Source organism: Neorhizobium sp. P1_A6 (assembly GCF_056406795.1).
Genome location: NZ_JBFTZM010000001.1, coordinates 228,830 through 344,172, shown reverse-complemented (window position 1 = coordinate 344,172; position 115,343 = coordinate 228,830). Strand labels below are relative to the sequence as shown.

Annotated in this window: 93 protein-coding genes and 1 pseudogene (2 of these 94 running past the window's edge); 48 read left to right on the top strand and 46 right to left on the bottom strand. The window is 60.5% G+C overall.

Features of this window, described 5'->3' with window-relative positions:
- Nucleotides 1-550, bottom strand: partial view of an amino acid ABC transporter substrate-binding protein gene (locus tag AC1D3C_RS01470; RefSeq protein WP_040125638.1) — the 5' portion only. The gene continues 224 nt to the left of window position 1, outside the view; only the first 550 of its 774 coding nucleotides appear in the window; its start codon is at nt 548-550; its stop codon lies off the left edge, out of view.
- A gap of 364 nt (nt 551-914) precedes the next feature.
- Between AC1D3C_RS01470 and AC1D3C_RS01465 the strand changes: the two genes are divergently transcribed.
- The 8 genes from AC1D3C_RS01465 (at nt 915) to AC1D3C_RS01430 (ending at nt 8,983) form a co-directional block, all read left to right on the top strand.
- Entirely contained in the window at nt 915-1,673 is a 759-nt protein-coding gene (locus AC1D3C_RS01465; RefSeq protein WP_051900672.1) for an IclR family transcriptional regulator, read from the top strand.
- 5 nt (nt 1,674-1,678) lie between these two features.
- Nucleotides 1,679-3,388 (top strand): hypothetical protein, encoded by a 1,710-nt coding sequence (locus tag AC1D3C_RS01460; protein WP_477481611.1) that lies wholly within the window; start codon nt 1,679-1,681, stop codon nt 3,386-3,388.
- Entirely contained in the window at nt 3,385-4,107 is a 723-nt protein-coding gene (locus AC1D3C_RS01455) for a hypothetical protein (RefSeq protein WP_477481610.1), read from the top strand. The genes AC1D3C_RS01460 and AC1D3C_RS01455 overlap by 4 nt, the downstream gene beginning before the upstream one ends.
- Nucleotides 4,104-5,075: a dipeptidase gene (locus tag AC1D3C_RS01450; protein WP_477481609.1), complete on the top strand. Its 972-nt coding sequence runs from the start codon at nt 4,104-4,106 to the stop codon at nt 5,073-5,075. Before AC1D3C_RS01455 ends, AC1D3C_RS01450 begins: the two co-directional genes overlap by 4 nt.
- Nucleotides 5,076-5,090: 15 nt before the next feature.
- Nucleotides 5,091-6,131: an ABC transporter substrate-binding protein gene (locus tag AC1D3C_RS01445; protein ID WP_477481608.1), complete on the top strand. Its 1,041-nt coding sequence runs from the start codon at nt 5,091-5,093 to the stop codon at nt 6,129-6,131.
- Nucleotides 6,132-6,228: 97 nt separating this feature from the next.
- Complete coding sequence (locus tag AC1D3C_RS01440; protein WP_477481607.1) at nt 6,229-7,077, top strand: ABC transporter permease; 849 nt, start codon at nt 6,229-6,231, stop codon at nt 7,075-7,077.
- A 6-nt stretch (nt 7,078-7,083) separates the two neighbouring features.
- Nucleotides 7,084-7,887, top strand: coding sequence for an ABC transporter permease (locus AC1D3C_RS01435; RefSeq protein ID WP_247135275.1), 804 nt, complete (start codon nt 7,084-7,086; stop codon nt 7,885-7,887).
- Nucleotides 7,888-7,918: 31 nt separating this feature from the next.
- Entirely contained in the window at nt 7,919-8,983 is a 1,065-nt protein-coding gene (locus tag AC1D3C_RS01430; protein WP_477481606.1) for an ABC transporter ATP-binding protein, read from the top strand.
- 74 nt (nt 8,984-9,057) lie between these two features.
- On the opposite strand, the gene AC1D3C_RS01425 is transcribed toward AC1D3C_RS01430, so the two are convergent.
- From AC1D3C_RS01425 to AC1D3C_RS01405, 5 genes are all read right to left on the bottom strand, one after another.
- The gene (locus AC1D3C_RS01425) at nt 9,058-9,939 is read right to left on the bottom strand and encodes a dihydrodipicolinate synthase family protein (RefSeq protein WP_477481605.1); all 882 of its coding nucleotides are present in this window, start codon (nt 9,937-9,939) and stop codon (nt 9,058-9,060) included.
- 36 nt (nt 9,940-9,975) lie between these two features.
- Nucleotides 9,976-11,592: an ABC transporter ATP-binding protein gene (locus AC1D3C_RS01420; protein ID WP_477481604.1), complete on the bottom strand. Its 1,617-nt coding sequence runs from the start codon at nt 11,590-11,592 to the stop codon at nt 9,976-9,978.
- Nucleotides 11,585-12,508 carry an ABC transporter permease gene (locus tag AC1D3C_RS01415; protein ID WP_247031156.1) on the bottom strand — a complete coding sequence of 308 codons (924 nt, stop codon included), beginning with the start codon at nt 12,506-12,508 and terminating at the stop codon, nt 11,585-11,587. Before AC1D3C_RS01415 ends, AC1D3C_RS01420 begins: the two co-directional genes overlap by 8 nt.
- 11 nt (nt 12,509-12,519) lie before the next feature.
- Nucleotides 12,520-13,434 (bottom strand): ABC transporter permease, encoded by a 915-nt coding sequence (locus tag AC1D3C_RS01410; protein WP_040125628.1) that lies wholly within the window; start codon nt 13,432-13,434, stop codon nt 12,520-12,522.
- Nucleotides 13,435-13,517: 83 nt separating this feature from the next.
- Nucleotides 13,518-15,014, bottom strand: a complete 1,497-nt coding sequence (locus AC1D3C_RS01405; protein ID WP_477481603.1) for an ABC transporter substrate-binding protein — start codon at nt 15,012-15,014, stop codon at nt 13,518-13,520.
- Nucleotides 15,015-15,448: 434 nt separating this feature from the next.
- On the opposite strand from AC1D3C_RS01405, the gene AC1D3C_RS01400 reads away from it, so the two are divergent.
- The 3 genes from AC1D3C_RS01400 to AC1D3C_RS01390 are packed head-to-tail and all read left to right on the top strand — an operon-like array spanning nt 15,449 to nt 18,715.
- Nucleotides 15,449-16,639, top strand: coding sequence for a sialidase family protein (locus AC1D3C_RS01400; RefSeq protein ID WP_477481602.1), 1,191 nt, complete (start codon nt 15,449-15,451; stop codon nt 16,637-16,639).
- Nucleotides 16,639-17,586 carry a 4-hydroxythreonine-4-phosphate dehydrogenase PdxA gene (gene pdxA / locus AC1D3C_RS01395; RefSeq protein ID WP_477481601.1) on the top strand — a complete coding sequence of 316 codons (948 nt, stop codon included), beginning with the start codon at nt 16,639-16,641 and terminating at the stop codon, nt 17,584-17,586. Before AC1D3C_RS01400 ends, pdxA begins: the two co-directional genes overlap by 1 nt.
- 10 nt (nt 17,587-17,596) lie before the next feature.
- Entirely contained in the window at nt 17,597-18,715 is a 1,119-nt protein-coding gene (locus AC1D3C_RS01390) for an iron-containing alcohol dehydrogenase (protein ID WP_477481600.1), read from the top strand.
- Nucleotides 18,716-18,761: 46 nt separating this feature from the next.
- Here AC1D3C_RS01390 and AC1D3C_RS01385 read toward each other — a convergent pair whose 3' ends face one another.
- Together AC1D3C_RS01385 and AC1D3C_RS01380 are read right to left on the bottom strand one after the other, a co-directional pair.
- Nucleotides 18,762-19,466 carry a FadR/GntR family transcriptional regulator gene (locus tag AC1D3C_RS01385; protein WP_040125623.1) on the bottom strand — a complete coding sequence of 235 codons (705 nt, stop codon included), beginning with the start codon at nt 19,464-19,466 and terminating at the stop codon, nt 18,762-18,764.
- Between the two features lie 3 nt (nt 19,467-19,469).
- Complete coding sequence (locus AC1D3C_RS01380; RefSeq protein ID WP_477481599.1) at nt 19,470-20,498, bottom strand: four-carbon acid sugar kinase family protein; 1,029 nt, start codon at nt 20,496-20,498, stop codon at nt 19,470-19,472.
- A 346-nt stretch (nt 20,499-20,844) separates the two neighbouring features.
- On the opposite strand from AC1D3C_RS01380, the gene AC1D3C_RS01375 reads away from it, so the two are divergent.
- Entirely contained in the window at nt 20,845-27,069 is a 6,225-nt protein-coding gene (locus AC1D3C_RS01375) for a HAMP domain-containing protein (RefSeq protein ID WP_477481981.1), read from the top strand.
- 11 nt (nt 27,070-27,080) lie between these two features.
- The gene (locus AC1D3C_RS01370) at nt 27,081-28,757 is read left to right on the top strand and encodes a response regulator (protein ID WP_477481598.1); all 1,677 of its coding nucleotides are present in this window, start codon (nt 27,081-27,083) and stop codon (nt 28,755-28,757) included.
- 48 nt (nt 28,758-28,805) lie between these two features.
- Here the strand turns inward: AC1D3C_RS01370 and AC1D3C_RS01365 are convergent, their stop codons facing one another.
- The 8 genes from AC1D3C_RS01365 to bglB all read right to left on the bottom strand — a co-directional run bounded on the left by AC1D3C_RS01365 (nt 28,806) and on the right by bglB (nt 37,689).
- Nucleotides 28,806-29,876, bottom strand: a complete 1,071-nt coding sequence (locus tag AC1D3C_RS01365; RefSeq protein ID WP_477481597.1) for a Gfo/Idh/MocA family protein — start codon at nt 29,874-29,876, stop codon at nt 28,806-28,808.
- The gene (locus AC1D3C_RS01360) at nt 29,873-30,895 is read right to left on the bottom strand and encodes a Gfo/Idh/MocA family protein (protein WP_477481596.1); all 1,023 of its coding nucleotides are present in this window, start codon (nt 30,893-30,895) and stop codon (nt 29,873-29,875) included. Before AC1D3C_RS01360 ends, AC1D3C_RS01365 begins: the two co-directional genes overlap by 4 nt.
- A gap of 5 nt (nt 30,896-30,900) precedes the next feature.
- A complete protein-coding gene (locus AC1D3C_RS01355) occupies nt 30,901-32,196 on the bottom strand; it encodes a Gfo/Idh/MocA family protein (RefSeq protein ID WP_477481595.1) in 1,296 nt (431 codons plus the stop codon).
- The gene (locus AC1D3C_RS01350) at nt 32,193-33,287 is read right to left on the bottom strand and encodes an ABC transporter ATP-binding protein (protein ID WP_477481594.1); all 1,095 of its coding nucleotides are present in this window, start codon (nt 33,285-33,287) and stop codon (nt 32,193-32,195) included. The genes AC1D3C_RS01355 and AC1D3C_RS01350 overlap by 4 nt, the downstream gene beginning before the upstream one ends.
- Nucleotides 33,288-33,299: 12 nt before the next feature.
- Entirely contained in the window at nt 33,300-34,217 is a 918-nt protein-coding gene (locus AC1D3C_RS01345) for a carbohydrate ABC transporter permease (RefSeq protein ID WP_477481593.1), read from the bottom strand.
- Nucleotides 34,198-35,091 carry a carbohydrate ABC transporter permease gene (locus tag AC1D3C_RS01340; RefSeq protein WP_041366645.1) on the bottom strand — a complete coding sequence of 298 codons (894 nt, stop codon included), beginning with the start codon at nt 35,089-35,091 and terminating at the stop codon, nt 34,198-34,200. The genes AC1D3C_RS01345 and AC1D3C_RS01340 overlap by 20 nt, the downstream gene beginning before the upstream one ends.
- A 72-nt stretch (nt 35,092-35,163) precedes the next feature.
- Nucleotides 35,164-36,447 carry an ABC transporter substrate-binding protein gene (locus AC1D3C_RS01335; protein ID WP_477481592.1) on the bottom strand — a complete coding sequence of 428 codons (1,284 nt, stop codon included), beginning with the start codon at nt 36,445-36,447 and terminating at the stop codon, nt 35,164-35,166.
- A gap of 123 nt (nt 36,448-36,570) precedes the next feature.
- Complete coding sequence (bglB, locus tag AC1D3C_RS01330) at nt 36,571-37,689, bottom strand: beta-galactosidase BglB (protein ID WP_477481591.1); 1,119 nt, start codon at nt 37,687-37,689, stop codon at nt 36,571-36,573.
- Nucleotides 37,690-37,868: 179 nt separating this feature from the next.
- On the opposite strand from bglB, the gene kdgR reads away from it, so the two are divergent.
- A complete protein-coding gene (gene kdgR / locus AC1D3C_RS01325) occupies nt 37,869-38,663 on the top strand; it encodes a DNA-binding transcriptional regulator KdgR (RefSeq protein WP_040125612.1) in 795 nt (264 codons plus the stop codon).
- A gap of 47 nt (nt 38,664-38,710) precedes the next feature.
- Here kdgR and AC1D3C_RS01320 read toward each other — a convergent pair whose 3' ends face one another.
- Complete coding sequence (locus tag AC1D3C_RS01320) at nt 38,711-39,472, bottom strand: SDR family oxidoreductase (RefSeq protein ID WP_040125611.1); 762 nt, start codon at nt 39,470-39,472, stop codon at nt 38,711-38,713.
- A 283-nt stretch (nt 39,473-39,755) separates the two neighbouring features.
- Between AC1D3C_RS01320 and AC1D3C_RS01315 the strand changes: the two genes are divergently transcribed.
- Nucleotides 39,756-40,643, top strand: coding sequence for a helix-turn-helix domain-containing protein (locus AC1D3C_RS01315; protein WP_173426784.1), 888 nt, complete (start codon nt 39,756-39,758; stop codon nt 40,641-40,643).
- 41 nt (nt 40,644-40,684) lie between these two features.
- Here the strand turns inward: AC1D3C_RS01315 and AC1D3C_RS01310 are convergent, their stop codons facing one another.
- The 5 genes from AC1D3C_RS01310 to AC1D3C_RS01290 form a co-directional block, all read right to left on the bottom strand.
- The gene (locus AC1D3C_RS01310; RefSeq protein ID WP_040125609.1) at nt 40,685-41,764 is read right to left on the bottom strand and encodes a quaternary amine ABC transporter ATP-binding protein; all 1,080 of its coding nucleotides are present in this window, start codon (nt 41,762-41,764) and stop codon (nt 40,685-40,687) included.
- Nucleotides 41,757-42,644, bottom strand: coding sequence for an ABC transporter permease (locus AC1D3C_RS01305; protein ID WP_040125608.1), 888 nt, complete (start codon nt 42,642-42,644; stop codon nt 41,757-41,759). The genes AC1D3C_RS01310 and AC1D3C_RS01305 overlap by 8 nt, the downstream gene beginning before the upstream one ends.
- A 99-nt stretch (nt 42,645-42,743) precedes the next feature.
- Nucleotides 42,744-43,745, bottom strand: coding sequence for an ABC transporter substrate-binding protein (locus tag AC1D3C_RS01300; RefSeq protein ID WP_040125607.1), 1,002 nt, complete (start codon nt 43,743-43,745; stop codon nt 42,744-42,746).
- Nucleotides 43,746-43,805: 60 nt separating this feature from the next.
- Nucleotides 43,806-44,585, bottom strand: a complete 780-nt coding sequence (locus AC1D3C_RS01295; RefSeq protein WP_080719389.1) for a pyrroline-5-carboxylate reductase family protein — start codon at nt 44,583-44,585, stop codon at nt 43,806-43,808.
- 37 nt (nt 44,586-44,622) lie between these two features.
- Nucleotides 44,623-45,252 (bottom strand): TetR/AcrR family transcriptional regulator, encoded by a 630-nt coding sequence (locus AC1D3C_RS01290; RefSeq protein ID WP_040125605.1) that lies wholly within the window; start codon nt 45,250-45,252, stop codon nt 44,623-44,625.
- A gap of 145 nt (nt 45,253-45,397) precedes the next feature.
- Here AC1D3C_RS01290 and AC1D3C_RS01285 point away from each other — a divergent pair, with 145 nt between their 5' ends.
- A complete protein-coding gene (locus AC1D3C_RS01285; RefSeq protein ID WP_477481590.1) occupies nt 45,398-47,434 on the top strand; it encodes an oxidoreductase in 2,037 nt (678 codons plus the stop codon).
- A 2-nt stretch (nt 47,435-47,436) separates the two neighbouring features.
- Nucleotides 47,437-48,042, top strand: a complete 606-nt coding sequence (locus tag AC1D3C_RS01280; protein ID WP_157885345.1) for a dimethylsulfoniopropionate lyase — start codon at nt 47,437-47,439, stop codon at nt 48,040-48,042.
- A 50-nt stretch (nt 48,043-48,092) separates the two neighbouring features.
- On the opposite strand, the gene AC1D3C_RS01275 is transcribed toward AC1D3C_RS01280, so the two are convergent.
- Both AC1D3C_RS01275 and AC1D3C_RS01270 read right to left on the bottom strand, forming a co-directional pair.
- Nucleotides 48,093-49,178: an FAD-binding oxidoreductase gene (locus AC1D3C_RS01275; protein ID WP_040125602.1), complete on the bottom strand. Its 1,086-nt coding sequence runs from the start codon at nt 49,176-49,178 to the stop codon at nt 48,093-48,095.
- Nucleotides 49,168-50,421: an aromatic ring-hydroxylating oxygenase subunit alpha gene (locus AC1D3C_RS01270; protein WP_477481980.1), complete on the bottom strand. Its 1,254-nt coding sequence runs from the start codon at nt 50,419-50,421 to the stop codon at nt 49,168-49,170. The genes AC1D3C_RS01275 and AC1D3C_RS01270 overlap by 11 nt, the downstream gene beginning before the upstream one ends.
- 110 nt (nt 50,422-50,531) lie before the next feature.
- Here AC1D3C_RS01270 and AC1D3C_RS01265 point away from each other — a divergent pair, with 110 nt between their 5' ends.
- Nucleotides 50,532-51,419: a LysR substrate-binding domain-containing protein gene (locus AC1D3C_RS01265; RefSeq protein WP_040125600.1), complete on the top strand. Its 888-nt coding sequence runs from the start codon at nt 50,532-50,534 to the stop codon at nt 51,417-51,419.
- Between the two features lie 179 nt (nt 51,420-51,598).
- Here the strand turns inward: AC1D3C_RS01265 and AC1D3C_RS01260 are convergent, their stop codons facing one another.
- On the bottom strand, nt 51,599-52,507 hold the full coding sequence (locus AC1D3C_RS01260; RefSeq protein WP_040125599.1) for an AraC family transcriptional regulator: 909 nt from the start codon (nt 52,505-52,507) through the stop codon (nt 51,599-51,601).
- Between the two features lie 201 nt (nt 52,508-52,708).
- On the opposite strand from AC1D3C_RS01260, the gene melA (AC1D3C_RS01255) reads away from it, so the two are divergent.
- The 6 genes from melA (AC1D3C_RS01255) (at nt 52,709) to melA (AC1D3C_RS01230) (ending at nt 61,729) form a co-directional block, all read left to right on the top strand.
- Nucleotides 52,709-54,175: an alpha-glucosidase/alpha-galactosidase gene (melA, locus tag AC1D3C_RS01255; RefSeq protein ID WP_040125598.1), complete on the top strand. Its 1,467-nt coding sequence runs from the start codon at nt 52,709-52,711 to the stop codon at nt 54,173-54,175.
- 121 nt (nt 54,176-54,296) lie between these two features.
- On the top strand, nt 54,297-56,384 hold the full coding sequence (locus AC1D3C_RS01250; RefSeq protein ID WP_040125597.1) for an ABC transporter substrate-binding protein: 2,088 nt from the start codon (nt 54,297-54,299) through the stop codon (nt 56,382-56,384).
- Nucleotides 56,385-56,497: 113 nt separating this feature from the next.
- A complete protein-coding gene (locus AC1D3C_RS01245; RefSeq protein WP_040125596.1) occupies nt 56,498-57,505 on the top strand; it encodes an ABC transporter permease in 1,008 nt (335 codons plus the stop codon).
- Nucleotide 57,506: 1 nt separating this feature from the next.
- Nucleotides 57,507-58,655: an ABC transporter permease gene (locus AC1D3C_RS01240; RefSeq protein ID WP_040125595.1), complete on the top strand. Its 1,149-nt coding sequence runs from the start codon at nt 57,507-57,509 to the stop codon at nt 58,653-58,655.
- 10 nt (nt 58,656-58,665) lie between these two features.
- Complete coding sequence (locus tag AC1D3C_RS01235) at nt 58,666-60,333, top strand: ABC transporter ATP-binding protein (RefSeq protein ID WP_477481589.1); 1,668 nt, start codon at nt 58,666-58,668, stop codon at nt 60,331-60,333.
- A gap of 25 nt (nt 60,334-60,358) precedes the next feature.
- Complete coding sequence (gene melA, locus AC1D3C_RS01230; RefSeq protein WP_477481588.1) at nt 60,359-61,729, top strand: alpha-galactosidase; 1,371 nt, start codon at nt 60,359-60,361, stop codon at nt 61,727-61,729.
- Nucleotides 61,730-61,805: 76 nt separating this feature from the next.
- Here the strand turns inward: melA (AC1D3C_RS01230) and AC1D3C_RS01225 are convergent, their stop codons facing one another.
- A complete protein-coding gene (locus AC1D3C_RS01225) occupies nt 61,806-63,938 on the bottom strand; it encodes a TonB-dependent siderophore receptor (protein ID WP_040125593.1) in 2,133 nt (710 codons plus the stop codon).
- Nucleotides 63,939-64,231: 293 nt separating this feature from the next.
- On the opposite strand from AC1D3C_RS01225, the gene AC1D3C_RS01220 reads away from it, so the two are divergent.
- The 9 genes and pseudogenes from AC1D3C_RS01220 to AC1D3C_RS01180 all read left to right on the top strand — a co-directional run bounded on the left by AC1D3C_RS01220 (nt 64,232) and on the right by AC1D3C_RS01180 (nt 74,239).
- Nucleotides 64,232-65,212, top strand: a complete 981-nt coding sequence (locus AC1D3C_RS01220; RefSeq protein ID WP_437179081.1) for an ABC transporter substrate-binding protein — start codon at nt 64,232-64,234, stop codon at nt 65,210-65,212.
- Nucleotides 65,209-66,252, top strand: coding sequence for a FecCD family ABC transporter permease (locus tag AC1D3C_RS01215; RefSeq protein ID WP_477481587.1), 1,044 nt, complete (start codon nt 65,209-65,211; stop codon nt 66,250-66,252). The genes AC1D3C_RS01220 and AC1D3C_RS01215 overlap by 4 nt, the downstream gene beginning before the upstream one ends.
- Before the next feature lie 2 nt (nt 66,253-66,254).
- The gene (locus AC1D3C_RS01210) at nt 66,255-67,289 is read left to right on the top strand and encodes a FecCD family ABC transporter permease (RefSeq protein ID WP_040125590.1); all 1,035 of its coding nucleotides are present in this window, start codon (nt 66,255-66,257) and stop codon (nt 67,287-67,289) included.
- Nucleotides 67,286-68,113 (top strand): ABC transporter ATP-binding protein, encoded by an 828-nt coding sequence (locus AC1D3C_RS01205; RefSeq protein WP_040125589.1) that lies wholly within the window; start codon nt 67,286-67,288, stop codon nt 68,111-68,113. Before AC1D3C_RS01210 ends, AC1D3C_RS01205 begins: the two co-directional genes overlap by 4 nt.
- Nucleotides 68,110-69,174 carry a DUF2218 domain-containing protein gene (locus AC1D3C_RS01200; RefSeq protein ID WP_040125588.1) on the top strand — a complete coding sequence of 355 codons (1,065 nt, stop codon included), beginning with the start codon at nt 68,110-68,112 and terminating at the stop codon, nt 69,172-69,174. Before AC1D3C_RS01205 ends, AC1D3C_RS01200 begins: the two co-directional genes overlap by 4 nt.
- A gap of 121 nt (nt 69,175-69,295) precedes the next feature.
- Nucleotides 69,296-70,816, top strand: a complete 1,521-nt coding sequence (locus AC1D3C_RS01195; RefSeq protein ID WP_051900666.1) for an ATPase domain-containing protein — start codon at nt 69,296-69,298, stop codon at nt 70,814-70,816.
- A pseudogene (locus AC1D3C_RS01190) lies at nt 70,800-71,516 on the top strand (sensor histidine kinase); the annotation flags it as partial. The gene AC1D3C_RS01195 and the pseudogene AC1D3C_RS01190, both read left to right, overlap by 17 nt.
- Before the next feature lie 102 nt (nt 71,517-71,618).
- Nucleotides 71,619-72,491, top strand: coding sequence for an ATP-binding protein (locus AC1D3C_RS01185; protein WP_309500811.1), 873 nt, complete (start codon nt 71,619-71,621; stop codon nt 72,489-72,491).
- Nucleotides 72,492-72,679: 188 nt separating this feature from the next.
- Nucleotides 72,680-74,239, top strand: coding sequence for a putative bifunctional diguanylate cyclase/phosphodiesterase (locus AC1D3C_RS01180; RefSeq protein ID WP_040125586.1), 1,560 nt, complete (start codon nt 72,680-72,682; stop codon nt 74,237-74,239).
- 99 nt (nt 74,240-74,338) lie between these two features.
- Here the strand turns inward: AC1D3C_RS01180 and AC1D3C_RS01175 are convergent, their stop codons facing one another.
- From AC1D3C_RS01175 to AC1D3C_RS01150, 6 genes are all read right to left on the bottom strand, one after another.
- Nucleotides 74,339-75,715, bottom strand: a complete 1,377-nt coding sequence (locus AC1D3C_RS01175) for an LLM class flavin-dependent oxidoreductase (protein WP_040125585.1) — start codon at nt 75,713-75,715, stop codon at nt 74,339-74,341.
- Nucleotides 75,716-75,788: 73 nt separating this feature from the next.
- Entirely contained in the window at nt 75,789-76,538 is a 750-nt protein-coding gene (locus AC1D3C_RS01170; RefSeq protein WP_040125584.1) for an ABC transporter ATP-binding protein, read from the bottom strand.
- Nucleotides 76,514-77,395 (bottom strand): ABC transporter permease, encoded by an 882-nt coding sequence (locus AC1D3C_RS01165; protein ID WP_040125928.1) that lies wholly within the window; start codon nt 77,393-77,395, stop codon nt 76,514-76,516. The genes AC1D3C_RS01170 and AC1D3C_RS01165 overlap by 25 nt, the downstream gene beginning before the upstream one ends.
- 33 nt (nt 77,396-77,428) lie before the next feature.
- Nucleotides 77,429-78,454, bottom strand: a complete 1,026-nt coding sequence (locus AC1D3C_RS01160; RefSeq protein ID WP_040125583.1) for an ABC transporter substrate-binding protein — start codon at nt 78,452-78,454, stop codon at nt 77,429-77,431.
- Nucleotides 78,455-78,641: 187 nt separating this feature from the next.
- Nucleotides 78,642-80,591: an adenylate/guanylate cyclase domain-containing protein gene (locus AC1D3C_RS01155; RefSeq protein ID WP_051900663.1), complete on the bottom strand. Its 1,950-nt coding sequence runs from the start codon at nt 80,589-80,591 to the stop codon at nt 78,642-78,644.
- Nucleotides 80,591-84,244 carry a FecR domain-containing protein gene (locus AC1D3C_RS01150; protein WP_051900661.1) on the bottom strand — a complete coding sequence of 1,218 codons (3,654 nt, stop codon included), beginning with the start codon at nt 84,242-84,244 and terminating at the stop codon, nt 80,591-80,593. Before AC1D3C_RS01150 ends, AC1D3C_RS01155 begins: the two co-directional genes overlap by 1 nt.
- A gap of 113 nt (nt 84,245-84,357) precedes the next feature.
- On the opposite strand from AC1D3C_RS01150, the gene AC1D3C_RS01145 reads away from it, so the two are divergent.
- The gene (locus tag AC1D3C_RS01145; protein WP_040125582.1) at nt 84,358-84,900 is read left to right on the top strand and encodes a Pycsar system effector family protein; all 543 of its coding nucleotides are present in this window, start codon (nt 84,358-84,360) and stop codon (nt 84,898-84,900) included.
- Between the two features lie 106 nt (nt 84,901-85,006).
- Here AC1D3C_RS01145 and AC1D3C_RS01140 read toward each other — a convergent pair whose 3' ends face one another.
- Complete coding sequence (locus tag AC1D3C_RS01140) at nt 85,007-85,903, bottom strand: helix-turn-helix domain-containing protein (RefSeq protein WP_040125581.1); 897 nt, start codon at nt 85,901-85,903, stop codon at nt 85,007-85,009.
- 116 nt (nt 85,904-86,019) lie between these two features.
- On the opposite strand from AC1D3C_RS01140, the gene pobA reads away from it, so the two are divergent.
- Entirely contained in the window at nt 86,020-87,192 is a 1,173-nt protein-coding gene (gene pobA / locus AC1D3C_RS01135; protein ID WP_040125580.1) for a 4-hydroxybenzoate 3-monooxygenase, read from the top strand.
- A gap of 204 nt (nt 87,193-87,396) precedes the next feature.
- Nucleotides 87,397-87,867 (top strand): Hsp20 family protein, encoded by a 471-nt coding sequence (locus tag AC1D3C_RS01130; protein ID WP_040125579.1) that lies wholly within the window; start codon nt 87,397-87,399, stop codon nt 87,865-87,867.
- A gap of 255 nt (nt 87,868-88,122) precedes the next feature.
- On the opposite strand, the gene AC1D3C_RS01125 is transcribed toward AC1D3C_RS01130, so the two are convergent.
- Nucleotides 88,123-89,199 (bottom strand): ABC transporter ATP-binding protein, encoded by a 1,077-nt coding sequence (locus AC1D3C_RS01125; protein WP_040125578.1) that lies wholly within the window; start codon nt 89,197-89,199, stop codon nt 88,123-88,125.
- A 100-nt stretch (nt 89,200-89,299) separates the two neighbouring features.
- On the opposite strand from AC1D3C_RS01125, the gene AC1D3C_RS01120 reads away from it, so the two are divergent.
- From AC1D3C_RS01120 to AC1D3C_RS01090, 7 genes are all read left to right on the top strand, one after another.
- Complete coding sequence (locus AC1D3C_RS01120) at nt 89,300-89,977, top strand: GntR family transcriptional regulator (RefSeq protein WP_040125577.1); 678 nt, start codon at nt 89,300-89,302, stop codon at nt 89,975-89,977.
- Complete coding sequence (locus AC1D3C_RS01115; protein WP_051900660.1) at nt 89,974-90,957, top strand: alpha/beta hydrolase; 984 nt, start codon at nt 89,974-89,976, stop codon at nt 90,955-90,957. Before AC1D3C_RS01120 ends, AC1D3C_RS01115 begins: the two co-directional genes overlap by 4 nt.
- 25 nt (nt 90,958-90,982) lie before the next feature.
- A complete protein-coding gene (locus tag AC1D3C_RS01110) occupies nt 90,983-92,182 on the top strand; it encodes an ABC transporter substrate-binding protein (RefSeq protein ID WP_247031201.1) in 1,200 nt (399 codons plus the stop codon).
- Between the two features lie 67 nt (nt 92,183-92,249).
- Nucleotides 92,250-93,173: a carbohydrate ABC transporter permease gene (locus tag AC1D3C_RS01105; RefSeq protein ID WP_051900658.1), complete on the top strand. Its 924-nt coding sequence runs from the start codon at nt 92,250-92,252 to the stop codon at nt 93,171-93,173.
- Nucleotides 93,170-94,003, top strand: coding sequence for a carbohydrate ABC transporter permease (locus tag AC1D3C_RS01100; protein ID WP_040125575.1), 834 nt, complete (start codon nt 93,170-93,172; stop codon nt 94,001-94,003). The genes AC1D3C_RS01105 and AC1D3C_RS01100 overlap by 4 nt, the downstream gene beginning before the upstream one ends.
- 120 nt (nt 94,004-94,123) lie before the next feature.
- Nucleotides 94,124-95,005 carry a sugar phosphate isomerase/epimerase family protein gene (locus AC1D3C_RS01095; RefSeq protein WP_477481586.1) on the top strand — a complete coding sequence of 294 codons (882 nt, stop codon included), beginning with the start codon at nt 94,124-94,126 and terminating at the stop codon, nt 95,003-95,005.
- Entirely contained in the window at nt 95,002-95,997 is a 996-nt protein-coding gene (locus AC1D3C_RS01090) for a Gfo/Idh/MocA family protein (RefSeq protein ID WP_247135226.1), read from the top strand. Before AC1D3C_RS01095 ends, AC1D3C_RS01090 begins: the two co-directional genes overlap by 4 nt.
- A gap of 60 nt (nt 95,998-96,057) precedes the next feature.
- Here the strand turns inward: AC1D3C_RS01090 and AC1D3C_RS01085 are convergent, their stop codons facing one another.
- Nucleotides 96,058-96,942, bottom strand: a complete 885-nt coding sequence (locus tag AC1D3C_RS01085) for an NmrA family NAD(P)-binding protein (protein WP_477481585.1) — start codon at nt 96,940-96,942, stop codon at nt 96,058-96,060.
- A gap of 142 nt (nt 96,943-97,084) precedes the next feature.
- On the opposite strand from AC1D3C_RS01085, the gene AC1D3C_RS01080 reads away from it, so the two are divergent.
- On the top strand, nt 97,085-98,020 hold the full coding sequence (locus AC1D3C_RS01080) for an AraC family transcriptional regulator (RefSeq protein ID WP_247135224.1): 936 nt from the start codon (nt 97,085-97,087) through the stop codon (nt 98,018-98,020).
- A 59-nt stretch (nt 98,021-98,079) separates the two neighbouring features.
- Here AC1D3C_RS01080 and AC1D3C_RS01075 read toward each other — a convergent pair whose 3' ends face one another.
- Genes AC1D3C_RS01075 through AC1D3C_RS01055 form a run of 5 tightly spaced genes read right to left on the bottom strand, consistent with a single transcriptional unit; the run spans nt 98,080 to nt 103,144 of the window.
- Nucleotides 98,080-98,817 (bottom strand): ABC transporter ATP-binding protein, encoded by a 738-nt coding sequence (locus AC1D3C_RS01075; protein ID WP_247135223.1) that lies wholly within the window; start codon nt 98,815-98,817, stop codon nt 98,080-98,082.
- Complete coding sequence (locus AC1D3C_RS01070; RefSeq protein WP_477481584.1) at nt 98,814-99,659, bottom strand: ABC transporter ATP-binding protein; 846 nt, start codon at nt 99,657-99,659, stop codon at nt 98,814-98,816. Before AC1D3C_RS01070 ends, AC1D3C_RS01075 begins: the two co-directional genes overlap by 4 nt.
- Nucleotides 99,646-100,548, bottom strand: a complete 903-nt coding sequence (locus AC1D3C_RS01065) for an ABC transporter permease (protein WP_247135222.1) — start codon at nt 100,546-100,548, stop codon at nt 99,646-99,648. The genes AC1D3C_RS01070 and AC1D3C_RS01065 overlap by 14 nt, the downstream gene beginning before the upstream one ends.
- Nucleotides 100,545-101,573: an ABC transporter permease gene (locus AC1D3C_RS01060; protein WP_247135221.1), complete on the bottom strand. Its 1,029-nt coding sequence runs from the start codon at nt 101,571-101,573 to the stop codon at nt 100,545-100,547. Before AC1D3C_RS01060 ends, AC1D3C_RS01065 begins: the two co-directional genes overlap by 4 nt.
- A gap of 26 nt (nt 101,574-101,599) precedes the next feature.
- On the bottom strand, nt 101,600-103,144 hold the full coding sequence (locus AC1D3C_RS01055; protein ID WP_477481979.1) for an ABC transporter substrate-binding protein: 1,545 nt from the start codon (nt 103,142-103,144) through the stop codon (nt 101,600-101,602).
- A 410-nt stretch (nt 103,145-103,554) separates the two neighbouring features.
- Here AC1D3C_RS01055 and AC1D3C_RS01050 point away from each other — a divergent pair, with 410 nt between their 5' ends.
- Nucleotides 103,555-104,523, top strand: a complete 969-nt coding sequence (locus AC1D3C_RS01050) for a mannonate dehydratase (RefSeq protein WP_040125565.1) — start codon at nt 103,555-103,557, stop codon at nt 104,521-104,523.
- A gap of 246 nt (nt 104,524-104,769) precedes the next feature.
- Here AC1D3C_RS01050 and AC1D3C_RS01045 read toward each other — a convergent pair whose 3' ends face one another.
- From AC1D3C_RS01045 to AC1D3C_RS01025, 5 genes are all read right to left on the bottom strand, one after another.
- Nucleotides 104,770-105,861: a hypothetical protein gene (locus AC1D3C_RS01045; RefSeq protein WP_040125564.1), complete on the bottom strand. Its 1,092-nt coding sequence runs from the start codon at nt 105,859-105,861 to the stop codon at nt 104,770-104,772.
- A 358-nt stretch (nt 105,862-106,219) separates the two neighbouring features.
- Nucleotides 106,220-107,041, bottom strand: a complete 822-nt coding sequence (locus AC1D3C_RS01040) for an inositol monophosphatase family protein (RefSeq protein ID WP_040125563.1) — start codon at nt 107,039-107,041, stop codon at nt 106,220-106,222.
- Between the two features lie 16 nt (nt 107,042-107,057).
- Nucleotides 107,058-108,116: an ABC transporter ATP-binding protein gene (locus AC1D3C_RS01035; RefSeq protein ID WP_040125562.1), complete on the bottom strand. Its 1,059-nt coding sequence runs from the start codon at nt 108,114-108,116 to the stop codon at nt 107,058-107,060.
- Nucleotides 108,113-110,344 carry an ABC transporter permease gene (locus AC1D3C_RS01030; RefSeq protein ID WP_040125561.1) on the bottom strand — a complete coding sequence of 744 codons (2,232 nt, stop codon included), beginning with the start codon at nt 110,342-110,344 and terminating at the stop codon, nt 108,113-108,115. The genes AC1D3C_RS01035 and AC1D3C_RS01030 overlap by 4 nt, the downstream gene beginning before the upstream one ends.
- A gap of 78 nt (nt 110,345-110,422) precedes the next feature.
- Nucleotides 110,423-111,451, bottom strand: a complete 1,029-nt coding sequence (locus AC1D3C_RS01025; RefSeq protein WP_040125560.1) for an ABC transporter substrate-binding protein — start codon at nt 111,449-111,451, stop codon at nt 110,423-110,425.
- Nucleotides 111,452-111,642: 191 nt separating this feature from the next.
- Between AC1D3C_RS01025 and AC1D3C_RS01020 the strand changes: the two genes are divergently transcribed.
- Nucleotides 111,643-112,644 (top strand): LacI family DNA-binding transcriptional regulator, encoded by a 1,002-nt coding sequence (locus AC1D3C_RS01020; protein ID WP_040125923.1) that lies wholly within the window; start codon nt 111,643-111,645, stop codon nt 112,642-112,644.
- A gap of 42 nt (nt 112,645-112,686) precedes the next feature.
- On the opposite strand, the gene AC1D3C_RS01015 is transcribed toward AC1D3C_RS01020, so the two are convergent.
- Complete coding sequence (locus tag AC1D3C_RS01015) at nt 112,687-113,469, bottom strand: helix-turn-helix domain-containing protein (protein ID WP_040125559.1); 783 nt, start codon at nt 113,467-113,469, stop codon at nt 112,687-112,689.
- 118 nt (nt 113,470-113,587) lie between these two features.
- Between AC1D3C_RS01015 and AC1D3C_RS01010 the strand changes: the two genes are divergently transcribed.
- Nucleotides 113,588-114,535: a DUF6282 family protein gene (locus AC1D3C_RS01010; protein WP_051900656.1), complete on the top strand. Its 948-nt coding sequence runs from the start codon at nt 113,588-113,590 to the stop codon at nt 114,533-114,535.
- Between the two features lie 2 nt (nt 114,536-114,537).
- Nucleotides 114,538-115,343, top strand: the 5' portion of a protein-coding gene (locus AC1D3C_RS01005) for an NAD(P)H-quinone oxidoreductase (RefSeq protein ID WP_293402801.1). 238 nt of this gene lie beyond the right edge of the window; 806 of the gene's 1,044 nt are visible here — the first part of the coding sequence; it begins with the start codon at nt 114,538-114,540; its stop codon lies off the right edge, out of view.

Genomic DNA, 115,343 nt, shown 5'->3' with positions numbered 1-115,343 from the left:
TCGCGTCGGCGCGGCGTGTCAGCACGAGCTGGATCGACTGGTCGAAGCCATCCGTGCCCACGAGTTCGGCGCCTGCCTGTTCGGCGATCTTGCCGAAATTGCTGGTCAGGGACTGAGCGGATTTCTTACCCTTGAGGTCTGCGAAACCCTTGATGTCGCTGTTGTCCTGGCGGACGATCAGCACCGCCTTGGACGCGATGTAGGGGTCGGAGAAATCATATTTCTGCTTGCGGGCTTCGGTTATGCCCACCTGGTTGATGACGGTATCGTAACGCTTGGCATCGAGCCCTGCGATGAGGCCGTCCCACTTGCCTTCGACGAACTCAGCCTTGACGCCAAGTTTTGCGGCAACGGCTTGGCCGATCTCCACGTCGAAACCGACCAGTTTGCCGCTTGCGTCATGGAAGGTGAACGGCGCGTAGGTCCCCTCGGTGCCGATCTTGAAGACGCCCGCAGACTTGACGGCGGCGAGATTTTCGCCGGCGAGGGAAGGCGTAAGGGCTGCCGCATGAATAAGGGCCGCCGCGACAATGGTTTTCAACCGAAACATTTAGGTCATCCTTTCAGCAGTGCTTGCTGGCGACTAGATGACAGAAAATAGGACGTCGGGATTGAAAGAAAACCGCAAAAAAAGCCGGCAAATGCGAATATTTTACTCAGCCGCAGTCATGCCCCAATTCGCGGACGGCTTGTAGCCAAACAAGCCTGGGTCTCACGTGCCGTGGCCCGCATCGATGCAAGGTAAGGCTGTAGATTGAAAGTTTTCGCTCGTGGCTCCGACGGTGACGCAGCGAAATCCAGCGTAAAAAAATTCTGAACGCCTTGAGCGCCTTAGCCAGGTGAGGGCCAAATTTGCGCGCAAGCACGCTCCCGCGCGGTTGACATAAATCAATGACGGCGACATCATATTCAACATGGATACGACATATTCAAATAGAATACAAGAGGAAAGCGGTGGCGTCCGCCCGCTCTCGACGGTCCTGAAGACCATGGCGGTGCTCGACGTGCTGGCCTCCAGCGCTCGCGGCATGAAACTGCCGGAGATCGCGTCGGCGATGGAGCTCTCTCGCCCCACCGCTTATCAGCGGCTGTTGACGTTGATCGAAGCTGGCTGGGTCGAGCAGGATCACGAGATGCGCTATCGGCTCACGATGCACGCCTGTCGGCTTGCCGCGGCGGCCATGGAGCAGGCCAATCTTGGAGCGCGGGTTCAGCCGATCATCGAAATGCTGGTCCACCGGGTGAAGGAGACGGCTTCGCTGGCGGTGCTCGATCGCGGACTACCGTGCATCGTCTCGCGTGTCGAGTCCCAGAGCGTGCTGCGTGCGGAACAGAAGATCGGCACGACCATGTCGCTCGAGGGTTCCGCATCCGGCCGCATCCTGACCGCTTTCGCAGACGAAGTGACGCTCGCCCGCCTGGAGGAAAGCGGCGAGCAACTGGCCTCGGAAGAGCTCCTGGGCGAGGCGCGCGCCAACGGCTACGCGCTGTCGAGCGGCTATACCCATAGCGGCGTCGTCGCCATCGCCGCGCCGATCTTCGATCTCCACGGCAAATGCACGTCGACGATCTCGCTGGTCATGCCGGAGATGCGCTTCGACCTCGAAAGCTTCCGCGAGCCGCTTCTCGAAACCGCCCGTACCATCACGAAAATGCAGCAGGGAGAACGTTGACGGTCATGACCGCGACTTCCGAACAGGTGGCAACGCCCCGACCGCGCCCAAGCCAAGAGGTGATGAAGACTTCACGGCTGGCGGCAATCCAGCCGAGCCGGCTCAGCGGCACCCGCGCCTTCATGAACAAGATGATCCGCGAGCGCTGGGACATCTCCAATGTCCTTTTCGACGTGGACGAAAACGCCGAAGGGACCGTCGTTTATTCCATCAAGGCGCCTGACCAGGAGTTCTCGTTCATCGGCTTTTCCCGTCCGCCGAGCCGGACGGCTCGTACCGGCCGTATCATTGGCCAGGCCTGGGACATGATGGGCGCGCTGATCGAAGGGCCGGCGACCGAAATCGAGATCGAAACGGCGCGGCGGGAAATCCCCAAGCTCTATACGGGCCGGGCGACTGCCGGCACGCTGATCTGGTGTCGGTCGAACCGCTCAATGCGGGTTTTCGACCAGACGCTCGAAGCGCTTGCCGAAGGTCGCCAGCCGTCCGTCGCCGATCTTTCGAAGGTCTGCTACCTGATGCGCAATACCGGCCTTGACGGCAACGGCACGTTCGGGACGCGTTCCTTCCCGTCGCTCGGCGCCCGCCATGCGCTCGGTGGTGTCCTGCAGGCGCAGTTGCTGACCGCCTACCTGATGCGGGAATTTTCCTGCGACCTCGTCGAGCATCTGGCGGCCAAGAAATCCGAGACCGCCGTGCGCCTCGACCCGCAGCTTCGCCGCTATATCGGCGTCGGCAATGGTTCGGCGCTTGGCCTTATCTTCTTCGTCCACAAACATCCGCGCCTGATCGACGGGCTTCTGTCCGCGCGCGAAGGTGCGATTGCGATGGCCCGCGCGCTGAAGCTCGATGCGTCGGATCCTCGCGTCGCCAGACTGCTCGAACTTCTCCGCCAGGCAATCGCGTTCCGCAAACAGGACCAGATGGTCTACGAGACATTTGCCTCCAGCGCCGACGTGGCAGCCGATATCGACAAGGTGGTGGCGGCGCTCGAAGAATTCCGGCGAAGCGGCACGGTGTTTGGTCGTACGACCGATTTCCCGTTTGATGTGCTTGCCGCCGAATTCGAAACCGACCTCCTGCCGGAAGCTTTCGAGACGTTCCTCTCGTTGCTGATCGAATTGGTGCCGGAAGAAGCCGACAGGCTGTTGGCAGCCATTGATGCTCCCGACGAATTCAGCATCTCGCCAGCCGAGACGGTCGAACAGCTAATGGCGCTCGTCCATGACGAATATCAGTGGGCGCTCGATACCGACATGGCCGGCCCAGAGGCCTATAAATATGTCTGGTACAAATCGGAGACGGCGGAGGAGCCGCGCCGCGGCGCCCGCGAGGAAGTCCCCGATGCGCTAGATCTCGGCCTCGATGTTTGCGGCGGGATCCAATCCCTTTTTGCCGATCTCGGCAGGGCCGAAGGTTCGCTCAGCATCGCCCGTTTCCTGATGAAACATCCTGAACACCGCTACATGGTGGCGCGCATTCAGAGCCTGCGCGGGCGGGACTATCACACGCCTCGCGCCAACATCAACGCCGAGGCTTTTGTGCCGATCGATCTCGTGCGGCTGATGAACGTCGGGGTCCACGGCATCGACAAGACCCGTGACTTCCTGAACCGCAACCTGCGCGGCGTGCTCTATCACGGTGCACCGACCCCCGACGATCTGCGCGCCGGCTACACCCGCACCTGGTATTACCCGGCGGAGCCTGTTCTATGACATCCTTGCATTCATCTCCCTCCATGCGCGTCATGCCCCGCGAAATGCGGCTGATGTCCGAGCGGATCTTCTCGCTGAGCAGCCTGCCCAAGGGTTTCTTCCTGACTATCGGCGACATCCCGATGTATTCGCAAAAGCTTGGTCTTGGTGGCTTCAAACTGTTCGAGCAGCGGTTCGAGAGCTTCAAGTCGGCGGTTCCCACCCGTATCGCGATTGCCTCCGAAGCCGGCAACCGCTTGACGCTCGACGCTTGCGGCGAACACGCATGGTTCGTGCTGCCGACGGCGATCGATCTTCTCGGTGAGCTCGCGGCCCGGTTCGGGTCGGCGGAACTGACCGTGACAGGGACGATGGATGTCGAGGAACTTGCAATCGCTGCGCGTTTTAGCGGTCGATCTGGGCTTTCGATCTCCGTGTCCGGCGATGTGCTGAAGGCGGTTCCGGCCGCGGTCACCGGCGACGTTCAAAAAGACGATCCTCTTCTCTGGTCGCTTCTGGAAAGCGGTGCTGAAATCGAGAGCGATCTCTGGTGGCGCATCTATCACCTGGCAAAACAGGCGCTTGCGACCGACAGCATCGTCTCGCGCCGTCATGCCGGCCCGATGATCGTCAACGAGGACGGCACCGTCATCGGCCGCAAGGACAATGACGACGAGACGGATGTCTCCTTCCTGTCGTCCAGCATTTCCGAACGTATGAAAGAGAGCGCGAGATCATGATCATCGACGGTTTGCAATGCGGGCATTTCGATCGCGCCGCCTTTGAATCCTTAAGGGCAGGCAATGTCGGCGGGGTCGTCAACACCTGCGGATTCTGGGAGGGCACCCTCGAGTCGATGGATTCTATCGGTCGCTGGCGTGACCTGGTGCGCGAAAATTCCGATATCGCCGAGATCGCCCTTACCGCAGACGACATCAGCCGTATTTCAGACGTAGGCAAGCTCGCGGTCATCATGGGTTTCCAGAACGCCAATCTCTTCGAAGGGCGGATCCGCTTCGTGGAGATGTTTGCCGAACTCGGCGTGCGCGTCGTGCAACTCACCTACAACAACCAGAACGAACTCGGTGGCTCCTGCTATGAAGCCGAGGATTCGGGCCTTGCCCGCTTCGGCAAGGAAGTGGTGCGCGAGATGAATGCCGCCGGCATTCTGGTCGACTGCAGCCATGTCGGCGACCGCACGACACTCGACGCGATCAAGGTTTCCGAAAAGCCGATCGCCGTCACCCACGCCAACGCCCAGTCGCTTTTCATGCACAAGCGCAACAAGTCGGACGACGTCATCCGGGCGCTGAAGGATACCGGTGGCGTGATCGGCTGCGCCGCCTATCGCAACATCACCGGCGACGAGTTCTGCGCCTCGATCGAAGCCTGGTGCACGATGGTTGCCCGCACGGTGGATATTGCCGGCATCGACTCCGTCGCGATCGGCACCGACAAGAGCCACAATTTCACGGCTCCCGATTACGCCTGGATGCGCAAAGGGCGCTGGACCCGTGGTGAGGACTATGGTGCCAGCGCCGCGGGCAAGCCGCTCAAGGCTGCGCCGCCGGAATGGTTCCAGAAGGTCGAGGACATCAGGGTGATCCCGGACGGCCTCAGCGCCGTGGGCTTCTCGGAAGAAGAAGTTGCGAAGATCACCCACAAGAACTGGCTGCGGCTCTACGAAGCCACCTTCAGAAAATCATAAAAGAGGAGAACTGCAATGACTGGAATGAAGACATTTCTCATGCCTGACCGCCGCCGTTTCCTGAAGACGGCCGGCGCTGCGGTGACCGCTTCACTCGCCGCTCCCTATCTCGTTCGCGCGCAGGAGAAGGTCCTCTACGTGAACACCTGGGGCGGTCCCTGGGAGGCTGCCGCAAAGGCGCATCTCATCGATCCCTTCACCGCCGAAACAGGCATCCAGGTGAAGACGGTTTCCCCGGTCTCTTTTGCCAAGCTCGCCCAGCAGGTGAAGACCGGCACCTACGAATTCGACGTCACCACGCTCGGCGGCGGCGAATTGGTTCGTGCCAACCAGGCCGACATCATCGAAAAGCTCACCGAGCCCTACAAAGGCGGCCTCTTCGAAAACGGCGTCGCCTCACATGCGTTCGCCACCGTCATGGCCTGGCGCAAGGATAAATATAAGGACACACCGAAGACCTGGGCCGACTTCTGGAATGTCGAGAAATTCCCCGGCGGGCGGTCGCTGCAGCGTTATGCGTCGCGCGTCATCCCGATCGCGCTTCTCGCCGATGGCGTCGCGGTCAAGGATCTCTATCCTCTCGATGTGGACCGGGCCTTCAAGTCGCTCGACAAGATCAAGCCGCATATCCGCGTCTGGTGGACTGCCGGCGCCCAGTCGACGCAGATCCTGCGTGACGGGGAGATCGACATGATCGGTATCTGGCACGGCCGTTATTTCGAGGCGGAGAAGGCTGGCGCTCCGGTTGCCATGACCTGGAACCAGGGCGAGATCGAACGCGCCTACTGGGTTGTCGCCAAAAAGAGCCCGAACCTTGAGAACGCCAGGAAATTCGTCGAATTCGCGACCAGTGCGAAGCCGCTTGCCGGATTTTCCAAGGCTGCGGACTACGGTGCGCTGAACCCGGCCTCCAACCAGTTCGTCGACGCGGCGGATGCCAAACGCATGCCGACCTCTCCAGACAACTACAAGCTGACCTTCGAGCAGGACATGTCGAACTTCGGCATCGACCCGGCGGAGCTCGCCGAACGTTTCGAGGAGTGGGTCGCGAGCTGATCCGCTCTCCTGGATCAACCCGACCCGCTGGCCGGCATCGCGCGGAACAACCGCGCGATGCCGCAGCGACCCTGCCTGCCATAAAAGGGGAACGGCAATGGGCATCAGCCTTTCAAAACTGACGGAAAAGACGAATATATGGCCCTGGCTGCTGCTGGCGCCGCTCGGCATCTACATGCTCATCTTTTTCGTCGTGCCGCTCGCCGAAGTGGCGATCATGAGCTTTACGGAACCGAAGGTCTCGCTGGCGAACTACCAGAAGGTCCTGACCGGAGCGCTTTACCAGCGCGTCTTTCTGAACACGTTCGTGACGGCCGCTTTCGTGACGCTCTGCTGCCTTCTGGTCGGTTATCCGCTGGCCTATCTGATGGCGCATTCCAAGCCACGCACGGCAATGCTGATCCTGCTGCTCGTCACCATGAGCTTCTGGACCAGTTTCCTCGTCCGCACCTATTCCTGGATGGTCCTGCTCGGCAATAATGGCCCGCTGATTGCCTCGCTGCAGATGATCGGCGTCGACAAGCCGCCGCAGCTTCTCTTCACCCGTTTTTCCTCGACGCTCGCCATGGTGCATATCCTGGCGCCCTACATGATCATGAACATCTATTCGGTGATGAAGAAGATCGACCCGGCGCTGATCCGCTCGGCGGAAAGCCTCGGCGCCAAAGGCTGGTCGCTGTTCCGGCATGTCTACCTGCCGCTGACGGCGCCAGGTATCGCCAACGGTTCGGTCCTGGTCTTCGTCATCTGCCTTGGGTTCTACGTGACGCCGGTTCTGCTCGGCAGCCCGCGCGAGCAGATGGTTGCCGGTCTGATCGGTCACCAGATCGAGGAGTTCCTCGCCTTCGGTCTGGGTTCCGCCATGGCGATGATCCTGCTCGTGGTGACACTTATCATCCTCACCATCTATCACCGCCGTTTCGGCCTCGACAAACTCTGGGGGTGACCGAACATGAACACGTTCATGCGCTGGGCCGGTTTCATTGTCGTGCTCTTCATTGCAGCACCGCTCGTCATCGTCGTGCCGATGTCGTTTTCGAACGCGAGTTCCCTGCAATTTCCGCCGCCGGGTTACTGGCTTGGGTATTACCGCGCTTATTTCACCAGCATGGATTGGCTGATACCGACCTGGAACAGCATCCTGATCGCGACTGCGACGACCATCCTCACCATGGCCCTGGTCGTGCCCGCGACTTTCGCCCTGGTGCGCCACAAGTTTCGTGGAAAGGGGTTTGCCGACCTGATGATGCTGATGCCGATGGCGGTCCCCCATATCGTCATGGCGGTCGGCTACTATTCCTATTTCGGCGATCTCGGGCTGGTGCACAGCCATCTCGGCGTCATCCTGGCACATACCTGCCTGTCGGTTCCGATCGCCTTCCTTGTCCTTTCGGCCAACCTCAAGGGTTTCGACCGAAACCTGGAACGGGCCGCACAGAGCCTCGGCGCCAGCCCGGCAAAGACCTTCCTGCACGTGACATTGCCGATCCTGCGGCCGGGGCTTGTCATCAGCTCGCTCTTCGCCTTCATCCAATCCTTCGATGAGACGGTGGTGGCGATCTTCATTTCGGGCCGCGACGCAGAGACCCTGCCGCGCAAGATGTTCGACAGCATCCGCCAGGAGGCCGACCCGGTGATTGCCGTCATCTCGACGCTGCTCTTCGTCGTCGTGCTGGTCGGCATCGCGGCTCCTTATTTCGCCAGCGCGCTGCGCAGCCGCGCTCCCAAGCCGAGCCGCCCGGCCGGCGCACATTGATCCTCCCAAGGACTCCCCCCAAGGATTTCCAATGACGAACTACCTGCAACTCTCCAACATCACCAAGACCTACGGACATTTCACGGCGCTCGACAACGTGAGCCTGTCGGTCGACAAGGGGGAGTTCGTGACCTTCCTGGGCCCGAGCGGCTCGGGCAAGACGACGACCCTGATGATCATTGCCGGTTTCGAAAAGGCGAGCGGCGGCAAGGTGGAAGTCGGTGGCCAGTCGATTTCCGAGCTTGCGCCGCATGAGCGCAATATCGGCATCGTGTTCCAGAACTATGCCTTGTTTCCGCACAAGACAGCGGTCGAAAATGTCTATTTTCCCCTGCAGATGCGTGGCGTCAACCGCTCGCAGGGCTTGAGACAGGCAGAGGACATGCTGTCTCTCGTCGGCCTCAAGGGTTTTGGTCATCGCCATCCGAAGGAATTGTCCGGCGGGCAGCAGCAGCGGGTCGCACTTGCCCGCGCCCTGGTTTTCGAGCCTTCGCTGCTTCTGCTCGACGAGCCGCTTGGCGCGCTCGACAAGAACCTGCGTGAGCAGATGCAGATCGAGATCAAGCGTATCCAGCGCAGCCTTGGCGTGACGACCATCTTCGTGACCCACGACCAGTCGGAAGCCATGTCGATGTCCGATCGCATCGTGGTGTTCGAGAAGGGACGTATCGAGCAGGTCGCAGCGCCGCTGGATATCTACCATCGCCCGCAGACCTCCTTCGTCGCCGCCTTCATCGGCGAAAGCAACCTGATCCCGGCAATCATTACCAGCGGGGCCGTCAGAACGGCCGAGAACCCGACGCTTGGAGCCGTCCAATACGCTGGCGAAGATGCTCTTGCGGACGGCCAGAAGGTGACGCTTCTGATCCGCCCGGAGCACATCAAGCTGTCGCGCAGCCCGGTCGAGGGCCGCAAGAACGTCCGCATGATCGTCGAGACGATCGTCAACTACGGCGACAACGCCCTCGTGATCGGCCGGGCAGGGGATATTCCCATGCGCGTCAGGGTGCTCGGCGCCGATGTGGTGATCATCAGGGAAGGCGAGGAATGCTGCATCAGCTGGACACCGGACGCGGTCTTCGTGATCACCAAATAGGGTTGCAGCGGCGAATTCCGACCGGCCCCTTCAATCAACGCACGTTATTGCACCATCAAGGCCGGGATTAGAACCTAGAGAAGATCGTACTTTTTCAGGATCTCTCTTATTTTCTCGTCCTGAGCCTCGTCCGGAAGCAGGGCAGGTTGCCTGCTCGCGCCGACTGATTTGTCCTGAAGGTAAAGCGAACGCTTGACCATGGCGGGCGCAAAGCCCAGCGCATAAAGGTCGGTGCGGAAGGCGGTATAGATCGCCTGCTGACGCTCCGCTTCCGCAATGTCGCCGGAGTTGAAGGCTGCAAGGATGCCGGCGAGCACGTGCGGCAGGGCATTTCCGAGCCCCGATATGCAGCCTGCAGCACCGTTCTGCAGCGACCATAGGACGAGATGGTCGGGGCCGGAATAGACCTCGAAGCCCGGGTTTTCTTTCGAGACCTGAAGGTAGGCTGCCAGCGTTTCCTGAGCGCCACCGGAATCCTTGATACCGGCGATATTGCCGTGCCTGGCAAGATTTGCTGCCGTCGCCGGCTCGATGTGGTTCTGGGTCCGGGCGGGGATGTCATAAAGATAAACCGGCGTCTTGACCGTATCCGCTACCGTCGAGAAATGGCGGATCAGCCCGTCCTGTGTGCAGGCGATGAAGAATGGGGTGATGACGGCGATGCCGTCGACGCCGATCCGGTCAAATTCCTTGGCGAGCTGTACGGTCTCGAAGGTGGCCGGCATGCCGGCATTGACGATGACTTTGGCGCGCCCCGCAACCTCGTCGACGACGTGTTCCGTCAGCTGGATCTTTTCTTCGTGGGTGAGAGCGGTGAAGTCACCATTGGTGCCGGCACACATGATGTTGTTGCCCGCCGCCACCTGCCGGCGCACCTGTGCGCGGGTCGCCTCGAAATTGATCGTCTCGTCCTCATTGAAGCAGGTCACGAGTGCGACAAAGGCATTTCTGGTCATTCAATCAACTCCGCTTATCCGCCGCTCGGCGGTGTGTCATGCACGTTTGAGACGGGCTGCCCGGTGTTCGGCCTGAACATCCGGGTCCGGATCGAGGCTCGCCGCCAGGAGCGCTCTTGTATAAGCTTCACGGGGGGTCTCGAAGATCTCCCGGACCGTTCCCATTTCCACCACTTCGCCCTTCTGCATGACCATGACGTAATCCGCGAAGTCGCGAACGACAGGCAGGTCGTGGGCGATGAAGATGAAGGAGATGCCCATGTCCCGTCGCAGCTTGTCGAGAAGCGCAATGACCTGGGCCTGCACCGACACGTCGAGTGCCGACACCGCCTCGTCGCAGACGATCAGCTGCGGTTCGAGCGCAAGCGCACGGGCGATTGCAATCCTCTGCCGCTGGCCGCCGGAGAACTGGTGCGGATAACGGCTCATGTGTTCGGCCGAGAGGCCCACCTGCACCAGCAGTTCCGCGACCCGTTCCCGCCATTGGCGTTTCGGCAGGATATCGGGATGGATGGCCCAGGCTTCGGATACGAGCTGGAACACCGTCATGCGGGGATTGAGCGACTGGGTGGGGTCCTGAAACACCATCTGAAGATCGCGCCGGAGCTTGTAGAGTTCCGATGGCGAGAGTTGAAAAAGGTCGCGTCCCTTCCACTGCGCCGTGCCGGCATCCGGCTCGTCCAGCCTCAGGAGAACGCGGGCGAGCGTCGATTTGCCCGAGCCGCTTTCGCCGACGATCGCCATGGTCTCGCCCGCCCTGAGGTCGAACGAGACACCCTTCAACGCATCGAAGAAGCCGTAGCGTTTGCGCACGTCCCGGACGCTGAGCAGCGGCTGGCCCGAAAGCTGTGCGACGTGCATCTCGCCCTTCCCGGGGGCGGCGCCGATCAGTTTTTTTGTATAGGGATGCGTCGGGTTCTTGTAGACGTCGCGGACGGTGCCGGTCTCGACCAGCTCGCCCTTTTCCATGACGACCACCCGATCGGCGATTTCGGCCACAACACCGAGGTCATGGGTGATGATCAGCACGCCCATGCCGGTTTCCCGCTGCAACTCCTTCAACAGCGCCAGCACCTCGGCCTGGACCGTTACGTCGAGTGCGGTGGTCGGCTCATCGGCGATCAGCAGATCGGGACGCAGCGCAAGCGCCATCGCAATCATCACGCGCTGGCGCTGGCCGCCAGAAAATTCGTGCGGATATTTGCCCATGGCGCCTTCCGGGTCCGGAATTCCAACGCGCGTCAACAGGCGCAGGGCTTCGCTTTTGGCCTGTCCGGTCGGCATGCCGTGGGTCGTCATCGCTTCGCGAATCTGCCATCCGACGGTATAGACCGGGTTCAGATGGCTGAGCGGGTCCTGAAAGATCATCGCGATCCGCCGTCCGTTTGCCTCGCGGCGCGCCTGGGGCGGCATGGTCAGCAGGTCTTTGCCGTCGAGCAGGATCTGCCCGGCACTGATCCGCCCGGGCGGCATGTCGATGAGGTTCATGATCGCCGCCGACGAAACCGACTTGCCCGATCCGCTTTCGCCGAGGATCGCCAGCGTCTCGCCGCGGTCGAGATGGTAGGAGATGTTGCGCACGGCATGCACGACGCCGGCGGCCGTGTGGAACTCGACCGAGAGGTTGCGGACTTCCAGCAGGTGCTCAGCCATTCTTTCGGCCTTTCATTTCCAGGCGCCAGCGCTGGACGGGGTCGAGCGCGATGCGCAGCCAGTTCGACAAAAGGTTGAGCGACAAGGTGGTCATGATGATCGCCAGCCCGGGCCAGAACGAGAGCCACCAGGCATTGGTGAGATACTGGCGTCCCTGGGAAATCATCAGCCCCCAGGTGATCGCCGGCGGCTGGATGCCGATGCCGAGGAAGGACAGCGCGCTTTCGGCAAGCATGACATAGGCGAAGTCCAGCGTCGCCAGCGTGGTGAGCGTCGGGAAAACGACCGGCAGGATGTGACGGAACAGGATGCGGTTCTGCGAAGCGCCCATCACCCGCGCCGCCTGCACGAACATCCGCTCGCGAATCTCCAGCACCTCGGCGCGGGTGGTGCGCAGATAAACGGGGATGCGGGTGATCGACAGGACGGCGACCAGGTTCAGGATCGAGGAGCCCAGGAGATAAAGGACGATCACCGCGATCAGCAGCGAGGGAAAGGACATGATCACGTCTGCCAGGCGCATGATCACCTGCCCGACGCGGGGCGACGAAAAGCCGGCGACAAGGCCGAGCAGCGTGCCGATGACCGACGACAGGATCACCGCGCCCGCGGCGACCATAAGCGTATTTTGGGTCGCGACGATGATGCGGGCGAGCAATGGCCGGCCGAGAGCGTCCGCCCCCATCCACCACACCCATTCACGGCTCCAGTCGAAAGGCGCGAGGTTGCGGCCGCGGAGATTCTGCTTGGTGGCAAGTTCGCCGAGCCAGGACGGCCCGATCAGAGCAAGCACGATGACGACGAGCAAGAAGATCACCGCGCAAAGCGCGAATTTGTCGGCCCAGAGCATTCGTGCCATGCGGATCGGGAAGGAGGGCTCGTGCGCGATCGTCGTATCGGAGGTGGAAACACTCATCGTTGCTGTCCTCAATGACGGATGCGCGGATCGAGAAGCGCATAGGCGAGATCGATCAGCAGGTTCATGAGGAAGATCGCCAGCGCGGTCACCAGGATCGCGGCCAGGACGACGTTGAAATCCCGCTGCAGGATCGAGTCGATCATCAGCTTACCGACACCGGGGAAACCAAAGATCGTCTCGACCACGACGGCGCCGTTCAAAAGGCTCGCTGCCTGGTCGCCGATGACGGTGATGACCGGCAGCATGGCGTTGCGCAGGGCATGGATGAAGATGATCGGGCCGGCTTTGACGCCTTTTGCACGGGCCGTCTTCACATAAGCGGAGGATAAGGCGCCGATCATCGAGCCGCGCACGACCTGGACGATGATGCCGAAGGGACGGACGAACAGGACGCCGATCGGCAGGATCCAGTGCAGGATCGAACCGGTGCCGGATGTCGGCAGCCATGCAAGGTTTACCGAGAACACGACGATCGCGACGATGGCCAGCCAGAAGTCCGGCACCGATGCGCCTACCAGCGAAATCATCGAGGAGAGCCGGTCGAAGAAGCCGCCGGAGCGAAAAGCGGCGAGCGAGCCGACGACGATGGCCGCGGCCGTGACGAGCGACATGGTGATCACCGCAAGCCAGAGCGTCCACACGAACGCTTCCGTCACCACATCCAGCGCCGGCCGCGCCTTGCGGAGCGATTCACCAAGATTTCCGGTCAGCACGTCGCCGACATAACGTCCGAACTGCACCATCAGCGGGTCGTTCAAGCCATGAAGCTCGCGGAACTGCTGCTTCATTTCGGCCGAAGCTTCGACGGGCAGGAAGAGAGCGGCCGGATCGCCCGTCAGGCGGGACAGGAAGAACACCAGTACAAGCAGCCCGACCAGTGAAATCAAGCTCGCCACGGAGCGCTTACGAATGAAACTAAGCATGTCGCCCTCGACTATTATGGCGGCGGATGGGTACCCGCCGCCTTTGGGTCGTGATTGGAAATCCGGGAGCCGGTTTCCGCTGACTATTTGATGCCGATTTCCGACAATTGCAGCATTGAATTTGTAGCGATGGTCGGTTTGAAGTCGATACGCGGCGAAACGCGCGAGAAGCCGACCATGTGGAAGAGAAGGGCGTCGGCAACCACGTCGTCATGCAGGTAGGCGATCAGCTGTGACCAGAGCTTTGCACGTTCGTCACCGACTGCCGCCGAAGCGCGCTTGATCAGGTCGTCGACCTTCGGGTCGGAGAAGCCCGACTGCGTGCCCTGCGAGGCATATTTGAAGAACATGGTGAAGGACGGATCACCCTTGGAATTGTCGTGCATAGCGGCGACGATGATCGGACCACGACCTTCCTTGAAGGGCTTGGAGTAGTAGCTCTCGTGCTCGGCCACTTCGACGAACTTCAGATCGACCTTGAAGCCGACTTCCTGGAGCTGTGACTGAACCGCTTCCATGATTTCCGTGACGTTCGGGAAGTTCGCCGTGCGGGCGATCAGCGTGATCGGCGTATCGACCTTTACGCCGGCGGCCTTTGCCTCGGCAAGAAGCTTCTTGGCGCCTTCCGGATCATAGGGGAACACCTTGACGTCCGGGTTCCAGCCTTGCGTGGTCGGCGGCACCAGCGCCGTCGCAAGCACGGCTCCTTGGGGCACCAGCGTGCCGATGAACGCCTGGCGATCGATGGCCAGATTGAGCGCCTTGCGAACCCGCACGTCGTTCAGCGGCTGAATGTTGTGGTCGAGGCGCAGATAGACCGTCTCGCTGTCGAGATAGGAGAAGTCAGTCTTCGGGTCGGTCGCATCGAGCTGCGAGATCGACGGAGAAAGGTCCGCTTCTCCGGCCTTCACCATCGCCGCACGTACGGACGGATCGGCGCGGAACAGGTAGGTGGCCTCGGTCACCTGCGGTTTGGCACCCCAGTAATCGCTGCGAGCCGCAAGCACGATCTGCTGACCCGGCGTCCAGTTCTTCAGCGCATAGGGACCGGTGCCGATCGGCTCGCGAATGAATGCGAGCGGAGTTTCTTCCGGAACGATCGTGACCAGCGACATCAGCAAAGGCAGGATCGGCTGGGCCGGATCGGCCTTGAAATCGATCGTGTAGGGGTCGACGACATTGGCGCTGATCTTCATGCCACCGAAATAGCGGCGGGATTCGCAGGCGTTCTTGTCGCTCATCACGCGGTCGAAGCTGTGCTTCACATCCTTGGCGTCGAACGTCGTCCCGTTGGAGAACTTTACGCCTTGGCGGAGATGGAACCGCCAGCTGCCGTCCTGGGTCTGCTCCCATTTTTCGGCCAGGCGCGGCATGACGCCCTTCTTGCCGCGAACATCGAGCTCGGTCAGCGTTTCGCTGACGTTCTCCATGATGATACGGCCGATATTGGAACGGGTCGCCATGCACGGCTCCAGCAGATCGGCTTCTTCAGGCAGCACAATCTTGATAGGGCCGGACCCTGCGTAAGCGGGGGCAAGCGCAGATCCGAGGATCAGCGCGGTCATCAGCATCTTCTTCATGTGGTTCACCTCCCAAGTGAATATAAATTGATCAGACACCGTTCCGATCGACCTGCCGTGGCCCGGTGGATGAACGGCTGATTTGGTGATTGGCGAGCCGACCCGTGAAGGAAGACCGATGGCGATTTAGAGGCTCTATCGCGGGGCGTTCAGGTCTTGGACCGAAAATTTTCCCCGACGGCAGGGCCACATATTTCGCTGCACCGCGATCGCCTACTCCTCCTGTGCTATTCTCCCCCAAACCATGTTCTGTCGCGCACAGTTTGTCAAATTGTTTTGCGATGTTATTTTTTGAGGAAAATTTGCGCGTAAAATTATTGTTATTTTACAGCATGTTAATGCTCTGCAAGTCTCCAGAAGTTAGGGCTGGTGTATTTTATAAAACTTGACAACTTTGTGTTTCTGGTAATTCTCGGGGCTTAGAGGAGAGCTTTATGAGCCCTGATGAAATAGCGTCAGCGATGACTGGCAAGGTACGGATGACCGCCGGCAGGCACGAAGCCTTCCTGCCTTCCCCCATGGTGCAGAACCATGCAAGCTTCCTACATCTCCTGGCCGACGGTGCGTTGATCTGCGCCTGGTTCGGTGGCTCGCTGGAAGGCAAGTCCGACATATCCATTTTCGCGTCCGTTCTCGTGCCGGGCTCGGACGTCTGGGGTCTGCCGCAGAGGCTGAGCTTCGATGACGCCCATTCCGAGCAGAACCCGGTTCTGTTTAGCGCGCCCGATGGCCGGCTCTGGCTTTTCCATACTTCACAGCCTTCCGGTAACCAGGACGAATGCCGTATCCGCATGGCTGAAATCCGGCGAGATCAAAGCGATACGACAAGACTGACAGCGGAAGCCGGCGGTTATCTCGATCTGCCGAAAGGATGTTTTATCCGGGCTCCGCTGACGGTGCGAGATGACGGCGCATGGCTTCTGCCGATCTTCCGTTGCGTTCAGCGACCGGGCCAGAAGTGGAACGGAAGCCATGATACGGCGGCGGTCGGGATATCGACAGATGCCGGGAAAACCTGGCGCCTCGAAGAATTGCCGCAATCGACCGGCTGCGTCCATATGAGTCCCGTCGCCTTGCCGGCAGGCGGCCATGCGGCGTTTTTCCGCCGGAGGCAGGCGGATTTCGTCTACCGGAGCGAAAGCGCCGATGGCGGCCGATCCTGGTCGGCGCCGGAGGCAACGGATGTGCCGAACAACAATTCCTCGATCGCTGTTATCCTGTTGAAGGACGGTCGGCTTGCGATGATCTGCAACCCGGTAAGCGCGGCTCAGTCCGGTGATCGGCGGGCTTCGCTTTACGACGAACTCGGCGAAAGCGACGAAAGGCCGGATGCGGATCCCACAGGTGGTTGCTTGCCCGTGTGGGGCGTGCCCCGCGCGCCGGTCTGTGTCTGTATTTCGGATGATGGCGGGTTAAGTTTTCCAGTCCGTATCCTGATCGAAGACGGGCCGGGTACCTGCCTGTCCAACGATTCCACCGATGGCCGCAACAAGGAAATGTCCTATCCGTGGCTGCTGGAAGCGCCGGACGGGACACTGCACATCGCCTATACCTACCACAGGCGGGCAATCAAATACGTGAGCCTGGCTTCGGGCTGGGTAGACGCGACTGACGGGAGAATTTGATGAGCAATATCATTGGCATCACCATGGGAGACCCCTGTGGCGTCGGTCCGGAAGTAACGGTCAAGGCGCTGGCCGAGATGTCCGACGCCGATCGGTCCGCAACGCGGGTCTATGGCAATCTTGCGACGCTGGAGGCGGCTCGTGACGCGGTGGGGGTCACGATCGATCTCACCCCTTATGTCGTCGACCTTCCGGTGGAGGGAGCGCCTCTGCCGTGGGGGCAGTTGTCGGCGGTCGCCGGCGACGCGGCGTTCCGCTTCATCGAGCGCGCCGTACGCGATGCCGAGGCCGGTTCGATCGGCTGCATCGTCACCGCGCCGATCAACAAGGAAGCGCTCAACCTTGCAGGTCATCATTACGATGGCCACACTGGCATGTTGCGCAGCCTCACCGGTTCGGCAGCGGCATACATGCTGCTGGCGTCCGATCGTCTGAAGGTGATCCATGTCTCCACGCATGTTTCTCTGCAGGAGGCCATCCGGCGTGCCACAACGGAACGGGTTCTGGCGACGATCCGCGCCGGCGACGCGCATCTGAAGCGCATCGGTTATGAACGTCCGCGCATTGCGGTTGCCGGCATCAATCCCCATTGCGGCGAAAACGGCCTCTTCGGCACGGAAGATGACGATCAGATCGCGCCGGCCGTTGCGGCCGCCCGCGCCGAAGGCATCGAGGTTCACGGTCCGATCTCCGCCGATACGGTTTTCCACCGCGCCTATTCCGGCGCCTTCGATCTGGTCGTCGCGCAGTATCACGATCAGGGCCATATCCCGATCAAGCTCGTGGCCTTCGATACGGCCGTCAACGTCTCCGTCGATCTGCCGATCGATCGCACCTCCGTCGATCACGGCACCGCGTTCGATATCGCCGGCAAGGGGATCGCCAATCACGGCAACATGAATTCTGCCATCGCCTACGCGCGCAAGCTCGTGGCGGGGGTCCGGTAAGGAACGCGTCATGGCCATTGCACCCATCACACTCCACCAGCCGCTACGCCTCGCCGTCGGTGCCGGCACGATCAGCCAGGTTGGCGTCTGGGCCGGCGACGTCGTCTCGACCCTGGTCATTGCCACGCCGATTACGGCTGGTTTTGCCGACCGTCTGCAGTTGCCCGGCCGATTTTCGGTATTCGACGCCATTCCAGGCGAGCCGGATACCGCAACGCTGGATGCTGCGCTGGAGGCTGCCCGAAAGGCCCGCCCGCAAATGATCGTCGGACTTGGTGGTGGATCGGTATTGGATGTCGCCAAGCTGGTTGCTGCGCTGTGGGATTCCGAGCAGACGCTTGAGGACGTTGCCGGTCCCAATCGCGTCGCCGGTCGCCGCACGCGGCTTGTCCAGGTCGCGACCACCGCGGGTACCGGCTCGGAGGCGGGTATCCGCTCGCTCATCACCGATCCGGTCAAGCGGACCAAGATCGCGGTGGAGAGCCCGCACATGATCGCGGATTTCGCGGTGCTCGATCCTGAATTGACCTATTCGGTGCCTCCGGCTGTGACGGCTGCTACGGGTGTCGATGCCATGGCGCATTGCGTCGAGGCCTTCACCAACCGCCGTGCCCATCCGATGATCGACGGCTTTGCCCGCATGGGTTTTGGGCTGGTCGGCCGGTACCTGGCGCGGGCGGTGAAGGACGGGCACGATACGGAGGCCCGCGAAGGGCTGATGCTTGCTTCCTATTACGGCGGCATTTGCCTCGGCCCGGTCAATACCGCGGCCGGCCACGCGATCGCCTATCCGCTGGGCACGCGTCTCAACCTGCCGCACGGCCTGGCGAATGCCATCGTTTTCCCGCATGTCCTGGCTTTCAATCAGCCGGTCGTTGCTGCAAAGACCGCGGAAGTGGCTGCAGCATTGGGCCTTGGCGATCACCTCTCCTCGGACGAATTGCGCTCTTCAGCCTACGATTTCTGCGGAGGGCTTGGCATCCAGATGTCGCTGGCGGCTCATGGCGCCAGGCAGGAGGAACTTTCCCTCTACGCTTCGGAGGCACATGCCATCCGCCGGCTGATGGATAACAACCCGGCCGAAATGAGTGTCCAGGATGTGCTGGGTATCTATGAGGCGGCGTTTTGAAATGACGGTCATCCGGCTGTAGGCTGCCGGATGACATCTAGAGGTTTCACCGGTGCGAGGACTGAAACAGTCGCTCGCGTGAACCTTTCAAGTGGTCCAGCATCAGTTGCCGCGATGCTTCCTGGTCACCGCGAGTGATCGCATCGGCGATTGCCTCGTGCTCGCCGAACACTTTCGCGAGTCCGGTGGCTTCTCTTTTCACGGAGGCGCCGTGGAATTTCATCCCCACTGCAATGTGATCTTTCAGGGCTTCCATCGCCGTCGAGAAGTAGTTGTTCTGAGCCGCACGGGCGATGGCCAGATGGAACTGGTAGTCGGCATCTTCACGATGGGCCTGGCGGTTCGTGGCATCGCGCAGCAATTCCAAGGCCCGCTTTATCGCCGCCAGGCTCTCCTTGTCGTGACGCACTGCCGCCGCAGCCGCGGCCGCCGGCTCAAGCGTCATGCGAAATTCATAACAGTTGAGGAGATCGGCGACGTTTTCCAGCTGGCCGAATCCGAGCGGTTCACGCAGGCCGAGCGCACGCACGAAGCTGCCGGCACCGCGCCTCGAATAGATCAGTCCCTGCTCGCGCAACCGTCTCAGCGCTTCCCGGATCACCGGTCGCGACACTTCGAATTCGTTGGCTAGCTCGTGTTCGGTCGGCAACCGTTCATCCGGCTTGTATGCTCCCGACTTGATCGCGCGCAACATCCGCTCAAAGACGATATCGGGAAGGCCCTTGCGGGCAGTACCGCTCTCAAGCCCCATCGTTCAACCCTTCTCGCCCATGGCTATTCTTGCTATCTCGCACAATGTGCCCGGCGTGCCGAATCCGCCGGATTTGGCGATGATGCATTGGCCATCGATATAAGCCAAGCCAAGGCCCGGCAGACATTCGCCGAGAAGCTGGAATCTCGAGACATTCATTGCCTTCAGGACAGCCTCGGCAGTCGCCCCGCCCGACAGAAGCAGAGTGGCGGCCGGCGCCGTCATGTCTGGGACTATGCCGGCCGCCATCCTGTCCGATACCAGAAGCGGCGGATCGTCCTTTCCAGCCGGCGTGGCCTGAACCAGCGTCACGCAATGCTGGGGCGGCGCGATCTTCTCCGGGCGTCCGTTCGGCGCGGCAATATAGTCAAGCACGACCGCCTGCCGCAGTTCCTCGACTTGCGCCAGAGTGATTGGATCTCTCGAGCCGATGACAAAAAGGGCGGGGCCCGGTTTGGGGAGGGCCGGTTCGGCGGTCTGACGGCCGGTCATATGACATGCCAGCGCCTCGGCGAGACCCCTGGCGCCGACAAAAAGATCGGTCCCGGCCTCGCGGCCAATTGCCAGAGCCGCGGACATGTCTTCCTGCGAAAGGGTATCGGGAATGATGGCCCGTTCGGCATGAACGCCAAGCGCATCGGCGACATTCAGCGGCTTGTCCAGGCCGAAACCTTCGACATGTCCGGTTCGGACATTCCGCCCGAAATCGGGTATCGCCGGAGCGACCAGCGCCAGGTGAAAAGGCGTGACGTCAAGCTCGGCGGCGATATTGCCCTTGAGGCGGGAATCGATCTTCTTGAACAGAACGATGTCCGATGGCAGGGACGACAGGGCCGCCGCAGTCGCCTGCCGCGCAGCCTCCGCCCCGACTTCACGAGATCCCAGGTTGATTGAAAGAACCGCGGGCCTCATTTGCAAGGCCCACTCGATAGCCTCGGCGCTCAGCGCGATTTCAGTATGCAAACCCCTGCCGGCAAACGGCGCTGCGCAATCAAGCGCGCCAGTCAGGTCGTCGGCGAGAATAACCAGCATATTAGACCACATGATCTGTTGTTATCTTTTTTGAGCGAAATATGCTCGTATTGTCAATCGTATAACTGCAGTATTTGACAAATTAAGCCGGGGCTCGTGTGCCGGATCGACCGGCCGGGCCGTATTTTTCCGGGCCTTCACTTGCCGCAATTAGCGTCCCTAAGCCGAGCGGAATTTGCTTGTCTGACGCGGGAGGTGGAGTGCGCCCGGCCAGTAGTCTTTTTGAAATCCTGCGCTAGATTAAAATGGCACTCTAAGGCAGGGGGCTTCGGTGGCTAGACAGGGCAATGACGTTCAGCGCAGTGGCGTGGATTCGAGCGACCTTTCAGACGTGAATGTCGCGGTGATGGCGGACGAAGATGCCCGCGCCCTGCTTGAAGCTCTCCTGGCGATGAGACGAGGAGATTTTTCGGTCCGGATGCGGTCCGATATGACCGGTGTCACCGGAAAAATCGCAGATACATTAAACGATATCATCGCCGCCAACCAGAAAATGGCCGCTCAGCTTGAAAATGTCGGCCAGGTGGTCGGGCGGGATGGGCGCACCAGCACGCGGGTCAGATTTGGGCTTTCCGACGGAGCCTGGGCAGACATGGAAGGGTCGATCAATACCCTGATCGACGATCTGCTGTGGCCGACGACGGCGGTTACTCGGACGATCACGGCGGTCGCCAAAGGCGACCTGCTGCAGACGGTTCCGCTTGACGTCGATGGGCGACCGCTGAAAGGGGAATTCCTGCGTTCAGCCGAGATCGTCAACACGATGATCAAGCAGCTGAGCGTGTTCACATCCGAAGTGACGCGTGTCGCCCGCGAGGTCGGCACGGATGGCAAATTGGGTGGGCAGGCTCAGGTTCCGGAAGTCACCGGCGTGTGGAAAGACCTGACCGAGAGCGTCAACTCGATGGCTTCGAACCTGACCGCTCAGGTCCGCAATATCGCAGACGTCACGATTGCAGTCGCCAACGGCGATCTTTCCAAAAAGATCACCGTCGATGTTCGCGGCGAAATCCTGCAGCTGAAGGAAGCCATCAACACGATGGTGGACCAGCTCCGCTCCTTCGCGTCGGAAGTGACGCGCGTTGCCCGAGAGGTCGGCACGGAAGGAAAGCTGGGTGGCCAGGCTCTTGTGCCGGGCGTTGCGGGCACGTGGAAGGATTTGACCGACTCGGTCAACGCAATGTGCGGTAACCTGACGGCGCAGGTGCGAAATATCGCCCAGGTGACGACCGCCGTCGCCCGCGGCGACCTCTCCCGAAAGATCACCGTCGATGTGTCCGGCGAAATCCTCGAACTGAAGGAAACCATCAATACGATGGTCGACCAGCTCAACGGCTTTGCCGGCGAGGTGACGCGTGTTGCCCGCGAAGTCGGCACCGAGGGCCGACTGGGCGGCCAGGCTCAGGTGCCGGGCGTTGCCGGGACCTGGAAAGACTTGACCGACAACGTCAATTCCATGGCCTCCAATCTTACGGCCCAGGTGCGAAACATCGCCGAAGTGTCGACTGCAATCGCCAATGGCGACTTGTCGAAAAAGATCACGGTCACGGTTTCGGGTGAAATCCTGGAACTCAAGGAAACCATCAACACGATGGTCGATCAGCTGAATGCCTTCGCCTCGGAGGTGACGCGCGTCGCCCGCGAAGTGGGAACGGAAGGACGGCTCGGCGGGCAGGCAAACGTCCGCGGTGTCGCCGGCACCTGGAAGGACCTGACGGAGAACGTCAACTCCATGGCCGGGAACCTGACGGCACAGGTCCGCAACATTGCCGAGGTCTCCACGGCAATCGCCAATGGCGACTTGTCGAAGAAGATCACCGTCGACGTGAAGGGTGAAATCCTGGAGCTGAAGGAGACCATCAACACCATGGTCGACCAGCTCAACGCGTTTGCATCCGAAGTGACGCGCGTGGCGCGCGAAGTGGGGACCGAAGGCCGGCTTGGCGGACAGGCGAATGTGCGCGGTGTCGCCGGAACCTGGAAGGATCTGACCGACTCGGTCAATTCGATGGCTTCCAACCTCACCGGCCAGGTGCGCAACATCGCTGAAGTTGCGACCGCCGTGGCCCAGGGCGACCTGTCGAAGAAGATTACCGTGACGGTGTCGGGTGAAATTCTGGAGCTCAAGGAGACCATCAACACGATGGTGGACCAGCTCAACGGCTTTGCCGGAGAGGTGACGCGTGTCGCCCGAGAGGTCGGGACTGAAGGGCGGCTCGGGGGCCAGGCGAACGTTCTGGGTGTTGCCGGAACGTGGAAGGATTTGACCGATTCGGTGAACTCGATGGCCGGCAACCTGACGGCTCAGGTCCGCAACATCGCCGAGGTCTCGACCGCGATCGCCAACGGCGACCTTTCGCGCAAGATCACCGTCGACGTGAAGGGGGAAATCCTTCAGCTGAAGGAAACCCTCAATACGATGGTGGACCAGCTCAACCGGTTCGCCTCTGAAGTGACCCGTGTGGCGCGCGAAGTGGGTACCGAAGGCAAGCTCGGCGGCCAAGCCCAGGTACCGGGCGTTGCCGGCACCTGGAAGGATCTGACCGAGAACGTCAACTCGATGGCCTCCAACCTCACCGGTCAGGTGCGAAACATCGCGGAAGTGACGACTGCGGTCGCAAGAGGAGATCTGTCGCGCAAGATCACGGTCGACGTGAAAGGCGAAATCCTGGAACTGAAAAACACCATCAACACGATGGTGGACCAGCTCAACGCCTTCGCCGGGGAAGTGACGCGCGTCGCTCGCGAGGTGGGCACCGAAGGCAAGCTCGGCGGCCAGGCGCAGGTCTCGGGCGTCGCGGGCACCTGGAAGGACCTGACGGATTCGGTGAACTCGATGGCTGGCAACCTGACGGCCCAGGTGCGCAATATCGCCGAGGTCGCCACCGCGATCGCCAATGGCGACTTGTCGCGCAAGATCACCGTCGACGTTCGCGGTGAAATCCTGCTGTTGAAGGACACGCTCAACACGATGGTCGACCAGCTGCGGTCGTTCGCCGGCGAAGTGACGCGCGTGGCGCGCGAGGTCGGCACTGACGGCCGTCTTGGCGGCCAGGCGGTGGTGCCGGGCGTCGCGGGAACATGGAAAGACCTGACCGACAACGTCAACCTGCTTGCCGCCAATCTCACCACGCAGGTCCGCAATATAGCCGAAGTCACGACCGCCGTTGCGCGAGGCGACCTGTCGCGCAAGATCACCGTCGACGTGAAGGGCGAAATTCTCGAACTGAAGAATACCATCAACACGATGGTCGATCAGCTCAACGCCTTTGCGGGCGAAGTCACCCGCGTGGCGCGCGAAGTCGGCACCGAGGGCAAGCTCGGCGGGCAGGCGCAGGTGCCGGGCGTGGCCGGGACGTGGAAAGACTTGACCGACACGGTCAACGTCATGGCCGCCAACCTGACCGAACAGGTACGCGGCATCGTCAAGGTGGTGACGGCGGTTGCCAACGGGGATCTCAAGCAGAACCTCACTGTCGCCTCCAAGGGTGAGGTCGCCGCACTTGCCGAAACCATCAACAACATGACCAATACGCTCGCGACCTTCGCCGACCAGGTCACCACGGTTGCCAGAGAAGTGGGCGTCGAAGGCCGCCTCGGCGGCCAGGCGAACGTGCCGGGCACCGCCGGCACGTGGAAAGACCTGACCGGTAACGTCAACCTGCTGGCGGCAAACCTGACCACCCAGGTCCGAGCTATCGCGGAAGTCGCGACGGCCGTCACCAAGGGAGACCTGACGCGGTCGATCCAGGTGGAAGCGCGCGGTGAAGTCGCCGAGCTCAAGGACAACATCAATACGATGATCGGCAACCTGCGCCTGACGACGGAGCAGAATACCGAACAGGACTGGCTGAAGACGAACCTGGCGAGGTTCACGAACATGCTCCAGGGGCAGCGCGACCTGACGCTGGTCGGGAAAATGCTGCTTTCGGAACTCGCGCCTCTCGTCGGGGCACATCAAGGCGTTATCTATCAGGTGGACGCTGAGGATCACCAGCCAACCCTGTCTCTGCTGTCAAGTTACGCGGACGGGGTCGGTGCGGCACATCCGCGGCGTCTGGCGTTCGGCCAGGGGCTTGTGGGGCAGTGCGCCATAGATGCCCGGCGCATTCTGGTTACCAATCTTCCCGACAATGTCGTTCCCATCAGCTCTGGCGTTTTCTCGACCCTTCCCAAGAGCGCCATCGTTCTGCCGGTTCACTTTGAAGGGCAGGTCAAGGCGGTGATCGAGCTTGCGTCGGCCGGCGAATTTACCGAGTTGCAGCTTTCCTTCCTGGACCAGCTGACGACCTCGATCGGCATCGTGCTCAACTCGATCGAGGCGACGATGCAGACGGAAGGCCTGCTCAAGCAATCGCAACAGCTTGCGACAGAACTTCAGACGCAGCAGAGGGAGTTGCAGCAGACCAACGAGCAGCTTGAGCAAAAGGCGCAGCAGCTCGAAGAACGAAATGTCGAGGTCGAGGCGAAGAACCAGGAAATCGAGCAGGCTCGCCGCGCGCTGGAAGAGAAAGCAACCGAGCTGGCGCTGACGTCGAAATACAAGTCCGAGTTCCTCGCCAACATGTCGCACGAGCTGCGCACGCCGCTGAACTCGATCCTTATCCTCGGCCAGCAGCTCGGAGAAAACCCCGACGGCAACCTCTCCGGCAAGCAGGTGGAGTTCGCAAAGACGATCCACGGGGCTGGCACCGATCTCCTCAACCTGATCAGTGATATTCTCGATCTCTCCAAAATCGAGTCGGGGACCGTGTCGGTCGATGCCGAAGAGATATTCATCACCAACCTGCTGGAGATGATGTCGCGGCCGTTCAGGCATGAGGCGGAAAATCGCGATCTCAGCTACATGGTCGAGATTGGCGAGGACGTGCCGAGAAGCATCATTACCGACTCCAAGCGGTTGCAGCAGATCCTCAAGAACCTGTTGTCCAACGCCTTCAAGTTCACCGCGCAAGGCGGCGTCACGCTGAAAGTCGCTCCGGTGACCGAAGGCTGGTCGCTGGATCATTCGTCTCTCAAACATGCGCCATCGGTGATCGCCTTCGAGGTCACCGATACCGGGATCGGCATACCGCCCGAAAAGCAGCGCATCATATTCGAGGCTTTCCAGCAGGCTGACGCGTCGACCAGCCGGAAGTACGGCGGCACCGGGCTGGGCCTTGCGATCAGCCGTGAACTCGCGAACCTTCTTGGCGGCGAAATCCAGCTGCGCAGCACGCCCGGCGTCGGCAGCACGTTCGTGCTCTATTTGCCGCTGACATATGTGGGCGCTTCCCCCGCTTCTAAGGCCCTGCCGGCCCACAGCAATGTCGTGCAGCTCGCAGAGGCTGCTGCCGCACGTCGCGCCGACAAGCCCGCGGAACAGGTCGAAGACGATCGTGGCGAAATACAGCCCGGGGATGCGGTTCTGCTGATCGTCGAGGACGATCCGCATTATGCCCGCGTCCTTGTCGATCTGGCCCATGACAGCGGGTTCAAGGTGCTGGTGGCGACGCGCGGTGGCGAAGCGCTGAATTTGGCGCAGGAATACAAACCTGCCGCGATATCCCTCGACATTTTCCTGCCGGACATGCTCGGCTGGACGGTGCTGAGCCAACTCAAGCAGAGCGCGGCGACGCGGCATATTCCCGTTCAGATCATCAGCCTTGATGAGGACCGTCAACATGGCCTCACACGCGGCGCCTTCGCATTCATGAGCAAGCCGACCACGACCGACAGTCTCGGTAAAGCATTCCTGCGGCTGAAGAATTATGCGGAGCCGCGCCGCAAGCGGCTTCTTCTTGTTGAAGACAGCGAGGCTGAGCGGCTGAGCGTGACCGCTCTGCTCAGCCATGACGATATCGACATCGAAAGTGTCGGCTCGGGTGCCGAGGCGCTCGCCGCACTTAAAGAGGATCCGGCCGACTGCGTCGTTCTCGATCTTACTCTGCCTGATATGTCCGGTTTCGAAGTTCTCGAAAAGATCCGTGACGACGATGACATTGCCGAGGTTCCGGTCGTGGTCTTCACGGGACGCGAGCTCTCGCCCGAGGAGGACGCCCGGCTACACACCATGGCGCGCAGCGTCGTGGTGAAGGGTGTAGAGTCGCCTGAGCGTCTCCTGGACGAGACTGCCCTGTTCCTCCACAGGGTCGTGGCCGATATGCCGGCCGCCAAGCAAGCGATGCTCGAGGAACTTCACAGCTCCGACGAGGATCTGATCGGAGAGACCGTTTTGCTGGTGGATGACGACGCCCGCAATATCTTCGCACTCAGCAGTGTTCTCGAACGTCGCGGAATGAGAGTTCTGACCGCGACCACAGGCAGCGAAGCCATCGACGTCATTCAGAAGGATCGGGCCATCGCCATCGTTCTGATGGACATCATGATGCCAGGAATGGACGGTTACGAAACGACGCAGGTGATCCGCTCGGATCCCAGATTCCGACGCCTGCCGATCCTTGCGCTGACCGCGAAAGCAATGAAAGGCGATCGCGAGAAGTGCCTGGAAGCGGGTGCGTCTGATTATCTGGCAAAGCCGGTCAATACCGAACAACTGCTATCCGCGCTCCGCATGTGGTTGCACCGCTAGGGGATATGGCCATGGACCCTGTCAACATCCTTCTCGTGGACGATCAGCCGGCGAAACTTCTAAGCTACGAGGTCGTGCTCCAGGAGCTTGGTGAAAATCTGATCAAGGCCCAGTCGGGGCGAGAGGCTTTGGAGCACCTCCTGCGCAACGATATTGCCGTCATTCTGGTGGATGTCTGCATGCCGGAGCAGGATGGTTTCGAACTCGTCAGCATGATCCGGGAGCATCCCCGCTACCAGCATACGGCAATCATATTCGTATCGGCCGTCATGATGGCTGAACCGGACCGGTTGCGCGGTTATGCGGCCGGAGCGGTCGATTATGTCTCGGTTCCCATCGTTCCCGAAGTTCTGCGGGCCAAGGTGCGGGTATTCGCCGACTTGTACCGAAAGACGAGGGAACTTGAGCGGTTGAACGCTGACCTCGAGGACAGGGTGCGCGAACGTACCGCCGAGCTCGAAGCTTCCTCCAATCAATTGCGTCAGCTTAACGAAGAACTCGAGGAACGGATTGACCAGAGGACGCGCGAGCGGGAAGAGGCGATTGCTCAACTGTTCGAGGCGCAGAAGCTGGACACGATCGGTCAGCTGACCGGCGGCGTCGCCCATGACTTCAATAATCTGCTGATGGCGGTGCTGGGAAGCCTGAACCTCCTGAAGAAGCGACTTCCCACCGATGAGAAGAGCGAGCGGCTGGTCGCCAATGCGATACAGGCAGCCGAGCGTGGCGCGGCTTTGACCCAGCGATTGCTGGCATTCGCGCGCCGCCAGGAATTGAAGCCGCACGCGGTCGATTTCGCCGAGCTCTTCGAAAACATTCAGGACCTCCTGAGCAAGGCGCTCGGACCTGGGGTGGATATCAGGAAAGATATTCCGCCACGGCTGCCGCAGTTGCTGGTCGACAGCAATCAGCTCGAGCTTGCCCTCCTCAACCTGTTCGTCAACGCCCGGGATGCCATGACCGGGGGTGGCACGATCGTGGTGTCCGCAGAGGAAAAAGATGTCACGCGGGCCAGCAGCCTGACCGTCGGCCGTTACGTGCGAATTTCGGTTTCCGACACCGGAGAGGGCATGGACGAAGCCACGGTGACGCGTGCGGCCGAGCCCTTTTTTACGACGAAGGGACCTGGGAAGGGAACCGGTCTGGGCCTTTCCATGGTACATGGTCTGGCGGCCCAGTCGGGCGGTATTCTGGACCTGTCGAGTGTCAAGGGAGAGGGGACGACCGTGTCCCTGTGGTTGCCGATCGCCGAAGATATTGGTGGGACGGCTCCATCGCCGGAGGCCGCACCGCAGGATGCTGCTCCCAATATGCCGAATGCGCTGACGGTACTTGTGGTCGATGACGATGCGCTCGTCAGCATGGGAACCTCGGCCATGCTGGAAGATCTTGGCCATGTCACCACGGAGGCGCCTTCGGCCGCTGCCGCACTGGAAATCCTCAACTCCGGCCGGAGGTTCGACCTCGTCATCACGGACCATGCCATGCCCGGGATGACCGGGGCGGAGCTCGCGCGCCTGATCATCGGGTCCTATCCGGGCTTGCCGGTGATCCTGGCCTCCGGATATGTCGAACTACACGAAGATCACGGGCTTTCAGATCTCTTGCGCATGACCAAACCGTTCACTCAAGAGCAACTTCAGACGGCAGTCCATCGCGCGGTGGCCGAGCGGGCGTCGGCCGCCTGAGCGCCCCTTCCGGCTCTGCGATTTTTCGCAACCCGATATCTGCCTTGTTCAGACCGGCAGCCAACCCGCGGCGAGGGGGTGATCTGTAGCAAGCGGCAGGCGTACGATCAGGCCTTCCCTTGCCGATGCATAGATTGCCGTAACAAGCTCGATCGAGTGATAGCTTTCCTGAAGCGATGGCAGATAGAGGTCCGGCTTCCCGGTGAGACGCGCATGGACATCCACGAATAGTCCCGGAAACCGTGGAAGGACGTCGGGTATTTCTCGGGTTGCCGCATCGATCTCGGGCTGCCGCGACGGGTCGGTGGCTTCGAACTTCCACGGTCCCGCCCCGATCTGATAGGCCTCTGCGCCTGACGTGACCGTGACGTGCTCGAAACACATCCTCAATCGCGAACTGTTTCCGGCCGCACCCAAGGTGACCGACGATGTGATCAGCGCGCCCTGCGCGGTGCGCATGGAAAGCACCGCGCAATCCTCGGTCTCGATCGGATTGACGCGGGTATCGAGGAAGGCGGCGACCTCCACGACATCTCCGACGAGATGAGTCATGAGATTGTGGATATGGCATGCATGGCTGACAAGTACGCCGCCGAGTTCGCCTTTCCATGTGCCCCGCCAGCGTTCTGCGTAATAATCGGGGCCCCGCTGCCAATGTGTCTCCAGCGCTACAACGTAAGGCCGGCCGAGGAGCCCTCGGACCTTCAATTCGTGTGCAGCTCGGTAGCCGGCGCCATAACGATACTGGAATACGGGAAAGACCTGCCGCCCCGTTCGTTTGGAAAGGTCGGCGATCCGGCGCACCTCGGTTATTGAACCGGCAAGCGGTTTCTCGCAGACGACGTGCTTTCCTGCTTCCAGGGCGGCAAGTGTCATCGGCGCATGCAGTTGAGGCGGCAGGCAGATGTCGACCAGATCCACGAGAGGATCGGCGAAGACCTGGTTGATGTCGGGAACAGCCTGGCTGCCCGGCGCCTGTTGCGCCGCGTCCTCGGCGCGAGGCAGGTTGAGATCGCAGACGTAACGGACGTCGAATAGTTCAGCCAATTCGGCATAAGCGGCGATATGCGCCTTGCCTATACCCGCGCCGATGACGGCGACCCGGACACGCTCCGTCATCGGTCTGTTTTCTCTTCCGCGACAAGTTGCGCCTGCAGTCCCAACCGCGTCGCGAGGAACGCATGAGACTGGCCCATGGCCGTCTCGGTTCGCCTTTCCACGTCGGCGGCCAGGCGGGCGAAAAACGGCTTTCCGGCGCCGCTCGCCTCGAACCGCTGTACACCCGACTTGTCGACCAGGAAGACGTGGTCCGGGCCGTCCCGGCCGGCGATGTCGATGTATTTGCGCAGCTCGATATAACCTTCCGTCCCCAGAATGGTCATCCTGCCGTCGCCCCAGACGGGAAGACCGTCGGGCGTCAGCCAATCGACACGGGCATAACCCCGGCCGCCATTACCCTCTAGCAGCACCTCGCCGAAATCCTGGAATGCAGGCCGATCCGGATTTGCGACATTGGTCACATGGGCGGAAACAACACGTGCCTCAGTCGACCCGGTATAATGGAGGAACTGATCGAACTGATGGGCGCAGATATCGGCGAGAATTCCGCCGCAGCGAGCTCTGTCCCAGAACCAATCCGGCCTCAGATGTGCATTCAAGCGATGCGGTCCGAGACCGACCGTCTGAACCACCTTGCCGATCCGACCTTGGCCAATCAGCTGGTCCGCCAGGGTGGCGCTCTCGACGGAGACACGTTCGGAAAAGGACACGGTCCAGCGTCGCCCGGTCTCCGCGACGGTGCGTTGGATGTCTGCCAGCTGTTCCAGGCTGGTGCAGCCGGGCTTGTCGACCAGAACGTCCTTGCCGTGCACCATTGCCGCCACCGCGATATCGGCGCGCTCGCTGTTGATCCCGGACGACAGGACAAGGACAATGCTTTCATCGTCGAGGATGGCCTGCATCGACCGGGCCGGCAGATCCGGATAGGTTTCCTGGAATGTCTTGCGGGCCGCCTCTGGGGTCTCCTCGCCCGTTGTCCACGCTACGAGCGTGGCGCCGGCATCCAACATGCCGTTGATCATGCCGTAGATATGTCCATGGTCTATGCCGATGACGCCGATCCGAAGGTTAAAAGCCATGGGAACTACCTGTTCAGGTGGATGCCGCGAGCGCGGAGCATGGATTGTATGTTGACCAACGAGCCCGTTTCTATGGAAGCGTTGGCAGCGATGCCGGTGAGGATGGACCAGGCGCCGGCAACATGATCGGAAGCCCGGCCATAAGGATCGGGCTGCATGCTTTCCGGATCAAAGATATAACCCAGCATGACCGGATCCGCGCCGCCGTGATCCCCCGTCGCCTTCGGAACGGTGAGCTGGCGCGGAGGCTCGCCGGCCAGGTGGAGTTCGGTGGTGATCGCATCTTCGTCCGCATGGGCGCGTTTGCCGCCGAAAACCCCATGGACCTCGACATGGCGATGGGTAATGTCGCCTTTGGTGCCCTGGAACTTGATCTCCAGCCCTTCCCAGGGCGAATAGGCAGTCAGGGTGTAATTGGCGGTGACGCCCGAAGCGTAGCGGATATGCGCCTGCATCGTATCTTCGATGCCAATCTCCTCGTCGAATACGCAGAGATCGCGGAAATAACCGTCTTCCTGCTCAGCTTCCACATAGAGCTTGCGCAGGTTTTCGTCGGCTGCAAGGTCGAGGCGGAAATCGCACTTATAGGCGACGGGACAGTCGCTGCAGCGTGGCCCACGGCCCGCGAGGCCAAGCTCCACTGCCATTTCCGGTCGATAAAAGACGCGTCGGCCGGAGGCCAGGACTTCCGTCGGCGCGGTCCCCAGCCACCAGTTGAGAAGATCGAAATGGTGGGTCGATTTATGGACCAGGAGGCCGCCGGAATTCTCTTTCTGGCGGTGCCAGCGGCGGAAATAATCGGCGCCGTGAACCCGATCGAGGTGCCAGCGGAAATCGACCGCCGTCACGGTACCGATCGCTCCCGATGAAATCAGCTCCTTGATTTGGGTGCGTGCCGGCGAATAGCGATAGTTGAAGGTCACGGTGACCTTTCGGCCCGTGCGCGCCTGAGCATCGACGATCTGCTTCAGACGGCTGAGATCGATCGTCAGCGGCTTTTCGCAAATGACGTCGCAGCCGGCCTCGAAGGCACGAACGATGTAATCGGCATGCAGGAAGTCCGGTGTCGCGACGACGACCGTATCCGGCCTCTGTTCCGCGATCAGGCGGTCGAAATCGGCGGCAAGATAAGTCGCGACGCCGTTCGTCCCGGGTTTTGAGGCCGCTTGCGCCGCTTCGCCGAGGCGATGGGCGTTGCTGTCGCAAAGGGCAACGATCTCATGTTTATCGGCATAATCTTCAACGACGGAATTGCGGAACATCTGATGCCGGGAGCCGCATCCAACAATGGCGATCTTCACTGTGCTTGGCTTTCTTTCTGGATGGGTTCGATGCGTTTGCCTGCGCTATCGAAATAGTGGAGTTCGGAGAGGTCGAATCCGACGGTAACCGGATCGCCCATCCGGTAGGGCGTCCGTCCGTTGTCGCTGGCCAGCAGCACCTGGCCTGAAGACAGCGCGATATGCAGCAAGGTCTCGCTACCGAGATATTCCACCAGCCGGATCGTGCCTTCGCCCGTGACATCGCCATTGCCGACACGCAGAGACGAAGGCCGCACGCATAACGTCAGCGCCGGATCCTCGGTCGGAAGCTCGGCAATCGAAAAGTCGGGCATGCCGGCCACCGACACAGTGGTCTTTCCGGGCCCGCGGGTTGCCCTTGCCTGTAGCATGTTGATCTTCGGAGAGCCGATGAAGCCTGCTACGAAGAGGTTCTGCGGCCGTGTATAGAGTTCCTGGGGCGTGCCGAGCTGCTCGATCTTGCCACCGCGCAGGACCACGATCCGGCTTGCCATGGTCATCGCTTCCACCTGGTCGTGGGTCACATAGATCATGGTAGTGCCGAGGCGGGCGTAGAGCGAGGCCAGTTCCGCGCGCATCTGCACGCGCAGTTCCGCGTCGAGATTGGAAAGCGGCTCATCGAACAGGAAAAGCTGCGGCTCACGCACGATCGACCTGCCGATGGCGACGCGCTGCTTCTGGCCGCCCGAAAGCTGGCGCGGCTTGCGGTCCATAAGCTGCTCGATCTGCAGGATGCGCGCGGCGTCCGCCACTCGCCGCTCCACCTCGGCGCGCGATACCTTGAAGTTCTGAAGGCCGAAAGCCAGGTTCTTTCGCACGCTCATATGCGGATAGAGAGCGTAGCTCTGAAAGACCATTGAAAGCTCGCGTTTCGAGGCGGGCAAGTCGTTGACGACCTTTCCGCCGATCGAGATCGTGCCTTCGCTGATGTCTTCGAGGCCTGCGACCATGCGCAGGAGCGTCGATTTTCCGCAGCCCGATGGACCGACGAGAACAAGAAACTCGCCGTCGTGGATGTCCAGATTCAGCCCCTGGATGATGGACAGCGCCCCATAGCGCTTGCCGACGTTTCGAAGCGTCAATCCTGCCATGCGTCTTGTTCCCTATTTCATTCCGGAGGTGGCGATGCCGCGCACGATGAGTCTCTGGAACAGGACGAAGAAGATGACGACCGGGACCAGCGAAAGGACCGACATCGCGAACATCTGGCCATAGGCGGACTGCCCTTCCTGATCGAGGAAGAGGCGAAGCGCCAGCGGCACGGTGTAGCTCTTGATGTCGTTGAGGTAGATGAGCGGGGCGAGAAAATCCTCCCAGACCCAGATCAGCGAAAAGATCGCCGCCGTGCCCATGGCCGGCAGCGAAAGCGGCAATATGATTGCCCAATAGATCTTGAAGGGCGAACAGCCGTCGATCATTGCGGCTTCGTCCAGCTCGCGGGGCAGTTGCCGAAAGAACTGCACCATCAGAAAGATGAAAAAGGCATCGGAGGCGAGGAAGCGCGGCACCACGAGGGGCAGATAGGTGTCGACCCAGCCGAGGTTCAGGAACTGAACATATTGGGGGATGAGAACCACGTGATAGGGGATCATCAGGGTCATCATCATCAGCGCGAAGAAGAAGCTGCGCCCGGTAAAGTTCAGCCGTGCAAAGGCATAGGCCGCGAACGAGCAGGAGACCAGATTGCCGATCACCGACAGGCTCGTGACGATCGCCGAGTTCACGTAGAAGACCGTGAAGGATATCGGCAGCGCGTACCAGCCCTTCGTGTAGTTCTCGAACCGAAATTCGGAAGGCCAAAGCGTCAGGCTGCCGAAAATCTCGTTTTCCGGCTTCAACGAGGAAGCGAGCAGCCAGAACAGCGGATAGAGCATCACGCATGACACGGTGATCAGGAAGATGTGCTTGAGGATTCGGCCGTTGCGATCGCGTTTGTCCCGCTTCAGCCGAAGCTCGTGAGCGATGCGCGCGGCCTCATCCACCTGGATGGCGATTTCCAGATCAGTCGCGCTCGTTTTCATAGTGCACCCAATATTTGGAAGTGAAGAAAGCGATCGCGGTGAAGGTCGCTATGATGACCAGCAGGAACCAGGCAAGCGCCGATGCATAACCCATGCGGAAGAACTTGAAGGCCTCGTTGAACAGGTAGACCGTGTAAAACAGGAGGCTGTCCGCCGGGGCGCCGGTGCCGTTGGAAATGATGAAGGCGCTGGAAAAGGTCTTGAAGGAATCGATGGTCTGCAGCACCAGATTGAAGAAGATCACCGGAGCAAGGAGCGGCAAGGTGATGCGGGTGAATTGCCGCCAGCGCGGCGTGCCGTCGATTTCCGCCGCCTCGTACAGATCCCGCGGAATGCCGCGAAGGCCAGCCAGAAAGATCAGCATCGGCGAGCCGAACTGCCACATGGCGAGCACAACGATCGTGAAGAGCGACGTGTCGGGATCGGTGATCCAGGAGGCACCCTGGATTCCCACCATTGCCAGAACCTGATTGACGACACCGTCGGCGGCGAAAAGCTGACGCCACAATATCGCGATAGCAATCGAAGAGCCGAGCAGGGACGGCAGGTAGAAGATGGCTCGATACAGGCCGATCGTTCGCAAGCCCTTGTCGAGCAACATGGCGACACCGAGGGCCATGATCAGGCGGGCGGGCACAGCCAGTGCTACATAGGTGAAAGTGACCTGCAGCGCTTTCCAGAAGCGCCGATCCCGCGTGAACATGTATTCGTAATTGCCCCAACCGATCCATCGGGGGGCGCTCACCATGTCGTAGCGGGTGAAGGATAGGTAAAGCGACGCAAGAATCGGCCCCAGGGCGAGCAGAAAAAATCCGATCAGCCATGGGAGAAGAAACACATAGGCCGGTGCATTGCGGGCAAAAAAACGTCTCATCGAAACGACCTTGTTGTCGGAAGAGAGGCCCCGGCGGCAGGAATTGCCGGGGCCTTGATATTCCCGCACCGATTACTGGGCGCGCTCGACGATCGACTGGGCGTCTTCGATGAAGGTGCCAGCGGCTTTTGCAATTTCCACCTTGCCAAGCACGACGTCGGTGCCGGCACGCATGAAGGCGTCTCGCACCTCTCCCGCTCCCTTTGGGGCAGGAAGCGGCAGAGGACCAACCTTGCTCTGAATCGCTGCGAAGTAGTCGACCGAGAGTTTTTCGACCTCCGTAAGCTTGGGGGTCAGCGCTGCACGGATTTTTGGCGAACAGGGAATACCGCGTTCGAGACCGAGAATGCCAGTGATTTCGGGATCGTTGACCCAGGCATTCATATAGGCAATTGCGGCCTCCGTGTCCTTGGCGTCCCGGCTGAGAGACAGGAACATCGAGGGCTTGATGAACTGGCCAGGCTTGCCGCCCGCCTTATGGGGCACCATGGCGGCACCGATCTTGTCTTTTGCCACCGACTGGATGCCGACCAGCTGGTTGGACCAGTAGTGCGACATGGCAGTATCGCCGACGGCGACGCCCGATTCGGCAATCGGCGGGTCGAGAATAACGGTCTTGTTCTTGTCGCGAACGACCCCTGCCTTGCGCAGGTCAGCCCACATCTGCCACCAGCTTGCAACGTCCCCGGCTGTTGCCGTGACCTTGCCGTCGGGGCTGTAGAATTCGCGACCGTTCTGGCGAACCCAGGATTCGAAGGTTTCGATCATCAGGGACAGGTCGTCCGAGCCCTTCATCTTGCCTCCGGACTTGGCGGTAATCTTTTCGCATGCCTTGGCAAAGTCGTCCCAGGTCCAGTTGATCAGGTCTGCGTCGATGCCCGCTTCCTGGAATGCGCGCGTATTGTAGACCATGACCTGGCTGTTCGAGCCGATGTTGAGGGCATAAAGCTTTCCGTCGACCCTGCCGCCATCGAGGGGGCCTTTGTCGAAGTCGGCGATCATCAGGCTCTTGCCGGCGAATTCATCGAGAGGCTTCAGAGCCCCGCGATTGACATATTCGAACAGGAACCGGTAATCCATCTGCACCAAGTCGGCCATGTTCCGGCCTGCGGTCTGGGTCGCCATCTTGGTCCAGTAGTCGCCCCAGCCGATCGTTTCGCCGGAGACGGCGATGCCGGCGTTCTTCTTCTGGAATGCGTCGATAACGGCAAAGGTGCGCTTGTCGCGCTCCGGATTGCCCCACCAATAGTGGCGGATGGTGCGCGTGGCAGCAAGCGCCGGCATGGCCGGAAGCGCAGAAGCAGCTGCCGCCGCTCCTATCGTGCCCAATAAAGTTCGCCTTGTCAGTTTGGTCATTTCGTCCTCCTCCTTCTAACTCCGGAGCGTCTCGTCGGCGCCGGATGCGTTGTGGTTGTTCCATGGTTTGTCGCGTACCGGCTCCTCCTGCCGGACACGCTCCATTCTTTTCGGCGCAGTTCGCTACACGAAGCTGCGCAAAAGTTCAGTCAGGCAGAGCATCGCCATCGCCTGCCCGTAAGGCATGGATGTCAGCTTGATCTGCCGGTAGAAATCGAGATCGCCGCCCATCGCCGTGCCGAAAGAAACCTGCCGGAGCTCTCCCTCCGGGCTGATGTTATCGATCACGCCTTTCATGGCTTTCTCGGCGGTCTCCAGATACTCGATGCCCAGATACCGCTTGCGCACACCCTTCATCAGACCATAGGCAAAGCCGGCGGTCGCCGAGGCTTCCAGATAGCTCGACGTATCGTCGATCAGCGTGTGCCACAGGCCCGATGGATGTTGGTGGAGTTTCAGCGCTGCCGCCTGCCGGCCGAGCAAGGACACGAGATGGCGGCGGACGGGATCACTCTCAGCCAGGTCCAGGAGTTCGATGAATTCCGGAATGGCGATGGTGATCCAGCTATTGCCGCGTGCCCAGCGAGCGCGGGCAAAATTGTGATTGCCGTCGAACGTCCAGCCATGGAACCAGAGGCCGGTTTGCGTGTCGCAGAGATATTGGGCGTGCACCAGGAATTGGTATTTTGCCTCCTCCACGAATTCCGGGCGCTTGAGCACGAGGCCGATCTTGGCAAGCGGCAGCACGCTCATCATCAGCGTGTCGTCCCACATCTGCTGATCATTGACGCTGTTATAGACGATATGCTGCAGCCCACCTTCGCGGGTACGCGGCATTTCATGCATCACCCATTCGGCCCATGTTTCCAGGTAGGGCCGCCAACGGGGATCTCCCGTCAGCTCGTAGAGATGGGCAAGCGTCAGAAACGGTGCGACGGTGTTGATGTTCTTTGTGGGGGTTCCTTCAGCAAGCCGGGCTTCAAACCAATCGACGATGATATCCATCACCTTCTGGTTGCCGGTCAGCTGCCAATATTTGAGAAGGCCAAAAAGCGCGACGCCATGGGTCCATTCCCAGCCCGCCCAGCCTTTGGTGTCGATAACCCGGCCGTCGTCGAGGCGCAGGAGGAATTCGCCGGTGCGATCCTCGATATGGACAAGGTTGTCGATCAGCCGATCGATGAGGCCGCACACATCGTGGCGCTCGATAAGATGTTGCTTTTGCCGCAGCAGCGGATGCATGCCGGACGTCCTCCACAAATATTCGGAACGATATTCCGGATTTTAAGAAATCACACTCTCCATGGCTTTTCAACCGTGTTTTTCTGTTGCACTCTGTGCCTGTTCCGCATGCTCACCTGTATCTTGACACAGGTTTTTTCAAATTCCAGAATAAGATTTCGAAAAAAATAGAACGCGCTATGTCAGAGTTGAACCCAAAAACCGAAAATGTCGCCGCCGTCCTCAAGGTTTTCGCCGTGATGGAGGCCTTGGTCGAGGGAAAGAAGGTGAGCCTTGCCGATCTCGCTCAACGAGCCATGACGTCGAAGACCACAGCGCATCGCCTGCTGCAGACCATGGTGGAACTCGGTTATGTGGAGCAGGATGCTGAGACGGAAAAATACGGCCTGACGCTGAAACTCTTCAGCCTGGGCGCTCGCTCGCTGACCGAGCAGACGGATCTGCTGCGTGTTGCGGATCAGGCGATGGGAAAGCTCTCTCGGGTAACCGGTGAGTCCGTCAATCTCGGTATTCTCGATGACCGCGACCAGAAGGTCGTCTACATCCACAAATACGATTCCGCCTACAGTCTCTCGATGAAATCGACGCTCGGGCTCCGCAACCCGCTGCACAGCACCTCGCTTGGCAAGGCGCTTCTTGCATGGCGTGACGACGACGAGATCCGGGAGCGGATCAATAAGATGGAATTGACGAAGCTCGCGCCGCGCACCATCACCGATCCGCAGGAATTGTTTGCCCAATTGCAGGCGGCCCGCAGTCGCGGCTTTGCCGAGGAGGTGGAGGAGAGCGAAGCGGGTGTGCGATGCATGGCGGCACCGATCTTCAACTATCTTGGAAAACCGATCGCAGCGGTCTCGATTTCCTTTCCGATGTTCCGGTTCGACGAAAGCCGCAAATCTGAATATACCGATCTTTTGCGCACGGCAGGGCTCACGGTCTCCGCCGGGCTCGGCTACCAGCCCGCAAAGAACTAACGCCTGGCGCTTTCAACGCCGATCGGACATTGCGGAAGCGAAGCGGCTCAAAGAGCCGCCAAGATGCCGCCATCGACGTAGAGCACTTGGCCGTTGACGAAATCCGATGCCGGAGAAGCCAGAAAGATCGCTGCACCGGAAAGTTCCTCCGGCTGACCCCAGCGGGCGGCGGGGGTGCGGTTCTTCACAAAGGCGTCGAATACCGGATCGTCCATCAGCGCGTGGTTCATCTCGGTCGCGAAATAGCCCGGGCCGATGCCGTTGACCTGAATGTTGTGATGGGCCAGTTCCGTCGCCATGCCGCGGGTCAGCATTTTCAGCGCGCCTTTCATTGTCGTGTAGGGCACGACGGTCTTGCGGCCGACCTTGCTCATCAGCGAGCAGATGTTGATGATCTTGCCGCTGCCGCGTTCGATCATCCCAGGCAGCACGGCTTGCGAGGGAAGCACTGCGCCCATCACGTGGGTGTCGAACATCCGCCGCCAGGTTTCGGCGCTCTGCTCGAGGAAGGGCGCGCGGATCTGAATGCCGGCATTGTTGACGAGGATATCGACCGCGCCGATGCCGGCGAACGCCGCCTCCGTTTCGTCGGCCCTGGTGATGTCGCAGACCATCCCCGAGGCCTCGTAACCCTCCGTCTTCAATTGGTTCACTGCTGCCGAAAGCGTCGCCTCATCGCGCCCGTTCAGCGTGACCCGCGCTCCGGCGGAGGCGAGTCCGCGTGCCATGGCAAGGCCGAGGCCGCGGCTCGAACCGGTGAGGACGGCATGGCGTCCCCGCAGATCGAAAAGTGGATGTTGGACGTTCATCGAAATTTCTCCTGCATGGCCTGAATACCGGGAAAGGCATCCATAAGATAATCGTGACGAGGTCAAGGTGCTGGATCAGACCGCGGCAATATCCTTTGTCAAGAAGCAAGGTGTCGCCGGGGCGGGTCGGGTAGGCATCGAAGATGCGGACCTTTACTATCCGCCCGGAGGTTTTATATAGATGACTAGAATTATCATGTTATGAGGCGCGCCTGAGCAGTCCGTTGCGGCGCCTGATAGTGGATATGATATTTGCAATGGCAGATGGCGAAGGATTCCGGTGTTGAGTTATTGGCATTCCATGGCTTGGCATACGGAGGGGATAAGGGTTGTCGCTCCGGTCAAGTGGCGTCGTTTCGACGGATTGGTGAGTGTCTTCTGGGAAGCCGAAAGCCAGTCGGGTGCCACAGGCTACTATTTGGCGGATGACCCGCGCATCATGATTTTCTTCAACGACGTGTCGTCTCGAATTCGCGTGTCGAACCGAGACGGCTCGCAGGGCTACCGCCCGATGACCCGCGCCGTTTATGTCCCGGCCGGCGTTCCCATGTGGACCAGCAGCGAAACCAAGCACCGATTTTCCCACCTCAACCTGCACATGCACCGGGATCGGTTGCTGCGGTTCCTGTCGCCCTCGGTTGGGGCCTCCGCCGCCTTGGCCGCGGTGCGCCGGCCGGTGGAGCTTCAGGATGTCGGCGCCATAGAGACGCTGGCGGGCCTGCTGGTCGACGAGATATCGAGCCCGGCAAAGCACGCCGTCTATGCCGAAAGCCTGGTGGGCAGCATCGTCGCCGGCCTTCTCGACATACCCGACCATGAAGCCGAAAAGGCCAATGGCAGGCTTACTCAAGCGCAGATGAACAAGCTGGTATCGCGTTTCGACGGCTCGAACGACTGCCGCTTGACCGTTGCCGAAATGGCGGCGACCGTCGGTCTTTCCGAAAGCTGGTTCTCCAACGTCTTCAAGCAGACGACGGGCAAGACGCCACTGCAGTGGCAACTCGCCAGGCGCATCGATCTGGCCAAAAAACTGCTGGTCGACAGCGATCTGGCCGTCGCGGAGGTCGCGGCCCAGCTGGGTTTCACCGACCAGGCACATCTGACCAAGGCGTTCAGGCAGATTGCCGGCGATACGCCGGCTGCCTGGCGCCGGATGCGACAGATCTGCTGATCTTCAGGCACCGTAAAGTCAACTGACACCAGCCTCTTCCGCTAAGCGACTATCGCCGACGTGTCGAAAGACCGGTGTTCGACATCGCGGGAATTGACCATAGCCCCTGCCAGCTGCCGGAAACTCACGGTTCCAACCGGCTTACCTGACGGATCGACAACGGTCACGTCGCCGTCAGGTGCAGAGACGAGCGCGCGTATCGCTTCCTCGATCGTGACATTTGCTGGAATGGTGGGCTGCTCACCCCCAGTCCGGGAACGTAAGGGAGCCATGACCGCTTCGACCTGCACGACCCGTCCGCGGTTCACTTCTTTGACGAAATTGGCCACATATTGATCCGCTGGCCTCAGGACGATGTCCTGGCTTGTACCTTGCTGTATGACCTCGCCGTCGCGCAGGATGGCGATCTGGTCTCCCAGCCGGAGAGCCTCATCGAGATCATGTGTGATGAACACGATCGTTTTCTTGATCTCGTTCTGAATATCGAGAAGAACGGACTGCATGTCCATGCGGATGAGCGGGTCGAGTGCAGAATAGGCTTCGTCCATCAGGAGGACAGGCGCATCGTTCGACAAGGCGCGGGCAAGTCCGACGCGCTGCTGCATTCCCCCAGACAGTTGATTGGGGTACTTATGCTCGAACCCCTTCAGCCCGACGCGCTCCAGCCATCTCATTGCGACGTCGATCGCTTTGGAGCGGCCGATGCCCTGAACCTCAAGGCCGAAAACGGTGTTGTCGACCACGCTCCGGTGCGGCAGCAAGGCGAATTTCTGAAAGACCATTGCCGTCTGATGACGCCGAAAGTTTCGCAGTTCGTCCTTGTTCATCTTTACGACATCCACCCCGTCGACCAGCACCTCACCCGCGGTCGGATCGATGAGGCGGTTGATATGGCGGATGAGCGTGGACTTGCCGGAACCCGACAGGCCCATAATGACCTGAATACAGCCTGACTTGATGTCCAAATTGATATCGCACAGCCCCAGCACATGGCCATGTGCATCGTTAAGCTCTGTCTTCGTTAGACCGTTGCGGACAGCATCGACATAGGCGGCGGGGTTGGCGCCGAAGATTTTGTAGAGATTGCGGATTGCGATGCCGCCCAAACCTTGCTCAGCCATGAACGATCTCCCGATGCTTCTGGAGCCGCTTGCCATAGGCCTGGCTGACCCGATCGAAGATTATGGCGATCCCAACGATTGCGAGGCCGTTGAACACGCCGAGGGTAAAATACTGGTTGGCGATTGCCTTCAGCACCGGCTGGCCAAGCCCCTGAACGCCGATCATCGAGGCGACCACCACCATCGCCAGCGCCATCATGATCGTCTGGTTGATCCCCGCCATGATGGTTGGCAGGGCAAGCGGCAGCTGCACCTTGAAAAGCTTCTGGGTCTCCGAGGTGCCGAAGGCGTCGGCAGCCTCCAGAACATCCTTGTCGACGAGGCGGATACCGAGATCTGTCAGCCGGATCATTGGCGGTATGGCATAGATCACCACGGCGATGAGCCCGGGGACGCGGCCGATACCCAGCAGCATGACGACCGGAATGAGATAGACGAAGCTCGGCATGGTCTGCATCACGTCGAGGATCGGGTTGACGACCCGCTGGACGCCGTTCGAACGCGCCATGAGTATGCCGATCGGCAGGCCGACGGCAATCGACAGGACGGTGCAGACAAAGATCATCGCGACAGTACGCATCGTGTCGGTCCACATGTCGAAATAACCGATCAGCAGGAGCGTGATCAGACAGCTCAGTACGATTTTGACACTTCGGCTCGCAAACCATGCAATAGTGAGGATGATCGCCGTGATGATCGGCCACGGGGTCTGTGTCATGAAGCGATCGGCCGCCAGCAGAAAGCTCTGCAGAGGCGAAAACATGCTTTCGATCGTATCGCCATAGGCGCGGGTGAAAGCGCGAAATCCCTCGTCGATCGCTTTCTTCAAGTTGCGAAGTGCGTCGTCATCCATATGTGGAAATTTATAAAACCATTCCATTCGGTTCCCTTTCTCTGGAAAGAGCCGTGTGAGGTCTTTTTCTTCTTTTGACGGCAAGCGGAAGGGGCGATGCGTTTGGCGCATCGCCCCAAGGTCCTGTTAGAGCGCTGCCTCGATCTTCTTGGCGGCGTCCGTTGAAACCCACTTGGTCCAGATGTCCTTATTTTCCTTCAGAAAATGCTTGGCGCCATCCGCACCGCTGGCCTGATTGTCCGTCATCCATGCCATGAGCTTGCCGATGGTCTGGTTGCTCCAGGACCGCTTTTCGAGATAGGTCATCACCTCGGGTCCTGCTTTCTCCGAAAAGGGCTTGGCGACCAGAGTGACGATCGTGTCGATCGGCCAAGAATTCGGCTTCGGATCCGGGCAATCGGCAACCGTGTTGCAACGCTTCCATTCAGCCGGGTCGTTTTTCACGCCGGCCTCAAGTTTCACCATCGGGTATTTGCCGAGCAGCGCCGTCGGCGCCCAGTAGTAAGTGGCAAAACTCTTCTTCCGCTCATATGCCTTTGCGATAGCGCCGTCCAAACCGGCTGCCGATCCGGTGTCTATCAGCGTGAACTTGGCCTTTTCCCCGCCGAACGCCTTGAACAGCTGGGTTGTCACGACGGTGCCACCCCACCCCTGAGGACCGTTGAGGATTGCGCCTTTGCTCGGGTCTTCCTCACCCGGGAAGAGTTCGGGATGCTTCAGCAAATCCGGAATGGTCTTGATGTCCGGATGCGCGTCCGAGACATATTTCGGGATCCACCAGCCCTGATTGCCGCCGTCCGGCAATGGAGATCCAACCTTCACGATCCGGCCCTCCTGCGTGCCCTTCGCAACCACGTCGGGAAGCAGGTCGATCCAGGCCTCAGGAGCGATATCAGGCTGGCCCTTTTCCGCCATGGAGGTGATGGTCGGCACGGTATCTCCAACCGTGATCTCCGCCTGGCAGCCGTAACCTTCGTTTAAGATGAACTTATCCAGATTGGAGATGACCTCCGCGCTTTGCCAGTTCATGCTCGCGATCGTGACGCGGCCGCACCCGGCGGCACTTGCCGCCGATGCGCCGGCGAACACTCCGACTAGCACGCAACCCGAAGCCAAAAGCTTATTCATAGCACTGTTCCCTTTTTTTAGCGGCTTGACGTAGAATGCGGGACGCCGCGGATACCCGATTCACAAGTGCTTGGGAGCGTCTCCCAAACTCATCGATTTCTCGAACGCTGCCGTCAGTCCGCAAGCAATCGCTCTCTCGAAACCCGCAGCGCGCATTGTCTCGATCGCGACGGCCGTGGTGCCGCGGTAATCGAGGAAGGTCTGCACGATTTCGGTGGGACAGGTCTCACGCATTTCCATGAGACGCCCCGCGCCAATGATAATCGCGTTAACGGCACGCCTGGCCATCGCGACGGGGATGCCCCGGGAGAGGGCATCCCGCATCATTGCGTCGGCAAGAAGCGCCGGAAGGGCGGGGCCGGATCCGGACAGGCCGGTGAAATAATCCATATCGGTTTCGCTGTGCACTTCATCCTGAACACCGCAGGTCTCGAACAGGGCTCGGACAAATGTGCGTTCTTCTTCACTGACCTCCGGGGTCGCGATCCACGGCGTGTAGGACCGGCGGACCTCGACCGCTGCATTCGGCAACGAACGAACGACACAGGCGGTCTGATGATGGTCGCTCAGCGAGTCCAACGGAACGCCTGCCATGACGGAAATCAGCAGCTTGCCCTTCGCATCGACGTTAAGGTCACGCCAGTCAGCGGGGCGGACGCAGAGAATGATGACATCCGAGCGGTCGGCGAGGGCCTGATTGTCCAATGTCCAGAAAGCCTCTTCGAAACGATCCGGCCGCTTGTTGCGATAAGAGAGCGACAGGTCCCGAGGCTTGACGAAGCCGGCGTCCAGCACCGCGCCGGCAAGGGCGCTGCCCAGCCAGCCGTTGCCGCCGATCACGCCAATTCTCCAGCCCCTGCCAGCTTCCACCTTGCTCTCACCCTTGTTTATAGCCGTGCCGCGCGTAGAAGCGATCGAGTTCCCGCTGTTGCGGAATCTGACCGGTGTAGATTGCGATGTATTCGGGAATGCGCTTCATACGCAGTCCGATATCCTCGGTGGACTGCATGGAGATGTAGCCGATCTGGACCAAATACGTTGTTCTCGCGCGAACGTCCGCAGGCTCTTCGTCAAAGCCGAACCGCACGAACATACGGCTCAAAGCGTCTATTCGGGCCAGATCAGCCTGCTGAACTTCAACCTGAATTTCCGGAGATTGCAGTGCCCAACTGCGAATTGCAAACTCGAACTGGGAGTCGAAGAGATCTTTGTTGAGCCAGCAATCGAAGACATTCAGCATCGCTTCCGCAAGAGATTCCGCATATGCCTCGGACTGCTTCACCAGGTTGCCTGTGTTCTTGTCCCTCCAGCGCAGTATCAGCGTGCTCAGCAGTTCCTCCCGATCCTTGAAGAACCAATAGAAGCTTGTCCGCGATAGACCCAGCTTCTTGGCAAGCGGCAGGATCTTCACCGAATCTACGCCGGATTCGAGCAGCGCTTCGTAGGCGGCTTCAAGCCAACCCTCCTGAGAACCACGCCAGCCGCCGTCATTTACCGCCTGTTCCATAGGCACTTCTTAACAAATTCATAACCGCACTTCAAGTGAAATGTACATCAATGTCAACTGTAGGTACGGCGATGTTTTCAATATTGACATAACTGTACATTCCTGTTTAGCCTTATGCGCAAAGGCCAAAACCGGAGCCCGTCGCATGTCGAACGATCCCCTCCTTCAGCCCTACACACTGAAGCATCTGACCCTACGCAACCGTATCATCGTTACATCGCATGAGCCCGCCTATCCTGAGGATGGCATGCCGAAGGAACGTTACCGTGCCTACACCGTGGAGCGGGCGAGAGGCGGCGTGGCCCTGACAATGACGGCGGGGTCGGCAGCGGTGTCGAAAGACAGTCCACCGGTCTTCAATAACCTGCTCGCTTACAAGGACGAGATCGTTCCGTGGATCCGGGAAATGACCGATGCCGTGCACGAAGAGGGCGCGGCTATCATGATCCAGCTGACCCATCTCGGCCGGCGCACCCGTTGGGACAAGGGCGATTGGCTGCCGGTGGTCGCGCCGTCCCATCATCGTGAAGCGTCGCACCGCTCCTTCCCGAAGAAGATGGAGTATTGGGACATCGAGCGTATTATCAGAGATTTCGCAGACGCAGCCGAGCGCATGAAGGCGGGCGGCATGGACGGTGTCGAGTTGGAGGCTTACGGTCACCTGATCGATCAGTTCAATTCGCCGCTCACCAATGAACTGGACGGGCCATATGGGGGCTCGCTCGAAAATCGCATGCGTTTCTGTTTCGACGTCTTCAAGGCGATGCGCGAGCGCGTCGGAGACGACTTCATCCTCGGCGTTCGCTACACGGCCGACGAATGTCTCCCCGGAGGTACTGGAAAAGCTGACGGCATCGAGATTTCGCGACGGCTGCGCGACAGCGGTCTGATCGACTATCTGAATGTGATCCGAGGTCACATCGATACGGATGCCGGCCTGACGGACGTCATTCCGATCCAGGGCATGGCGAACTCGCCACATCTCGATTTTGCCGGTGAGATCCGCGCCGCAACCCAATTTCCGACCTTTCATGCGGCAAAAATCCCGGATGTGGCGACGGCACGGCACGCCATTGCCGCGGGCAAAGTGGACATGGTCGGGATGACGCGCGCCCACATGACGGATCCGCACATCGTTCGCAAGATTATCGAAAAGCGCGAGGAGGATATTCGCCCTTGCGTCGGCGCGAATTACTGTCTCGACCGCATTTATCAGGGCGGGATGGCCTTTTGCATCCACAATGCGGCAACTGGTCGCGAGCAGACCATGCCGCATACCATTGCAAAATCCGACACCCGCAGGAAGGTGGTCATTGTCGGAGCCGGGCCGGCTGGCCTCGAAGCGGCGCGCGTGGCCGCCGAGCGGGGTCATGCGGTCGTGGTCTTCGAGGCGGCCAACAATCCCGGCGGGCAGATCCGCCTCACCGCGCAGAGCGAACGCCGCCGTGAGATGATCAGCATCATCGACTGGCGGATGAGCCAATGCGAGAAGCTTGGTGTCACGTTTCATTTCAACAACTGGGCGGATGCTGACATGATCGTAGCGGAAGAGCCCGACGTGGTCATCATCGCAACAGGTGGACTACCGCATACCGAGGTTCTGTCGAAGGGAAATGAGCTTGTCGTCTCCTCCTGGGATATCATTTCGGGCGACGTTAAGCCGGGCACCAATGTGCTGATCTTCGACGATGCCGGCGACCATGCCGGCTTGCAGGCCGCGGAATTCATCGCCAAGACAGAGGCCAAGGTCGAGATCATGACGCCCGACCGCTCCTTCGCGCCGGAGGTCATGGCGATGAACCTTGTTCCCTACATGCGCTCGCTGCAGAAACTCGACGTCACCTTTACCGTCACCTACAGGCTGCAATCAGCGGAAAAGAGCGGCAACCAGATCATTGCCCATGTCGGCAGCGACTATGGCGGCGTTGAAAAGCAACGGACCGTCGACCAGATCGTCATCAATCACGGTACGATCCCATTGGACGACCTTTATTTCGAGATGAAGCCCGGCTCGAAGAATCTCGGTGAAGTTTCTTACGACCAGCTGATTTCCGGCGCACCGCAGACGGCCGAGCGCAATCCCGCGGGCACCTATCAGCTCTTTCGGATTGGCGACGCTGTCGCTGCTCGCAACACGCATGCAGCGATCTATGACGCATTGCGGCTTGCCAAGGATATATGAACATGGCCCGCAGCCAGGCCTTGCAGGATTTTCTGAATGCCGCGATCGTCGCGTTCGACCGGTTTGTCGAGGATTCACGGGCCCGGCAGTCACAGACGCAGATATTTGCGCACCTGCAAACATCGCTGCCGGAGCGGGTGAATATCGCAAAGCGGCTTCCGGTTTGCGGCCTGTATTTGCAGAGTGTCTTGGCGGCAAAGGCGGAGCAACCCTCGTTGAACATCTTGCTCCGGCGCTTCGCAGCGTTGGAGGCGCAGCTCGAATGGAACTGTCGCTCGACCTATGACAATTCAGCCAGCGCAAATTTTCCGATGGGCCACGCCAATACCATGATTGTCGGGCCGGGCGGTCTCGAGGACCGTCCGGACGTGTGGCTTGGCGCGACCTTGATGGCGCCGAACGTGCGGTATCCGGATCACGATCATGCACCGGAGGAAATCTATCTCGTCCTGTCGGATGGCGAATTCATGCAGGGCGATTCCGGTTGGTTCACGCCGGGCATGGGTGGCTCTTTCTACAATCCACCTGGAATCCGGCATGCGATGCGCTCGGGCGAGAAGCCCCTCTTCGCATTCTGGGCACTTTTGCCCGACCAGCGGAAACATTGAAGCAAGGTGATCGATAGTTTCTTCGGTCATCCCTGCTAGTGTTTAAGGCCTTACCGATCGACCACGAGGTCACTGAGCGGCTTCGAACAGCAGGGCAGGAATAACCCGGCATCGATCTCCCGCTGGCGGATCCCGCCATTGTGGTTCATGTCGACGGATCCGGACACCAGTTTTGATTTGCAGGTGCCACACACCCCGTTGGAACATGAAGAGGGGAGTTTCACGCCAGCTTTTTTCGCGCAGGACAAGATGGTTTGCTCGCCTGAAACATCGATTTTACGGACTTGCTTGGCAAACTCCACCGTGAACATTCTCGTGGCTGCTTCCCGGACAACCGGAAGGTCGATGTCGTCGATGACCGCAGCGTCGAAGCTCTCCTCGATATAACGGGACGACGGAACGCCGAGCCCTGCGGCAATCCCGCGGGCAGCAGCCATGAATGGCGCCGGGCCGCAGCACATGACGACACGCTCTGCAATGTCAGGTACGGCCAGCTTCATGTAGTCTGCCGAGATGCGCCCGGTAAGGCCAGGCCAATGGGCTTCGCCGGCGGTGATCTCAGGTAGGAAATGCAGGCGGAGCTGCTTTCCTCTATTCGCCAGGCAGGCGAGCTCTTCCCGAAAGATCAAGTCTTTGGGGCTTCGCGCAGCATGCATGAATACGACGTCGATGGGTTCAAAGGTATCCGCCAGTTCGCGGACGATCGACATGACTGGCGTGATCCCCGACCCGCCAGACAGAAGCAGCAGTTTCTTGGCATTGGGCCGGATGAAATGCCCGAGCGGTCCATTGCCCTTCATCATTGAGCCAGCTGTGACGTTGTCATGAAACCAGTTGGAAATCTTACCCCCTGGCACGCGTTTCACGGTGACTGAAAACGCGTTGGTGCGCTGCGGCGAGGAGGATATGCTGTAACAGCGACTTTCGGGCTCTGCGTCAATTTCGAGATCGAACAGGAAATACTGGCCGGCTTTGAAGGCGAACCTTTTTCCAAGCGAAGAAGCGAATGTGAATGTTTTTACATCGTGCGTTTCCTGGTGGACGTCGATGCAAACCAGACCCTCGTCCAAATCCCGGTTCCAGAATTCAGTTTTCTCTATCCGATCGACAGATGCGAAAGCGCTCTTAATATCCATGCGCCCGCATCCGATCGATGTACCAGGTGGCGAATTTGTCGAGGTTCGTCTCCGAGAATGGCGAATAGGGACCGGGCACATAGGCAGGGTCTTCGACGCCGGCATGGGAGCGCGCGACGAGTTCCGCGTCCTGATCCGTGGTCGCCACCCAGACATTCGTCAACTTCTCAAGGTCGTAGTGCACGCCCTCGACGGCGTCCTTGTGAACGAGCCACTTCGTGCGCACCAGCGTCTTGTCGGGCGAAATTGGAATGACTATCGCCACGATGGCATGGTCACCCATGAAGTGGTTCCAGCTGTTATGGCCCCAGAGATGCATATCGCCGAGGTCCTTGCGGGTCATCGTTCCTAAAAGTTTGGATGATGCCGCCGTGGCGTCCGGGGTCTGGGATTCGCCCGCACCGGAAATGATAAGGCGCTGCGTCCTGAAATTGGTCTCACAATCGACGAGTTGTTCGATGGCGGCGGATGGGTAGCCGTCTGCTGTCCATTGAAGGATGCGCTCTTCATAGAGAGCAAGATGCTCTTCGGCCTGCGCCCTGTCTTCTGGGCTGAGTGTCTCGGGATCGAAACCGAAATCCAGATCGACGAAAGAGACGCAAAGCTCCGGGTGGTTTGCCGAGCAATGGTAACACTCACGATTGTTCTCCATCGTCAGCTTCCAGTTGCCGTGCTCGATCACATCGGTTTCGAATGCGACTTTGGAATTGCCAATATCGTAGGGCGCCAGGCGCTCGGTCATCGCCAACTCGAGCCGAGTAATGTCCTTTGGTGGATTGTCGGCAAGGCAAACATAGATGAGGCCGCTGATCGACTTGAAGGTCACAGGCTTCAGGCTGTGACACTCTTTGTTGAAGCTCTTGCCCATATGGGGTGCATAACTCAGCTCCCCGCTGAGTTCGTATGTCCAGGTGTGATAGGGACAGACCAGCTTCGAGACGATCGTCTTGCCGGGATTGAGGAGGCGCGAGCCCCTGTGGCGACAGACGTTGTGCACGACGCGGATTTCGCCGTCATCGTCGCGCAGCAGGATCAGGCTGGTTTTGCCGATGTCGATAACCGCAGCGTCGCCGGGCTCGGGCACGTCGCATTCAAGTCCGACGCAGATCCAGTGCCGACGAAAGAAGACGTCGATATCCGCTTCGAACACGTCTGACCGGGTATACAGGCCCGCTGGCAGAGCATGGCCGTCAGCACGCGCGTCCAAAAGTGACGAGATCGAAGACGCAAGTTTGTTCAGCATGAAGACCTCTTTGCCAGCTTTCGGGCAAGAGTGACCTTGCCATGCAATTCGTTCAACGGCATAAATTGTTACGTTGGCATAATGAAAAGTAATGGATTGAGGGCGGGAGCATGCAGTTTCGTAAACGGCTGCCATCCTTGACCGCGCTGCTCACGCTTGAAGCAGTTTTGCGCAGAAAGAGCTTTACCGCGGCCGCGACCGAACTTGGCGTCACTCAGGCGGCCGTAAGCCGGCAGATTGCTTTGCTTGAGGAAGAATTGGGGCAGCCAATGTTTGTGCGTAAACATCGCGCAATCGAACCTACGCCTGCGTGTCGCATTCTGGGAGCGTCGCTGGCGCGGAGCCTTTCCGATATTGCGGAGACGGTCGATGCGATCAAAACGTCCGGTCAGGATGTCGTCACAATCGGCGCGACGATCGCGTTTTCGTCTTTCTGGCTGCTTCCGCGTCTGGCCGACTTCCGTTCCCAAAACCCCGGGATCCAGGTGCGTGTCGTATCCCAGGATGAAAAGATCGATCTCGATAGCGGTGAGATAAACATTGCCATTCGCTATGGAATACCGCCGTTTAACGATGGGACGGTCATTGCTTCAAAAGACGATTTCATAACGCCCGTATGTTCGCCCGATTATCTCAAACGCAGACAACCAGGCCCGCTATCCTCGACAGACGAGTATATCGAAACTCACAGTTCCGACCCGTTGTGGTTTTCGTGGGCTCAATGGCTCGACCAGATCGGAGCATCCTTCGATTTCAAGCCATCCCTGAGATTCAGCCATTATACCGAAACGATATTCGCTGCGTGTAATGGCCAGGGGGTAGCACTCGGCTGGGGCGCGCTCGTTCAGGCTTTTCTTGATGCCGGAACGTTGGTCACGCTGCATGATCTGACTTACAAGGCTGACGGGCGATATAATATCCTGCTGCCACTCAGGGCACGACGAACGGCTGCCAGTGACAGAGCCGTTGCCTGGCTCACGGCAGCATTGCACGCATAACCAGAAGTATTGGCACCCGGACCAGTTCTCCATGTCGTCTGAGACCCGCCAAGGGTGATTTTTACCATCAACGGCATCTTGCTCTACGAGTTCTGCGCGAATGGTCGCCGCAGCGACGGTACTCCGGCCGGCCTGGTATTGATGAAGCTCTCCTAAGAGGCGGAAAGCCGGGCCGAGGGTTACCGCCGCAGTATGGTGTCAGCGCCCCTGCCGACGCTCGCATACATGCCGGTCGTGCGGAATTCGGTGGGGTTGGTGCCGTAGGCACGGCGAAAGACCTTGGAGAAGTAGTTTGCGTCCCGGAAGCCCGAGCGGATTGCCACTTCCTTCACCGGCATGCCGTCGGTCTTGGTCAAAAGCTTGATGGCGCGCTCCAGGCGTTTTTGCAGAACGAATTCGGCCGGCGGAACGCCTTCGCTGGCGGCGAAGATACGTGAGAAATGCGCTCGGCTGAGGCCCGCGACCTTGGCTAGCTCCTCGACCGGCAGCGGATGTTCAAGATTGCTCGTGATGTGGCCGATGACATGCTGCATCGTCCGGTATTCTTCGCTGAAGATGGGATGTGAACCGAAGACGTCGTCATAGAGCGCCATGGCCGCTTCGTAGGCGATGGCCGATGCGCGGCCCGGGGTCTCCGCGCCATTGATGAGACGCAGGCTGCAATCGGCCAGATGCTCGATGGTGCGCGGCTGCAGCGTGAGGATCGGGCCGGTCACCGCGAGGACGGAGCGGTGAATGCGAAGCGCTTCGTCGCCATTCATCGAGATCCAGAAGAACTCCCATCGGCCGCCATCCTCCAGCCAATAGCGATGGTTATGCGGGACGAGAACCAACAGGGTTTCGCCTTCCTTCACTCGCAGCTCCCGGTTGTCGTACCTGAGGTTGCCGGCGCCGCCAATCGTGTGCTGGAGCACGGTGAACGGCGTCTGGCCGCGCTTGCGTCCGTCCCAATCATAGGCTGCATCCGTGCGGATCTCGTAGCCGGTGCTGGTCGGCATCGTGTGCAAAGTCTGCCGGCCCCGCGGCAACGAAACGGTCCGCATGACCGGCCCCCGCTCGATTAAATCCCGCAGCATAGAATTACCCATGAAAGCATAATCCTTCTCTGGCGGCCCCGCCGAATTTGCGCATAATCTGCCCCCGAGAGAGAGAACACCGCCAGCATCGAGGAACGGCGGGGAGGGGAATAAGCCGGATTTCTGGCCTTTTTTGGCGCTGCGCGCAAGTCCGGCGGCTATTCTTCTTCTCATCCCCAACGCCGGCATTTTCATCGCATCGAGGTCAGGATCATGAGCTTCAAAATCGCTATCATTGGCGCAGGCAGCGTCGGCTTCACGAAAAAGCTGTTCACCGACATCCTGTGCGTTCCCGAATTCAGGGATATCGAATTCGCGCTCACCGACATGAACGAGCATAACCTCCAGATGATCAAGGCGATCCTCGACAAGATCGTCGAATCCAACCGGCTTCCGACCAGGGTGACGGCAACCACCAACCGTCGCGAGGCGCTGACGGGTGCCCGCTACATCATCAGCTGCGTTCGCGTCGGCGGCCTGGAAGCTTATGCCGACGATATCCGCATCCCGCTCAAATACGGTATCGACCAGTGCGTCGGGGATACGATCTGCGCCGGCGGCATTCTCTACGGCCAGCGCAACATCCCCGTGATCCTCGATTTCTGCAAGGACATCCGCGAAGTCGCCGAACCGGGCGCGAAATTCCTGAACTACGCGAACCCGATGGCGATGAACACCTGGGCTGCGATCGAATACGGGAAGGTCGATACCGTCGGCCTCTGCCATGGTGTCCAGCATGGGGCAGAACAGATCGCCGAGGTTCTCGGCGCCAAGTCGCGCTCCGAACTCGACTATATCTGCTCGGGCATCAATCATCAGACATGGTTCGTCGATCTGCGCCTCAACGGCCGAAAGATCGGCAAGGACGAACTCGTCGCAGCCTTCGAGGCGCATCCGGTTTTCTCGCAGCAGGAGAAGCTGCGTATCGACGTCCTGAAGCGCTTCGGCGTGTATTCGACGGAAAGCAACGGCCACCTGTCCGAATACCTGCCCTGGTATCGCAAGCGGCCGGAAGAGATCACCAGATGGATCGACATGTCCGACTGGATCCATGGCGAGACCGGCGGTTACCTCAGGCACTCGACGGAAACCCGCAACTGGTTCGAAACGGAATTCCCGCAGTTCCTCGCCTCGGCCGAAAAGCCGATCGATCCAGCCAAGCGCTCGAACGAGCATGCGAGCCATATTCTCGAAGCGCTTGAAACCAACCGCGTCTATCGCGGCCACTTCAACGTCAAAAACAACGGTATCATCACCAACCTGCCGGCCGATGCGATTGTCGAGTCGCCCGGTTTTGTCGACCGCTTCGGTATCAATATGGTCTCCGGCATCACGATCCCGGAAGCCTGCGCAGCGACCTGCATCGCCTCGATCAACGTGCAGCGCATGTCGGTGCACGCAGCCATCAGCGGCGATATCGACCTCCTGAAGCTGGCGGTCCTGCACGACCCCTTGGTCGGCGCCATCTCGACGCCGGAGGAAGTCTGGCAGATGGTCGATGAGATGGTCGTCGCCCAGGCCGGTTGGTTGCCGCAATATGCCGATGCCATTCCTGCGGCCAAAGAGCGGCTGGCCAAATCGACGGTGAAGACCCGCGATTGGGCCGGGGCGGCACGCCGCAACGTCCGCTCGATCGACGAGTTGCGCGCCGAAAAGGCGGCGCTCAAGCAGGCTGTCTGAAATTTCGGAGGATGGGCGGCGATGGGGCTCCGGGAGGGAGCCTATTGCCGCAAGCCCGCATCCGGATCGTTTGAGGAGAACCGGGGTATTGCAAAGTGCTCCGCAACAAGAGGGAGAAACGATGACAAATTTCCGCAACCTTGGCAGTCTTGCCGGACTGGCGCTGAGCGTCTCGGTCTCGGCTTTGAGCGCCTATGCCTCCGAGCCCACTGCTCCGCCCGTTCCGGCGCAGTTCCCGGCGGAAGGCAAGATCAAATACGTGTCCAGGGATTCCATTGAGGAGTTCAAGGCGCTGCCCACCTATCATGAGCCCGATTGGGTGACGAAGAACTTTGTCGACAGCGGCAAGCTGCCGCCCGTTAAGGACCGCCTGCCCAAGGTGCCGCTCGTCTTCAAGACGGAGAACATGGTGGATGGCCCCGGCGTCTATGGCGATACCCTGCGGCATGTCATCGGCGGCCGGCCTGAAGGGTGGAACTATGGCGCCGGCCAGACCCAGGGCTGGGGCGGCATCGATATCGGCCTGTCCGAGTGCCTGACGCGCACCGCGCCGCTCTTCCAGGTGGAAGCCAAGGATACCGAGCCGCTGCCGAACCTTGCCAAGAGCTGGGACTGGTCCAAGGACGGTCATAAACTCACCATGCATCTGGTCGAAGGCGCGAAATGGTCCGACGGCGTTCCCTTCAATGCCGACGACATCATGTTTTACTGGGAAGACGAGGTCATCGACCCGAATGTCTCGCCGCTCGGCGGCGGCGCATCGCCTGAAGCGTTCGGCCAGGGGACAACACTTCAGAAGATCGATGACTATACCGTCGAGTGGACCTTCAAGGAGGCTTTCCCCAAACAATATCTCTACACGATGGCCTATCCGGGCTTCTGCCCGGGCCCGTCGCATATCCTGAAGCCGCAGCATCCGAAATATTCGAAAAATACCTACGATCAGTTCAAGAATGCGTTCCCGCCGGAATTTTTGAACATGCCGGTGATGGGCGGTTGGGTGCCGGTCGAATACCGTCCTGACGACATCATCGTGATGCGCCGCAATCCATACTACTGGAAGGTCGACGAGAAGGGCAATCAACTCCCTTATCTGAACGAACTGCATTACAAGCTGTCGACCTGGGCCGACCGCGACGTACAGGCCGTTGCCGGATCCGGCGACATTTCCAACCTCGAGCAGCCGGAAAATTTCGTGGCATCGCTGAAGCGCGCCGCCGAGAAGACCGCCCCGGCACGTCTTGCCTTCGGCCCGCGCCTGATTGGCTACAACATGCGCATGAACCTGTCCGGTAACGGCTGGGGCGAGCCAGACGCGCGCGGCCAGGCCGTTCGCGAGCTGAACCGCAACGAGGATTTCCGCAAGGCGATCACCATGGGCCTCGACCGCAAGGCGATTGGCGATTCGCTGGTCAAAGGTCCGTTCACCGCGATCTATCCGGGTGGCCTGTCCTCGGGCACCAGCTTCTACGACCGCAACTCGGTGGTCTATTACCCCTTCGATCTGAATGGCGCCAAGGCGCTGCTGGCGAAGGCCGGCCTCAAGGATACCGACGGCGACGGTTTCGTGAACTTCCCCGCCGGAACCGTCGGCGGCAAGGACGTCGAGATCGTCCTTCTGGTCAACAACGGCTACGCGACCGACAAGAGCCTCGCGGAAGGCGTCATCGGCCAGATGGAAAAGCTCGGGATCAAGGTCATCCTCAATGCGCTCGATGGTCCGAAGCGCGACGACGCTCACTATAGCGGCCGTTTCGACTGGCTGATCCAGCGCAACATGCCGGAACTTGCCTCCGTGGTTCAAAACACCGAGCAGCTTGCACCTGTCGGTCCGCGCACGAGCTGGCACCACCGCGCCGGAAAAGACGGCAAACTCGACCTGATGCCCTACGAAGAAAAGCTGGTGGCTATCGTCGCCAAGTTCCAGACCAGTCAGGACAACAACCAGCGCGTCGACCTGATGAAGCAGTACCAGAAGATCGCAACCGAGAATGTCGATACGATCGGACTGACGGAATATCCCGGTGCGCTGATCATCAACAAGCGCTTCTCGAATGTGCCGGAAGGAACACCGATCTTCATGTTCAACTGGGCCGAGGACTCCGTCATCCGTGAGCGCCTGTGGGTCGCTGCCGACAAGCAGGGCAAATATGAGCTGTTCCCCGAGAGGCTGCCCGGCAAGCCGGGCGAAAAGGGCCCGATCAACTAAGAGCTCCCCTCCCAACCGAGGACTCCGGCCGCGCGTGAAGCGCGGCCGGGCAAGATCAACAAGCCGGCCGCACCGACAGGCGCGACTGGCGGCAAGGAGAAGCGAACCGTCCGATGTTACGATTCCTGCTCGTGCGCATAGCGACCGCAATCCCCGTCCTGATCATTCTGAGCATCGTGACCTTCGCGATCATCCAGGCGCCACCCGGTGACTATGCCGATTACATCCGCTCGCAGCTGATCAACCAGAGCGGCGCGTCCTTCGCACAGGCCGACGAACAGGCTCGGGCCTACCGCATCGCCCACGGCCTCGATCAACCGATGGCCATCCAGTACTTCAACTGGATCAAGGGCATCGTTACACAGGGCGATTTCGGCTACAGCATGTTCTACAACAAGCCGGTGGCCGACGTCGTCGGCGAACGCCTGCCGCGCACGCTGCTCCTGGCGCTGGTCTGCCACATCCTTGCGTCGGTGCTCGGCATCGGCTTCGGCATATGGGCGGCAACCCGGCAATATTCCTGGATCGACAGCCTGCTCTCCGGCATCTCATTTCTCGGCATGACGGTGCCGCGCTTCCTGATGGCGCTGATCATCGTCTACCTGCTCGTCTTCCAGCTCAACGTTTCTGAAATCGGCAGCTTCTTCTCGCCGCAATATGGCGGCGCGCCGTGGTCCTGGGCGAAATTCGCCGACCTTGTCAAACACGTCTGGCCGGTCGTCGCGATCGCCACCTTCGGCGGGCTCGCCTACAACATGCGCGTCATGCGCGGCAACCTGCTCGATACGCTGAACGCCCAGTATGTCGAGACGGCAAGGGCCAAGGGGCTTTCGGGCGGTGCGGTCGTCATGCGCCATGCCGTGCCCAATGCCCTGCACCCGCTCGTCATGTATCAGGGCGTCGTGCTTCCCTACATGCTGACCGGCGAGATCGAGACGGCGATCATCTTTTCGCTGCCGACCGTCGGGCCGGCGATCGTCGGTTCGATGGCCGTCGGCGACGTCTATGTGACGGCGACCTTCATGATGGTGCTTTCGGCCACGCTCATTGTCGGCAACATCATCGCCGATATGCTTCTGGCGATGCTCGACCCGCGCGTCCGTGCCTACGGAGGAGCCTGATATGCTCGCCTTCGACTCCTCCCCGCCATTGCCCCACGGGCAGATGTCCCTCGAACAGACGGCCAAGAACGCGCCGCACGGCAATGAGAGCTACACGGCGCTCGTCTGGCGCCGGCTGCGGCGCTCCTGGACCGGAATGATCGGCCTCATCCTCGTCGGATTGCTGCTGATCATGGCGATCGTCGCTGAGTTCTTTGCGCCGATGGATCCGAAGGCAACGGATGTCGGCTTTGCCCCGCCGCAGATAATGAGCTTTCACGACAAGGACGGCAACATCGTCTTCCAGCCGCGCGTCTATGGACAGACCGAGTCCGCGGAGCTCGACCCCGTGACATTTCAGCCGGTCGTCGGTCCCGACTACGACAACCCGAACCGTCTCGGCTTCTTCGTGGCAGGCGCCGAGTACCGGCTGTTCGGACTGATCCCGGCGAACCGCCATTTCTTCGGTTCCACCACCGGCCAGCCGGTGCATTTCCTCGGCACCGACAAGTTCGGCCGCGATGTGCTGTCGCGCGCCATCGTCGGCTCGCGGATTTCGCTGACGATCGCGCTCACCGTCGTCTTCATCGTCACGGTGATCGGCACCACGGTCGGCATGGTATCCGGCTATTTCGGCGGTTCGTTCGATACCTGGGTGCAGCGCTTCGTCGAAGTCGTCCTCGCCTTTCCGCAGCTGCCGCTCTATCTGGCGCTGACCTCGCTCATCCCGGTGACGGCGCCGACCAACGTTTTCCTCGGCTTCGTCATCGTCGTGATGTCGGCGCTCGGCTGGGCGCAGATGTCGCGCGAGGTGCGCGGCAAGACACTGGCGCTCGCCCGCATCGATTATGTCCGGGCGGCCATGGCCGTCGGCGCGACCGACCGGCGGATCATCTTCCAGCACATCTTTCCGAACGTCATGAGCCACGTGATCGTCGCCGTCACGCTGCATATCCCGAGCGTCGTGCTGCTCGAGTCCTTCCTCGGCTTCCTCGGTTTCGCCGTGAAGCCGCCGCTGATCTCCTGGGGACTGATGCTGCAGGATACGGCAAACTATTCCGTGATCGGCACCTATCCCTGGATCCTGGCGCCGGTCGGCTTCGTGCTCATCACGGTTTTTGCGTTCAATGCGCTCGGCGACGGGCTGCGCGACGCAGTCGATCCTTATTGAGGTGGTCCAGATGGCTCTCGCACTCGTCAACAGCTTCGCCCCGCCCATCCGCCTCGACCATGCCGGCCGTACGGAACAGCCAATCATCGATGCCCGCAACGTCGCCGTGAACTTCAAGGTCGAGCACGGCACGGTAGAGGCCGTGAAGGATATCTCCTTCCAGCTCTACCGCGGCGAGACGATCGCCATCGTCGGCGAATCCGGATCGGGCAAATCGGTAACCGCGCGCACCGTCATGGGGCTGCTGTCGAAACGCGCCGTGGTGTCGCCGCAATCGACCGTCGCCTATGACGGCGCCAATATCCTGAAATTCTCCGAACGTGAGCGCCGCAAGCTGCGCGGCGATCGTATCTCGATGATCTTCCAGGAGCCGATGAGCTCGCTGAACCCGATCTACACGATCGGCAGCCAGATCATTGAAGCCATTCGCGTGCATCGCCGGATGAGCCGGAAACAGGCCGAGGCCCGTGCGCTTGAACTGCTGAGGCATGTGCAGATTCCCGATCCGGAAGCTCGCCTGCGGCAATATCCGCATCAGCTCTCCGGCGGCCAGCGTCAGCGCGTGATGATCGCCATGGCGCTGTCGAACAATCCGGACGTGCTGATCGCCGACGAGCCGACGACGGCACTCGACGTCACCGTGCAGGCGCAGATCCTCAACCTCATCCGCAACTTGCAGAAGGAATTGCGGATGGCGGTGATCCTGATCACCCACGACCTGACTGTCGTGCGGCAGTTCTCCGATTATGTCTATGTCATGCAGCATGGCGAGATGTGCGAGCACAACATCACCGAAAAGCTCTTCGCCAATCCGCAGCATGCCTACACCAAGCACCTGCTCGCCTCCGAGCCCCGCGGCCAGGCCAATCCGCTGCCGGAGGGCTCTGACGTCATTCTCGACGCCAAGGGGGTGCGCGTCTCCTTCATGCTGCGCCATGGCACCTTCTTCAAGCCGGAGCTGAAGGAGCTTGTCGCGGTCGACAGCCTCGATCTGACGCTTCGCCGCCATGAAACGCTGGGGCTCGTCGGCGAGTCCGGTTCGGGCAAGACGACGTTCGGACAGGCGCTTCTGCGGCTGAATGACACCGACAGCGGCGAAATCTATTTCGACCGGCAGCCGATCCACGACCGTTCGCGCATCGAAATGCGGCCGTTGCGCTCGCGCATGCAGGTGGTCTTCCAGGATCCGTTCTCGTCGCTCAATCCGCGCATGACGATCGGCCAAATCATCGAGGAAGGGCTTGTCGTCAACAAGCTCGGCGCGACGAAGGCCGAACGGCTCGACCGCGTGCGCGAGGCGCTCATCGCAGCTGGCATGCCGAGCAACATCCTGTCGCGCTTCCCGCACGAGTTTTCGGGCGGCCAGCGGCAGCGTATCGCCATTGCCCGCGCCATCGCGCTCGAGCCTGAGTTCATCCTGCTCGACGAACCGACCTCGGCTCTTGATCTCTCGGTTCAGGCGCAGATCATCGAACTCTTGCGCAAGCTGCAGGACGAGCGGGGCCTCAGCTACCTTTTCATCTCGCACGATCTGAAGGTCGTGCGTGCCCTCTGCCACCGGGTCATTGTCATGCAGCACGGCAAGATCATCGAAGAGGGTCCCGTCGACGAAGTTCTATCCCACCCCAAGACCGCCTACACCGAACGGCTCGTCAAGGCCGCTTTCGAGGTAGCATAATGATTGCCGAATGCCGGAGGTTATAATGGCACGAAATCCCAGGATCGCATTTATCGGAGCAGGCTCGACCGTTTTCATGAAGAATATCATCGGCGACGTCCTGCAGCGCCCGGCGCTGTCGGGCGCCACCTTCGCCTTGATGGACATCAATCCGCAGCGTCTCGAAGAAAGCGCAATCGTCGTCAACAAGCTGATTTCAACACTCGGCGCCAAGGCGAAAGCCGAGACCTATTCCGACCAGCGAAAGGCGCTGGCGGGCGCGGACTTCGTCGTTGTGGCCTTCCAGATCGGCGGTTACGAACCCTGCACGGTGACCGACTTCGAGATCCCCAAGAAGTTCGGCCTGCGTCAGACGATCGCCGACACGCTCGGCATCGGCGGTATCATGCGTGGCCTGCGCACCGTGCCGCATCTGTGGAAGATCTGCGAGGACATGCTCGCCGTTTGCCCCGAGGCGATCATGCTGCAATATGTCAACCCGATGGCGATCAACATCTGGGCGATTTCGGAGAAATACCCCGCGATCAAGCAGGTCGGCCTCTGCCACTCGGTGCAGGGCACGGCAATGGAATTGGCGCATGACCTCGACATTCCCTATGAGGAGATCCGCTATCGCTCGGCCGGCATCAACCACATGGCCTTCTATCTGAAGTTCGAGCATCGCCAGGCGGATGGCTCCTACAAAGATCTCTATCCGGATCTGGTCCGTGCCTATCGCGAAGGCCGCGCGCCCAAGCCCGGCTGGAACCCGCGCTGCCCGAACAAGGTGCGCTACGAGATGCTGACCCGCCTTGGCTATTTCGTCACCGAGAGCTCGGAGCATTTCGCCGAGTATACGCCTTACTTTATTAAGGAGGGCCGCGAGGACCTGATCGAGAAATTCGGCATCCCTCTCGACGAATATCCGAAGCGCTGCATCGAGCAGATCGCCCGCTGGAAGGGGCAGGCGGAAGCCTACCGTTCAGCCGACAAGATCGAGGTCGCGCAGTCGAAGGAATATGCCTCGTCGATCATCAATTCGGTCTGGACCGGCGAACCCTCCGTCATTTACGGCAACGTGCGCAACAATGGCTGCATCACTTCGCTGCCCGACAATTGCGCAGCCGAGGTTCCCTGCCTGGTCGACGCGTCGGGCATCCAGCCGACCTTCATCGGCGACCTGCCGCCGCAGCTCACGGCATTGATCCGCACCAACATCAACGTCCAGGAGTTGACGGTTCAGGCACTGATGACCGAGAACCGCGAGCACATCTACCACGCTGCAATGATGGACCCGCATACAGCGGCGGAACTCGATCTCGACCAGATCTGGGCGATGACAGACGAGCTGCTTGCCGCTCACGGCGACTGGCTGCCGGCCTGGGCCCGCGCCAGCCGCAAGGTTCAGGCTGCCTGACCAACTCCCTCCCGGTCCAGCGCCTCAAGAAGTCTCGCGGCCTTGCCGCGGGACTTTTTGTCCTAGGACCGGAGGATCACCACGTCTGGCGCAGCGTCGCGTAGATTGCGCGACCGGGATTATAATAATAGGCGCCGCCGTCATCGTTGGCGATATGCTTCTCGTCAAACAGATTGCTGGCATTCACCTGGAGTGTCGTGTTCTCCTGGATCTTATAGGTAAAGGCGGCATCGAAGACGATGGCACCGTCCGATTTTCGGCTATTTGCGTTGTCGAAGTAATACGAACCCGTATAACGAGCCCCGAGCCCGAACGTCATATCGCCGCGGCTTCCGTTGCCTTCTACCGTATAAGTGCCCCAGATCGAGGCCAGGTGCTGCGGAACCTGGGCGAAGCGCTTGCCATCGTAGGAGCCGCCGTTCTCGACGATCTTTGAGTCGATATAGGAATAGGATGCGATGAGGTTGATATTACTCGTCACCTCCGCCTTGGCCTCGAGATCGATACCACGATGCCGGATCTTGTCGACCGTCGCCGGCAGGTACGTCGGAGCTTCATAGGTCGTGATGTTCTCCATCGTCAGGTCGTAGACGGAAGCGGTGAACAGGGCGGGGAAGGCATCCGGGCGATATTTGATGCCGGCTTCATACTGCGTGCCGAGCGTAGGCTCGGTACCCGCGCTCGGCGGCGCGACGGATTCGGCATAGCTGACATAGGCCGCAAGTTCCCCGGTGAGCTTATAGCTCAGGCCGAAGCGCTTGGTGAATTCGCTAAAGTCGCCAGACGCCGAGGTGCCTGTAAGCCGGTCTGTTTCCTTGAGGTCAAGCCAATCGTTGCGCAGGCCGATGCTCGCCGTCAGCTTGTCGAAAAAGGTCAGATCCTGCTGCAGATAGATCGCCTTGGTCTTTTGGTCGCTGGCCACGCTGGCGTACGGCGACAGCGATCCGGGTCCGCCCGAATAGACCGGATTTTGCCAGTTTATGGCCGGAGCAGCGGTGTAGAAGCTGTCATTCTTCGACTCGAACTTGTTATACTCGACGCCGAGCAGCGTACGGCTTTCCACATCGTTAAAATTCGTCTCGTAGAGCAGATGCGCATCGACGATGAATTGTTCGGATGACTTGTCGCTGCCGAAGTAATTTCGGTCAACCATGCCCGTGGGATCGTTAGCACCCAGCGCATCGTAGATATAGGCATAACCGAATCCGGTATCCGACTTGCTGTAGCGCGCGTTGGCGTTGAAGGTCAGGCCATTCCCGAAATCGTGGTCGAGCGTGACACTGTAGGTGTTCCTGTTCGTCGTATCGTAGTTGTAGTCCGGCTCGCCGAAGAAGCGATCCCTGTCGAGATTCGTCCCCCTCGGATGGCCGCCGCTGCTGGGTGTGCCGTCCTTGTCGAGATGATCGAAGACGAATGAGAGGCTCGTCGCAGCCGTGGGGCGCCAGGTCAGGCCACCCATGATGAAGTTTTCGTCATCCTGCGAGTAGTCGTACTCGGCGTCCGACCGCTGCAACTTGCCGGTCAAGCGGTATGAGAGGGTATCATTCTCGGTGATATTGTCGCCGAAGTCGAAACCGGTCTCCTTGTGGCCGAAGGAACCGCCGGTGCCGTAAATCTCGCCGAAACGTTCGCTCTTCGGCCGCTTGGTGACATAGTTCACCGAACCGCCGGGATCGGAAACCCCGAAGCCCGTCGAGTTGGCGCCCTTCAGTACCTCGATGCGCTCGAAGGCAAAGGGTTCTTCCCGGATCCCGCTCCAGGTTCTGCCGATGACTAGCCCGTCGCGATATGTAAAGGGCGTGAAACCGCGGATCTTGAAATAGTCGTAACGGTCGTCCGAACCGTAATAGTCCGTGACCACGCCGGCGGTATATTGCACGACCTGCTCGATGCTGTCCGCACCGCGCTCCCGGACTTCCTTGGACGTGATGACGGAGACGGACGCGGGCGTTTCCAGAATATCCGCCGGCATCTTGCCGACGCCGGTCGTCTTCGTCGCGACGATCGACTTCGAATCGTTGTCGGTATCGAGGCTGGCGCCGCTGCCCTGGATGACGATCGGTGCGAGTGTCGTATCGGCGTTCGAGCTTTCCTGGCCAAGCGCTAAGGTCGGCGTGAAGGCGACAAGCGCCGTGCAACCCAGAAGGACGGCATTCCAGTAGCGGATAAGGGCCGGTCTCGAGCGAGCGCTTGTTCTTTCGTTGTCCATATTCACGTTCCAGAAGTTGATTAGGCGAGAGATCGCCGAGACTGATGCCAGATCTGGGGGAATCATCCCGAACGACATCCTGGTCCGGTACGCCCCCGGGCCGCTATTAACTTGAGCATGATTGTCCAGTATTGTAAATTCTTCAAGCTTTGTAGGATCCCACGGGAATCTCAGTGCTCTTGTCGGTGCAGGCCTGGAGGGCGGTTGACGTGGCTCTCTTAACCTGAAAGTGAAAGTCCACTTGAGGTCTGCGGAGTTTGACGATGCTGCGGTTACTGCTTTCGGCCGTGAAAATGGCGGCGATAGCCATCTGGATTGTTGCGTTCGGCAGCGCCGGGGCAGGCGCCCGGGCTGCCGAAGGAACAACCTATCCCGTCACCATCAAGCATGCGTTCGGCACGACGATCATTCCCCAAAAGCCTGCGCGGGTAGCGACCGTCGCCTGGGCGAACCATGAAGTACCGCTGGCGCTCGGTGTCGTGCCTGTCGGCTTCGCCAGGGCCAATTTCGGCGACGACGACGGCGATGGCGTGCTGCCCTGGGTCGCCGAAAGGCTGGCAGCGCTCCACGCCGCCAAGCCCGTGCTTTTCGATGAAGGGGACGGTATCGATTTCGAGGCGGTCGCCGCCACAAGGCCCGATGTGATCCTGGCGTCCTATTCCGGCTTGAGCCAATCGGACTACGACACGCTGAGCCAGATCGCCCCGGTCGTCGCCTATCCCGAGGCGCCCTGGTCGACCGACTGGCGTGACATGATCCGCCTGAACAGCGCTGGCATGGGCATGGCCTCCGAAGGCGAGGCGTCGATCGCAAGGATCGAAGCCGACATCGCCAAAGTGGTTGGCGGGCATCCTGAGCTCCGGGGTAAATCCGCGATGTTCATTACCCATCTCGATGCGACTGACCTGAGCACCGTCAACTTCTATACGACGAACGATACCCGGGTGAGGTTCTTCGCGGATCTTGGTCTGAAGTCCCCCGGAAGCGTCGTCGAGGCTTCGAAGTCGGGGAAATTCGCAGGCTCTGTCAGCGCCGAGCGCATCGACGTCTTCGACGACGTCGATATCGTCGTCACCTATGGAAACCGGAAACTGCTCGATGCGCTGGCGGCGAACCCCTTGATGTCCAGAATGCCGGCTGTGGACAAGGGCGCTCTCGTCATGCTCGGCCGCAACCCGATCGGCACCGCGGCAAATCCGACACCGCTTTCGATCTCATGGGTCTTGAAGGACTATGTGGATCTGCTGTCGGACGCGGCCAGAAAACCCAAATGACGGTCGGCAGCATACGATCGTTCTCTCGGTCGCTCGTCTCTCGACGTTCGAACCGGACCCGCGGTCTCTGGCTAGCCGGATTGGTCCTCACCCTTTCCGCTCTCTGTGCGCTCTCCGTCACGGTCGGCACCCGTGAGGTGGCCTGGAGCGATATCGTCGCGGCACTCGCGGGGCGGATCGACAGCATCGGGCAGGCAGCAGTGAGCGTGCGTATCCCGAGGACCGTGCTTGCCGTACTTGCTGGAGCCGCGCTCGGGCTTGCCGGGGCAATCATGCAGGGCGTCACCCGCAATCCTCTCGCCGATCCGGGCATTCTCGGCGTCAATATGGGGGCATCGCTGGCCGTCGTGACCGGCGTGGTCTTGTTCGATATGTCCTCCGCGCAGGGTTATATCTGGGCTGCGCTCCTCGGAGCCGGGTGTTCGGCGGTTTTCGTCTACACGATAGGATCGCTCGGGCGCGGCGGGGCGACGCCGTTGAAGCTGGCGCTGGCCGGAGCCGCAACGTCGGTTGCCTTCTCCTCCATGGTGATTGCCGTGGTGTTGCCGCGCGCCGATATCGCGGGCGGCATCCGCTCCTGGCAGATCGGCGGCGTGGGCGGCGCGACCTTCGAGCGCATTGTTCCGGTCCTGCCGTTTCTTGCCGCCGGTTTCGTGGTTAGCCTTCTGTCGGCGCGAAAGCTGAATTCACTGGCTTTGGGCGATGATGTCGCGGCAGGGCTCGGGGAACACGTCGCCGTGGCCCGCGCTGTCGCCTCGCTTGGTGCCATTCTCCTGTGTGGGGCAACAACGGCAGTCTGCGGGCCAATCGGCTTTCTGGGACTGGTCGTACCGCATGCCTGCCGTCTGCTGGTCGGGATCGATCATCGGTGGTTGCTGCCGTTTTCCGCGCTTGGCGGCGCTTGCCTGCTGCTGGCGGCGGATGTCGTCGGGCGTATCGCCACCAGACCTGCCGAAATCGACGTTGGAATTATCACGGCCCTCGTCGGGGCTCCGTTCTTCATCTGGATCGTCAGGCGGCAGCGGGTTCGAGAACTGTGACAGTGCTTTCCCCAACTATTGGTCTCATCGTTGAAAATCGCCGCCGGCGCACGCGCCGGCATGTTCTCGTGACAACCATTTTATTGGCTGTCCTCGTCATTCTTTTTGCGGTGACCCTGTCGCTCGGCCAGTCCTTCACGCCGCCCGGTGACGTCATGCGCGTCCTGCTCGGGGAGGATGTCGCAGGTGCTGCCTTTACGGTCGGCAAGCTGCGGCTGCCGCGCTCGGTCCTTTCCGTTCTCGCCGGACTGGCCTTTGGGCTCGGCGGCGTCACGTTCCAGCTCATGCTGCGCAATCCGCTGGCCAGCCCGGACATCATTGGCATCACTTCGGGCGCAAGTGCTGTGGCCGTGTTTGCCATCGTTGTCCTGTCATTGAGCGGGCCGATCGTTTCGGTCCTGGCGGTTGGCGCCGGCCTTGCCGTGGCGCTGCTGATCTACGCATTGTCATTCCGCAACGGGGTTGCGGGGACCCGGCTCATTCTCGTCGGGATCGGCGTCTCGGCCATGCTGGAAAGCGTCGTCGCCTATATCCTCTCCAGCGCTCCCGCCTGGAACCTGCAGGAGGCCATGCGCTGGCTGACCGGCAGCGTCAACGGCGCGCAGCTCGGCCAGGCGCTTCCGCTTCTCCTAGTGCTGGTCACATTTGGCGGACTTCTGCTCAGCCGGGGGCGCGACCTGGAGGCACTTCGCCTGGGCGACGACATGGCTGCGGCCTTGGGGGTCAAGGTGGCAAGGACCCGAATGCTGGTCATGGTTGCGGCGGTCGGGATGATCGCATCCGCGACGGCGGTGGCGGGGCCGATCGCCTTTGTCGCCTTCCTGTCCGGACCGATCGCCGCCCGGGTCATCGGACGTAACGGATCGTTGCTGATACCGGCGGCATTGATCGGGGCGATACTCGTCCTGGGCGGGGACTATGTCGGTCAATTCCTTCTGCCAAGCCGTTATCCGGTGGGTGTGGTGACCGGAGCACTCGGCGCGCCCTATCTGATCTATCAGATCGTGCGCGCCAACCGGATGGGAGGCTCGCTATGACTGTTCATTCTCTGACCGCGAGCCGGCTTTCGGCCGGTTATAACGATGCCGAAATTTTGCACGCGCTGGATCTTACGGTGCCGTCCGGCAAGATTACCGCTGTCGTCGGCGCCAATGCCTGCGGCAAGTCCACGCTCTTGCGCACCATGTCCCGGCTCATCTCGCCCAGCCAGGGGCATGTGTTGCTGGACGGCAAATCGATCCATCGTATCCCATCCCGGGAGCTGGCCCGGACACTGGGGCTACTTCCCCAGTCGCCGATCGCGCCGGAGGGCATTACCGTCGTCGATCTCGTCAGCCGCGGGCGGCATCCGCATCAAGGCCTGCTTTCACGCTGGACGCGCAAGGACGACGAAGCCGTCGAGAGTGCGCTGACGGTGACCAGAACCGTCGAGCTTGCCGAGCGGCCGGTGGACGAGCTTTCAGGTGGGCAGCGCCAGCGCGTCTGGATCGCCATGGCGCTGGCGCAGCAGACGGAGGTTCTGCTGCTCGACGAACCGACGACCTTTCTCGACATCAATCACCAGGTCGAAGTTCTCGATCTGCTGACCGATCTCAACCAGACACGGGGAACCACCATCGTGATGGTCCTGCACGATCTCAATCTCGCGGCGCGTTATGCGGATTACCTCGTCGCGATCGCCGAGGGGCGGGTGCATGTCGCCGGCAGGCCCGAGGACGTATTGACGGAAAAGAACGTGCGGCAGGTCTTCGGGCTTGAGAGCCGCGTCATTACCGACCCCACATCGGGCCGGCCGATCATGCTGCCGATCGGCCGCCATCGGATGGCGGAGGGGCAGGATCTAAAGGAGAACCGGTCATGAATGCAGTTCATCCGCTCAAATTGTCCGGCGTCGCACTGCCAAAGGATGCCGAACGCATGCTCGACGAAATCTGCGAGCACTTCATCGAGCATGCCGACGTGCAGCGGAGCAAGGACCACGCTCTGCTGAAGAGCAAGAACAGCACGACGAGCATTCGGCTGGCAGACAGCAAGCTCCTGATCGAACTGGCATGCGAGTCGCAAGCGGCGTTGCAGCTGAATCAGACGATGATTGCAGAGCACCTGTTCTATTTTGCAGGAGAGGATTCTCTTGAATTGACGTGGTCCGAGCATTCGTCCCTCGCGGTGCTGCCGAATATCCACGAGGTGACGGTCGTCTCGGCGGAGGATGTCACCCCTCACATGCGGCGGGTGAAGTTTGCTTGCGCCGATATAGCGCCGTTCGTCGGTGGCGACATGCACGTCCGCCTTCTGGTTCCCCCGAAGGGCAGGCCGCCGGTGTGGCCGGGGATCCGCCAAGACGGCCGTGTCGCCTGGCCCGAGGGAGAAGACGAACTTCTGGTTCGCATTTACACGATCCGCGCCGTCGATATCGAACGCCGGGAATTGTGGATCGACTTCCTGCAACATCCGTCCTCCCATGTGGCGACACCTGGAGCCGAATTCGCCCGCGACGTGCAGCCCGGAGAAAAAGTAGCGCTGCTCGGGCCGGGAGGAGGAAGCCTTCCGGCGGCACAGTCCATTCTTCTGGTCGGCGACGAAAGTGCTCTTCCCGCCATCGCCCGAATTGCGGCCGAGGTGACGCCGGGCACCCGGATGCAGGCCATCATCGAAGTGCGGGATGAAGCGGAGGAACAGCCGCTTCCGTCGGCGGGTTCATTGGAAGTCCGCTGGCTGCATCGGCGGAGTTATCCGGCTGGAGCCAAAGGCATTCTTGCAGAGGAAGCCAAGAAGGCGATCGCCTCCGTCGATGACGAGACCTTCGTCTGGGTCGCCTGCGAAAAAGAGGACGTCCGTTCCATCCGCGCCCTCCTGAAAAGCCGCCGGCACGACAAAAAGATGATGTATGTGGCCTGGTACTGGGAACAACATTCCGCCTGATGCTTTGTGGGGCGGGCGAGCCTTTCGAAAGCCGTCCGGCATACCTCGGCGGCCCCTCTTGAGGCTTGTCCGCCGCAATCTATATGATCTTGTTCAAGGGTTTCCACTGCAAAGGTTGAACATGACAGAACGGTTCGAAGAGGCGGAGTTTGTCGACCCTCCGCGTATCTCGAGCGGCGTGCCCGGTCTCGATACCATCCTCGACGGGGGCCTCGATGAAAACCGGCTTTATCTCTACGAGGGCCGGCCTGGCACGGGCAAGACCACGATCGCCCTGCAATTTCTGCTCGAAGGTGTCCGCCAGGGAGAGCAGGTGCTTTACATCACCCTTTCCGAGACGGAACGCGAGCTGCAGCTTGTCGCCTCCCGTCACGGCTGGTCGCTCAAGGGTATCGAGGTCTTCGAACTCGTCCCTCCGGAGACCACGCTCGACCCCGACCGCGAGCTGACGGTCTTCCATCCGGCGGAAATGGAGCTCAACGAGACGACGAAGCTCATTCTCGATCGCGTCTCCGAACTCAACCCGAGGCGCGTGGTCATCGACAGCCTTTCCGAATTGCGCCTCCTCGCTCACAGTCCGCTGCGTTATCGGCGCCAGGTCCTGGCGCTGAAGCACTTCTTCGCCAGCCGGCAGTGCACCGTCATCCTTCTTGACGATCTGTCGTCTCAACAGAACGACCTGCAACTCCATTCGATTTCCCACGGGGTCGTGCTGCTGGAGCAGTTGGCGATCGACTTCGGCGCAGAACGGCGCCGCATGCGGGTCGTCAAGATGCGTGGCATCAAGTTTCGCGGCGGCTACCATGATTTCACGATCGAGAAGGGTGGTCTCCACATTTTTCCGCGCCTCATCGCTGCGGAGCATCATCAGGCTTTCGACGACGAGTTCACCTCCAGCGGGAACAAGGAAATCGACGACATGCTGGGCGGCGGGCTCGAGCGAGGTACCAACGTCCTGTTCCTGGGGGCCGCCGGGGTAGGAAAGTCGTCACTTGCCCTGACCTATGCCTTGGCGGCGGCAAACCGCGGCGAACATGCCGTCATTTATGCCTTCGATGAGGGGCGTGGAACGCTGCAGGCGCGGGCCAGGAACTTGGGTTTCGATCTTCAAACCCATCTGGACAGCGGGTTGATCCGGTTGCAGCAGATCGATCCTGCGGAACTATCTCCAGGGGAGTTTACCGCCAACGTCCAGAAAAGCGTGGAGGTCGACGGCGCGCGCGTCGTCGTCATCGACAGTTTGAATGGCTACATGAATGCGATGCCGGACGAGCGTTTTCTGGTCCTGCAGATGCACGAACTGCTGACCTACCTTGGCCAGCGTGGCGTACTGACCATCCTTGTCCTCGCACAGCATGGGCTCGTGGGCCCGCTCGAGGCTCCGCTCGACCTGAGCTATCTCAGCGATTCCGTCATCATGCTGCGGTATTTCGAAGTGCAGGGCACCGTGCGCCGAGCGATATCCGTCGTGAAAAAGCGAAGCGGCAGGCACGAGCACAGCGTGCGCGAGTTCAGGCTGTCCGACAATGGCATCAAACTCGGGCCGCCGACGCTCGAGTTCACCGGCGTGCTAGCCGGCTCGCCGTATTTTTCAGCCGCTCCTGTAACGAGTTCAGCAGACGGAAATGATGGCGCCAGGTGAAGACCAACCAGAACCCGTTATTGTCTTTGCTCCGGTCGGCAGAGATGCGGCCGCCTCAGTCGGCTTGCTCAATCGAAGCGGCATCGCGGCAAAGGCCTGTAACGATCTTCAAAACCTCACGGGAGCACTGCAGACCGGCGCTGCAGCCGCATTTATTGCCGAAGAGGCCCTGTTCGGAAAAGATGCGAGTTTGCTTTTCAAATGGGTTGCCGACCAGCCGCCATGGTCGGATCTTCCTTTTATCCTGCTGACCAGCCGCCAGGAGCAGACCGGCATCGAGGCATGGCGGCAGAAACTGATCGATTCCTTGCGCAACGTGTCCCTTCTGGAGCGCCCGATCCAGGCTCTGACCCTTGTCAGCACGATCCAATCGGCGCTTCGCGCGCGAGCCCGACAGTTGGAACTGCGTACGCTGCTGGAAGAGCGCGAGCAGGCCGCCCAGGAACTGGAGAAGCAGGTCATCGTGCGCACCCAGGAACTCAAAGCAGCAAACGAGGCCCTGCGCGACCAGATGACGGTGCGGGCGCATGTGGAGGAGAAGCTTCGGCAAGCCCAGAAGATCGAAGCGATCGGCCAATTGACTGGGGGCGTCGCTCACGATTTCAACAATCTGCTGATGGTGATTTCCGGAGGACTGGAAATGCTCGACCGCCAGACGGACCCGGCCAGGCGAAAACGCTTGATGGACGGCATGCGCCAAGCCGCCGAACGCGGATCGGGCCTGACACGGCAGCTTCTGGCTTTTTCCCGCCGGCAGGAACTCCGGCCGCAGACAGTCGATCTCGCCCGCCAGATCGGGGGGATGCGCGAACTGCTCGACCGCAGTCTGAGGGGCGATGTCCATGTCACCCTCGAGTTCTCACCTGATCTGTGGCCCGTCGAGGTTGACGCAAGCGAGCTGGAACTTGTTGTTCTCAATCTTGCAGTCAACGCCCGCGACGCGATGCCCAAAGGGGGCACGATAGAAATCCGCGCGGAAAACGTTCCTGTCTCGGATCAAGCCGGCCCCGCCAAGGACTTCGTCTGCCTTTCCGTCAGCGACAACGGCTCCGGAATGACCCGAGAGGTGCAGGCGCGCGTGTTCGAGCCGTTCTTTACCACCAAGGACATTGGCAAGGGATCCGGCCTTGGCCTTGCGCAGGTGCACGGTTTCGTCCAGCAGTCGGGCGGGAAGATAAAGATCGAAAGCGAAATCGGCCGGGGAACGAAAATAATCCTCTTGTTGCCGCGTTCTTCGAACCAGCCTGGACCGGATCAGCACAATCTGGTCGATCTGCACGTCGCGCGGCGACGCCCGGCTTCGGCGGGCAGCATCCTGCTGGTTGAAGACGACGACGAAGTCGCGGCTCTTGTCAGTGAAATGCTGGATGATCTTGGATTTCAGGTCGTCCGTGCCGCGACGGCTGCCGCTGCTCTCGGCGCGCTTGCGAACGGGCGGCGGGTGGACCTGGTATTTTCCGATATCATGATGCCTGGAGGAATGAACGGCGTGGAGTTGGCAAAGGAAATTCGCGCCCGCCGCACGGACCTGCCGATCCTGTTGACGAGTGGATATTCCGAGGTCGCCAAACAGGCGGCAGACGCGCAAGGCATCAAGATCCTGCGAAAACCTTACCAGCTTGCCGAACTGTCAGAGGCTCTTAAAGGAGCAATATTCAAGAACGACATCAACTGATGCCGCCAGACCGTGGATTGACAAACAATGCGAGGGGAGTTTTTCGTTCGGCCGAGCGAGGTGCGTCCGGCGACATACTTTTGCCGGCGCCGAATCTATCATTCTTCTGGCTAAACTAGAAGGAAGCACAACCGGGAATAACAAATCCTTTAATTATTTCTCCTAGGATCACGGAGTTGGAGGGGTAGATGAAGGATTTTCTGGAAAGCAAAGCCGGCAGGCAGCTGGCGCAAGTGACGGCAGTCGCGATGGTTTTGCTCATCGGCTGTATAGCTTATGACGACCTGCTGCTGGAGCTGGTTCAGTCGATCAGTGCGGGAAAAGCCCATCTCATCATTATCGTACTCATCGTTGCAGGGCTTGCGAGCTTCGCCTATTCGGTGCTGCGCATTCTCGATATGCGCAGTGAAATGATGAATCGCCGGAAGGCCTTCAATGAGGCTGACCATATCGCCACGCACGATCATCTGACGAAACTTCCCAACCGCTATGCCTTCGACAGGTTCGTCCTTTCGCACCCCGATGAAAGGCAGCAGGAAACGGACGAGGATAACGGGCGGCAGACCGCAACGGTGTTTTCGATCGATCTCGACGGCTTCAAGAAGGTCAATGACCTTCTCGGCCATCAGGGCGGCGACGTCCTGCTGAAGGAAGTGTCACGGCGCATCTGCGCATTGGCTGAATACGAATGCGTCTTCCGCTTCGGCGGCGACGAGTTCGTCGCCGTGGCTCGTAATCTCTTGCCGGAAAAGGAGGAGCTCTTCGCGCAGCTGCTCATCCACTCGGTTTCCCGACCGGTCCGCATCGGCACTCTGTTGACGCAAGTCGGTGCCAGCGTCGGTTATGCGCGCCTGCCGGACCACGGTAGCTCGCTCGAGGAAGTCTGCCATCGGTCGGACGTCGCGCTATACGAGGCGAAGAGCCGAGGTCACAATCAATATTCCCTGTTCCAGCCTGAAATGCAGGAAAAGGTCTCTGAGCGCGCCAAACTCGAAGGCGACCTTCGCCGGGCCATCGACGAGGGCAAGATCGAACCCTTCTACCAGCCGCTGATCAATCTCAGGACAGGTGAACTCTGCGGTTTCGAAGCGCTTGCCCGGTGGAACAAGGACGGCGTATTCGTCTCACCGCAACACTTCATTGCCGTGGCCGAAGAGACCGGCCTCATTACCACGCTCTTCGAGCAGCTTCTGTCGAAAGCCTGCCGCGATGCGCAGCTTTGGCCGGGAACATTGTCGCTCTCCTTCAACGTGTCGCCGGTCCAGATGGAAGACAGGCTGCTCGCAAGCCGTGTTCTCCACATCCTGCAGCAGACCGGCCTACAGGCGTCCAGGCTGGAAATCGAGATTACCGAAAATGCTCTGATCGACGACCCGGACCTTGCCGCCGCGACGATCGAGCAATTCCATGCCGCCGGCATCCAGGTGGCGCTGGATGATTTCGGAACCGGATATTCAAGCCTGGCGCAGTTGGCGCGCTTCAAGTTCGACAAGATCAAGATCGACAAGAGCTTTGTCTCAAGTTTTACCCACAACGACAAGAACGCCAAAATCATCGACGCCGTGCTTGGCTTAAGCCGCAGTCTCAACCTCAAGACCACGGTCGAAGGGATCGAGGAGAACGCCCAGCTCGCCTACTTCCTTGGCCAGGGCTGCGATATAGGGCAGGGCTATATCTTCGGCAAGGCAATGCCTCAATCGGAAGTGGCCGGCTTCGTCAACAACCGTAGGCAGGCATTGAGCGCCTGAGCGAAGCCTGTCCGAGAAGAGGCGAGCGGAAGGTCCTGGCCGAGAAGTATCGGCGGTGTCGCCATCTTCAGGGCCAGGGGATTTAATGTGGCGCGGGAGCTATACGGCTGCCCGTGCCTCCGGCTCAAGCTGTGAGCGAAGCACGAAGCCGTTCTGCGGGCGCTTGAGGCCGAGGTTCTCCCGCAGGGTCGTTCCTTCATATTCATGTCGGAAAAGGCCGCGCTTGCGCAGGATCGGCACGACCTGGTCGACGAAGTCCGTCAATCCGGCGGGCAGGATCGGTGGCATGATATTGAAAGCGTCGGCAGCGCCATTCTCGAACCATTCCTGCATCGCGTCGGCAATCTGTTCCGGCGTGCCGATCACCGTTCGATGGCCGCGAGCGGTCGCAACCGCCAGATAGAACTGGCGCAGCGTCAGATTGTTGCGCGATACCAGATCGGTGACCAGCTTGAGGCGGCTTTTGTTGAGTTCCGTATCCTGCGGCAGGGGCGGAGCGGGATCGTCCAGCGAATAACCGGAGAGGTCGACGCCCTTGTAGTGGCGGGCAAGGATGTTCCAGGCGATCGAGGGGTGAACGAGCGACTGGATATAGTCGTAGTTCTCCTGTGCTTGCCTTTCGGTGCCACCGAGAACGGGGAATATGCCGGGGCTGATCAACAAGTCGTCCTGGCTGCGTCCATAACGGGCAAGCCGCCCCTTGACGTCGGAATAAAATTCCTGGGCGTCCTCGAGCGTCTGGTTGGCAGTGAAGATCATCTCGGCGGTTCTGGCGGCCAGCTCGCGGCCGGGTTCCGATGCGCCGGCCTGGACAATCACCGGATAACCCTGCACCGGACGGCCGACATTGAGCGGACCGGTGACAGAGAAGAACTGACCCTTGTGGTCGACGAGATGCACCTTGTCCGGGTCGAGATAGACGCCGCTTTCCTTGTCGCGGATGAAGGCGTCGTCCTCGTAGCTGTCCCACAGCCCTTTCACCAGATCGACGAATTCCTCGGCGCGCGCGTAGCGGTAGGCATGGGCGGGATGACCGGGGATGGAGAAGTTTTTGGAAACATCCGCGCCTGTCGTCACCACATTCCAGGCCGCCCGGCCCTTGGAGATATAGTCGAGCGAGGCGAATTTGCGCGCCAGAAGGTAGGGGTCCTCATAGGTGGTGGATGCCGTGGCGACGAAGCCGATATGGCTCGTGGTCTGCGACAGCGCGGCCCACAGGGTCACCGGTTCGAAATGGGCACCCTGCGAGGAACGGCGAAGCGCCTCCGGGTCCTTGGCGCGCTCCCAGCCGGCCGGGCTGTCGGCCACGAAGACCAGATCGAACTTGCCCCGTTCCGCCGTCTGCGCCAGTTCGCGGTAGTGATCGATATTCAGTCCCGCGTCGGCCTGCGAAGCCGGATGGCGCCAGGCTGCCACATGATGGCCCGTCGCCATGATGAAGGCCCCTAGCCGCATCTGTCTCTTCTGTTTACTCATTGACGTGTCCTCCGTTCGAGGCGTTGAGATTGAGCTGACCCTTGCTGGTCATGATGACAACTTCCGTTGGATTTCAGGCGACCCGCCGTCCGGGCGTTTCAACCCCCAGCCGGCTCAAAAGCTGGGTGCGGATCTTTGCAAAGCGTGGATCGCCATGATCGCGCGGCGTCGGCAGATCGATCCGCAGGTCCTCGATCAGATGACCTTCGTCGATAACCAGTATCCGGTCGGCGAGCGAGATTGCCTCGTCGACGTCGTGGGTGACGAGCAACACGGCCGGCCGATGTCTTGCGCACAATTCCCGCAGCAGGTCGTGCATCTTCAGCCGGGTCAGTGCGTCGAGGGCGCCGAACGGCTCGTCGGCCAGAAGCAGGGACGGCTGGCGGACCAGCGAGCGGGCAAGAGCGACCCTCTGCTGTTCGCCGCCCGAGAGCTGGTTTGGCCAGGCCGCTTCGCGCCCCTCGAGCCCGACTTCGGCCAGTGCTTTTCTGCCTGCTTCCTGCCCGGCAGCCCCCGGCAGACCGAGAGTGACGTTCTGGATCACGGTGCGCCAAGGCAGAAGACGTGCATCCTGGAAAACCACGGAAAGGTTTTCCGGAGTTTCAAGCGTGCCGGTTCCCTGGACGTCGTGATCGAGGCCGGCGAGCGCCTTGAGGAAGGTGCTTTTGCCGGAGCCGCTCCTGCCGAGCAGGGCAACGAACTCCCCTTCGGCGATATCGAGATCCACGCGATCCAGGATCGTCTTGGTGGCGAACCGGCGCACGAGGTTGCGGACATGCACGGCTCTGGATGCGGACTTCAGTTGGCTAGAGTGCGGCGCCATGAGAGGACCCTCCGTTCGAGCAGGCGGACAAGACCGTCCGAGACAAGGCCGAGCAGTACATAGACGACCAGGCCGACGAGGATGACATCGGTTTGCCCATAGTTGCGGGCGAGGTCGATCATGTAACCGAGCCCGCTGGTGGCGTTGATCTGCTCGACCACGACAAGCGAAACCCAGCAGAGAGTGACGGCAAACCGCAGGCCCAGAAGAAAGCCGGGCAATGCGCCGGGCAGCACCACCTGAAAGATAAAATCCTTCTGGCTCATGCGCAGGGTCTCGGCCAGTTCGACGTAGCGGCTGTCGATGCCGCGCAGCGCATTATGGGTGTGGATGTAAATGGGTATGATGACCGCAAGGGCGATCGTGGTGACCTTCATGCCTTCGCCGATGCCGAACCACAGGATCAGCAGAGGGATCAGAGCCAGCGTGGGGATGGCGCGCTTGATCTGAACAGGGCCGTCGATCAGTGCTTCGCCGATCCGGGAAAGACCGGCGGTGACGGCCAGGATCGTGCCGATGACCAGACCGATGCTGAGCCCAAGCAAGGCACGCGTCGCCGATGTCACGAAGTTGTCCTGCAGCCGGCCTTGCTCGATGAGCCTTCCAAAAGCCTCGACGACCGTCCAGGGCGCAGAGAGGATGCGCGGATCGATCCACCCGAGAGCCGAGCCGCCTACCCATAGCAGCACCAGCAATGCCGGCCCGATTTGAAGCCCGAATGGTATCGCCGGTCCCGGCCCCAGTCTCCGGCGGCTCCGGGACGTGACGGGCCTCGCCACGGCTGGAACGATATATGCACTTTCACGGCTGGAAGACCGGGATGATTTCGCCTCATCCGCATCCCAAATGGTTGCCATGCTTCGGATCTCCTCTTGGATGATGCAGGGGGATTACTGGCTCTTCGCCAAGGCGGCGGAGGCGGTCTTTTCGAACCGGTTGTCGAAGATCTTTTCCACGTCGAAGGGCTTGTAGCCGAGCTCCGCCGCCAGCAGGTTGATCGTCTCCTGGTGCCGCTTTTTCACCTCGTTCCAATCTCCCGAAACAACCTGCTCCCCGGTCAGCTTGACCAGATATTCGCCGTCATCCTGGCTCAGACCCTGCTGGCCGACATAATATTCCTTGATCCAGATCTCCGGATTCTTGTTCACCCACTCGGTGGCGCGTGCCCAAAGCCCGACATATTCGGCGAGAGCCGCGGCCTTCGCCGGATCGTCGAGCACCCATTGCGGTGCATAGAGATGGCCCGGATCATCACGCAGTCCGTGTTCGACGAGCGTCGCGCCATCGCCGCCGTACTGGGCGATATAACGCCTTATATAGACGCCCCCGAGCGGCGCGACATCGACCTGCTTGCTGGCCAGCGCCTTCGGATAGACATCGCCGGTGCTCGGCAGTTCGACCAGGGTGACGTCGCTTTTCTTGAGGCCTGCGGCATGGAGGGCGCGCAGAACGAGTGCTCCCTGGGCCTGGCCGGGGCTGAAGGCGATGCGCTTGCCGCGGAAATCGGCCAGCGTCTTGATGCCAGCGCCGGGCGCCACTCCGAAGCGGTAGATGGGATTGGCAATCGGGTCGCGGCGTTCGCGATAGGCGATGTTGCGAACCGGCAGGTTGTTCCAGTTGGCGAAGATCGAAGGGATTTCGGCCACCGACCCGACGTCGAGCGCCTTGGCACGGAATGCTTCCGAGGTCTGCGGGCCGCCACTGATATTGGCCCATTTGACTTCAAACGACAGTTCCTTGATCAATCCGGAGACCTCCAGCGCCTTCTGCGTCACCGGATCGCCGACCGTCAGGACCGTTCCGGGCGGCACCTTCGGAAGAAGGGGCGCGTTCGTCTGGGCCGCGACCACCCCGCTCATGGTGCCGAAGGCAAGCAGGCCGAGCAGGACCGTTCTCACAGTTTTTACCAATGTCATCGTTGATCTTCCCCTCATCGGTTGCAGGACACGAAAGTCGATGCACGGAAGGGTGGGATATTTTCTATAAAAGAAATAGACTATTTAATTTAAGAATGCGGCGGATAGTGAAATATCATCCCAACATGTCGACCGAGGACACGAGAACCGGCGACCCGGTGCGGCATTTCGTTTTCTTGCTTGGACGCTACAGGGCCTGCCCATGATACGCCGAAAGCGCCGGCACATCATCTATAAGCCTCTGCGCCAGGGTCTGCTGCGTGGCGACGTCGCCGCGATAACGTGCCTCAAGAAATTCGCGATGGACGTTCCGTGCCGCCTCGGAAGTTTCACGAAGCACGGTGCAGACGGGAACCTCTTCCGTCTTGCCTTTAACCGTGATGCGGTCGAGTTCGAAGACTGCGAAAATATCGTCCACTGCCTGTGCGGTCCTCTCACCTAGCAGCAGTGGCACGCCATAAGCCTTTGATGCGGATTCAAGTCGAGCTGCCAGATTGACGGCGTCTCCAAGCGCGGAATAGTCGAAACGGCTCGTCGAGCCCATGTTACCGACCACGCATTCGCCAGTATTGATGCCGATTCCGATCGCCAGCGGATAATAAGTCCGTCCTGCCGCCTCCGCTTCGGCCTCCAGATCGTCGTTCAGCGCCTGCATCGAGTCGAGCATATCAAGCGCGGCGGCTACCGCATGGGCCGCATGTGCAGCGTCGTCGAGCGGCGCATTCCAGAAGGCCATCAGGCAGTCGCCGATATATTTGTCGATCGTGCCGCCATGCGAAAGCGCAATATCGGACAGCGGCGTCAGCAGCCGGTTAATCAGCATCGTCAACTGTTGCGGATCGTCCTTGAGTTGCTCGGCAATGGTGGTGAAGCCCCGTACATCGCAGAACAGGATCGAAAGCTCGCGCTTCTCGCCGCCGAGCTTCAGCTTGGATGGATCGCGAGCGAGTTGATCGACCAGGGCAGGCGCCAGATATTGCGAGAAAGCTCGGATGATCTGCCGGCGGCTCTTCCGCTCCTGGGCGTAGTCGAGCGCTGCCTGTGCCGCGGTCATGCCGGCAAAGGCGAGGGACGCCGCTATAGGTGACAGGAAGACGCGGCCGAAACGCAGGGTGACGTAGCTGCCGATGAACAGCACGACGATCACCACCGCGCCGCCCGCCACCGTGTGCCAGCCCGTACCCTTCCAGATGAGCACCGCCGCCGCCACGACCGCGACCAGAAGCAGCAATTGTCTCATCGGGCGACTGGCTTCGGTGATTGATTTCTTGAGCCGCAGGTTGTCGAAAATGGTCGCCTGAACTTCGGCGCCGGCCAACAGCTTGCCGTCGTGAATCGTATGGGAGGTCGGGAAGGCGTCGGCTCCGCCATTGTCGATCGACGGTGCATTCTGCAGGCTCAGCCCGACGATGGCGATCCGGTCCTTGAACAGCCCCGGCGGCAGGAAATTTTCAGGATCCAGAGCCTGATAATAGGACACCGTCGGATAGGCGCGGGGACCGCCGAACACCTGAATAAGGCTTCCAGGCTCCGGCTGATCCACCTCGATGCCCGCGGCCGTCGCGACCACGGCGGCAAAGCCGTCGACAAAGTCCGGCATGTCCCGCAGCACGCCGTCTCGATGCAGGCCGACCGAGGCGATGCCTGTTGGCGCTTGCCTGTCGGAGAACATCTGCAGCGGCATGACCCGGATGAACTGGTCGGCCTGGTTAGAGGTTACGAGCGTCTCGTCGCCCGCCAGCACGACATCCGGCCCGAGCGTGGCGGCAAGCGCCTCGTCCTCGGCCGGCGCAGACGGTTCGGAAAAAATGATGTCGAGGCCGATCACTTTGGCGCCGGCGGCGCGCAGCCGGGAGACCAGCTTTGCATGCAGGCCGCGTGGCCACGGCCACTGCACGTTGACCTCCGCGAGCGACGGCTCGTCGATCGCCACGACGATCGGCCCTCCCTGCGCAATCGGCTCAGCCGGGACGGTCGAAAGATAGTCGAATGCCCGATAGTCGATCAGCGGCCATCCCGGCAGGCGCGTGAGGAGCGCTGCCGCAGCGAAGAAGAATGCCGCCAGAATGGCAACCTGCACGCTGCGCGACGAGAAGAAGCGCAGCGTTGAAAAGGAGAAACCGCGCCGGCCGGCCATTAGAACCGAACTTTGAGCGTGCCCCGGAAGGACCGGCCCCAACCGGGTGTGTTGCCGTTGAGCTGAATGTTCTCATCCAGAAGGTTATAGGCGGCGAGTTCTAGTTCAAACAGCTTGTCAAACGGCTCCCAGGTAAGGCTTGCATCGAGCGTCCAGAAATCATCAAGATTGAGGCCGGCCTCGTTGACGCGTTCCCCCACATAGTTTGCCGCGATTGTCGCCTTGACGTTCGCTTCGTTCACCCAGGTGAGCGCAACCTGACCAGCCCATTCGGGAATATAAGGTATTTGCCCGCCGGCAAGGGGCACGCTGCTTCGGTCGTCGGTCTCAGAATAGGCGATGGTTGAAGACAATCCAAAACCATGACCAAGCAGAAAGTTGGCGCTCAAGCTGGTGCGATTGATTGTCCCTCTATCTATATCCGCTGTGGTAGCCAGCAGAGGTATGGAAATGCTCGCATCACGAACCTCTTGATGCTGGAATTCTGCTGCAGTGAAAACATTTGGCGTCCATTCTGCATCCCAACGGACCGCGTAGACATCGGAATACCCCGTCGGATTGATGCTGGCCTGGTTCTGTTGCAACCCCACAACTCCGATCGGCGACAGCGTCGGAGTTGTCGTATCCAAACTGTTGCGCATGAAGCCCCCGCGGAGCCATTGGCCTTCGCTGGGCGACCAAGCGGCACCTATACGTGGCCCCAACCGGAATTCGCTCGTCGCGTCGTTATCGAGATATGTTCCAAATAGAGCATACTCCAACTTCAGGTCGGGACCAACCTCATGAAGAAGATCAACATAGACGCGGCCGATAGTACTGCGGTTCGACGCTTCACCCTCCGCAAATCCTCCGAACAAAAGATCTTCATCTCGTTGGAACTGGCGCGCGTCCACCCATCCCCCCTCGATCCCATATCGCCAAGTGAAATCGCCAACCGCAACATTGTGGTTTGCTGCCGCAATGTAGCTGTTTTGCTCCAGTTCGCCTGTCGAACGTCGAATAGGCAGAGGGAGGCCGAAGACATCGGCCTCCTGATAGAATTCCGAATCCCGGCGGAAACCGCTGTACATGATCGCCAAATTCACCACATCCCGGTAGCCAAGCGTATGGCTCCAACCAATTCCGGCGTTCGTCCCCCTTGCGTTAAAATCCTGCCTGTCGATGGCCGGGAGACCGAAAAAGGGATCGATATCCGGGAACTCGATATTCAAGTCGGCTTTTGAGTGGTTGAAATAAGCCACTATCCGATCGTATGGGGTCGGGCTGGCGGTGAGATAGCCGTTGCCGCCGATGACCTTATTCTCGGTGTCGAGGTCCGATGGGCCTAAGAAATCCCGGCTGTCCGGCACCTTCTGCCATTGCAAATTCCCATAGAAGCTGATCGGGAACGGCAGGTTGCTGTATCCCTGGATCTCCCCCTCACCGATATATCCGAGTTCTCCGCCGGCAGTGTTGATCCCTCCGCCGATCGAACCTTCGAAGAACGGCCGTCTCATGATGTTGGCGGAGCGCGAGCGGCCGGAAATGATATGCGGCTCGAGCATCAGGCCCTGCAGGAAGGACGAGAACGCCTGCCCGTTCGGCGCGTTGGTGATGACGTTGTCGCCGTAGAAGTAGTTGTTGACGAAGGGGTTGGCGCTGCCGTGGATGCTCTGGTCGATATAGGCGGTGCCGGCGAACGGATCGAAGGCGGCGTCGCTGTAATATTCGCCCCAGGCGTTCATGCCCTGCAGTCGGAACGCATCGTTCAGCGTCGACCCGGCCTGCTGGTTGGCGCCGAGCGAGGTGAAATCGCCGCCGCGGGCTTTGGAGCGCTTGAGATATTCCTGCGCGTTGCGGATGGCGCCTTCCGAATCGTAATTGTCGATCGCGATTGCCGTGCGCAGGGCGGATATTATCGGATCGTTATCGTCGAGCCGTTCGGCATTTTCCGTCGCCTGCTCGGCCGGCACCCGGTCGCCTTTTTCGTAATTCGCGGCCGCAAGCAGCAATTGCGCTTGCGAATAGGCCGGATTGGCCACGCTTGCCGCGAGCAGGTCGTCGACGGCCTTGTCCAGCTCTCCGGTCTGCAGATAGTAGCGACCGCGCGCCACGAGCGTGATGTCGAAGGCCGGATCGATGGCGAGCGCTGTGTCGATCTCGCGCTTGGCATCCTCGATCCGGCCGATATCAAGATAGAAGATCGCCAGGTTGGAATGGGCGAGCGGGTCCTGCGGATCGAGCTCGATCGACTTCTTGAAGGCGGCTTCGGCCTCGCGGTTGGCGTTTCGTGCGGCCTGGATGTTGCCGATCGCGTTCCAGGTCGTCGAGCCCCCGGGTGCGACCTTGATGGCCGCTTCGAGGTCGGCGAGCGCGCCCTGATAATCGCCCTTGAAGCCCGCGCGGAAATGCGAACGAGCCTCGAGCGCCGTCGGCTCAGCGGGATCGATCGCAAGCGACCGGTTGAGCGCCTCCTCCGCCTGGGCGCGATCGTTCAGCAAGACCGCAAGCCAGCCGCGATAGGCAGGCAGTTCCGGATCGTCCGGATACTGGCGCTCAGCCTCCTTGAGGACCTTGATTGCCGCCCCCAGGTCCTGCAGGAAGCCGAGCGCGTAGGCGCGCAGAAATGCGCCGTCCGGTCCCCCCACCTGCGGCGGCAGTGCTTCGACCCGGTTGGGATCGGCAAGCGCCCGGGCATAATAGCCGCCGTAAAGTGCGATGCCCCGTCGTTTGGAATCCAGGCCGCGCTGCGCCTTCTCGAACAGCTTCGCGGCTTCCGCATAGCGGGTTTCGCTTGCGGCGAGGACTGCCTCGATCAATGTCACTCGGGCCTTCTGCGAGGCGGAAAGCCGCTGGCCCTTGGCCTTGGCAAGCGTCTGCCGCGCCCGCTGGCGACCCTCGAGCGAAAGCTGGGCCTCGGCAAGCGAGACCCAATCCTCCGCGCTGCGCCGTTCGGCGGGGATCGCCGTGATGCGATCGGCATTGCGGCGCATTTCGGCAACCGGTTGGGCTGACGGCGGCATCCGCTCGAATGCCTGGCGCGGCGGCAGGAAGAACAGCATCTGCTCGCGGTCGTCGGAATCGACGATGACGACCTTGTGCGGCGCCTGGCCGATCGAGGCGACGGCTCCCTCGCCCTGGCGCACTTCGACGCTGCCCTGCGGATTGCTGAGCTGCACGATGCCCTCGAGGACGTTGAGCGAGGTTTGGTCGCCCTTGACCGTCATCGTCCAGTCGGTGCCACGGATCGCCGCGGCCGCCGCCGGCGTCTCGACCCGGACACCAGGCCCGCCGCGTTCCGCGCGTGCCCAGATGGTACCGGACTGAAGCTCCAATATGGTGTCGGCGCTGGTGCTGGCGGTGATCTGCTTGACAACCAACGAGGAATTGCGGCCGAGCCGGACCTGCGTCCGATCGGAAAAGAGGATCGCCAGCTGGCCGGTCGCATTGGTACGCAGCACGTCGCCGGTGACGAGGTCTTGCTTCAGGTCGACGAACTGCCAGCTGGACACGTCGATAAAGCGGACTTCCTCGCCTGCCTTGCGCGCAATGACTGCCCCGGCAGGCTGCCCCGATCGTTGCACAGGCTCTGCCGCTGCCGGCGACGCTAGTCCGCCAGCAAGTATAGGCAGCGCGACCGCTGCAAGATAAAAACGATTGATCGCCCCCGACATGCTTCACCACTGCTTTTAAACCTGGCAAGTGTCAAGATAGCCTTTAGAAACGGCATTGCTTTTCGGCCAGAGTGTATTAACAGGGAAACAGTTCGGAACTGAGGAAAAGCAAGTTGAGCGACTTCGACAGCGCGCCGATCGAGATGCTCGAAATGCCGATGGCGTCCGGTGAGATCACTGAAGAGTATTTCAATCACGTCCGTAAGATAAACGACGTGTTTTATGACCAGATCAAAATATCCGATCAGAAGGCTGCCTATATTTTTACCTTCATGCTGGCATTTTTGATCTCTTCGAGCGAGGGGCGCGGCGTCTTCACCTTGGCGCGGTATACCGGGGGCACGTGGCTTGCGGTGGTTGTTTCCGCATTGCTCGCCATCGCGTCAGTTTCCTCAATTCTTTCAGCCATCCTCGTTGTGTTGCCTCGGCGGGTGGCGAAATCCACCTCGCTTTTTTGGGGGACATGGCCGCAGCACCGGGCAATATTCGAGCACGCGGCGCAGCGCAGCGACGTCGGTTATCTTTTCAAGGAATACCTGGACAATGCCGACGTGTTGTCCCTCATCGCCCGGCAGAAGTACCGATGTGTCTCCTATGCATTCCGCGGGATGCTCTTCACGGTAGTTTCATACGTCCTGCTTCTTCTGATCACCTGAAGGACGATGTCCAAGCCTGCCCCGAGCGCAAGCCCGATGGTTCCGGCCCCCGATTGCGGCCGCCACGATGAGGCCAGGCTTTGTGCCGCGCGGCAGTTCGCGCTCTTCAGGAAGAAGTCCCGTGTAGCGACTGGATTTCTCGCAGGCGCCAGGCGCGCGGTGTCTCCCCGGTCTGCTTCAGGAAAAAACGCGAGAAATAGGCGGGATCGGCAAAGCCGAGGCGATGACCGACTTCCTGTACGGATGCGAGCGAGAAGACGAGCTCGCGCTTCGACTCCTCGATCAGCTTGGCGGCGATCAGATCGTGCGCCGTACAGCCCGCCATCGACCGGACGATGCGGTTGAGATGGGTCAGCGAGATGCCGAGTTCGTCCGCGTAAAAGGATATCGGCTTATGCGAGCGGAAGTGCTGCCGGATCAGGCCGCCCAGCATCTCCATCCGCCGTTCGCCTTCGTTCGCCGGGAGCTGGTTGAGGTCGTCGGCGCGAGAGATGCGCGCCGTCAGCCTCAGCGCGAGCTTTACATAGGTAGCCAGAAGCTCATTGCGCCCGCTGTTGCGGTGGTCGAATTCCTCGCCAATTCGTTTCACTGTTTGCATCACGTAGGCAGCATCGGCGTTCGACGGGTCGAGCGGGGTGAGGTGCGGTGTGGCGAGCCATTCGCCGAAGCGGCTGCGCTCCCCCGGCGGATGGTCCAGATGAGAGCTCAGGATCGTGACGACCAACCCCTCGATATCGCGGGAGAACCGGAAGCCATGGTTGAGGGCAGGGGGAACAGTGACGATCGACGGCGGGCGGATGGCATGCGTCTCGGTGTCGAAGGTCGCGTCGCCCGATCCCGCCTCGATGTACAGTATCTGAAAGAATGACTCATGCCGATGCAGGCGGATTTCCCATTGGTGGCGGCTGCTTCTCGCCTTGATGGTTTCGCAATGCAGCCAGAAATCATGCCGCTTGCCCGGATCCTCTCCATATAGCTGGTAGGTCGGTATGTGCCTGTTCATCGGATGCCTCCGGTCACAATGTTCGGTTTGTCCAATTTTTTGGCTTGAATGTCCATTGCCGCCAACGCGGAAGCCGAGCACAATTTACCAAAACAAAAACATTCGGGAGGAGACGCATGAGAACGCAGGTCGCCATTATCGGCTCTGGACCGTCGGGTCTCCTGCTCGGCCAGCTTCTGACGGAAGCGGGTGTCGACAACATCATCCTCGATCGTGTCGGCAAGGAGTACATCCTCGGCCGCGTCCGCGCCGGCGTGTTGGAGGAAGGCACGGTCGAGCTGATCGACCAGGCCGGGGCCGGTGCCCGGCTGCATGCCGAAGGTCTGCCGCACGAAGGTTTTTCGCTCGCCTTCGACGGGCGCGACCACCGGATCGATCTCCATGGGCTGACCGGCGGCAAGCGCGTCATGGTCTATGGCCAGACCGAAGTGACCCGCGACCTGATGGAACGTCGCGAGGCAGGCGGAGCCCAGACGATCTATGAAGCCGGCAATGTCACGCCCCATGATTTTGACACCCGCTTACCCTTCGTCACCTACGAAAAGGACGGCAGCACGCATCGCATCGACTGCGATTTCATCGCCGGCTGCGATGGTTCTCACGGCCCCAGCCGCAACGCCGTGCCGAAAAGCGCAATCCGCGTTTTCGAGAAGATCTATCCGTTCGGCTGGCTCGGCATCCTAGCGGAGGTCGCTCCGGTCAACCATGAACTGATCTATGCCAATCACCCACGCGGTTTCGCGCTCTGTTCGATGCGCTCTGCGACCCGCAGCCGTTATTATCTCCAGTGCGCGCTCGATGAGAAGATCGAGGACTGGAGCGACGACCGGTTCTGGGACGAGCTTCGCCGCCGCTTGCCGGTGCATCACGCCGAAGCGCTGATCACCGCGCCGTCCTTCGAGAAGTCGATCGCACCGCTGCGTTCGTTCGTTGCCGAGCCGATGCGGTTCGGCAACCTGTTCCTCGTCGGCGACGCAGCCCATATCGTGCCGCCGACAGGAGCCAAGGGGCTGAACCTTGCCGCAAGCGACGTGCATTACCTCTTCGACGGCCTGCGGGAGCATTATTTGGACCATTCCGATGCCGGCATCGACGCCTATTCCGAAAGAGCATTGGCCCGCGTCTGGAAGGCAGTGCGCTTCTCCTGGTGGATGACGACGATGATGCATCGTTTCCCCGATACGGGCGAATTCGATCAGAGGATCCAGGAAGCCGAGTTGGACTATCTGACGCATTCGCGGGCGGCCTCGACGGCCCTTGCAGAGAACTATGTGGGCCTGCCTTTTTAAGGACGCGCGCCCCACGAAATCGGCAATCAAGAGGCTTTGGTTTTTCGTGGCGGGCCTGCTTAAATTTTTTTCGGATTCCCTCTTGAATCGAAAATCGCTCAAAACCAGATCATTTTCGTCGGCAGCCTAAAAGGGGCCGATCGAACCGGAGGCGCAGGTTTCCGACGCGTCTCCATTCCATGTTGCTTTACGGAGGATATGGCTATGAGAAACGAACTTGATTTCGCACCACTCTACCGGTCCAGCATCGGCTTCGACCGCATCTTCAATCTCCTGAACAATGCGCAGCGCCTGCAGGCTATCGATACTTGGCCGCCCTACGACATCGTCAAAACCGGAGAAGACGACTATCGCATTCAGATGGCCGTCGCGGGTTTTGCCGAAGGCGACCTTGACATCACCCAGGAGCGCAACGTTCTTGTGGTAAAAGGGCAGAAAGCCGAGGAGAAGGACGGTGAATACCTGCACCGCGGCATTGCCGGACGGACATTCGAACGCCGCTTCGAGCTTGCCGACCATGTCAGGGTCGAGAACGCCTCGTTGACGAACGGCCTTCTCTCGATCGCGCTGAAGCGCGAAGTGCCCGAGGCCATGAAACCGCGCAGGATTGCGATCGGAGACAGTTCCTTTCAGCAGGCGCCTCTTCAGATCGAGGCCGAGCGCCAGGTGGCTTAAGGAGCACGTCTCGATGAAGTTTCTGACAAAGCCGTTCACGGTTCAGATCAAAAAACGTCGAGGCCTCAAGTCGAGGGATGCTCGAAAGAGCGTGTTCTCGAAGCTGCTGGACAAGGTCCGTTCCGAAACAGCGGCTCCGGCAGCACGATCCTGAAGCGACTTTTTCGACGCAGAAAAGGGGCCGGCATCTCAGGCCGGCCCTGCATCCGGCTTCGATCATCCTCGAACCCATCATGGATCAAGGATCATTCCGGCTCACATGCTCAGGCGCTTACCGCTTCCAGCGTCGAAAAGATGCAGCGCAGACGTGTTGCCTCGGACATGCATGACATCGCCCACACTCATCTCCTGGTCTCGAGGAAACTCTACCGCCAGCATCCTCGTGTGCCCAACCTCAATATAACCATAGGTCTGACTGCCGAGCTTCTCGGCCACCATCAATTCGCCGCTGAACCAGGCCTGTTCGGCCGGACATTGCATCAGGTCTTCCGGCCTTATCCCGAGGACGATGTCCTCGGCGCCATGGCCTGACAATTCAAGCCCGTCCAGCTTCACGGTTCTTCCAAGCACTTGAGCCTCGCCTCCCGATCTGGAGAGCTTGGCCGGGATGGTGTTCATGGTCGGACTGCCGATGAAGCGGGCGACGAACAGGCTCGACGGCTTGTGATAGAGGTCGAGCGGCTTGCCGACCTGCTCGACCACGCCTCCGTTCATCACCACGATGCGGTCCGCAAGCGTCATGGCCTCCACCTGGTCATGGGTCACGTAAACGGTGGTCGCCTTCATGCGGCGATGGAGCTTTGCAATTTCGAGGCGCATCTCCACGCGCAGGGCGGCGTCGAGGTTGGAAAGAGGCTCGTCGAAGAGAAATGCCGCGGGCTCGCGGACAATCGCGCGTCCCATCGCGACGCGCTGGCGTTGTCCGCCAGACAGTTGCGCAGGGCGCCGATCGAGGTAGTCCTGGATCTTCAGGATGTCCGCCGCCTGGTTGACGCGGTTGTCGATATCAGGCTGATCGCCGCCGCGCATCTTCAGGCCGAAAGACATGTTTTCCCGCACGCTCATATGGGGATAGAGCGCGTAGTCCTGAAACACCATGGCGATGTTACGCTCGGCCGGTGGTAGCAGGTTCACAGTCCGGCCTCCGATATCGAGTTCACCGCCGGAGATTTCCTCCAGTCCGGCAATCATGCGCAGCAGGGTCGATTTTCCGCAGCCGGAAGGGCCGACGAGGACCAGGAATTCGCCGCTTTCTATCTCGATATCGATGTCGTGGATGACCCGCAGAGCACCATAGGATTTCTGGATTTTCTTCAATGCAATGCCGGCCACGTTTTTCCTCCTCCACACGACTTTGGCGCTTGACGCCAATTATCGATATCAATATCAATAATGATAAGTTTAGAAATGCGCAACCGGCTGGATCGACTACATGGCGTATTTTTCGTCTCGACCGACATCGACCAAACCCCCCAAGGCAGGCGCCGCCTTCAACGCCTTGAAACGCGACATCATGCTTGGAACGCTGGCGCCGGGGACCGGGCTGACCGAACTGGAGTTGGCGGCGCATTTTCAGTGCAGCCAGGGAACGGTGCGTGAAGCGCTGCTTCAGCTCCAGGAGGAGGGACTTGTTCGTCGTCAGGGGCATCGGGGCACGCAGGTTTCGGAATGCACCGAGGACGAGGCGATCGAAATGTTCCGGCTGCGCCAGCAGATCGAAGGCAGCGGCATGGCGCGCGTGATGCGTGCGCCGAGCCGGACGCTGGTCAGGGAGCTCAATGGCCTTCTTGAGAAGATGCTTGTCGCGGCCGGAGCGGGAGACGAACTGGAACTCGCTTCGTTCGACCGCGACTTCCATCGCCGAATTTTCGAGGATGCCAATCTGCCGGCACTCGACCCGATCCTGCATCGCTGCCTGGTGCATAATCACCGCTTCAAGATTTCCCGCAGCCCGATGGCGCGGGATCTCGAGGCGACGGCGCTGCGCCATCGCAGCATCATCGACGCGATCGAGGACGGCGACGTAAGGCGCGCCACCGCCGCCATGCATCATCATATCGCGACCATCGTCGACTTCGGACCGGAAGTCTTCCCGGAGGTGATCCAGTGAGCAACGATGTCGAATTGTCGGGTGTCTTGTCGGACGAAATGGCGGCGCTCATGGAGCGGGTTCTCGCCGAACTGGGGCCATTACCGGATCCCACAATGCTGCCGCCTGCGGAAGGTCGGGCGCAATCGCTTGCCGCCAATGTCCGCTGCAACGTCAATCTGCCGGCGATGGAAAGTGTGACCGAGGTCATGGTGGCGGAAGACCCGGGCCTTGGTTCCGCGCGTTGTCGCCTCAAGGTGCTCGTGCCTCCCGGCGGCGGGGCAGGCGCCATCCTTTTCGTCCACGGCGGCGGTTTTGCCTTCTGTTCGCCCGAAACCCACGAACGTTGCGCCCGGGTCCTGGCACTCGAAAGCGGCTTGCCGGTGGTCATGCCTGATTATCGCCTGGCGCCGGAAAGCCCCTATCCGGCAGGCCTCAAGGACGTCGTTGCCAGCCTGCGCAACTTTTTCGAAGTGACGGCCGATGCTGGCGTCCGCCGCGGCCCGTTGCTGATTTCGGGCGACTCCGCGGGCGCGAACCTTGCTCTTGCGGCGATGCTGCATGAGCAAGCGGAAGGCCGCGCATTGCCGGATGCAGCGCTGCTCTTCTACGGCTGTTACGCACGGAGCTTCACGTCGCCGTCCTATGTCCGCTTCTCCGAAGGTCCCGCGCTGACGCGCGGAAAGATGCAGCGCTACTGGTCGTTCTATTCCGGCGAGTGCGCGATCGAGGAGGATCCGCTCGCCTGTCCTCTTGTGGCTTCCGATGCGGCCCTGGCCGCGCTGCCGCCGCTTTATCTGATGGCGGCCGCCGTGGATCCGCTGCTTTCCGACACATTGGGCCTGAGCCAGCGCCTCAAGGCTCTTGGCCGTGATGACGAGTTGCACATCGTGCCGGGCGTCATCCACGGTTTCCTGCAGAACACCAACGAACTTTCGGCCGCAAGGGAGGCTCTGGCGGCCGCGGGCAATGCAGCAAGGCGACTAACAAGACGTCCATGACGTAAACAATCAGGAGGAGGAGACTATGAAATTTCTGAAGACACTCGCGCTCGGGGCCGCTCTTGCGGCTTCGGCCGCTTTCAGCCAGGCCAAGGCGGAAACAGTCCGCTTCTGGTACCATTTCGACAATCCGGCGAACCCGATGTCGGATCTGGTCAAGAAATTCGAGACAGCCAATCCCGGCATCAAGATCGAAGCCGAGAACGTGCCGTGGAACAGCTACTACGACAACCTCTACACCGCGCTGGTCGGTGGCAACGCGCCTGACGCGGCCATGGTGAAGCTCTTCGCCCAGCCGCGGCTCGCCGAAATGGGCGCGCTGGAACCGATCGGCAAGCAGATCGACAGCTGGAAAGGCAAAGCAGACCTTCTGGATAACCTGCTCGAGCTGAACAAGGGTCCTGACGGCAAGCAATATTATCTGCCGATCCAATATGTCGTCCTCTATCTCTACTATCGAACCGACCTCTTCCAGGCAGCTGGCCTGCAGCCGCCGAAGACCTGTGAAGAATTCCGCAACGCGGCCATCAAGCTGACCAATGCGCCGCAGACCTATGGTTTCGGCTTGCGCGGCGGCAAGGGCGGCTGGGACCAGTGGGGTGCGTTCGTGCTCTCCCAGGGCGCCGAGCTGAAGCCGGGCGGCTTGACCAAGCCGGAGGCGATCGCCGCAAACCAGTGGCTGGTGGATCTCTTCCAGAAGGACAAGGTCATTCCGCCGTCCGCACCGAATGACGGTTTCCAGGAAATCGTCGCTGCCTTCAAGTCCGGCAAGACGGCGATGACCATCCACCATATCGGTTCGTCCAAGGATCTCGTCGCCGCACTCGGCGACAAGGTCTCGGCCGTGCCGGTTCCGAAATGTGGCAATGGCCAGTGGACTTCCTACGGCGACGAGTCGCTCGCGATCTTCTCTTCGTCCTCGGTGAAGGATGCGGCCTGGAAGTGGATTTCCTTCCTCGCAGAGGGCCAGAACAACGTTGCCTTCAACAGCGCGACGGGTCAGTTGACGGTCACGAAGAGTGGTTCCGCCGACTGGAAACTCCATGAACGCCGTTTCGTCGAAGCGACGGTCCAGTCCTTGCCATTCGCAAAGGTGCTGCCGCAGACCTCGGCGGTTTCGGAATTCGTCAACACGGCCTGGCAGACGAACATGCAGCAGGCGCTGACCGGTCAGATCACGGCGAAGAAAATGATGGAACAGCTGCAGACGCTGTTTGCTCAGTAAAATCTCCGGTCCCGGCAGTGATGTGCCGGGACCTCCTTCTCCGCCGCGGTCCACAGGCAGGATAAGCATGTCCCTATCGATCTCTTCCCCCACGCAGCGCCGCACAACGTCGATATGGCGTTCCGAGCGGCTGCTTCCCTACCTGCTGCTTGCCCCCGCCGTCGTGGTCACCGTCGTCATCGTCTTCATGCCGATGGTGCAGGCGGTGTTCACCAGCTTCTACGATCTCATCCTGTTTCGGCCGAACGCCAGCAGGTTCGTCGGTTTCGGAAACTACGTAAAACTGTTCAACGATCCGGTCTTCTGGACGGCGCTCTGGAACACGATCATCTGGATCGGGCTGACCGTGCCGCTGCAGATGGGGTTGGGGCTTGTCGCAGCGCTGCTTCTCAACCGCGAATTTCCCTGGCGCGGTCTTGCGCGCGCCCTCATCATCATTCCCTGGGCATTGCCGAGCGTTGTGATCGCGCTGATGTGGCGCTGGATCTATGACCCGAATACCGGCGTGCTCAACGACATCCTCATCTATCTTTCGATCGTTCGCTCGGCCGTGCCGTGGCTGGCCGATCCGAGTGTCGCGATCTACGCGATCATCGCGACGCTGACCTGGCAGGGTTTTCCTTTCTTCGCGGTGATGATCCTTGCCGGCCTGCAGGGCATTCCACGCAGCCAGTATGAGGCGGCCTCGATCGACGGCGCTTCTACATGGCGGCAATTCGTGCATATCACCTTGCCGGGGATCGCGCCGGTGCTGGCAACGGCCGGGCTGCTCCGGGTGATCTGGGTCGCCAATTCCATGGATGTCATCTTCGTCATGACCGGCGGCGGTCCGGGTTATGCAACGCACACGCTGCCGCTCTACGCCTTCGTCAAGGCGCGCCAGAATCTCGATTTCGGATACGGCACGTCGATCGCCGTCACCTTCACCATTCTTCTGGGCGCGTTCGTGGCCCTCTATCTCGCTCGCACCATGCGCGAGGTGGAACGATGAGACAGCAGAGCACGCTTCGCCGGATCCTCACAACGGACCTGCCCGTCCTGGTGATCGTCCTCTTTGCCATGGCGCCGTTCGCCTGGATGATCCTGACGTCGCTGACGCCGACCGCCGCGCTTTCTGCGACCGGTGTATCGCTCTCGCCGCGTGGCTGGAGCCTCGACAACTATGTGCGGCTGGTCGAGCAGACGTCCTTCCTCAAGAACATGCTCGACAGCCTGATCATCGCCGGCGGCACGGTCGTCGTCGGACTGATCGTCTCGGTTACGGCCGCCTATGCCTTCTCGCGGTTCCGCTTCCCGGGCCGCAAGCTGTTGATGCTGCAGTTCCTGCTGATCAACATGTTCCCGATCGTGCTGCTCATCCTGCCGCTCTTCGTGCTGATGCGGCGCTTCAACATTCTCGACACCCATTTCGGCTTGATCCTTGCCAATGCGACGGTGGCGATCCCCTTCGCGGTGTGGATGCTGACGAGCTATATCGGCGCCATCCCGAAGAGCCTCGACGAAGCAGCCATGACGGATGGGTGCTCGCGGCTGACGGCACTGCGCAAGATAGTCCTGCCGCTGACCATGCCGGGCATCATCTCCACCGGCATCTACATCTTCATCACCGCCTGGAACGAATATCTCTACGCCCTGACGCTGGGCGGGCGAAACGTACGGCCGGTCACGGTGGCGATCCAGACGTTGATCGGCGAGTACCAGATCGAATGGGGCCTGCTGGCGGCCGGCGCCGTCGTCGGCGCCATGCCTGCAACCATCCTGTTCCTTCTCGTTCAGCGCCGCCTCGTCGGCGGCCTGACCCAGGGTGCGGTGAAAGGGTGAGAAATGGCCGGCGCTGAAAGAGTTCTGCCCTCATTCCTGTGCTCGTCACAGAGATGAGGGAAGCAAACATTCGCCAGAAAGAACAACAGAACTATCGAGGAATTTGAAAAGGAAATGACAATGAACCCCATCGGGTTGATTTCCATGCAATATGCGAGGCCTTTTACGGCCGAGCATTTCCCGCTGTTTGAGAAGATGCGTGAGCACGGTTTTGATTTTGTGGAGCTTCTGGTTCCGGAGATCGGCGAACTCGACATCGGGGAAACAAAAAGGGCGCTCGACGATGCCGGCCTCGGCGTGGTGCTCGCCGCCCGCGTCAACCTGCAGCGCAATCTCGCATCGGCGGATGCCGAGGCCCATCGCGCCGGTATCGACTACCTGAAATACACGGTCGATTGCGCCGCCGGCCTGGGCGCGAAGATCGTCGGAGGCCCGCTGACCGGAAATCCGCTGGTTTTCGCCGGACGCCCCCCGCAGCCGGTCGACGAAACCGAAAGGCTGGCCCGGAAGGAACGCTGCGTCAGGGGTCTGAAAGAGGCTGGTGATTATGCGGGCAAGGCCGGCGTGCTGTTGGCCGTCGAACCGCTGAACCGTTTCGAAAGCGATGTGCTTTGCACGACGCAGCAGGCGATGGAATTGCTGGACGCGGTCGATAACCCGGCCGTCAAACTGATGCTCGATACCTTCCACATGCACATGGAAGAAAGCTCGATCGCCGAGGCGATCCTCCTTGCAGGTGACCGTCTCGTGCATTTCCAGGCCAATGAGAACCACCGCGGCTTCCCGGGAACGGGAATGACCAACTGGGTCGAAGTCTGCCGCGCCCTTCACGAGGTCGGTTACAAGGGGCCGGTATCGCTCGAGCCGTTCCGGCGCAGTGACGACCGTTTCGGGGTGCCGTTTGCCCAGTGGCGCCCGCCGCACGAGGACGAAAGCAATCGCCTCGCAGCCTCCAGCGCATTCATGAAATCCCATCTCCTGCTTACGGAATATCGTCGATGACTTTGAAAATCGGTTGGATCGGTTGTGGTATCCACGCAACCCAGATGCTGCTTCCCCAGCTCGTGCGCCATGATGTCGAGCTCGTGGCGATGTGCGATATCGACGGCAAGCGTCTGAAGGATGCCGGCCGGCAATTCGGCGTCGCCAATCTGACGACGGATGCCCAGACGTTGCTTTCGACACCCGGAATCGATGCGGTCGGAATGGCCGTCGGGCCGGATCAGCATCTTGCCTTCGGCAAGGCGGCGCTCGAACGGGGCCTGTCGGTTTTCATGGAAAAACCGCCATCGGGTTCTGCCGCCGGTGCGCGGGAGCTTCTGGCCGCCTCGGAAAAGGCAAAGAAGCCGCTGCTCATCGGGTTCATGAAGCGATATTCGATCGGCAACCGCATGGCGGCGAACATCGTGAAATCCGGACGCTTCGGGGACGTGCTGGGCCTGACCGGCTACTACATGACAGCCCCCGGCTATTTCGTCGGCAACGTCGATTACACCGGCTTCTTCCTGCACCACTGCGTCCACTACATGGACCTTGTGTCCTTCCTGGTTTCACCGGTTCGTTCGATCTCCACCCGCAAGGTCGAAAAGACCCCGGGACGCCTGCTTTTCCATGTGGCTTTCGAATTCGAATGCGGCGCGATCGGCAATATCGCCATGGGTACAGTCCAGTCGCGGGGCACTCCGGTCGAGCGGATCGAGCTGATGGGCGACCATCAGCGCATCGAGGTGGACGACGTGATCGAGATCCGCTGGCACCGCAACCCGCCCTTCAAGATCGACGACCTCGGCGCGACGCTGAAGGAGGATTGCGATACGCTGACCTGGAAGCCGAACTTTACCGCAGCCGCCAACGAGGACCCGAAAGGATATCACGCATTGCTGGCCGACGTCGTCCCGGCCCTGGGGGGAGCTTCGACGCCCGCCCCGACGATCGCCGAAGGCGTCATCGCCATGGAGCGGCTGGAAACGATGCGGCGCGAACTGGCACTTTGATCTGACCTGACGCACCTGTCATCAGCACGTTGCCGTCTCCTTACTTTGGACGCCCGGCTTTCAATCGAGGATCGCCGGGCGAAGCGTCGTTTCGCACCATTGGCGGAAGCTCGTGGGCGTGGTGTTTTCAGCACTTCGCTCGACGCCGAGGTCGAGGCCGCGGTTCTTCGCGTCCGCCATGTCCGTCATTCCCTGGGCCATTGCTTCGGAATACCCGAACTGCAGGAACCGGGCTTTATAGGCGTCGAGCGGAATCTGCTGGAACCGTATCGGCCTGCCGAGCACATCGGACATGATGTCCGCCATGTCATTGAAGGAGATGTTCTCTCGACCGAGGACCGCGACTTCTTCTTGACCTGTCCAGGTCTCGTCGAGCAGCAGTCGCGATGCGACGGCCGCGATGTCGCGGGTAGCGCAGCTCGGCAATTTCAGGTCGCCGTCGATCGGCGAAAAGAACGCTCCTTGGGCCTTAATCACCGCAGCCTGCATGAGGGTGTTGTCTATGAACGACGGCATGGTCAGCGCCCTAAAATTCACGCCAGTGGCCGCAATCAGGTCGTCCATCGCAAGCGAGGCCGTGACATAACCGGCCTGGTTGGCGAGCGGGGTCGCTCGACCGAGCGCACTGACGCTGACGACGCGTTTGACGCCGCAGGCCTTCAACGCTTCGGCGGCCGGCTTACTAAAATCGACATAGGCGGCCGTGACGCTGTCTGCCTTCGAGTCGGCAGGCACCAGCCAAAAGACTGCGTCGGCGCCCTCGAACGCCTGGTTCACGACATTGGCATCGGCATGGGAACCCGAAACGATCTCAACCCGGTTGCGAATGGAATCGGATAGCCTGGATGGATCGCGGACGATGACGCGTACGGCGGCGCCGTTCTCAAGCAGATTCTCAACGAGCTGATGGCCGATATCGCCCGTAGGGGTCGTGACTACAATCATGGCATGCTCCTTATGTTCTCGCGGGTCGATGTCGTTCCTTGTTCAGGACCAACGCCGTGGCTCGCCGAAACAAATAAGGCGTTGCTCGCAGACGATCCATGCTCCATGGTCTTGATTATCGTCGCGATCGTCCGGAAAACGTATGGATCCCCTGTCCGAGCTTCTCACCCTGCTAAAACCCAGCAGCACCATTTCGTCCGGCTTCGATGCCGGCGGGGATTGGTCGGTCCGGTTCGGCGACCAGCAACGCCAGATCAAATGTTATGTGATCCAGTCGGGCGGGTGCTGGTTGGCCGTCGATAGCGTCCGCGATCCGGTACGCCTCGAGCAGGGTGACTGCTTTGTGCTTCCGCGCGGATTGCCGTTCCGGCTTGCAAGCGACCTCAATCTGCCCTCGATCGATGCCTCCACGATCTTTCCGCCAGCCCGTGCCGGCGGAATGGTGACCATCAACGGAGGGGGTGGTTTTTCCCTGACGGGATCCCGCTTTGCGGTCGGTGGTCATCATGCCGAACTGCTGCTGGAGATGTTGCCGCCCATCGTGCACCTCAGCCAGGAAGCGGAGCGGGACGCCTTGCGCTGGTCGATCGAACGCATGATGCAGGAAGTTCGTTTAAACCAGCCTGGCGGCTACCTCATGGCTCAACATCTTGCGCATATGATGCTGCTCCAGGCGCTTCGCATGCATCTCGCAAACGGTCATCAGGGCACGGGATGGTTCTTTGCCTTGTCGGACAAACGCCTGAGCGGCGCAATTCGGGCCATTCACGCTGACCCTGCAAGACATTGGACGCTGACGGAGCTTGGCGAGACAGCTGGCATGTCACGCTCGGTATTTGCGGAACGCTTCAGGGCAACTGTCGGAGAGACACCGATCGACTATCTGTCGCGATGGCGCATGCTTCTTGCCTGCGACCGGCTCGAAAAGGGAAATGATCCCATCTCCGTTGTCGCGCCGGCGCTCGGCTACCAGTCCGAGAGCGCCTTCAGCAAGGCGTTCAAGCGAGTGGTCGGGTGCTCGCCGCGAGAATATCGCGGACAGGTGGACACCTCTCCTGAAACACAGCTCGCACCCTGATCCGGATAGACAGCGTCTTTCGCTACGGCGGAGACGTCGTCGGCTCGGAGTGCACGGTGCTACAAAAAACTTGCGTCGAACAATTCGTGGGAATAGCTCGCGTGGGTCACGCCCGCCTGCAGATCCGCCTTGGTGAGTTCGTCGACGAACACGCCATTCTGCATGACGAGGACCCGATCGCACATATGGGAGATGACGGAGAGATCGTGACTGACGAGAATGAACGTCAGATTGCGCTCCTCCCGCTGGTCCGCCAGCAGATTGAGCACTTCCGCCTGGATCGAGACATCGAGCGCCGAAGTCGGTTCGTCGAGAAGCAGGATCGGCGGTGACAGGATCAGCGCCCGTGCAATCGCTACGCGCTGACGCTGGCCGCCGGAGAGTTCATGCGGGAAACGGCCGGCGAAATGCACCGGCAGGCCGACCTGTTGCAGTGCCTCCGCGACCCTTGTCCAACCGTCGCCAGCGCCCATCGACCTGATGGGTTCGGCGAGTGCGGTGCCGATGCGGTGGCGTGGATGCAGCGAGCCGTAGGGGTCCTGAAACACCATCTGGGCAAGCTTCAGCTCGTCGCGTGTCCGCACCTTGCCGACCGGTTTGCCGTCAAACGATATCGATCCAGTCCATGCGCCCTCGAGGCCGGCAAGCGAGCGCAGCACCGTCGATTTGCCGCAACCGGATTCACCGACGATGCCGAGCGCTTCGCCGCGGCTCACGGCGAAACTGACACCGCGAACGACATGATTGCTTTTATCCTTGGAGCCATAGACGACATCGAGGTTTTCGACCTTGATCATGGATTGGTCTCCACTTCGATCGATTTGCGATCGAGGACTTTCAGGCGTCTGACGGGATGTTTGGGATCAGGCATCGCAGCGATCAGGCCCCGGGTGTAGGGATGCGCTGCATCTTCGAGCTTGCTCAGCGTTTCGACGACGCGGCCAGAATACATGACCAGAATGCGCTCGCAAAAAGCAGCGACCATACGGATGTCGTGGCTGATGAGGATCAGGCCGGAATTGTTCTCCCGCACCAGTTCATCGAGCAGCGTCAGAACGTCCTTGCGTACGCTGACGTCGAGCGCAGACGTCGGTTCATCGGCGATCACGAGCTTGGGGCGCGCCAGAAGCATCATCGCGATCATCACGCGCTGGCCCATGCCGCCGGATATCTGGTGCGGGTAAAGAGACAGGACACGATCGGGATCGTTGATGCGCACCCTCGCCAGCATGTCGCGGGCGTGCGCAACGGCAGCCTTGCCACCGACGCCAAGATGCAGCTTTGCAGCCTCGGCAACCTGTTTTCCGATGGTCAGGACAGGGTTCAACGAATAACGCGGATCCTGCATGATCAGGGCGATATCCTTGCCGCGAAGGCCTCCCATCTGCCGTTCGGTCTTTTCCAGCAACGGGCTGCCGAGGAAATCCATTCGCTCGGCGGTCACGCCGGCGCGCTGCGGCAAGAGCCGCATGATGGCGCGGCCGGTGGTCGATTTGCCCGAACCGGATTCACCAACGATGCCGATGCGCTCCCGCCCCACATCAAAGCTGACATTGGAGACCGCCGGAATGGAGTTTCGGCCGAAGCGGACGTTCAGGCCGCGAACGGACAGGACAGGCATTTCCTCAAGATCTGGCATGGCGCGGGTCCAATAGATCGCGAAGCGTGTCTCCGGCGATGTTGAAGGCAAGGCTGGTCAACAGAATGGCGACGCCGGGCATCACCGCGACCCACCAATAATCGAGCATGAATTTACGCCCGCTGGAAATCATCGCACCCCATTCCGGCAGCGGCGGCTGTGCGCCGAGACCGAGGAAGCCGAGGGAGGCAGCCGTCAGGATGATGCCTGCCATGTTGAGCGTCAGCCGCACGATCACCGAGGGAATACACATCGGGGCGATGTAGAGAAACAGGATGCGCAATGGCGAAGCGCCGTAAAGCCTTGCGGCCGCCACGTAATCCGCGTTGCGCACGACGAGCGCTTCCGCGCGTGCAAGTCGGGCGATCGGCGGCCAGGCCGTCAGCGAAATGGCAACGATCGCGGTTCCCAAGCCTGCCCCGAGAGCAGCGGCGAAGGCAAGCGCCAGGATCAGTGACGGAAACGACAGGACTATATCCGTGGCCCGCATCAGAATGGCATCGGTGCGTCCGCCGAAAAAGCCCGCGACGACGCCGATGACGAGGCCGATCGGGCCGACAATCACCGAGACGGACAAGACGGTCTGGATGGTGATGCGCGTGCCGTAGACGAGACGGCTGAAGATATCGCGTCCGAATTCGTCCGTGCCGGCGAGATGCGCGAGGCTCGGAGGCTGAAGCGCGTCGCCCAATGTCTGGGCCGCGGGATCGTAAGGTGCGATCCACGGCGCAAAGATTGCGACCACGACCAGAATGGCGAGGATGATGAAGCCCACCATGCCAAGTGGTTCGTCGGCGAGTTTGCGCAGAATGCGAGAGGTCGAGTTCCATATCCGGGTGCCGATTGCCGGCGGCTGAATGATGGCGTCGTCCTGAATGATATTGCTCATCGTGCGGCCTCCCGGGTGCGCGGATCAAGAAGCGCGTAGGCGATGTCTGCAATGAAGTTCAGGAGCATGAAGATGAAACCAACAATGATGGTCGCCGCGAGAATTGCGTTCATGTCGCCGATCATGAGGGCGTTGGTCATGTACTGACCGATGCCGGGCCATGAAAACACGATCTCTGTCACCACCGCGCCTTCCAAAAGGTTGCCGTAAGAGATCGCGAGGACCGTGATCAATTGAACCGCGATATTGGGCAGGACGTGGCTGATGACGGTGCGGACCGGGCCGACGCCCTTGGCGCGCGCGGCGATGACATAGTCCTGGTTGAGCTGCTCCAGCGTGAATGCCCGGGTCATGCGCGTGATATAGGCCATGGCCATATAGGCAAGGATGCAGGCCGGCAGGATGATATGCGACAGGGCGTTCCAGAAGATGTCCGTCTCGCCTTCGAGCAGGCTGTCGACGAGCATCAGTCCCGTGGTCGGTTCGATCAGGCCTTCATAGAAGACATCGACGCGACCGGGGCCACCGACCAGGTTGAGGCCGGCATAGAAGATAACCAAGCCCACGATACCGAACCAGAAGACCGGGATCGAATGCCCGACCAGTGCGAAGACGCGCGCAAATTTGTCGACCGCGCTATCCCTGAAGAGACCGGCCGCCAGGCCGAGAGGAACGCCGATCAGAGTGGAAATCAACACCGCGAGCGTTGCAAGTTCCAGCGTTGCCGGGAATGCCTGCGACAGGTCCTTGGTGACCGCGTTGCCGGTCAGGATGGCTGTGCCCATATCGCCGTGCAGCAGTCCCCAGACATAGACGAAGAATTGCTGATAGAGCGGCAGATCGAGGCCAAGCCTAACGCGCATGGCCTCGTAGGCTTTCGGATCGGCGAGTTCGCCGACAATGGCCCCGACCGGATCGGTCGGCATGACGCGACCGATCACGAAGGTGACGCACAACAGGATGAACAGGCTGACGATCAGATGGATAAGTCGTCGTCCCAGCTCGGCTAACGAAAGTTCCTTCATGATCGGCTGCCTGATCTGACGCTAAGTTACTTATCGGTCTTCGCGACGCCTTCGAGACGTGTCGTCTGGCTCGGATGCCCGACATAACCCTGCACGCGGCTCGTCAGAACGATCGGCTCATATCGTTCGAAGAGCGGCAGAACAGCAGGCTTCTGGGCAACGAACATTTCCTGCATCTGAACGTAAAGGGCGCCGCGCTTCTTCGCATCCGGTTCCAGCGCAGCCTTGGCGGTGATGGCCGTCAGTTCGGGAATGTCCCAGCCGGAGCGCCATACGAAGTTGCCGGCATTGTTGGCCTTCAGCGAATTATCCGGATTGCTGGAGAATTGCTCCATCGCGCCCAGGACGTTCGGCATATAGGCACCCGTCTGCGGGATCAGCAGATCGAAATCTCGCGCCCGGTGCGCGGCGATGATATCCGCACCATTGCCCTGCATGATATTGACCTTGACGCCGATCTGGCCGAGCGACGCCTGGATAGCGGTCGCAAGATCGATGCGCGGCGTCTGGGCAATCGTCTTCAGGTTCACCGTGAAGCCGTCCTTGTATCCGGCTTCGGCCAACAGCGCCTTTGCCTTTGCCACGTCCAGCTTCCAATCCGGGCTCGGAATGGCAAATTCGAAGTTTTCCGGAACGGGAACCGTGCGTGCCCGGCCGTACGGCCCCATGATGGCCTTTTCCATGCCCTTGTAGTCGATGCCGTAGGCAATCGCTTCGCGGACCTTGGGGTTGGAAAGCGGCTCCTTGCTGGCGTTCATCGACAGGACGTAAAAGCCCCCTGTTGGGACGCGCTGGATTTCATAACCCTGCTTGCCGGTGAAGGTTGCAAGGTCGGTCGCGGTCAGCGCACTTGCGATGTCGATATCGCCACGCTCGAGCATCAGCCGCTCGACCTGGCTCTCAGGCACATGGCGCACGATGACGCGGCGCATCTTGGGCGGCCCTGCGACGTAATTCTTGTTCGCATCGAGGATGACGATCTCGTTCGGCGTCCACTTGTTCAGCGTGAAAGGGCCCGAGCCTGCCGAATTGGTGCGCAACCATGCATTACCCCAGTCGTCGTTGACGACGTGGCTCTTCAGTTCCTTGCTGTCGACAACGCTCGCGATGACCATTGCCAGGCGATAGAGCAGGAGCTCGGAGGTGACCTCGCCGGAAAGGTCAATGCGGACGGTCTTCTCGTCCGGCGCCGTTACCAGCTTTTCGACATTGCCGCCGTTGTAGCCGACGCGCTTGAGATTGGCGGCGGCGGCCTGGTCGAGTTTCAGGAGGCGGGTAATCGAGTAGACCACGTCCGCGGAGGTGACCGGGTTGCCCGAGGCGAATTCCGCCTTGCGCAGATGGAACGTGATGCCCTTGTCGTCGATCTCCCATTTTTCGGCGAGCTGCGGGGAAATCTTTCCCGAACCGTCGGTGGAAACCAGGCGATCGTAGAGGTTTGCCATGATCTCGTTGGCTTTGGCTTCCGTCGCCTGATGCGGATCCAGCGAGAGAACCTGGGCAAGCGAAGTCGCAATAACAAGCTGATTGGCCGGCGTCTCGGCAAAAGCTGCTGGCGTGCCGAACGACATGACAGCGAAAGCGGCGCCGACGAGCAATCGAGTGCAAAGATATTTCATTGTAACTCCTCCCAGAGCTGACCAAGGGCATCGCCGCTTGTTTTAAGCGTTGTATGATGACTTAGCGGACTTTATGGGGGATGGCAAGCATTGCCGAAATAGCCCATCAGGCTGACTTCCGGACCTTCGGCGAGCCTCCCCGAAGATCTTCAGGGCAAGCTATCCAAGGATAACCGTTTGATAATGCGCGTTATCACGCGATCTCTGGCGAAAAGCCTGAAAGACTATCTGCCGGTGGCGGGAAGTGGCCCCGTAATATGTCCGTCCGCCCGTCTGAACGCCGGACCGCACGAAGATGCTCGACAGTCGATAAAAATCATAATAGGTCGTATGATATGTGAGAGGCTCGGGAGGACGTTAAAATGTATGTTGGCACACAAGTTGGCGCGAGAGATGATGACGACTACCGTGTTTTCGCTCAATTGGGGTTGAAACACATCTGCGCAGACCCGCCCGGCGCGCCTTCGAGCTGGAAGCTGGAAGATCTCGAGCGTCATCGCGACAAGATCGAAAGCTTCGGGCTGATCCTCGACATGATCCAGCTTCCGCTTCCCTCGCAGCCCATCGAGAAGGCGTCCTATCCGGATATCCTCCTCAAGGGCCCTGATCGCGACCGGCAGATCGACGCCGTGTGCAGGTTGATCGAGGAAACGGCGAAGGCCGGAATCCCGTCGGTGAAATACAATCTCAACCTGATCGGCATCCCACGTACCCAGATGGAATCAGGGCGAGGCGGGTCGCTCAACGAAGCATTTCGATGGGACAAGGCCGACCAGCAGGCCGAGCCAGGCCTGGCGGGCGTGCTGTCCGAGGACGAAAACTGGGAGCGGATCGACTATTTTCTGGAACGCGTGGTGCCCGTTGCAGAGAGCAACAAGGTGCGGCTTGCCTGCCATCCGCATGATCCTTACACCCCGCCCGGTTACAAGGGCGTTACTCGTGTGCTCGGCACTGTCGAGGGTTTGAAAAAGTTCGTGCTGATGCGCGAGAGCCCCTATCACGGTCTCAATTTTTGCCAGGGCTCGATCGGCGAAATGCTCGACAATCCCGGGCAGGAAATCGACGATATCATTCGTTGGTTCGGGACACGCGGCAAGATCTTCAATGTCCACTTCCGTAACATCGCGGGCGGAAAGCTCTCCTTCATGGAGACCTTTCCGGACGAGGGCGACATGGACATGGTGCGCTCTCTCAAAGTTTATAAAGAGGTCGGCTATCGCTACATGATCATGCCGGATCACGTTCCCACGATAAGCGGCCGCGACCCCACGGGCGTAGCCTTTGCTTTTTGCTACGGTTATATTGTGGCCTTGCTCGAGGCGATGAAATAGCGACTTCGACGGCCACTCATGTGGCACGTCGTTGATCGAAGCTGCCGAGCTCAGCGGTTCTTCGGGCTCAGCCCGTCTTGCAACAGAGCTCGGACTTCCATGCCGGCAATCTAACCGGCTCCGTATGGAGCCGGACGGGACTGAGACGAATGCCCACTTGGGCGGCAGACTGGAATAACTGGCAGCCATTGCCAGGTTTAAGTGTGCAAAAGATGCTGCCTGAGCAGACGTTCGCCGGCCAGGCTGCTATTTCCAGCTTGTATAATCGCTTGCGACGCAGCCAAACGGCGCTCGATCATGGCCGAACCGTTTCTTCAGCTGGCCGCATCCCCATTCGTTCAACGGCGCCGGCATCAGGTTGTTGATGTCCATCCCCGGGCTTTGAAACTGCGTGCTCGAACTGGTCACATACCAAAGCCAGAAACCGAACACGCCGACCACGATCACCAGCAGCGTGCCGAAAAACATTTGCAGCCGCTTCCCGACTGAAATGGTGTTTTTTGCCTCGTCGAGCAACACCGATCTGCTCTGGCCGCCGTTAAACTGCGCGAATGGGGCAAGCGCAGCGTCACGCTCGTCTCCGGTCAGCCCGATACGCTGCAGACGATCATCCAGAAGTACCGGCAAGGCGGTATTACCGTGCCTGACGGCCAGCCCAACGGCCTTTCCATTCGCTTCGCCGACGATCAGCGGCTCTTCGCCGTCCCTCATCCGCGTGTAGACCGAGCGCCCCGTCTTATCGCCGGCGAGCTTGTCATTGTAGGTGATATTGAGGAGGTTTCGCTTCCGGTCGAAAGCGGTGATTTCGACCGGCACAGGCTTTAGGAGCGCTGGCCGTCGCAGCTGACGTTTGACATGCCAGATCCGCAGAGCCAGAAACAGCATTCCCAGGCTCATGCCGCCGACCAGCGCGGTGAACAGGCCAAGGGTGATGATCCGATTCCAGAGCTTGTCCAGGCCAAGGCTCATGGTCGCCAGTTCCGGGTGATCGATGGAGATCACAAGATCCGTCTCGTAGTCTCCCATATGAAAGTCTACGAACATGATCTCCACATCAGAGCTGTAGTTTCGTCCGTTGTAGCTGTAGACGAGCCGCGCCTCGCAATCGGTGAAGATGGCCCTGCGGGTCGTGCATCGCCCGTTTTGCACATCCCCATCGTCCATCACCAAGGGGTTCCGGCTGATCTGGAAATCGCGCAGGACCCCCGGCGCTTGCCAGAGGACCAGGAAAACAGCCAGTGCGAGAATGATGGGGGCCAACCAGAAGTAAGCTCCAGGTGTCGAGATAACGTTGCGGGCGATTGAGAGCGGGCGGTTCGGCAAAATGAGAGCGGGCATAATGGCGGCTTTCAACTATGTCGTTCGACGGTTGATCGGACTGATCTCTAGTGTCGCATCGGTGAAGCAATCTGCTTGTTATAGTGCCTCTTCAAAAATCCCGCCTTGGTTAGGACAATTCGTCGATTCGCGGAATAGATGTTTTCCCGCTTATTCGCCTATAGGTAGCCGCCGCCCGTCGGCACCACGAAGACCGACAACACGATTGTGGATGAAGGGATGCCGATCTTGCAAAGCTGGTGGTCATTGGAACGCCGGCTTGCCGTTGCTTTCGCACCGACCGGCCGGGCGGCCGAAGGCACTCGAATCGGAATTTGATTCGACGACCTCGTTATCGGCGTCAGTCAAGAATGTGCGGCTACGCGGCGGCAATGTCTCGCGCGCCGATGCCGGCGATCCGTTGCAGGTCTTCGATTGCGCCGGGACCGGCTGCAAGAACCGGAGCGCCCTTGGTCAGCCGTTCGCCCTCGACCGGAAACGGCAGGTGCCAGCCGCCCGCTTCCTTGACGATGCAGTAGCCGCCGAGGCAGTCCCAGGCGTGCATGTAGGGCTCGTAATAACCGACGAGACGACCAGCGGCGACATAGGCGAGCATCAGCGCGCCGGAGCCGAGCCGCACAAAGTTGCCGCCGGCGTCAAGCAGGTCGGAGACGATCTTGGCAACCGAAGCGGGGGTGACGTGATGGTTGGCGCCGATCCCTGTCAGCGCGTTGCGGACGGTCTTTTTCGGATCGAGCGACAGCGGCTTGCCATTGAGCGTGGCGCCCTGTCCGGTAGAGGCAGAATAGAGTTCGTTGTGACAGGGCACGTAGATCACGCCCACCACCGGCACCTTGTCGTGAACCACGGCGATCGAGACGCACCAGTTCGGCATGCCGCTGACGAAGGGGCTTGTGCCGTCGATCGGATCGACTACCCAGGTATAGCCGGAGCTTCCCCCGACCAGACCATATTCCTCCCCCAGAAATCCGTCTTCGGCGAAGTTTTGGGAAACGCGATCGCGAATGAGGTTCTCGACTTCCCGGTCGGCGATCGAGACGACATCCTGGGGATCGCCCTTGGTTTCGATGACCAGGGTCTCGCGCTTGCTGAAATAGTCGAAGGCGACCTTGCCGGCCGCCAATGCGATCTCTTCGGCCAACGCGTGTCGGTCCCTGATTTCCCGTTCATGTATATTCATGACAATATCCTTGTCGTCATTCCGCGATGATGGCGATCCCCCGGTTCTTCAAGCCGATCGCGACTTGAGTCCCGGGGGCAAGGGGACGGTCGACCGACGGGTCGACGATGAACAACGTCCCGCCGCTCGTTTCCGCCTCGTATTCGATATGATCACCGAGATAGGCCGCATGGCTGATCCGCCCGGAAAAGGCAGCGCTCTCGGCCGGCTCCAGGGTGATCGCGCTCGGTCGCACGGCGAGCTTGCCGCGACCTGTCTTTGCGCCGCGCGCCGGCACGACATGCCGCAAGCCCTCGATGCTGACCGTCGCGTGCGCGCCCGAAATGTCGATGATCTCGCACGGCAGGACATTCGCCTCGCCAATGAAGTCGGCGATGAAGGTCGAAGCCGGTGCTTCGTAAAGTTCGCGCGGGCTGCCGGCCTGGGCAATTTCTCCGTCTTTCATGACGATGATCTTGTCGGAGACGGCCAGCGCCTCGTCCTGATCGTGGGTCACGTAGACGGCGGTGAACTGCAGCCGCTGCTGCAGCTCGCGGATTTCCGTGCGGACGCGCCGGCGAAGGCGAGCGTCGAGATTGGACAGCGGCTCGTCGAGCAATAACACCTGCGGTTCGAGCACCAGCGCGCGGGCAACGGCGACGCGCTGTTGCTGGCCGCCGGAGAGCTCGGCCGGGAGGCGGCGACCCATGCCGGCAAGGCCGACGAGCTCGAGCCCGTGCTCGGCCTTCTGGCGTGCTTCCTTCTTGTTCAACCCGGAGGATTCCAGCCCGTAGGCGACGTTGTCGAGCGAGGTCATATGCGGAAACAGGGCATAGGACTGGAAGACCATGGAGACGTCGCGCTCGTTGGCCGGCAACATGGTCACGTCCTTGCCGCCGATCAGGATGCGACCGGAGGTCGGATGTTCGAGGCCCGCCAGCATGCGCAACGTCGTCGTCTTGCCGCAACCGGAAGGTCCGAGCAACGTCACCAGCGTGCCGGGCTCGACGGTCAGCGACAGGTCGTGGATGGCGGTAAAAGCGCCGAAGGTCTTGCGGACATTTTGAAAGACGACCGAACCAGGACTTTGCATCATGCGGCTTTCTCCTCGGAAAAGGCGGGGATTGTTTGGCTGGCAATGCCGGCGACGCGGTTTTCGCGCCTCAGCCGCCGTTCGCCGACGATCAGCTGGAAGCCGGCGATGACGCCGATCATCACCACGATCAGCATCGAGGAATAGGCGATCGCCACACCATATTCGCCGTTCTCGACCAGGCCGACGATATAGGACGTCGCCATGTTGTATTGGGCGCTGACGAGGAAGACGACGGCGCTGATCGAGGTGATGGCGCGCACGAAAGAATAAACCAGTGCCGCGGTGATAGCCGGCCGCAAGAGCGGCAGGATGACCTTGCGAATGGTACGAAAGCTGTTGGCGCCCAACGTCATCGAGGCCTCGTCCAGGCTCTTGTCCAGCTGGCTCATGGCAGCGATGCCGCCGCGCACGCCGACCGGCATGTTGCGGAACACGAAGCAGGCCACGAGAACCAGCGCCGTGCCGGTCATTTCGAGCGGCGGCAGGTTGAACGCCATGATGTAGCTGATGCCGATAACCGTGCCGGGAATGGCAAAACTCATCATCAGCGCGAATTCGAACAATTCACGGCCGGCGAATTTCTGCCGGACGATGACGTAGGCAGTCGCAAGTCCCACGGCGGCGGTGAGCGGAGCCGAGATGAGAGCGATTTCCATCGTCGTCCAGAACGAATTCCAGGCGACGCCCGTCCAGGCAATCGATCCGTCGCGCATGGTGACGGAGAAGGCCTTGGTGTAGTGGGCGAGCGTCAGCGTGTTGTCGAGACCCCAGGTCTTCACGAAGCCGCCGAAGATGATCATGCCGTAGACGACCAGCGTGAAGATCATCCACGGAATGACGATCGCATGGACGCCGATGGAAAGGCCGCGGGGTAGCGCAATGTGCGAGCCGCTATCGCCCTTGCCGGTGACGGTCGCGAAATTCTTGCCGGAAAGCCAGACACGTTGGGCAAGGAAAGCCGACAGCGTGAAGCAGAGCAGGATCATGGCAAGCACGGCGGCGCGGGACGGATCGTTCTGCGAGCCGACGACAGCGAAAAAGATTTCGGTCGAAAGCACGCCGTGGCTGCCGCCGAGGACCAGCGGGTTGCCGAAATCGGCCATGCTTTCGATGAAACCGATCAGGAATGCATTGGCGAGGCCCGGCTTCATCAGCGGCAGCGAGACCCGCCAGAAGGTGCGCCAGCGGTTGGCACGCAAGGTCTGCGAGGCTTCCTCCATCGACGGGCTGACACCCTCGACGACGCCAATCAGCACCAGGAAGGAGATCGGCGTGAAGGAGAGGACCTGGGCGATCCAGATGCCGGTAAGCCCATAGAGCCAGCGGCTCGGTTCGACGCCGAGGAGCGACGAAAGCTCCTGAGTGACCACGCCGGCGCGCCCGAAGAGCAGGGTGAGTGCGAGGCCGATCACGAAGGGCGGCGTGATGATCGGCAATACGGTCAGGAGCCGCAAGCCTTTCTTGAACGGAAAGCGGGTACGCGTCGCAACCAGCGCAAAGGCGAGCCCGAGGGTGGTCGAGCCGGCCGCGGTCAGGATCGCCAGAAACAGCGTACGCCAGGCAATCCCGCAGCGTGCCCCGCCAATCAGGCAATCGAGGCTCCAGATCGACGAGTCCGCGATATTGCGGCTGAAGCCGTCGAAGTTCGCCGAACCGTTGAAATCCTGGAAAGCGCCGATGAACATGCTGCCGATCGGGTAGAAGACGAAGACGGCGACGAGGAAGACAAGCATGGAAATGGTCGAAACGACGAATGCATCGCCACGCATGGCGCCGCGTTCCGCAAGGCCGAAGGAGAAGATCAGCACGAAGGAAATCGAAGCAAGAACCGCACCGGCGCCCATTGAGGACTGGCCACCCACAATCTGGCCGAACAACGTTTCGCTTATGGTCCAGGTCCATCCGGTGGCGCCGATCGCAAGGCCCTGCAAGGAGAGAAACAGCACGCCGAATCCGCCGGCCCAGGCGAGAATTGCGCCGCGCCCCATGGGATCGGCAACGAAACGTGCGACGAGCGCCACGGCGAGGGCGAAAAGCACGGCCAGCAACCACCAGCGGCCGTAGATGGTCATCTGCAGAATGCCCGGCGCGACCGCATCCGTGCGGGGAAAGTCAGGCAGCCACGAGAAGGAAAAGAACCCCTTCTCGATCCGGTACCATGGCAGGACAATCGTGGCCGCGATGGCAATGGCCAGCACGATGTCCAGTCTGCGGTTGCGATTGTCCATGGCCGACAGTGACCTTGCTTAACAGGAGAACAGGTCCGCCGCACCGGGACGAGCCCTGGCGCGGCGGAACGATTGACGTCAGTTGGCGTTCGCGCCGATTTCCTTGTCCCAGCGCTCCAGGAGCTTCTTGCGGGTGTTCGGATCGCCGTATTTGGTGAAGTCATAGTCGATCAGCTTGATGTCGGAGAACTTCGGCGATTCCTTCGGGACTTCTGCCTTGGAATTCGACGGCAGCTGGAACGACTTGGCTTCCTTCATATGCGACTGCACATCGGCCTTCAGCGCCCAGTCGTACCACTTCTTGGCGTTTTCCATGTTGCGGGCGCCCTTGACGATCGACATGGAGCCGATTTCGTAGCCGGTGCCTTCGCATGGCGCGACCGACTTTACGGGGAAGCCTTCCACGGCCACAGCCACGGCATCGTGCATGAAAACGATACCGATCGCGGTTTCGCCGCGGCCCGCGGCCTTGACCGGAGCCGAGCCGGACTTGGTGTATTGCGAGATGTTGGCGTTAAGCTTCTTCAGGTAGTCATAGGCCTTGTCCTCGCCCATGATCTGTACGAGCGTCGCCAGCGCGGTATAGGCGGTGCCGGACGAATTCGGATTTGCCATCTGGATCTCACCCTTGAAGGAAGGATCCAGCAGGTCGGCCCAGCACTTCGGCTCTTTGTAGTTCTTCTGCTTGAAGCGGTCGGTATTGTAGCCCCAGCCGAGCGCGCCGGCGTAAACGCCGACCGTGCGGAAGCCCGAGGCCTCCGCCTGCTTTTTCGCCCAGTCGTTGAGCTCTCCGAGCAGCGGCGATTTGTACTCCTGGGTCAGTCCCTCGGCGGCCGCCTGCAGATGCGGGTCGCCCGTGCCGGCCCACCAGATATCGGTTTTCGGGTTGCGCGCTTCGGCGCGTATCTTGGCATAGGTTTCGCCGGACGACAGGCGGACCATGTTCACCTGGATGCCGGTTTCTTTCTGGAACATCTGCTGCATCATTTCGCAGATGACGACATCCGCGGAACAGATGAGATTGAGTTCTTCAGCCGCACGGGATGCCGTGGCATTCGTCATAAGGCCAGCCGCGAGCGCAGTCGCAGCCATAAGAGCAAGGCGCATGATTTATCCTCCCAGATTTGGTGACGCCTCCACATCACCCGCTTTGCAAGCGTGTGCAATGGTTCCACGTACTTGCATCGCTTGTCAATAACCTATCGCTGAAGAATTCCAGCAGCATTGGTTGCCCCCATCATATATTTGTTGCACTCGTTTGCAAAAATAGGCATGAGATGGGCAAGGGAGGGGTGGCGATGAGCCGCAAGATTTTCGTCAGCGCCAAGGAGGTCGCCGATCGGGCAGGGGTGTCCCGGTCCGCTGTGTCGCGCACCTTTACGCCCGGCGCCAGCGTGTCGGACGAGACGCGCCGCCGCGTTACGGAGGCCGCCGAAGAACTTGGTTATCACGTCAACCACCTCGCGCGCGGGCTGATGCGCAATGAAAGCGGTATCGTCTGCCTGATCGTGTCGGAAATGGACACGCCCTATCGCGCCAGGCTCGTCCGCGCGCTGACCCAGCAGCTTCAGGTCACGTCGAAGATCGCCATGCTGATCAATACCGACCGTTCGGACGATAGCGTCGATCAGGCATTGCGGCAGGCGATTAGTTATCGCGCCGATGCCTCAATCATTCTCTCCGGGATGCCCGACAAATCGATCACCGACCTCTGCCTGAAGAGCGGCCAGCGCCTCGTGCTCATCAACCGTGACGAGGATCGGGAGGGCGCGCTGATGATCAACCTCAATGACCGGCAGGCGGCGCGACGCGCCTTCATCGCGCTGTTACGCGCCGGTTGTCGCAGTTTCGCCTTTGCCAATTCAGAGGCGATGACACCAAGCCTGATGGCGCGCGAGGAGGGGTTCTGCGCCGCCGGCCGCGAACATGGGTTCGAGGTTACGGTGGAGCGTTTCGGCCCGACGACCTACCAGAGCGGCGCTGTGCTGGCGCAGCGGCTTCTCACCCGCGAAAAGCGGCCGGATGCGATCTTCTGCGTCAACGACCTGCTGGCCTGTGGGCTGATGGATGCGGCCCGCCACCAGTTCAACCTCGTCATCCCCTCGGATGTCTGCGTCATCGGCTTCGACGACATCGAGCAGTCGTCCTGGTCTTCCTACAACCTCACCACATTTGCCCAGCCGATCGATCGAATAGCGACCGAAGCCGTAGCCTGGCTTGACCGCCTGCCCGCGGAACTTGGCAACTCTCAGAAGATGCACGCCGAACTGGTTTGGCGCGGATCGGTTCGGGGCGGCTGATTGCGATGCCGCGTTTAAGAGCAGAGCGAAAGATCGAAGCAATCAGACTGCAAGTTGGTTCGAGAGGCGATCCAGATCCTCCGAAATTGCTTTTGCCGCGGATTTCAGGATGGGGGCATACCGCTCGCAAGCTTCCTGCTCCGACTTGAATGCCGATTTGAAGTAGGTCAAACCGATGCTCGCCAGCACCCGATCGCCTTGACCGATGATGGGTACGGCAATCGTGTTGGAGTTTTTCGGCTCCACCAGCGATGACCTGACGGCATATCCATTTTCGTGCACCCTTCCCACGAGCCTCTTCAGCTCGTCGGGATGATGGCTAAGGGCGTTCTCCGGATCGTCCGAGCGCTTCAGGACACCGATGATCAGTTCGAATTCTTCCTTGTCCAGAAAAGCCAGATAGGCAAGGCCGAGGCCGCGGGTGAGAAGGTTCAACCGCTTGTTGACCGTGCTGTGGAACGGCGAAATGAAACTGTCCGGCACGGTGCTGAAACGTACCACCATCCTGTCATAGTCCGGCAACGCAATCGCCACCGGCCACTTGTGCTGCCGGGTCATTGCGATCGCCCATGCGCGCCCGGCTTCCACGACCAGAGGATCCTTGTGAAAACCGGAACTTAAGGAGGTTACCAGCGCGCTGACATGGTAGCCGCCCTGCCGGGGATCGTTCTCGACATATCCCGCATCTTCGAGAGTGCGCAGGATACGCACGAGAGTGGGCTTGGGGAGTTTCGTCCGGGCGTGCAGTTGCGCGATCGTGTTGATGGGCTGCAGGTTGAGTTCCTGCAGAACGGTCATCGCGCGTTCGACAGCTCGAATGCCCATGGATCCTCCTCCCGTAGCATCTTGGCGACCGTTTCGTAACGCGGAACGACAGCCAAGACAAGTTGTCGTTTCCCGGGGTCACGCTTTACCAGAGCCTAGTTGATTACAGGGGAAGATCATGGCTTCGGCAGACGATGCAAACCGCAATAGGGAACAAGTCCGGCAGCTTATCGCGGGCATAGACGACGGCGTGGCCAATGGTCTGTTGAAGGGTGCAATCGACCTTCACGTCCATTCCGGCCCGTCGACCATGCCGCGGAAGCTCGACCACATGGAGGCAGCCGACGAGGCGGCGGCGGCCGGGATGCGCGCTTTGTTGTTCAAGGATCACCACTATTCGGTGGCGCCCGTCATTCCGATGATGGAGCGTTTGTTCGGAGACCGCGGGCTGTCGATGTTCAGTGGCCTGGTTCTCAACAATTCGACGGGAGGACTGAACCCGTTCGTCGTCGACGCCCAGTTGAAGATGGGTGCCAAGCTGATCTGGATGCCGACGGCGCAGGCGGGCAACCATATCCGCAGCGCGCATCGCAAGACGCGGTTGGCAACCAATGTCGAGCTCCGGCCCTCTCCGGCGCTTACGGTTGTCGACCCCTATGGAAAAATCCTCGACGAGGTGAAGCAGATTCTCGACCTCATCGCCGAGTTCGATGTGATCCTCTCGTCGGGCCACCTGCATGTATGGGAAATCTGGAAGCTCTTCGACGAGGCGCGGTCACGCGGCGTCAAGCGGTTGCTCGTCAACCATCCCATGTACGGCCTGCATTTTACGTATGAAGACGTCCGCGACCTGGCCAAGCTCGGCGCATTGATCGAGCAGTCCGCCGGGCTTTATGTGGATTCCCGTTTCAACACCTACACGCCCGAGGAGTTCAGGGAGCATATTCTTGCGGCCGGCGTCGAACACTCCTCGATCGGGTCCGACCTCGGGCAGGTGGACAATCCGACGCCGGTGGAAGGCATGCGTCAGGCCATCAAGCTTTGCCTGGCGCTCGGTTTCAGCGAGGCGGAGGTGCGGACCATGGTCGCAGACAATCCCGCCCGCCTGCTTGGATTGACCGGCTGAACGTGGGTGCCGCGGTCGAAACCATGCAGGCTGTCCTGATCGAGAAGACCGGCGGGCCGGAAGTTCTTCAGATCGCTGAACAGCCGCGTCCGCGGCCAAAGCCGGGGGAGGTTCTGATACGGGTCTTCGCCGCCGGGGTTAATCGGCCCGACGTGCAGCAGCGGCGAGGGCTTTATCCAGCCCCGCCGGAAGCCTCCCCGATCATCGGCCTTGACGTCGCCGGCATGGTCGAAGACGTGGGCGACGGCGTTGATGCGCTCCAGATTGGAGACGCGGTCTGCGCACTGGTCAACGGCGGAGGCTATGCGCAATACTGCGTCGCTCCGGCGGTCCAGTGCATGCCGATTCCGCGTGGTTTCAGCTTTGTCGATGCGGCATCGCTGCCGGAGGCCTTTTTTACCGCCTGGAACAACTTGATATGGCTTGCCCGGCTCGGGAACGGGGAGACGCTGCTGGTCCACGGCGGGACGAGCGGAGTGGGAATGGCTGGCATCCAGATTGCTCGACACCTGCGCAATGCCACGCTTTTCGCCACGGCCGGCAGCGACGAGAAACGAGCCGTCTGCAGCGCTCTCGGTGCGCGGGCGGCATTGGATTACCGCGGCCGGTGGGACGAGGAAATCCGTGCGTTGACAGGAGGCGAGGGGGTCGATGTGATCCTCGATGGTCAGGCCGGACCTGACACGCAACGCCAGCTGAACCTGCTGAAAAACGACGGCCGCCTGGTTTTCATCGCAAGCCATCAGGGGCCGACCGCGGAGGTGGACATTCGTGCGCTTGTGCGTCGAAGGCTGACGATCACCGGTTC

Coding starts and splice junctions, on each gene's coding strand:
- AC1D3C_RS01465 (WP_051900672.1), top strand. CDS start 915: ATGGATACGACATATTCAAATAGAATACAAGAGGAAAGCGGTGGCGTC.
- AC1D3C_RS01460 (WP_477481611.1), top strand. CDS start 1,679: ATGACCGCGACTTCCGAACAGGTGGCAACGCCCCGACCGCGCCCAAGC.
- AC1D3C_RS01455 (WP_477481610.1), top strand. CDS start 3,385: ATGACATCCTTGCATTCATCTCCCTCCATGCGCGTCATGCCCCGCGAA.
- AC1D3C_RS01450 (WP_477481609.1), top strand. CDS start 4,104: ATGATCATCGACGGTTTGCAATGCGGGCATTTCGATCGCGCCGCCTTT.
- AC1D3C_RS01445 (WP_477481608.1), top strand. CDS start 5,091: ATGACTGGAATGAAGACATTTCTCATGCCTGACCGCCGCCGTTTCCTG.
- AC1D3C_RS01440 (WP_477481607.1), top strand. CDS start 6,229: ATGGGCATCAGCCTTTCAAAACTGACGGAAAAGACGAATATATGGCCC.
- AC1D3C_RS01435 (WP_247135275.1), top strand. CDS start 7,084: ATGAACACGTTCATGCGCTGGGCCGGTTTCATTGTCGTGCTCTTCATT.
- AC1D3C_RS01430 (WP_477481606.1), top strand. CDS start 7,919: ATGACGAACTACCTGCAACTCTCCAACATCACCAAGACCTACGGACAT.
- AC1D3C_RS01425 (WP_477481605.1), bottom strand. CDS start 9,939: ATGACCAGAAATGCCTTTGTCGCACTCGTGACCTGCTTCAATGAGGAC.
- AC1D3C_RS01420 (WP_477481604.1), bottom strand. CDS start 11,592: ATGGCTGAGCACCTGCTGGAAGTCCGCAACCTCTCGGTCGAGTTCCAC.
- AC1D3C_RS01415 (WP_247031156.1), bottom strand. CDS start 12,508: ATGAGTGTTTCCACCTCCGATACGACGATCGCGCACGAGCCCTCCTTC.
- AC1D3C_RS01410 (WP_040125628.1), bottom strand. CDS start 13,434: ATGCTTAGTTTCATTCGTAAGCGCTCCGTGGCGAGCTTGATTTCACTG.
- AC1D3C_RS01405 (WP_477481603.1), bottom strand. CDS start 15,014: ATGAAGAAGATGCTGATGACCGCGCTGATCCTCGGATCTGCGCTTGCC.
- AC1D3C_RS01400 (WP_477481602.1), top strand. CDS start 15,449: ATGAGCCCTGATGAAATAGCGTCAGCGATGACTGGCAAGGTACGGATG.
- pdxA (WP_477481601.1), top strand. CDS start 16,639: ATGAGCAATATCATTGGCATCACCATGGGAGACCCCTGTGGCGTCGGT.
- AC1D3C_RS01390 (WP_477481600.1), top strand. CDS start 17,597: ATGGCCATTGCACCCATCACACTCCACCAGCCGCTACGCCTCGCCGTC.
- AC1D3C_RS01385 (WP_040125623.1), bottom strand. CDS start 19,466: ATGGGGCTTGAGAGCGGTACTGCCCGCAAGGGCCTTCCCGATATCGTC.
- AC1D3C_RS01380 (WP_477481599.1), bottom strand. CDS start 20,498: ATGCTGGTTATTCTCGCCGACGACCTGACTGGCGCGCTTGATTGCGCA.
- AC1D3C_RS01375 (WP_477481981.1), top strand. CDS start 20,845: ATGGCGGACGAAGATGCCCGCGCCCTGCTTGAAGCTCTCCTGGCGATG.
- AC1D3C_RS01370 (WP_477481598.1), top strand. CDS start 27,081: ATGGACCCTGTCAACATCCTTCTCGTGGACGATCAGCCGGCGAAACTT.
- AC1D3C_RS01365 (WP_477481597.1), bottom strand. CDS start 29,876: ATGACGGAGCGTGTCCGGGTCGCCGTCATCGGCGCGGGTATAGGCAAG.
- AC1D3C_RS01360 (WP_477481596.1), bottom strand. CDS start 30,895: ATGGCTTTTAACCTTCGGATCGGCGTCATCGGCATAGACCATGGACAT.
- AC1D3C_RS01350 (WP_477481594.1), bottom strand. CDS start 33,287: ATGGCAGGATTGACGCTTCGAAACGTCGGCAAGCGCTATGGGGCGCTG.
- AC1D3C_RS01345 (WP_477481593.1), bottom strand. CDS start 34,217: ATGAAAACGAGCGCGACTGATCTGGAAATCGCCATCCAGGTGGATGAG.
- AC1D3C_RS01340 (WP_041366645.1), bottom strand. CDS start 35,091: ATGAGACGTTTTTTTGCCCGCAATGCACCGGCCTATGTGTTTCTTCTC.
- AC1D3C_RS01335 (WP_477481592.1), bottom strand. CDS start 36,447: ATGACCAAACTGACAAGGCGAACTTTATTGGGCACGATAGGAGCGGCG.
- bglB (WP_477481591.1), bottom strand. CDS start 37,689: ATGCATCCGCTGCTGCGGCAAAAGCAACATCTTATCGAGCGCCACGAT.
- kdgR (WP_040125612.1), top strand. CDS start 37,869: ATGTCAGAGTTGAACCCAAAAACCGAAAATGTCGCCGCCGTCCTCAAG.
- AC1D3C_RS01320 (WP_040125611.1), bottom strand. CDS start 39,472: ATGAACGTCCAACATCCACTTTTCGATCTGCGGGGACGCCATGCCGTC.
- AC1D3C_RS01310 (WP_040125609.1), bottom strand. CDS start 41,764: ATGGCTGAGCAAGGTTTGGGCGGCATCGCAATCCGCAATCTCTACAAA.
- AC1D3C_RS01305 (WP_040125608.1), bottom strand. CDS start 42,644: ATGGAATGGTTTTATAAATTTCCACATATGGATGACGACGCACTTCGC.
- AC1D3C_RS01300 (WP_040125607.1), bottom strand. CDS start 43,745: ATGAATAAGCTTTTGGCTTCGGGTTGCGTGCTAGTCGGAGTGTTCGCC.
- AC1D3C_RS01290 (WP_040125605.1), bottom strand. CDS start 45,252: ATGGAACAGGCGGTAAATGACGGCGGCTGGCGTGGTTCTCAGGAGGGT.
- AC1D3C_RS01285 (WP_477481590.1), top strand. CDS start 45,398: ATGTCGAACGATCCCCTCCTTCAGCCCTACACACTGAAGCATCTGACC.
- AC1D3C_RS01280 (WP_157885345.1), top strand. CDS start 47,437: ATGGCCCGCAGCCAGGCCTTGCAGGATTTTCTGAATGCCGCGATCGTC.
- AC1D3C_RS01275 (WP_040125602.1), bottom strand. CDS start 49,178: ATGGATATTAAGAGCGCTTTCGCATCTGTCGATCGGATAGAGAAAACT.
- AC1D3C_RS01270 (WP_477481980.1), bottom strand. CDS start 50,421: ATGCTGAACAAACTTGCGTCTTCGATCTCGTCACTTTTGGACGCGCGT.
- AC1D3C_RS01265 (WP_040125600.1), top strand. CDS start 50,532: ATGCAGTTTCGTAAACGGCTGCCATCCTTGACCGCGCTGCTCACGCTT.
- AC1D3C_RS01260 (WP_040125599.1), bottom strand. CDS start 52,507: ATGGGTAATTCTATGCTGCGGGATTTAATCGAGCGGGGGCCGGTCATG.
- melA (WP_040125598.1), top strand. CDS start 52,709: ATGAGCTTCAAAATCGCTATCATTGGCGCAGGCAGCGTCGGCTTCACG.
- AC1D3C_RS01250 (WP_040125597.1), top strand. CDS start 54,297: ATGACAAATTTCCGCAACCTTGGCAGTCTTGCCGGACTGGCGCTGAGC.
- AC1D3C_RS01245 (WP_040125596.1), top strand. CDS start 56,498: ATGTTACGATTCCTGCTCGTGCGCATAGCGACCGCAATCCCCGTCCTG.
- AC1D3C_RS01240 (WP_040125595.1), top strand. CDS start 57,507: ATGCTCGCCTTCGACTCCTCCCCGCCATTGCCCCACGGGCAGATGTCC.
- AC1D3C_RS01235 (WP_477481589.1), top strand. CDS start 58,666: ATGGCTCTCGCACTCGTCAACAGCTTCGCCCCGCCCATCCGCCTCGAC.
- melA (WP_477481588.1), top strand. CDS start 60,359: ATGGCACGAAATCCCAGGATCGCATTTATCGGAGCAGGCTCGACCGTT.
- AC1D3C_RS01225 (WP_040125593.1), bottom strand. CDS start 63,938: ATGGACAACGAAAGAACAAGCGCTCGCTCGAGACCGGCCCTTATCCGC.
- AC1D3C_RS01220 (WP_437179081.1), top strand. CDS start 64,232: ATGGCGGCGATAGCCATCTGGATTGTTGCGTTCGGCAGCGCCGGGGCA.
- AC1D3C_RS01215 (WP_477481587.1), top strand. CDS start 65,209: ATGACGGTCGGCAGCATACGATCGTTCTCTCGGTCGCTCGTCTCTCGA.
- AC1D3C_RS01205 (WP_040125589.1), top strand. CDS start 67,286: ATGACTGTTCATTCTCTGACCGCGAGCCGGCTTTCGGCCGGTTATAAC.
- AC1D3C_RS01200 (WP_040125588.1), top strand. CDS start 68,110: ATGAATGCAGTTCATCCGCTCAAATTGTCCGGCGTCGCACTGCCAAAG.
- AC1D3C_RS01195 (WP_051900666.1), top strand. CDS start 69,296: ATGACAGAACGGTTCGAAGAGGCGGAGTTTGTCGACCCTCCGCGTATC.
- AC1D3C_RS01185 (WP_309500811.1), top strand. CDS start 71,619: ATGCGCGAACTGCTCGACCGCAGTCTGAGGGGCGATGTCCATGTCACC.
- AC1D3C_RS01180 (WP_040125586.1), top strand. CDS start 72,680: ATGAAGGATTTTCTGGAAAGCAAAGCCGGCAGGCAGCTGGCGCAAGTG.
- AC1D3C_RS01175 (WP_040125585.1), bottom strand. CDS start 75,715: ATGAGTAAACAGAAGAGACAGATGCGGCTAGGGGCCTTCATCATGGCG.
- AC1D3C_RS01170 (WP_040125584.1), bottom strand. CDS start 76,538: ATGGCGCCGCACTCTAGCCAACTGAAGTCCGCATCCAGAGCCGTGCAT.
- AC1D3C_RS01165 (WP_040125928.1), bottom strand. CDS start 77,395: ATGGCAACCATTTGGGATGCGGATGAGGCGAAATCATCCCGGTCTTCC.
- AC1D3C_RS01160 (WP_040125583.1), bottom strand. CDS start 78,454: ATGACATTGGTAAAAACTGTGAGAACGGTCCTGCTCGGCCTGCTTGCC.
- AC1D3C_RS01155 (WP_051900663.1), bottom strand. CDS start 80,591: ATGGCCGGCCGGCGCGGTTTCTCCTTTTCAACGCTGCGCTTCTTCTCG.
- AC1D3C_RS01150 (WP_051900661.1), bottom strand. CDS start 84,244: ATGTCGGGGGCGATCAATCGTTTTTATCTTGCAGCGGTCGCGCTGCCT.
- AC1D3C_RS01140 (WP_040125581.1), bottom strand. CDS start 85,903: ATGAACAGGCACATACCGACCTACCAGCTATATGGAGAGGATCCGGGC.
- pobA (WP_040125580.1), top strand. CDS start 86,020: ATGAGAACGCAGGTCGCCATTATCGGCTCTGGACCGTCGGGTCTCCTG.
- AC1D3C_RS01130 (WP_040125579.1), top strand. CDS start 87,397: ATGAGAAACGAACTTGATTTCGCACCACTCTACCGGTCCAGCATCGGC.
- AC1D3C_RS01120 (WP_040125577.1), top strand. CDS start 89,300: ATGGCGTATTTTTCGTCTCGACCGACATCGACCAAACCCCCCAAGGCA.
- AC1D3C_RS01110 (WP_247031201.1), top strand. CDS start 90,983: ATGAAATTTCTGAAGACACTCGCGCTCGGGGCCGCTCTTGCGGCTTCG.
- AC1D3C_RS01105 (WP_051900658.1), top strand. CDS start 92,250: ATGTCCCTATCGATCTCTTCCCCCACGCAGCGCCGCACAACGTCGATA.
- AC1D3C_RS01100 (WP_040125575.1), top strand. CDS start 93,170: ATGAGACAGCAGAGCACGCTTCGCCGGATCCTCACAACGGACCTGCCC.
- AC1D3C_RS01095 (WP_477481586.1), top strand. CDS start 94,124: ATGAACCCCATCGGGTTGATTTCCATGCAATATGCGAGGCCTTTTACG.
- AC1D3C_RS01090 (WP_247135226.1), top strand. CDS start 95,002: ATGACTTTGAAAATCGGTTGGATCGGTTGTGGTATCCACGCAACCCAG.
- AC1D3C_RS01085 (WP_477481585.1), bottom strand. CDS start 96,942: ATGATTGTAGTCACGACCCCTACGGGCGATATCGGCCATCAGCTCGTT.
- AC1D3C_RS01080 (WP_247135224.1), top strand. CDS start 97,085: ATGGATCCCCTGTCCGAGCTTCTCACCCTGCTAAAACCCAGCAGCACC.
- AC1D3C_RS01075 (WP_247135223.1), bottom strand. CDS start 98,817: ATGATCAAGGTCGAAAACCTCGATGTCGTCTATGGCTCCAAGGATAAA.
- AC1D3C_RS01070 (WP_477481584.1), bottom strand. CDS start 99,659: ATGCCAGATCTTGAGGAAATGCCTGTCCTGTCCGTTCGCGGCCTGAAC.
- AC1D3C_RS01065 (WP_247135222.1), bottom strand. CDS start 100,548: ATGAGCAATATCATTCAGGACGACGCCATCATTCAGCCGCCGGCAATC.
- AC1D3C_RS01060 (WP_247135221.1), bottom strand. CDS start 101,573: ATGAAGGAACTTTCGTTAGCCGAGCTGGGACGACGACTTATCCATCTG.
- AC1D3C_RS01055 (WP_477481979.1), bottom strand. CDS start 103,144: ATGTCGTTCGGCACGCCAGCAGCTTTTGCCGAGACGCCGGCCAATCAG.
- AC1D3C_RS01050 (WP_040125565.1), top strand. CDS start 103,555: ATGTATGTTGGCACACAAGTTGGCGCGAGAGATGATGACGACTACCGT.
- AC1D3C_RS01045 (WP_040125564.1), bottom strand. CDS start 105,861: ATGCCCGCTCTCATTTTGCCGAACCGCCCGCTCTCAATCGCCCGCAAC.
- AC1D3C_RS01040 (WP_040125563.1), bottom strand. CDS start 107,041: ATGAATATACATGAACGGGAAATCAGGGACCGACACGCGTTGGCCGAA.
- AC1D3C_RS01035 (WP_040125562.1), bottom strand. CDS start 108,116: ATGATGCAAAGTCCTGGTTCGGTCGTCTTTCAAAATGTCCGCAAGACC.
- AC1D3C_RS01030 (WP_040125561.1), bottom strand. CDS start 110,344: ATGGACAATCGCAACCGCAGACTGGACATCGTGCTGGCCATTGCCATC.
- AC1D3C_RS01025 (WP_040125560.1), bottom strand. CDS start 111,451: ATGCGCCTTGCTCTTATGGCTGCGACTGCGCTCGCGGCTGGCCTTATG.
- AC1D3C_RS01020 (WP_040125923.1), top strand. CDS start 111,643: ATGAGCCGCAAGATTTTCGTCAGCGCCAAGGAGGTCGCCGATCGGGCA.
- AC1D3C_RS01015 (WP_040125559.1), bottom strand. CDS start 113,469: ATGGGCATTCGAGCTGTCGAACGCGCGATGACCGTTCTGCAGGAACTC.
- AC1D3C_RS01010 (WP_051900656.1), top strand. CDS start 113,588: ATGGCTTCGGCAGACGATGCAAACCGCAATAGGGAACAAGTCCGGCAG.